This is a genomic window from Pauljensenia sp. C0170B4 (assembly GCF_056590235.1).
On the sequence record NZ_JBWPVS010000004.1, the window covers coordinates 228,546 to 333,698 of the forward strand.

At 58.3% G+C, this 105,153-nt stretch carries 91 protein-coding genes, 3 tRNA genes and 1 pseudogene (1 of these 95 cut by a window edge); 51 read left to right on the forward strand and 44 right to left on the reverse strand.

The window, feature by feature from the left end; genetic code table 11:
* The 7 genes from AC1EJ1_RS06955 to AC1EJ1_RS06985 all read left to right on the forward strand — a co-directional run.
* Positions 1-505, forward strand: partial view of an IclR family transcriptional regulator gene (locus AC1EJ1_RS06955; protein ID WP_058236328.1) — the 3' portion only. 230 nt of this gene lie to the left of the window's left edge; the window shows 505 of its 735 coding nt (coding positions 231-735); its start codon lies beyond the left edge, outside the window; it ends in the stop codon at positions 503-505.
* A gap of 6 nt (positions 506-511) precedes the next feature.
* Positions 512-1,699: a glycosyltransferase family 4 protein gene (locus AC1EJ1_RS06960; protein WP_480295592.1), complete on the forward strand. Its 1,188-nt coding sequence runs from the start codon at positions 512-514 to the stop codon at positions 1,697-1,699.
* 252 nt (positions 1,700-1,951) lie between these two features.
* Complete coding sequence (locus AC1EJ1_RS06965) at positions 1,952-2,296, forward strand: glycohydrolase toxin TNT-related protein (RefSeq protein WP_058236326.1); 345 nt, start codon at positions 1,952-1,954, stop codon at positions 2,294-2,296.
* Positions 2,297-2,370: 74 nt separating this feature from the next.
* Complete coding sequence (locus AC1EJ1_RS06970) at positions 2,371-2,907, forward strand: Imm61 family immunity protein (RefSeq protein ID WP_157843497.1); 537 nt, start codon at positions 2,371-2,373, stop codon at positions 2,905-2,907.
* Between the two features lie 32 nt (positions 2,908-2,939).
* Positions 2,940-3,413 (forward strand): Imm61 family immunity protein, encoded by a 474-nt coding sequence (locus AC1EJ1_RS06975; protein ID WP_480295593.1) that lies wholly within the window; start codon positions 2,940-2,942, stop codon positions 3,411-3,413.
* Positions 3,414-3,437: 24 nt separating this feature from the next.
* A complete protein-coding gene (locus AC1EJ1_RS06980) occupies positions 3,438-3,986 on the forward strand; it encodes an Imm61 family immunity protein (protein WP_480295594.1) in 549 nt (182 codons plus the stop codon).
* 99 nt (positions 3,987-4,085) lie between these two features.
* Positions 4,086-4,559 carry an Imm61 family immunity protein gene (locus AC1EJ1_RS06985; RefSeq protein WP_480295595.1) on the forward strand — a complete coding sequence of 158 codons (474 nt, stop codon included), beginning with the start codon at positions 4,086-4,088 and terminating at the stop codon, positions 4,557-4,559.
* A gap of 145 nt (positions 4,560-4,704) precedes the next feature.
* Here the strand turns inward: AC1EJ1_RS06985 and AC1EJ1_RS06990 are convergent, their stop codons facing one another.
* From AC1EJ1_RS06990 to AC1EJ1_RS07010, 5 genes are all read right to left on the reverse strand, one after another.
* Positions 4,705-6,192, reverse strand: a complete 1,488-nt coding sequence (locus tag AC1EJ1_RS06990; protein ID WP_058236321.1) for a DUF1846 domain-containing protein — start codon at positions 6,190-6,192, stop codon at positions 4,705-4,707.
* 115 nt (positions 6,193-6,307) lie between these two features.
* A tRNA-Glu gene (locus AC1EJ1_RS06995) sits at positions 6,308-6,380 on the reverse strand.
* A gap of 23 nt (positions 6,381-6,403) precedes the next feature.
* Positions 6,404-6,476 (reverse strand) — tRNA-Glu (locus AC1EJ1_RS07000).
* A 34-nt stretch (positions 6,477-6,510) separates the two neighbouring features.
* Positions 6,511-6,582, reverse strand: a tRNA-Gln gene (locus AC1EJ1_RS07005).
* Positions 6,583-6,686: 104 nt separating this feature from the next.
* Positions 6,687-9,356, reverse strand: a complete 2,670-nt coding sequence (locus AC1EJ1_RS07010) for a DEAD/DEAH box helicase (RefSeq protein WP_285014420.1) — start codon at positions 9,354-9,356, stop codon at positions 6,687-6,689.
* Positions 9,357-9,476: 120 nt separating this feature from the next.
* Between AC1EJ1_RS07010 and AC1EJ1_RS07015 the strand changes: the two genes are divergently transcribed.
* The 4 genes from AC1EJ1_RS07015 to AC1EJ1_RS07030 all read left to right on the forward strand — a co-directional run bounded on the left by AC1EJ1_RS07015 (position 9,477) and on the right by AC1EJ1_RS07030 (position 14,182).
* On the forward strand, positions 9,477-10,925 hold the full coding sequence (locus tag AC1EJ1_RS07015) for an alanine/glycine:cation symporter family protein (RefSeq protein WP_480295596.1): 1,449 nt from the start codon (positions 9,477-9,479) through the stop codon (positions 10,923-10,925).
* A gap of 48 nt (positions 10,926-10,973) precedes the next feature.
* Positions 10,974-11,768: a fumarylacetoacetate hydrolase family protein gene (locus AC1EJ1_RS07020; protein ID WP_285014416.1), complete on the forward strand. Its 795-nt coding sequence runs from the start codon at positions 10,974-10,976 to the stop codon at positions 11,766-11,768.
* 156 nt (positions 11,769-11,924) lie between these two features.
* Positions 11,925-13,367, forward strand: a complete 1,443-nt coding sequence (locus tag AC1EJ1_RS07025) for a purine-cytosine permease family protein (RefSeq protein ID WP_285014712.1) — start codon at positions 11,925-11,927, stop codon at positions 13,365-13,367.
* A gap of 2 nt (positions 13,368-13,369) precedes the next feature.
* Positions 13,370-14,182 carry a purine-nucleoside phosphorylase gene (locus tag AC1EJ1_RS07030; protein ID WP_285014414.1) on the forward strand — a complete coding sequence of 271 codons (813 nt, stop codon included), beginning with the start codon at positions 13,370-13,372 and terminating at the stop codon, positions 14,180-14,182.
* Positions 14,183-14,316: 134 nt separating this feature from the next.
* On the opposite strand, the gene AC1EJ1_RS07035 is transcribed toward AC1EJ1_RS07030, so the two are convergent.
* Positions 14,317-15,531: a Gfo/Idh/MocA family protein gene (locus AC1EJ1_RS07035; protein WP_285014413.1), complete on the reverse strand. Its 1,215-nt coding sequence runs from the start codon at positions 15,529-15,531 to the stop codon at positions 14,317-14,319.
* 177 nt (positions 15,532-15,708) lie between these two features.
* On the reverse strand, positions 15,709-16,920 hold the full coding sequence (locus tag AC1EJ1_RS07040) for a MalY/PatB family protein (RefSeq protein ID WP_285014411.1): 1,212 nt from the start codon (positions 16,918-16,920) through the stop codon (positions 15,709-15,711).
* Between the two features lie 304 nt (positions 16,921-17,224).
* Here AC1EJ1_RS07040 and AC1EJ1_RS07045 point away from each other — a divergent pair, with 304 nt between their 5' ends.
* On the forward strand, positions 17,225-18,766 hold the full coding sequence (locus AC1EJ1_RS07045; RefSeq protein WP_285014409.1) for an MFS transporter: 1,542 nt from the start codon (positions 17,225-17,227) through the stop codon (positions 18,764-18,766).
* Between the two features lie 68 nt (positions 18,767-18,834).
* Complete coding sequence (gltX, locus tag AC1EJ1_RS07050) at positions 18,835-20,349, forward strand: glutamate--tRNA ligase (protein WP_070725099.1); 1,515 nt, start codon at positions 18,835-18,837, stop codon at positions 20,347-20,349.
* 65 nt (positions 20,350-20,414) lie between these two features.
* Here gltX and ybaK read toward each other — a convergent pair whose 3' ends face one another.
* Together ybaK and AC1EJ1_RS07060 are read right to left on the reverse strand one after the other, a co-directional pair.
* Complete coding sequence (gene ybaK, locus AC1EJ1_RS07055) at positions 20,415-20,918, reverse strand: Cys-tRNA(Pro) deacylase (protein ID WP_058236311.1); 504 nt, start codon at positions 20,916-20,918, stop codon at positions 20,415-20,417.
* 2 nt (positions 20,919-20,920) lie between these two features.
* Positions 20,921-21,310, reverse strand: coding sequence for a YccF domain-containing protein (locus tag AC1EJ1_RS07060; protein WP_058236310.1), 390 nt, complete (start codon positions 21,308-21,310; stop codon positions 20,921-20,923).
* 120 nt (positions 21,311-21,430) lie between these two features.
* Between AC1EJ1_RS07060 and AC1EJ1_RS07065 the strand changes: the two genes are divergently transcribed.
* Positions 21,431-22,135, forward strand: coding sequence for a YggS family pyridoxal phosphate-dependent enzyme (locus AC1EJ1_RS07065; RefSeq protein ID WP_058236309.1), 705 nt, complete (start codon positions 21,431-21,433; stop codon positions 22,133-22,135).
* Here AC1EJ1_RS07065 and AC1EJ1_RS07070 read toward each other — a convergent pair.
* The 3 genes from AC1EJ1_RS07070 to cimA form a co-directional block, all read right to left on the reverse strand.
* Positions 22,132-23,085, reverse strand: a complete 954-nt coding sequence (locus tag AC1EJ1_RS07070) for a pyridoxal-phosphate dependent enzyme (RefSeq protein ID WP_285014405.1) — start codon at positions 23,083-23,085, stop codon at positions 22,132-22,134. The genes AC1EJ1_RS07065 and AC1EJ1_RS07070 overlap by 4 nt on opposite strands.
* Positions 23,086-23,259: 174 nt before the next feature.
* Entirely contained in the window at positions 23,260-24,321 is a 1,062-nt protein-coding gene (gene lplB, locus AC1EJ1_RS07075) for a lipoate-protein ligase small subunit (protein ID WP_285014403.1), read from the reverse strand.
* 65 nt (positions 24,322-24,386) lie between these two features.
* Positions 24,387-25,994 carry a citramalate synthase gene (gene cimA / locus AC1EJ1_RS07080; RefSeq protein WP_058236306.1) on the reverse strand — a complete coding sequence of 536 codons (1,608 nt, stop codon included), beginning with the start codon at positions 25,992-25,994 and terminating at the stop codon, positions 24,387-24,389.
* Between the two features lie 134 nt (positions 25,995-26,128).
* On the opposite strand from cimA, the gene AC1EJ1_RS07085 reads away from it, so the two are divergent.
* From AC1EJ1_RS07085 to AC1EJ1_RS07100, 4 genes are all read left to right on the forward strand, one after another.
* Complete coding sequence (locus AC1EJ1_RS07085; protein WP_285014401.1) at positions 26,129-26,545, forward strand: twin-arginine translocase TatA/TatE family subunit; 417 nt, start codon at positions 26,129-26,131, stop codon at positions 26,543-26,545.
* Positions 26,542-26,892 carry a Sec-independent protein translocase subunit TatA gene (tatA, locus tag AC1EJ1_RS07090; RefSeq protein WP_285014399.1) on the forward strand — a complete coding sequence of 117 codons (351 nt, stop codon included), beginning with the start codon at positions 26,542-26,544 and terminating at the stop codon, positions 26,890-26,892. Before AC1EJ1_RS07085 ends, tatA begins: the two co-directional genes overlap by 4 nt.
* A gap of 15 nt (positions 26,893-26,907) precedes the next feature.
* Positions 26,908-27,747, forward strand: a complete 840-nt coding sequence (gene tatC / locus AC1EJ1_RS07095) for a twin-arginine translocase subunit TatC (RefSeq protein ID WP_285014397.1) — start codon at positions 26,908-26,910, stop codon at positions 27,745-27,747.
* 75 nt (positions 27,748-27,822) lie between these two features.
* On the forward strand, positions 27,823-28,083 hold the full coding sequence (locus AC1EJ1_RS07100; RefSeq protein WP_058236302.1) for a DUF6457 domain-containing protein: 261 nt from the start codon (positions 27,823-27,825) through the stop codon (positions 28,081-28,083).
* Positions 28,084-28,087: 4 nt separating this feature from the next.
* Here AC1EJ1_RS07100 and AC1EJ1_RS07105 read toward each other — a convergent pair whose 3' ends face one another.
* Positions 28,088-28,786 carry a TetR/AcrR family transcriptional regulator gene (locus AC1EJ1_RS07105; protein WP_285014394.1) on the reverse strand — a complete coding sequence of 233 codons (699 nt, stop codon included), beginning with the start codon at positions 28,784-28,786 and terminating at the stop codon, positions 28,088-28,090.
* A gap of 336 nt (positions 28,787-29,122) precedes the next feature.
* Between AC1EJ1_RS07105 and AC1EJ1_RS07110 the strand changes: the two genes are divergently transcribed.
* The 9 genes from AC1EJ1_RS07110 to AC1EJ1_RS07150 all read left to right on the forward strand — a co-directional run bounded on the left by AC1EJ1_RS07110 (position 29,123) and on the right by AC1EJ1_RS07150 (position 38,996).
* Positions 29,123-31,576 carry a DMSO/selenate family reductase complex A subunit gene (locus AC1EJ1_RS07110; protein WP_070725086.1) on the forward strand — a complete coding sequence of 818 codons (2,454 nt, stop codon included), beginning with the start codon at positions 29,123-29,125 and terminating at the stop codon, positions 31,574-31,576.
* Between the two features lie 161 nt (positions 31,577-31,737).
* Positions 31,738-32,424, forward strand: coding sequence for a DMSO/selenate family reductase complex B subunit (locus tag AC1EJ1_RS07115; RefSeq protein ID WP_070725083.1), 687 nt, complete (start codon positions 31,738-31,740; stop codon positions 32,422-32,424).
* 28 nt (positions 32,425-32,452) lie between these two features.
* On the forward strand, positions 32,453-33,601 hold the full coding sequence (locus AC1EJ1_RS07120) for a dimethyl sulfoxide reductase anchor subunit family protein (RefSeq protein ID WP_285014393.1): 1,149 nt from the start codon (positions 32,453-32,455) through the stop codon (positions 33,599-33,601).
* A gap of 43 nt (positions 33,602-33,644) precedes the next feature.
* Complete coding sequence (locus tag AC1EJ1_RS07125) at positions 33,645-34,427, forward strand: TorD/DmsD family molecular chaperone (protein WP_285014391.1); 783 nt, start codon at positions 33,645-33,647, stop codon at positions 34,425-34,427.
* Positions 34,427-35,119, forward strand: coding sequence for a TorD/DmsD family molecular chaperone (locus AC1EJ1_RS07130; RefSeq protein ID WP_285014390.1), 693 nt, complete (start codon positions 34,427-34,429; stop codon positions 35,117-35,119). The genes AC1EJ1_RS07125 and AC1EJ1_RS07130 overlap by 1 nt, the downstream gene beginning before the upstream one ends.
* The gene (locus AC1EJ1_RS07135; protein ID WP_285014388.1) at positions 35,116-35,988 is read left to right on the forward strand and encodes a hypothetical protein; all 873 of its coding nucleotides are present in this window, start codon (positions 35,116-35,118) and stop codon (positions 35,986-35,988) included. Before AC1EJ1_RS07130 ends, AC1EJ1_RS07135 begins: the two co-directional genes overlap by 4 nt.
* Positions 35,989-36,103: 115 nt before the next feature.
* Positions 36,104-36,478, forward strand: a complete 375-nt coding sequence (locus AC1EJ1_RS07140) for a TOBE domain-containing protein (protein ID WP_070725133.1) — start codon at positions 36,104-36,106, stop codon at positions 36,476-36,478.
* 36 nt (positions 36,479-36,514) lie between these two features.
* Positions 36,515-37,390 carry a molybdate ABC transporter substrate-binding protein gene (modA, locus tag AC1EJ1_RS07145; protein ID WP_285014387.1) on the forward strand — a complete coding sequence of 292 codons (876 nt, stop codon included), beginning with the start codon at positions 36,515-36,517 and terminating at the stop codon, positions 37,388-37,390.
* A 37-nt stretch (positions 37,391-37,427) separates the two neighbouring features.
* Positions 37,428-38,996 carry an ABC transporter permease gene (locus AC1EJ1_RS07150; protein ID WP_285014386.1) on the forward strand — a complete coding sequence of 523 codons (1,569 nt, stop codon included), beginning with the start codon at positions 37,428-37,430 and terminating at the stop codon, positions 38,994-38,996.
* A gap of 115 nt (positions 38,997-39,111) precedes the next feature.
* On the opposite strand, the gene moaC is transcribed toward AC1EJ1_RS07150, so the two are convergent.
* Genes moaC through AC1EJ1_RS07165 form a run of 3 tightly spaced genes read right to left on the reverse strand, consistent with a single transcriptional unit; the run spans position 39,112 to position 41,757 of the window.
* Positions 39,112-39,600 carry a cyclic pyranopterin monophosphate synthase MoaC gene (moaC, locus tag AC1EJ1_RS07155; protein WP_058236293.1) on the reverse strand — a complete coding sequence of 163 codons (489 nt, stop codon included), beginning with the start codon at positions 39,598-39,600 and terminating at the stop codon, positions 39,112-39,114.
* A complete protein-coding gene (locus AC1EJ1_RS07160) occupies positions 39,597-40,898 on the reverse strand; it encodes a molybdopterin molybdotransferase MoeA (protein WP_285014385.1) in 1,302 nt (433 codons plus the stop codon). Before AC1EJ1_RS07160 ends, moaC begins: the two co-directional genes overlap by 4 nt.
* Before the next feature lie 49 nt (positions 40,899-40,947).
* On the reverse strand, positions 40,948-41,757 hold the full coding sequence (locus AC1EJ1_RS07165; protein ID WP_285014710.1) for a HesA/MoeB/ThiF family protein: 810 nt from the start codon (positions 41,755-41,757) through the stop codon (positions 40,948-40,950).
* 163 nt (positions 41,758-41,920) lie between these two features.
* Between AC1EJ1_RS07165 and AC1EJ1_RS07170 the strand changes: the two genes are divergently transcribed.
* Entirely contained in the window at positions 41,921-42,901 is a 981-nt protein-coding gene (locus tag AC1EJ1_RS07170) for a molybdenum cofactor biosynthesis protein MoaE (RefSeq protein ID WP_285014383.1), read from the forward strand.
* A gap of 149 nt (positions 42,902-43,050) precedes the next feature.
* Here AC1EJ1_RS07170 and AC1EJ1_RS07175 read toward each other — a convergent pair whose 3' ends face one another.
* From AC1EJ1_RS07175 to AC1EJ1_RS07195, 5 genes are all read right to left on the reverse strand, one after another.
* Positions 43,051-43,308 (reverse strand): MoaD/ThiS family protein, encoded by a 258-nt coding sequence (locus AC1EJ1_RS07175; RefSeq protein ID WP_058236289.1) that lies wholly within the window; start codon positions 43,306-43,308, stop codon positions 43,051-43,053.
* Positions 43,309-44,391: a GTP 3',8-cyclase MoaA gene (gene moaA, locus AC1EJ1_RS07180; RefSeq protein ID WP_480295597.1), complete on the reverse strand. Its 1,083-nt coding sequence runs from the start codon at positions 44,389-44,391 to the stop codon at positions 43,309-43,311.
* Between the two features lie 95 nt (positions 44,392-44,486).
* The gene (mobA, locus tag AC1EJ1_RS07185) at positions 44,487-45,119 is read right to left on the reverse strand and encodes a molybdenum cofactor guanylyltransferase (protein WP_285014380.1); all 633 of its coding nucleotides are present in this window, start codon (positions 45,117-45,119) and stop codon (positions 44,487-44,489) included.
* Between the two features lie 338 nt (positions 45,120-45,457).
* Complete coding sequence (locus AC1EJ1_RS07190; protein WP_480295598.1) at positions 45,458-47,398, reverse strand: glycoside hydrolase family 2 protein; 1,941 nt, start codon at positions 47,396-47,398, stop codon at positions 45,458-45,460.
* A gap of 52 nt (positions 47,399-47,450) precedes the next feature.
* Positions 47,451-48,494 (reverse strand): LacI family DNA-binding transcriptional regulator, encoded by a 1,044-nt coding sequence (locus AC1EJ1_RS07195; protein WP_480295599.1) that lies wholly within the window; start codon positions 48,492-48,494, stop codon positions 47,451-47,453.
* Between the two features lie 185 nt (positions 48,495-48,679).
* On the opposite strand from AC1EJ1_RS07195, the gene AC1EJ1_RS07200 reads away from it, so the two are divergent.
* The 4 genes from AC1EJ1_RS07200 (at position 48,680) to AC1EJ1_RS07215 (ending at position 57,064) form a co-directional block, all read left to right on the forward strand.
* Complete coding sequence (locus AC1EJ1_RS07200) at positions 48,680-50,029, forward strand: ABC transporter substrate-binding protein (RefSeq protein ID WP_285014377.1); 1,350 nt, start codon at positions 48,680-48,682, stop codon at positions 50,027-50,029.
* Between the two features lie 8 nt (positions 50,030-50,037).
* Entirely contained in the window at positions 50,038-50,922 is an 885-nt protein-coding gene (locus tag AC1EJ1_RS07205) for a carbohydrate ABC transporter permease (RefSeq protein ID WP_058236285.1), read from the forward strand.
* Positions 50,919-51,869 carry a carbohydrate ABC transporter permease gene (locus tag AC1EJ1_RS07210; protein ID WP_070725063.1) on the forward strand — a complete coding sequence of 317 codons (951 nt, stop codon included), beginning with the start codon at positions 50,919-50,921 and terminating at the stop codon, positions 51,867-51,869. Before AC1EJ1_RS07205 ends, AC1EJ1_RS07210 begins: the two co-directional genes overlap by 4 nt.
* 1,082 nt (positions 51,870-52,951) lie before the next feature.
* A complete protein-coding gene (locus AC1EJ1_RS07215) occupies positions 52,952-57,064 on the forward strand; it encodes a phosphodiester glycosidase family protein (protein WP_285014375.1) in 4,113 nt (1,370 codons plus the stop codon).
* A 99-nt stretch (positions 57,065-57,163) separates the two neighbouring features.
* Here the strand turns inward: AC1EJ1_RS07215 and AC1EJ1_RS07220 are convergent, their stop codons facing one another.
* From AC1EJ1_RS07220 to ilvD, 5 genes are all read right to left on the reverse strand, one after another.
* Complete coding sequence (locus AC1EJ1_RS07220; protein ID WP_285014374.1) at positions 57,164-58,507, reverse strand: alpha-L-fucosidase; 1,344 nt, start codon at positions 58,505-58,507, stop codon at positions 57,164-57,166.
* 14 nt (positions 58,508-58,521) lie between these two features.
* Positions 58,522-59,373, reverse strand: a complete 852-nt coding sequence (locus tag AC1EJ1_RS07225; RefSeq protein WP_285014373.1) for a carbohydrate ABC transporter permease — start codon at positions 59,371-59,373, stop codon at positions 58,522-58,524.
* Positions 59,363-60,193 carry a carbohydrate ABC transporter permease gene (locus AC1EJ1_RS07230; RefSeq protein ID WP_285014372.1) on the reverse strand — a complete coding sequence of 277 codons (831 nt, stop codon included), beginning with the start codon at positions 60,191-60,193 and terminating at the stop codon, positions 59,363-59,365. The genes AC1EJ1_RS07225 and AC1EJ1_RS07230 overlap by 11 nt, the downstream gene beginning before the upstream one ends.
* Before the next feature lie 107 nt (positions 60,194-60,300).
* Positions 60,301-61,521, reverse strand: coding sequence for an ABC transporter substrate-binding protein (locus AC1EJ1_RS07235; RefSeq protein WP_285014370.1), 1,221 nt, complete (start codon positions 61,519-61,521; stop codon positions 60,301-60,303).
* Positions 61,522-62,057: 536 nt separating this feature from the next.
* Positions 62,058-63,932 carry a dihydroxy-acid dehydratase gene (gene ilvD, locus AC1EJ1_RS07240; protein ID WP_285014369.1) on the reverse strand — a complete coding sequence of 625 codons (1,875 nt, stop codon included), beginning with the start codon at positions 63,930-63,932 and terminating at the stop codon, positions 62,058-62,060.
* 223 nt (positions 63,933-64,155) lie between these two features.
* Between ilvD and AC1EJ1_RS07245 the strand changes: the two genes are divergently transcribed.
* The 7 genes from AC1EJ1_RS07245 (at position 64,156) to AC1EJ1_RS07275 (ending at position 69,398) form a co-directional block, all read left to right on the forward strand.
* A complete protein-coding gene (locus AC1EJ1_RS07245) occupies positions 64,156-64,455 on the forward strand; it encodes a hypothetical protein (RefSeq protein ID WP_058236278.1) in 300 nt (99 codons plus the stop codon).
* Positions 64,455-64,754, forward strand: a complete 300-nt coding sequence (locus AC1EJ1_RS07250) for a hypothetical protein (RefSeq protein ID WP_070725057.1) — start codon at positions 64,455-64,457, stop codon at positions 64,752-64,754. The genes AC1EJ1_RS07245 and AC1EJ1_RS07250 overlap by 1 nt, the downstream gene beginning before the upstream one ends.
* An 11-nt stretch (positions 64,755-64,765) precedes the next feature.
* A complete protein-coding gene (locus AC1EJ1_RS07255) occupies positions 64,766-65,101 on the forward strand; it encodes a hypothetical protein (RefSeq protein WP_285014367.1) in 336 nt (111 codons plus the stop codon).
* A gap of 3 nt (positions 65,102-65,104) precedes the next feature.
* Positions 65,105-66,703: an HNH/ENDO VII family nuclease gene (locus AC1EJ1_RS07260; protein ID WP_285014365.1), complete on the forward strand. Its 1,599-nt coding sequence runs from the start codon at positions 65,105-65,107 to the stop codon at positions 66,701-66,703.
* A gap of 17 nt (positions 66,704-66,720) precedes the next feature.
* A complete protein-coding gene (locus AC1EJ1_RS07265) occupies positions 66,721-67,599 on the forward strand; it encodes a DUF2185 domain-containing protein (protein ID WP_285014363.1) in 879 nt (292 codons plus the stop codon).
* Positions 67,599-67,988 (forward strand): DUF2185 domain-containing protein, encoded by a 390-nt coding sequence (locus AC1EJ1_RS07270; protein ID WP_285014362.1) that lies wholly within the window; start codon positions 67,599-67,601, stop codon positions 67,986-67,988. Before AC1EJ1_RS07265 ends, AC1EJ1_RS07270 begins: the two co-directional genes overlap by 1 nt.
* Positions 67,989-68,093: 105 nt before the next feature.
* Entirely contained in the window at positions 68,094-69,398 is a 1,305-nt protein-coding gene (locus AC1EJ1_RS07275) for an alpha/beta hydrolase-fold protein (RefSeq protein WP_285014361.1), read from the forward strand.
* A gap of 184 nt (positions 69,399-69,582) precedes the next feature.
* On the opposite strand, the gene AC1EJ1_RS07280 is transcribed toward AC1EJ1_RS07275, so the two are convergent.
* The gene (locus AC1EJ1_RS07280) at positions 69,583-70,767 is read right to left on the reverse strand and encodes a cobalamin-independent methionine synthase II family protein (protein ID WP_070725048.1); all 1,185 of its coding nucleotides are present in this window, start codon (positions 70,765-70,767) and stop codon (positions 69,583-69,585) included.
* Between the two features lie 168 nt (positions 70,768-70,935).
* On the opposite strand from AC1EJ1_RS07280, the gene AC1EJ1_RS07285 reads away from it, so the two are divergent.
* Positions 70,936-71,766: a type 1 glutamine amidotransferase gene (locus tag AC1EJ1_RS07285; protein ID WP_070725046.1), complete on the forward strand. Its 831-nt coding sequence runs from the start codon at positions 70,936-70,938 to the stop codon at positions 71,764-71,766.
* 508 nt (positions 71,767-72,274) lie between these two features.
* Here the strand turns inward: AC1EJ1_RS07285 and AC1EJ1_RS07290 are convergent.
* From AC1EJ1_RS07290 to AC1EJ1_RS07300, 3 genes are read right to left on the reverse strand one after another with little or no spacing between them, the layout of a single operon-like run.
* On the reverse strand, positions 72,275-72,745 hold the full coding sequence (locus tag AC1EJ1_RS07290; RefSeq protein WP_227469053.1) for a GtrA family protein: 471 nt from the start codon (positions 72,743-72,745) through the stop codon (positions 72,275-72,277).
* 5 nt (positions 72,746-72,750) lie between these two features.
* Positions 72,751-74,346, reverse strand: coding sequence for a xylulokinase (locus tag AC1EJ1_RS07295; RefSeq protein WP_285014356.1), 1,596 nt, complete (start codon positions 74,344-74,346; stop codon positions 72,751-72,753).
* Complete coding sequence (locus tag AC1EJ1_RS07300; protein ID WP_480295600.1) at positions 74,343-75,002, reverse strand: TetR/AcrR family transcriptional regulator; 660 nt, start codon at positions 75,000-75,002, stop codon at positions 74,343-74,345. Before AC1EJ1_RS07300 ends, AC1EJ1_RS07295 begins: the two co-directional genes overlap by 4 nt.
* Positions 75,003-75,138: 136 nt before the next feature.
* Here AC1EJ1_RS07300 and AC1EJ1_RS07305 point away from each other — a divergent pair, with 136 nt between their 5' ends.
* Together AC1EJ1_RS07305 and AC1EJ1_RS07310 are read left to right on the forward strand one after the other, a co-directional pair.
* Positions 75,139-76,590 (forward strand): aspartate aminotransferase family protein, encoded by a 1,452-nt coding sequence (locus tag AC1EJ1_RS07305; protein ID WP_070725118.1) that lies wholly within the window; start codon positions 75,139-75,141, stop codon positions 76,588-76,590.
* A complete protein-coding gene (locus tag AC1EJ1_RS07310) occupies positions 76,587-77,738 on the forward strand; it encodes a class II aldolase/adducin family protein (protein WP_480295601.1) in 1,152 nt (383 codons plus the stop codon). Before AC1EJ1_RS07305 ends, AC1EJ1_RS07310 begins: the two co-directional genes overlap by 4 nt.
* A 111-nt stretch (positions 77,739-77,849) precedes the next feature.
* On the opposite strand, the gene manA is transcribed toward AC1EJ1_RS07310, so the two are convergent.
* The 11 genes from manA to AC1EJ1_RS07365 form a co-directional block, all read right to left on the reverse strand.
* Positions 77,850-79,175: a mannose-6-phosphate isomerase, class I gene (manA, locus tag AC1EJ1_RS07315; RefSeq protein ID WP_480295602.1), complete on the reverse strand. Its 1,326-nt coding sequence runs from the start codon at positions 79,173-79,175 to the stop codon at positions 77,850-77,852.
* A gap of 106 nt (positions 79,176-79,281) precedes the next feature.
* Positions 79,282-81,081 (reverse strand): thiol reductant ABC exporter subunit CydC, encoded by a 1,800-nt coding sequence (gene cydC, locus AC1EJ1_RS07320; protein WP_285014351.1) that lies wholly within the window; start codon positions 81,079-81,081, stop codon positions 79,282-79,284.
* A complete protein-coding gene (locus AC1EJ1_RS07325) occupies positions 81,078-82,808 on the reverse strand; it encodes an ABC transporter ATP-binding protein/permease (RefSeq protein WP_285014349.1) in 1,731 nt (576 codons plus the stop codon). Before AC1EJ1_RS07325 ends, cydC begins: the two co-directional genes overlap by 4 nt.
* Before the next feature lie 36 nt (positions 82,809-82,844).
* Entirely contained in the window at positions 82,845-83,687 is an 843-nt protein-coding gene (locus AC1EJ1_RS07330; RefSeq protein ID WP_480295603.1) for a heme ABC transporter ATP-binding protein, read from the reverse strand.
* Positions 83,684-84,727: a FecCD family ABC transporter permease gene (locus tag AC1EJ1_RS07335; protein ID WP_285014346.1), complete on the reverse strand. Its 1,044-nt coding sequence runs from the start codon at positions 84,725-84,727 to the stop codon at positions 83,684-83,686. The genes AC1EJ1_RS07330 and AC1EJ1_RS07335 overlap by 4 nt, the downstream gene beginning before the upstream one ends.
* On the reverse strand, positions 84,724-85,992 hold the full coding sequence (locus tag AC1EJ1_RS07340) for a heme/hemin ABC transporter substrate-binding protein (protein ID WP_074026143.1): 1,269 nt from the start codon (positions 85,990-85,992) through the stop codon (positions 84,724-84,726). The genes AC1EJ1_RS07335 and AC1EJ1_RS07340 overlap by 4 nt, the downstream gene beginning before the upstream one ends.
* Before the next feature lie 154 nt (positions 85,993-86,146).
* Positions 86,147-87,292 carry a branched-chain amino acid aminotransferase gene (locus AC1EJ1_RS07345; protein WP_480295604.1) on the reverse strand — a complete coding sequence of 382 codons (1,146 nt, stop codon included), beginning with the start codon at positions 87,290-87,292 and terminating at the stop codon, positions 86,147-86,149.
* A gap of 232 nt (positions 87,293-87,524) precedes the next feature.
* Positions 87,525-88,589 (reverse strand): 3-isopropylmalate dehydrogenase, encoded by a 1,065-nt coding sequence (locus tag AC1EJ1_RS07350; protein WP_285014342.1) that lies wholly within the window; start codon positions 88,587-88,589, stop codon positions 87,525-87,527.
* A gap of 172 nt (positions 88,590-88,761) precedes the next feature.
* Complete coding sequence (gene ilvC / locus AC1EJ1_RS07355) at positions 88,762-89,787, reverse strand: ketol-acid reductoisomerase (RefSeq protein ID WP_285014341.1); 1,026 nt, start codon at positions 89,785-89,787, stop codon at positions 88,762-88,764.
* Between the two features lie 4 nt (positions 89,788-89,791).
* Positions 89,792-90,304: an acetolactate synthase small subunit gene (gene ilvN / locus AC1EJ1_RS07360; RefSeq protein WP_058236255.1), complete on the reverse strand. Its 513-nt coding sequence runs from the start codon at positions 90,302-90,304 to the stop codon at positions 89,792-89,794.
* A 3-nt stretch (positions 90,305-90,307) separates the two neighbouring features.
* Complete coding sequence (locus tag AC1EJ1_RS07365) at positions 90,308-92,065, reverse strand: acetolactate synthase large subunit (RefSeq protein ID WP_480295605.1); 1,758 nt, start codon at positions 92,063-92,065, stop codon at positions 90,308-90,310.
* A 503-nt stretch (positions 92,066-92,568) separates the two neighbouring features.
* Here AC1EJ1_RS07365 and AC1EJ1_RS07370 point away from each other — a divergent pair.
* Positions 92,569-94,161, forward strand: a complete 1,593-nt coding sequence (locus tag AC1EJ1_RS07370) for an aspartate:alanine exchanger family transporter (RefSeq protein WP_058236826.1) — start codon at positions 92,569-92,571, stop codon at positions 94,159-94,161.
* A 102-nt stretch (positions 94,162-94,263) separates the two neighbouring features.
* On the opposite strand, the gene AC1EJ1_RS07375 is transcribed toward AC1EJ1_RS07370, so the two are convergent.
* The 3 genes and pseudogenes from AC1EJ1_RS07375 to AC1EJ1_RS07385 all read right to left on the reverse strand — a co-directional run.
* Entirely contained in the window at positions 94,264-94,479 is a 216-nt protein-coding gene (locus tag AC1EJ1_RS07375; RefSeq protein WP_285014338.1) for a hypothetical protein, read from the reverse strand.
* The gene (locus AC1EJ1_RS07380; RefSeq protein WP_285014337.1) at positions 94,469-94,744 is read right to left on the reverse strand and encodes a hypothetical protein; all 276 of its coding nucleotides are present in this window, start codon (positions 94,742-94,744) and stop codon (positions 94,469-94,471) included. The genes AC1EJ1_RS07375 and AC1EJ1_RS07380 overlap by 11 nt, the downstream gene beginning before the upstream one ends.
* Before the next feature lie 666 nt (positions 94,745-95,410).
* Positions 95,411-96,685: pseudogene (locus AC1EJ1_RS07385) on the reverse strand (threonine/serine exporter family protein); the annotation flags it as partial.
* Between the two features lie 535 nt (positions 96,686-97,220).
* On the opposite strand from AC1EJ1_RS07385, the gene AC1EJ1_RS07390 reads away from it, so the two are divergent.
* The 8 genes from AC1EJ1_RS07390 to AC1EJ1_RS07425 all read left to right on the forward strand — a co-directional run bounded on the left by AC1EJ1_RS07390 (position 97,221) and on the right by AC1EJ1_RS07425 (position 104,966).
* Positions 97,221-98,741 (forward strand): ABC transporter substrate-binding protein, encoded by a 1,521-nt coding sequence (locus tag AC1EJ1_RS07390; protein WP_285014336.1) that lies wholly within the window; start codon positions 97,221-97,223, stop codon positions 98,739-98,741.
* Positions 98,738-99,703, forward strand: a complete 966-nt coding sequence (locus AC1EJ1_RS07395) for an ABC transporter permease (RefSeq protein WP_480295606.1) — start codon at positions 98,738-98,740, stop codon at positions 99,701-99,703. The genes AC1EJ1_RS07390 and AC1EJ1_RS07395 overlap by 4 nt, the downstream gene beginning before the upstream one ends.
* Positions 99,704-100,567 (forward strand): ABC transporter permease, encoded by an 864-nt coding sequence (locus AC1EJ1_RS07400; protein ID WP_285014334.1) that lies wholly within the window; start codon positions 99,704-99,706, stop codon positions 100,565-100,567.
* Positions 100,564-101,403, forward strand: coding sequence for an ABC transporter ATP-binding protein (locus AC1EJ1_RS07405; RefSeq protein WP_058236250.1), 840 nt, complete (start codon positions 100,564-100,566; stop codon positions 101,401-101,403). Before AC1EJ1_RS07400 ends, AC1EJ1_RS07405 begins: the two co-directional genes overlap by 4 nt.
* Positions 101,396-102,169 carry an ABC transporter ATP-binding protein gene (locus tag AC1EJ1_RS07410; protein ID WP_058236249.1) on the forward strand — a complete coding sequence of 258 codons (774 nt, stop codon included), beginning with the start codon at positions 101,396-101,398 and terminating at the stop codon, positions 102,167-102,169. Before AC1EJ1_RS07405 ends, AC1EJ1_RS07410 begins: the two co-directional genes overlap by 8 nt.
* A 138-nt stretch (positions 102,170-102,307) precedes the next feature.
* Positions 102,308-102,955 (forward strand): sulfite exporter TauE/SafE family protein, encoded by a 648-nt coding sequence (locus tag AC1EJ1_RS07415; protein ID WP_480295607.1) that lies wholly within the window; start codon positions 102,308-102,310, stop codon positions 102,953-102,955.
* A gap of 195 nt (positions 102,956-103,150) precedes the next feature.
* A complete protein-coding gene (locus tag AC1EJ1_RS07420; RefSeq protein ID WP_480295608.1) occupies positions 103,151-103,978 on the forward strand; it encodes a histidine-type phosphatase in 828 nt (275 codons plus the stop codon).
* Between the two features lie 151 nt (positions 103,979-104,129).
* On the forward strand, positions 104,130-104,966 hold the full coding sequence (locus tag AC1EJ1_RS07425) for a histidine-type phosphatase (RefSeq protein WP_480295609.1): 837 nt from the start codon (positions 104,130-104,132) through the stop codon (positions 104,964-104,966).
* Positions 104,967-105,153 lie beyond the last annotated feature (187 nt).

Genomic DNA, 105,153 nt, shown 5'->3' on the forward strand with positions numbered 1-105,153 from the left:
GGGCGAGGATCGTCTGCTGTCAGCCGCTATGCCCGTTTTGATTGCACTGCGCGATCACACCAAAGAATCCACGCAGCTGTATCGCCGCCAGGGCGAATCACGCGTGTGTGTGGCAGCGAGCGAACCGCCGATGGGTCTGCGCGATTCCATTCCTGTCGGCGCAACACTGTCCATGAAAGCCGGATCCGCCGCCCACGTTCTGTTGGCCTGGGAAGAGCCGGACCGCATGCACCGCGGCCTGTACAACGCTTCCTTCAGCGCGACGATGCTGGCACAGGTGCGTCGCCGCGGGTGGGCACAATCTGTAGGTGAGCGCGAAGCCGGCGTCGCGTCAGTGTCCGCTCCGGTGCGTGGACCATCTGGGCGCGTCCTCGCCGCGATCTCCGTGTCCGGCCCGATTGAACGCATGGGACGTCAGCCTGGTCGTCAGCACGGCCCGTCAGTGGTTGCTGCTGCCAACCGCCTGTCCGAGTACCTGCGTTCAGTTGAGGAAATGGAACTGTAGGGCGCTGTGAAAGTCGCCCTCGTCTCTGACTGCTACCCACCGCGACTGGGCGGGATCGAAACGCAGGTGGCGGGGCTGGCTCGAGCGCTCTCTGCTGCCGGGCACGACGTCACCGTCATCACTGCCACACCGCTTGGATCTGAACGCGGCGATCACACGTCAGTTGAGGACGGGGTACGCGTTCGCCGCCTCACGATGCGTCTTCCGTGGGACATTCCCATTAACCCATTGGCGAGGGCGACTCTCACGCGCGCTCTTCCTACTTTCGACGTGGTACACATCCACACCGGCGTGGTTTCGCCTTTCGCGCGGATGGCAACGAATATCTGCGCGCGCCATGAGATCGCCTGCGTGGTGACGTGGCACTGCATGCTTGACGATCAGCGCCTGTGGTACGGGTGGGCGAATCCGTTGGATGACTGGCAGCGTGCCGGCATTGTTCTGAGTGCCGTCTCGAGCAGCGCAGCGCGGGCCGTTGAACGCTGCGCCCGCGGGCCTGTATCGGTGCGAATTTTGCCCAATTTCATCACCGCTGAACCCTGGGAGACCACCCGAGTGTCCCATGCAGCGCATGCCGGGCTGCTCCAGGCAGAACGGGCACGAGGGCGGGCGGCGATGCCGGTGCCGCTGCCGTCCTCACGACCGTCGAGACCGCTGCGAGCGGTGACTGCTACGCGACTGGCGCCACGCAAACGCATCACGCAGCTGGTCGAATGCGTGGTGGCCGCTCACGAGCACGGCGCTGACATTGAACTGCGAGTCTTTGGCGAGGGGCCATTGCGTACCCCGTTGGAAAAGCGCACGGCGGATGCCGATTACATTCACTGGTGCGGACGCAAGTCGCCAGATGAACTGGCCGATGCGTACCGCGAGGCTGACGTGTTCGTCTCCCCTGTTGTTCACGAGGCATTCGGCATTGCTGCATTGGAAGCTCACGCCAGCGGCCTGCCGGTTATTTACCGCAGCGGAAACGGAATCGCTGACTTCTGTACCGACGGTGTGGACGGCGTGATGGCCGGGAGCGATGGTGATATCGCACGCGCACTGTTCGACCTGGCAGTCCAGCCACACAAGTTGGCTGGCCTGCAGCATGCAGCTGCATCTCAGCCGACGCAGCTGACGTGGGAGCGTGGAGCACGAGTCGTCACTGATCTGTACCAGGATGTTCGCTCTAACCATCATTCCTGTCGTTGAGCGCTTCGGTGTTTGTGCGTGCAGACGATGCCTTGAAGGCACAGGCCCGCACATGTGGATCTGCTTGTGGGGTGCTCAGACATTGATCAAATTGATCCGAAGAACAGTTTGAGCAGTACAATCAGGGTTTAAGCCCTTAGTATTCGCTTCTTCCGGGGCACGGATCCTGGAGATTGGAAAAGGGATCCGAGCGTACTCCGTACACCGAAAGTGAGCGGAGGAGGAAATTGGTATCCGGTGAAGGAAGACAAAATGAGCCATGTGCCAGGCGGAAAAATCCGAATGTCTCTTGACGCATTCATAGCTGAATACGGTTGCCATGTGGATCGGATCGGCAAACCACGAGGCACATGGTTGGCTGTAGCACCTGACGGTGTGCCCGTCTCATTCGAGAGCCGTTCGCTGCCGCACAGCGCACTCAAAGAGCCGCACTACTCATACAAGCTCTCCAGTCTGCCGGAAGGCTACTCGATTGAAGTCAGCACAGCGCCGCCATGGTTTGGCTATTCTGGCGGCGCGACACAGTTACAGATCCTTGACGCAGACGGCGAACTGCTGACAGTCTTGGAAGCACTCATCAAAGGGGTCTTGTCGTGATGTCGTTCAACAGCCTTAATGAACCTTTTTTCGAAGAGCTGCAGCAACTGGCGCACTGCAGTAACGCTCATTTCATGCGTAATGCGCTTCACCCATCCTCAATCAGTATCAGCCATTGCGGGGATCCGCTCTATCACCTTGTCCAGCTCAATGAAGGAAAATTCGCATACGGGCTCAGCTCGCGAAACGAACCCATTTCGTTCAGGCTTTTCTCGCCGGACCTCGGCCTCATTACACGCTGGTTCATCTACCAGGCAGGAACGGCGTACCGCTCGGAAAAGCACTATTCGCTGGCTGATCTTCCCTGGTACACGGATCAGCAACGGCCCGGGTACTCTCTGGTGGAAGTAGCTCGAAACACCTACACGCTCAAGACTCCAACCGGCCACGTTCTGCCTATCCGGATGCATGACGACCTCGTCAACAGATATTCACCCACAGTGGAGTTTTCCTACATATGCGATATCCCGGTTCGCGATCTTCTCGACTTCTTCTTGGAGCCAGAGGGTGCCTCCAACCTGGAAGCAATCGTTGCGAATGAAATTGCCCGTAAAGAAAGCACGAAGCGATGCCGTTTCAAAGCCTTGATGAACCTTTTTTCGAAAAGCTGAGGCCGCTGGCGGAAAGTTCGGACGCTCTTTTCATGCGCAATGTGTTCCATCCTCGTTCGATCAGTATCAGTCATGCTGGTGATCCGATTTACCACGTGGCTCAGCTTGAGGATGAGCAGTTCGCATACGGAGAAAGTACGCGAAACGAGGATATCCAATTTACGTTCTTTTCCCCGGATCTTGACCTAGTGACACGCTGGTTCATCTACCAGGCGGGCGAATCATTCCGCTGGGCGCAGCGCGGCTACGCGTCCTTGTACTTTCCGTGTTACACCTATGAGCAGCGGCCCGGATACGAACTGGTTGAGGTAGAAAAGTACACGTACACTCTTAAGACGCCAGCTGGCCAGGTCCTGCCTTTCCATATGCATGACGATCTCGTCAACGACTATTCAGAGACTGTGCTGTTTTCTTATATCTGTGATATTCCGGTTCGGGATCTTCTTGACTCGTTTCTGGATCCTAATGGTCATCCAGCCCTCGAAGCATTCGTTGTCGAGGAATAGCGTGTGTGCGGGTGGTGTGAGGCTGTGTCGTTGAAGAGTCTTGACGAGCCGTTCTTCGAAGAGCTGAGGCCGCTGGCGGAAAGTTCGGACGCTCTTTTCATGCGCAATGTGTTCCATCCTCGTTCGATCAGTATCAGTCATGCTGGTGATCCGATTTACCACTTGGCTCAGCTTGAGGACGGGCAGTTCGCGTATGGAGGCAGCTCGCGGAATGAGAGGATTTTCTTTTCGTTCTTTTCCCCAGATCTTGACCTGGTGACGCGCTGGTTCATCTACCAGGCGGGCGAATCATTCCGCTGGGCGCAGCGCGGCTACGCGCCCTTGTACTTTCCGCGTTACACCTATGAGCAGCGCCCCGGATACGAACTGGTGGAGCTGGAAGCCCGCTGGTACACGCTGAGAACGCCGGCTGGTCGGGTTTTGCCTTTTCGTATGCATGACTATCTCGTCAATGACTATTCAGAGACTGTGCTGTTTTCTTATATCTGTGATGTTCCGGTTCGGGATCTTCTTGACTCGTTTCTGGATCCTGATGGTCGTCCAGCCCTCGAAGCATTCGTTGTCGAGGAATAGCGTGTGTGCGGGTGGTGTGAGGCTGTGTCGTTGAAGAGTCTTGACGAGCCGTTTTTCGAAGAGCTGAGGCTGCTGGCGGAATGTCGTAATGCTCTTTTTATGCGTAATGTGTTTCATCCGAAGTCAGTCAGTCTCAGTTACAGTAATGGGGATCCGATTTACCACTTGGCTCAGCTTGAGGACGGGCAGTTCGCATACGGAGAAAGTACGCGAAACGAGAAGATTTTCTTCACTTTTTATTCCCCGGATCTTGACCTGGTGACGCGCTGGTTCATCTACCAGGCGGGCGAATCATTCCGCTGGGCGCAGCGCGGCTACGCGTCCTTGTACTTTCCGTGTTACACCTATGAGCAGCGGCCCGGATACGAACTGGTGGAGGTAGAAAAGTACACGTACACTCTTAAGACGCCAGCTGGCCAGGTCCTACCGATGCGCATGGATGACGATCTGGTCAACGACTATTCAGACACAGTGCTTTTCTCCTATATCTGGGACATTCCGGTCCAAGACCTTCTTGACTCTTTCCTGGACCCCGACGGCCGCCCGGCGCTCACCCGATTCATTGAAGACTAGAAGCGGGTGTCTTCGGATCCCGCCGCAGCGTGGAAGGCGATCGGGGTGACCGCTCAGCAGATTAGCTGGCCTCGTGCGGCGAGGCGGATGACTGCAGCGGTGAGGCGGCGACGGCGCTGACGCAACCGCCGCCATGTACAGCCTCTTACTTGCGGTACAAACTCTTGCGCCAGTACTCCGGCTCAGAGGTGACCTGAATGTCGAGATTGCGGAAAATTCCTTCATCCACGGATCCCAGAATCGTGGTGGTGTGAACCTGGCATCCGCGCAACTGTTTGAGATACTCCAACGCCTTCGCAGCGTTCGGATCAGTATCAGCCGACACAGACAGGGCAATCAGCACTTCATCTGTGTGCAGGCGCGGGTTGCGACTGCCCAGATGCTCAGTCTTCAGAGTCTGAATAGGCGCAATTGAGGAGGGCGCCAGCAGGTCGATCTTCTTATCAATCCCCGCCAGCACCTTCAACGCGTTCAGCAGCATCGCGGCCGAACATCCCAGCAGTTTCGACGTCTTCCCTGTGATGATTCGTCCGTCATCGAGCTGCAGCGCACTGGCCGGCAGATGCGTCTTTCTGGCCAGCTCCAGTGCGGGAACCACCACCGGGCGGTCCTGGCGCGTGATGCCCAGTTTGCTCATCACAATGGCAATGCGTTGAGATTCAACTGGATCCTTGACATCACGCTTTTCAGCGACCAGAGCCTTGAAGTAACGGCGGATCACTTCCTGTTTGGCAGCTTCGCGGCATACCTCGTCATCGCTGATGCAGTAGCCAGCCATGTTGACACCCATGTCTGTGGGCGATTCATAGGGACTCTCGCCGACGAGCTCTTCGAGCAGTTGACGCAACAACGGGAAGACTTCCACGTCACGGTTGTAGTTAACGGCCTGTTTGCCGTAGGCAGCCAGGTGATAGGGGTCAATCATGTTGACGTCATCCAGGTCAGCCGTTGCCGCTTCATAGGCTAGGTTCACCGGATGGTCCAGTGGCAGGTTCCAGATCGGGAAGGTTTCAAACTTTGCGTATCCGGCCTTGTTCCCTCGAGCAAATTCGTGGTAGATCTGCGACAGGCACGTGGCCATCTTGCCCGATCCCGGCCCCGGGGCCGTTACGACGATCAGGTCGCGGCTGGTTTCGACAAAGTCATTACGCCCGAATCCCTTGTCCGATACCACCGTGTGCACAGCAGCTGGATATCCCTCGATAACGCGGTGACGCGCCACCTTCAAGCCCAGTTTCTCCAGCTTGCGTTTAAACGTCTTGGCCGACTTGTTGTCATCTTCCATCTGCGTCATCACGATGTTGTCAACCAGGAACCCACGTTCGCGGAACACGTCGACCAACCGCAATACGTCCTGTTCGTAGGAAATGCCCAGGTCGGCGCGCACCTTGTTGCGCTGGAGGTCTTTGGCGTTCAAGACGATGAGGATTTCCAGGTCGTCCTTGAGCTGTTCCAACATGGCGATCTTGTTATCCGGTGTGAATCCGGGCAGGACACGCGAAGCGTGCAGATCATCAAAAAGCTTGCCACCCATTTCCAGGTAAAGCTTGCCGCCTATTTCTTTCCTGCGAGTGGCGATGTGGTCGGACTGTAAAGTGATGTATTTTTCGCGATCGAATCCACTACGGGCCATGAGTCCTCCAAAGGGGGTGTTTCACCGACAAGCCGCCGACAAGCGGATTGCCACCCGGCGACCCTGAAACAGGGGAAGGACGGACCCGCTGTCAGGTCCGTCCTCCAACGTTTCGTACCCCTAATCGGATTTGAACCGATGTTACCGCCGTGAGAGGGCGATGTCCTGGGCCGCTAGACGATAGGGGCTCTGTTCAGTTATGACGCACTTGTACCCCCAATCGGATTTGAACCGATGTTACCGCCGTGAGAGGGCGATGTCCTGGGCCGCTAGACGATGGGGGCCTGTGAATGGACGGCAAGAAAATGGCCGAATCCGCTGGGGTACCAGGACTCGAACCTAGACTAAGTGAACCAGAATCACTCGTGCTGCCAATTACACCATACCCCATGGCGTTGGTTGCACTCACAGTACTGAAACTATGCCTGCAACGAAAGAAAACACTACCCGACGCGGGCTCTCCTGACAAATCCTACGGACGTGGAACAGCTCACCTACCGCGGCCCTACGTCCACAATATGCAGGACAACCCGGTTCGCCTCGTCGGTCGCATCCACGTCCACGACGGCCACGATGCGCCAGTCGCCATCACCGTTGGGATCATCCAACGTCTGCTCAACCAGCCACAGGTTCGACCCCACCAGTTCGTCAGGCACGCCAACTGCCAGTAGTTCAGCCTCGCTCGGATTTTCATTCAAATTGACGAGGGCGCCTGACCGCGCATTCTGATCAATCCCGATCCAGTCGTACTCCGCCCAGTATCGTTCCAGCGCATGATCCCAGCGCTCCTCATCCCATCCGCACCAGCTGTCCAGACGCGCCAGAGCGTCCACATCGTCTCGACTCATCAACTCCACGCGTTCGAACAGTGCACGCAGCACGGCGGTGCGCATGGCATGACGGTTGGCGCTGAAGGCAACTGTTCCGTCCTCGCTGGCTCCAAACGCGACTTCCTGTCCTGACGCATCATCCTCACCCTCCTCGCGACGCTGCCCAGATGCCAGGGATTCCCATTCGTCCAGCAGAGAAGAGTCAATGGCGCGGATGAGGTGCGAGAGCCACTCCATGATCGCTGCCACTTCCTCGGTGACAACCCGGTCGGGCAACACCTGCCGCAATGAACGGTATGCATCGGTCAGATACCGCAGGATCACGCCTTCGGAACGCGCCACGTCATAGCGGGAGACAAGCTGCGTGAATGTCATCGCGTGTTCGATCATGTCGCGCACAACAGACTTGGGTGAAATGTGCTGGTCCCCGACCCACGGATTCGTCTGCACGTAGGTACGGAACGCGTCTTCAAGCAGATCAGCCAGAGGTTGCGGCCACGTCACCTCGGCCAACGCTTCCATCCGCTCGTCATATTCGAGGCCCTCTGCCTTCATCGCGGCCATCGCCTTCGAGCGCGCCATGCGCTGCTGAGCGGCCAGCAGCGGACGAGGATCTTCCAGCACTGATTCGACAACTGAGACGACATCCAGGGCGTATGTGGGTGATTGCGCGTCCAGCAGGTCCAGCGCTGCCAGCGCGAACGGCGAGAGGGGCTGGTTGAGTGCGAAGTCATCAGGCAGGTCACGCACCAGACGCACACGCGCCATCCCATCAGATTCAGCCTGCTCAGTGGAGACATGGTCGATGACGCCGGCCTGCCGCAAGGAGCGGTAAATGTCTGCGAGTGCGCGCATATGCGGATTGGAGTCGCGCGGCGGGTCGTCGTTCGTGCGAGCCAGTTCAATGAGGTGCGCAGCGGGGTCATGACGCTGCCCTGCCAGCACGTTAAGCACCATCGAGTGACTGATCGCAAAATGTGACTGGAGACGTTCGGGTTCTGCATCACGCAGACGTTCAAACGTTGACCTCGTCCATGAAATCTGACCCTTCGCGGGTGCTTTCGTGGAGCGTTTAGCCGACTTCTTGGCGGCCTTCTTCGCAGCTGCCTCATCGCGCGCCTGACGGGCCGCTTCCTGCGCGGCGCTGAGCCGAGCCTTTTCGCGCGCAGCCTCCACCTCATGTTCGGGAGCGAGAACGCGGACAAATCCAACGGTGTCGTATCCCGCGCGCCCTGCTCTGCCGGCAATCTGATGAAATTCGCGTGCCGACAGGTGGCGCATGCGCCGCCCGTCGAATTTCACCAGCGACGTGATCAGCACGGTGCGGATCGGCACGTTGATCCCCACACCCAGCGTGTCAGTGCCGCACACAATAGCCAGGAGTCCCTGTTGCGTCAGGCGCTCGACTAGTCGGCGGTAGCGCGGCAGCATCCCCGCATGATGCACACCGATCCCCTGTGCGAGCAGTCCGCGCAACTGCTGCCCGAATCCGCGTGCAAAGGAGACAGTCCTGAGGATGCGGCTGATCTGCTTCTTTTGATCGTCGCTGATCAGGGAGGCCCGATCAAACGCGGCAGCAGTTGAGACGGCGTCATTTTGCGAAAAGTGCACAATGTAGACCGGCCAGCGTCCCTCTTTCAGGAGGCGCTCCACGCAGGTGCGCACGTCCTCGACCACATAGTCGAACTCGAGTGGCACGGGTCGTTGCGCATTGTCGACGAGGGCGACGTCCCGACCGGTGCGTTCTTTCCACTGTTCCTGAAAACGGGTGGTGTCACCGAGTGTGGCCGACAAGGCAATGAACTGTGGGGCGGTCAGTTCCAGCAGCGGCACCTGCCAGGCCCAGCCGCGCTCCGGGTCGGCGTAGAAGTGGAACTCATCCATGATGATCATGTCGGCATCGAGCGCATCGCCCTCGCGAAGGGACTGGTTCGCCAGAATTTCGGCGGTGCAGCACACGATCGGTGCAAGCGGGTTGAGCGAGACATCCCCCGTGACCATGCCGACGTTGTGCGCACCGAACAGCTCGACCAGGTCGAAAAACTTTTCTGAGACCAGCGCTTTGAGCGGTGCCGTGTAATAGGAGCGGCCCGAATGAGCCAGGGAAACGAAATGTGCGGCCAGGGCGATCATGGATTTACCTGAACCGGTGGGCGTGGCTGCGATGACGTGATTGCCCATCACGATCTCCAGCAGTGACTGCTCCTGATGCGGGTACAGGGGTCTGCCCGTTGATGCCGCCCACGACTGGAACGCGCGCACCAGTTCATCGGGGTCGTCCAGATGTCCGGCATCTTCCAGGTCGTCGAGCAGTTCGTTCAGCGGGGCACTCATACACGCCATTGTGTCATTACTTGCCGCAGTCTCACATGGAGGATGACGCAAACATGATATCCGCGTCCTGTGGAAAGATGAGAACCGCTTTGTTAACTAAAGTGCCCATCACGCGATGAGATGAGAGAGGAGCTCGACGTGGAAATTGCCGATATGATCAAGGTCGTTGCGGATTGGATCACCGGTCACATCACCATGTGGATCCTTATGGGTGTCGGTATCTACCTGACAGTTCGCACCCGCGCCGTGCAGGTTCGCCTCTTTGGTCACATGGTCAAGACCGTGGGGTCATCCCGTCAGGACTCCAAAGGCGGGATCTCATCATTCCAGGCTTTCACCATTTCACTGGCAGCCCGCGTCGGCGTCGGCAACGTCTTCGGCGTAGCCGCAGCACTCCTGCTGGGCGGACCAGGCGCAATCTTTTGGATGTGGATCGTGGCAGCGGTTGGCATGTCCACCGCATTCGTGGAAGCGACCCTCGCGCAGGTCTTCAAGGTGAGGGACGCTGATGGTACGTATCGCGGTGGCCCAGCCTACTACATGCATCTGGGTATGAAGAGCAAACCCCTGGCGAACATTTTCGCCATCATCACGCTGCTCACCTGCGCATTCGTTATTACATCCGTTCAGTCCAACGCGATTGCGGAGACAATGGCCGCCGCCACTCCGATGAGCAAGTGGGTCATCGCAGCATTCCTGCTGGCATTTGCAGCACCTGTCATCTACGGCGGCATCCGCTCCGTGGCTCGGGTGACCGAGTGGATGGCACCGATCATGGCTCTGATATATCTGGTGATGGTCTTCATTATCTGCATCATGAACGCAGGCGAGATCGGCAATGTGCTGTCGATGATTTTCCGTTCCGCATTCGCACCTCAACCTGTGGTGGGCGGCCTGGCCGGCGGCATCATGGCTGCAGTGATCAACGGTGTTCAACGCGGCCTGTTCTCCAACGAGGCCGGTCAGGGCACCGCGCCGAACGCGGCCGCAACCGCAACCGTTTCCCACCCTGTCAAGCAGGGCCTGATCCAGTCCCTGGGTGTCTTTGTCGACACAATCATCGTGTGTACGGCAACCGCATTCGTCATCCTCATTGCAGGACCTTCGGTGTGGAGCGCTGAAGGCGTCAACCCCTCGAACCTGACTGCTCTGGCCGTTGCCGACAAGCTCGGCGCGTGGACCACCGTGCCGATGGCACTGATGATCTTTGTCCTGGCGTTCTCCTCCGTCATCGCGGCCTACGTGTACTCCGATGTCAACATGGCGTTCGTGACGAAGCGCCCCTGGGCCACGTGGATGGTGCGCACCGTGTCAGTGGCCTCCGTCGTCATCGGTGCAGTTGCCCAGCTTCCATTGGTGTGGAACGCCGTGGATATTGCAATGGCGATCATGACAGTGACGAACCTGGTCGCCCTCGTCGTTCTGGGTAAATGGGCGTTCGGAGCGCTAAGCGACTATGAGGACCAACGCAAGGCGGGCGTCAAGGACCCGGTGTTTGTCGGAGTGGATAATCCGCACCTTCCTGCGGACGTTCCCACCGACGTGTGGACCAAGTCGCGTCAGGAGTAGGACGCGTCATCCAGGAAGATTCAGGCGTGATGTACGTTACAGTACAGTATGCGCATTGCACACTACATTGATCCGAATTTCCACTCCCCCGCCTGGGGGGTCCTGAATGGTGATTGCACAACAATCACTCGCCTGGCGGGTGCGCCTTTCGAGGGGGAGCTGACTCCCCCGCTGCAAGCCACGAACTACGATGTGACGTCGGTTCGCCTGCTCGCTCCCACTGAGGTAGCCACGGCCAAGGTGGTTGCTGTCGGGAAGAACTACGCTGACCACATTCAGGAGATGGGCGGGGAGGCACCACAGGAGCCACTGCTGTTCTTTAAGCCATCGACCGCCATCATCGGGCCTGGTGAGACGATCAAGTACCCCTCGTGGTCATCAAATGTGCATTACGAGGGGGAGCTGGCTGTCATTATCGGGTCGACATGTTCACAGGTCGCACCCCAGGATGTGCCGGCACATATTTTGGGGTTCACCTGCGCCAACGATGTGACAGCACGCGATAAGCAACGCAGCGACGGGCAGTGGACGCGTGCGAAAGGCTTTGACACCTCGTGTCCTCTGGGTCCGTGGATCCTGATTCCTCAGGCAGATGATGAGTTCTCAGTCGGCAACGCTCATCTGCGCACCGTTCTGCGTGACACAGTTGTGCAGGACGTCTCAACTTCTTTCATGATCCGTCCGGTGTACGACTTGATCTCGTTCATCTCCCAATCCATCACCCTCAAGGCGGGAGATGTTGTACTGACAGGCACGCCAGCAGGGGTGGGAGAGCTACAGCGTGGTGATACGATCAGTGTCGAAATAGACGGGATTGGAACGCTGACGAATCCGATCGCCTGAGGCCGATACCTCACACGTAAGTTCCGGTCCTGACTCTTTCGCATCCCATTGGTCACGTTGAAGGAAGCAATCGTGAGTTCCACTGAGCCAATCGCACCCAACGCTGGGGCACCGCATGCAGTACAGACACAGAAGGAACAGGGCCTGTCCGTTGAGATGGCCGGCCTGGATGTCATTCCTGAGTCGGATCGTAAAGGCAAACCATCAGATCTGTTCATGCCGTGGTTCGCTGCGAACATCTCCGTCCTGGGAATCTCATGGGGCGCATGGGTGCTCGGGTTCGGCATTTCCTTTACACAGGCCGTTATCGTCTCCATCGTCGGCATCACGTTCTCATTCCTGACCTGCGGTGTCATCGCCATTGCAGGTAAGCGTGGGTCTGCCCCGACACTTGTTTTGTCACGCGCGGCATTCGGTGTGAACGGCAACCGCATTTCCGCCGCGATTTCATGGATTCTGACGGTGGGCTGGGAAATGTTCCTGTGCATCATTGCCACGCAGGCGTCCGCGACGGTGATGGGTGCCCTCGGCATGCACAATCATGTTGCCGCGCAGATCATTTCACTGGTACTCGTTGTCGCCATCGCAGGCGGTGCCGGCATCCTCGGGTTCGACACCATCATGAAGGTGCAGACCTGGATCACCTGGTTGACGGCGATCCTGACTGTCATCTACCTAGCACTGACCATTCCCACCATCGATCTCAGCGCGATTTCCGCTCTGCCGTCCGGCCCGTTCTCCGCAATGCTCGGCGCACTGTGCATGCTTCTCGCCGGTTTCGGATTCGGCTGGATCAACGCGGCCGCCGATTACTCGCGTTACCTTCCCCGTCGGGCATCTACCGGCGGCGTGGTCGGCTGGACCACCTTCGGTGCCACTCTGCCCACTGTTGTCCTCGTGATCTTCGGTCTGTTGCTCGTTGGGTCCGATGAGTCGCTGGGACAGGCAATCAACCTGGATCCGATCGGCGCGCTGACCACTATTTTGCCGACCTGGTTCCTCATTCCGTTCGCCCTTGTCGCGATCCTTGGTCTGGTCGGAGGCATCGTCATGGACATCTATTCGTCGGGCCTGTCGCTGCTGGCGACGGGTGTGCCCATCAAGCGTCCGGTTGCCACCGCTCTGGACGGCACCATCATGCTGGTTGGCACAATCGCCGTCGTGTTCTTCTCCGCGAACTTCATTGACCCATTCACCGGCTTCCTCACCACGCTCGGCGTGGTCATCGCGGGCTGGGGTGGCGTCATGATCGCTGATATTCTGCTGCGTCGCTCCGACTACAACGAACCTGATTTGTTCCGCTCCTCCGGCGTGTACGGGTCCGTGAACTGGGGCGCGATCGCCTCCCTGGCTGCTGCAACATTCGTGGGTTGGGGCCTGGTGGTCAACAACGCCGCCAGCTGGCTGTCATGGCAGGGCTACCTGCTCGGCCCGATCGGTGGCCGCGAGGGCGACTGGGCGTACTCGAATATCGGGATCCTGCTGGCCATGCTGATCGGTTTTGCCGGCTATTTGCTGACCAGTCGTTCGCGTGTGCGCAAACAGGAGGAGGCCGGTGCCCGCACTTACGCTGACGGCGCTCAGGAAAGTGAGGACTGACCATGTCTGACGAGTCGATCCGCAGCGTTCTTCTGGATCAGCAGGCCCAGGACGGGGCCCGCGCTATTGCGGAGCTGTCGGGGCGTGACCACCATGACCTGTTCGTGGTGCTCGGCTCGGGTCTGGCACATGCACTGGATGCTGTGATCGACGCGCCGGATTCTCAGTGCCGCTCGTTCGCACTTTCCGACATTCCGGGGGTTGAGGCTCCCGTGGCTGATGGACACGTCAACACGATCCACTCGGTGCGAGTCGGCGCATTGAATGTGCTTATTGCTCTGGGTCGTACGCATTTGTACGAGGGCGTCTCCCCCGCGTGTGTCACCGCATGTTCGAGGGCGGCTGCCGCAACCGGTGTTCACACTGCCCTGTTGTGCAACGCGAACGGATGTGTGCGCCAGTGGCAGCTGGGCGACGTCATGGCCATTGATGATCACCTGAATTTCTCAGGATATTCCCCGTTTAACGGGCCAATATTCGTGGATGTGACCAGCGTGTGGAATCGTGAACTGACCGATATCCTCGCTCAGCATTGTCAGCGCCGAGGTATCTACGCATGTATGCGCGGACCCGAGTATCAGACGCTTGCCGAGGGCCGCTGGCTCATGTCGACGGGTGCCGACTGCGTGGGCATGTCGACGGTGATGGAGGCGATCACTTTGCATGCGTTGGGTGTGCGCGTGTGCGGGATGAGTGTCGTATCCGACCTGTCGTTTGCTGACGCCCCCACTGACCCGAACGCAGTTGTTGAGGCAGCCGCAGCTGCCTCAACAACGATTGAATCAGGTTTCAGAGCGATCTGTTCTCACGAGTAGATCTTCTGCATGTGCTCTTCGATCTCTTCCAGTGACCGGTTGGAGGTTTCCGGCATGATCGTGAGAGCACACCACCGGCCGCTCTCTCCAGTGAGTTGCGCGTGACTTCGTCGCCGCTATCCGCGGTACGTGGATCAAAGATGCAGAACGCCGTCTTGGTCAAAGGTCGTCACAGCATCAACTGGCGCTACTTCATGCCATGTCCGGTCTGCAGCAGACTTTTCGATGGCATCATCGACTTCAGCTGCCGCCCAACCATCACCGGCAGATGGCCCGTACTGCTTATTGTCGAGCACACCTTGGATGAACTGTGCAGCCTCGACCACTTTCAGGTCATCGAAGCCCATTGATGTTCCAGCTCCCGGCTGGAAGCGGCTAAATCCGGGGTAATCGGGGCCGGTCATCGCGTCGACATATCCTTGCTGGAATCCATGATCGTTTCCGATGCAGATCTGCAGTCTGTTCAGATCTTCAAAGTTCCACCGCAATGAGCCGTCGGTGCCGTAGACCTCGATAATGTATTCGGCGCGCGGTCCCACGCTCACGCGCGAGGACTCCATCGTGACCAGGGTGCCTGATTCGAGGATGCCCAGAACTGCGACGTAGTCTTCATTGCCCACTGGACCTTTCTGGTCGGATACCTGCACCGTGGCATGTCCCATACCCTGTTCAAGGGGAATCGGACGCTCCGTGATGAACAGTCCTGTCTGCGCTGTAACAGCGGTAAAGCGGTCCTTCAAAACGTACTGCACCAGGTCGGCTCCGTGTCCGAGCAAATCGAGGATGACTCCTGCTCCGGCCTTTTCCTTCGCGTAACGCCACGTCAGCGGCCCGTCGGGACTCGAGGCATAGTCTGCAATCAGCCACACGCGGGCATTCGTGATACGACCGATTGCGCCCTCCGCAACGATCGCGCGCGCCATTTCAATGGCAGGAGCATGGCGGTAGTTGAATCCGACGGAGGTAATCAGGCCTGCAGATTGAGCCCCTCGCGCAATTTCTTTGGATTCCCGAGCGGAGATCCCCATCGGCTTTTCGATCCAGAAAGGTTTGCCTGCCTCGATCGTGGCCATCGCGATCTCGTGGTGAAGGAAGTTGGGCGCACAGATCGACACAACGTCGACCTCCGGGTCACTCAGAACATCTCGGTAGTCCTCCACAGCCTTTTCAAATCCCAAGTTGTCAACTGCGAACTGACGGTTGCTTTCCACAACATCGCAGCACACCACCAGCTTGATATCGACTTCAATTTCCGGATACTTCTCCTGAAGCGCCTTGAACGACCGTGTGTGAAGACGCCCCATCCATCCCAGTGAGATGACACCTACGCCGATTGACTTCTTGCTCATATCTGCTCCTTCGCGCGCGGCCACCACATCGCCCAACAGCCTAACTGCGACGCTGCAATCACATTTATCCTAACAATCTAGGCCTCAATGAAATTGACGGTCAGCACACGAGTGCACTTTCTCGGAAAAGTGCAGAGCATCTCATGTGCATAAGCAGGTGTTTGTTAAGACTTAACCTCACCGTGTTCGAGGCAGCACTGAAACAATCGCGTCGATTATTCGACGCGCATTCGCCTTCGAACACGCCAGGTTGACGCGGATCCAGTTCTCGTATCCGGTTCCCAAAGTCGCACCGGCATTGACACCCACCCGAGCGTTCTCACGCAGGAAAGCAGCAGGACTATGCACGCCTGACCAGTCATACGCATCCAGCCCCCACCATGTCAGGTATGTCGCTTCAGGACTGACAAAGTCGACCAGAGTGTCTGACAGTGCTTCATGCGCGAGCGTCATATTCGACGCAACCTCCTCACGCACCACGTCCTGCCACGGGTCACCGTCGCGGTAGGCAGCAATTGTTCCGATCGCCCCCAATGAGTTTGTCAGGTGACCAATCTGGCCGCAGGATTCGTCCCATTGTTCACGCAAAGCGTCATCAGTCACGATGATTTGTGCGCAGGGAAGTCCCGCAATGTTCCATCCCTTCGATGCAGCTGTCGCCGTGATCGTGCGCGCCGCCACCTCATCATTCAAGCGCGCACATGAGAAGTGACTCGTGGGATCTGTCAGGACCAGCGGACTGTGGATCTCATCGGCAAAAATCATCACATCCGTATCGCGAATCGCTTCCCACAACGCTTCCAGTTCGTAACGCCGAAAGGCACGCCCCGTCGGATTCCACGGATTGCACAAGATCAGCAGTGCACCACCCTGACGGGCTTCTCGGCCGATCGCTTCCACATCGAGTTGCCATTCACCCCCACTGCGCAGGTCTCCCTCGTCACTGAATGGAACACGAACAGCGGGGACTTCAACGATGGGATGCCCAGCGACACCGGGCATCGTCAGGAAGGGCATGTAGGCAGGGGTCGGTACAATGACTCGGCTCCCCTCGGGGATCATCGAGCGCAACACGACATCAAGGGCTGGCAAGACGGACTGGACCGTGCGCACGCATGTTGGATCAAGTGTCCAGCCGAATCGGCGTTGCTGAAAATCGACGAGGGCGTCTCGCACCGCGCCATCCAGCCATGTCGGCTGGTATCCGAGCAAGCCGTCATCGATCGCTTTCTTCATCGCCTCGACAACCGGTGGAGCGGTACCAAAATCCATCTCAGCGACCCATGCACCCAGTGTTGGCTCACCGCTGGCAGTGCGAATGCCTGTCCATTTGAGCGATCCAATGGTCCAGTTCTCTTCAGGTGAGCGGTCAGGCAGCACAGGTTTCATGGAACATACTCCTTCATTCATTCAGCACCATGCTAATGCTCTTCACGCACTTCACGCCCGTCACTCGATGCTGTCCCCGTCGTCTGCTTCTGTCCCCCGCCACCGGACTCAGTGTCGCTGCCTGTGCGGGTACTCGCTCAATTGCTTGCGCGCACCTGACATGTACAGTGAACCGTGTCATGCACAATGTCAGACTGACAACGTTTTGTTCTTCCTCATTGTCACCTTCCTGGACGCGCCTTAAAATGGATGGTCGGCCCTCGTTGATCAGCCGTTCAGATTACTGTGTGTGGAAGAAGGTTAAGTGGCGACTTCACGCTATTTCACGGTACCGGGATCAGATCGACAATATGACCGCAACAGAATGCTCATTGCCATCCTTATACCGCTGGTCATGGCATTGCTTCAGGTTTCAGCAGTCAATACGCTGCTCCCCGCTATCCAGGAGACGTTGGGAGCCACCTCGTCAGGCATTCAGTGGGTGCTGGCTGGCTACGCGCTGGTCTACGGCATCATTTTGGTGCCCGCAGGACGTATCGGTGACCTTGTCGGACGCTCCATGATGTTCGTCATCGGGCTGGCGATTTTCAGCGCTGGCTGCCTGGCCTGCGCACTGGCAACTGACACCGTCATGCTGAACGCCATGCGGATTCTTCAGGCGGTGGGAGCGGGAGTATTTTCGCCTCAGGTCAACGGAATGATCCAGCAGTACTTCGATGGACGTGCGCGCGCCAAAGCTTTCGGCCTGATGGGGTTGACCATTTCTGCATCGGTTGCAGCCGGACCGCTAATTTCCGGCGCTACGGTAGCGATCTTTGGCAATGATCCAGGGTGGCGCTACGCGTTCGCGATCAACACTCCAATCGGCCTGCTCGGACTTTTCCTTGCCTTCCGGTGGCTGGCCTTCTCAAAGGAGCGACGCACCATCGGCCCGAATCGCAAGAAAGCACGCGAAGAGTACCGCCGTCGGGAAATTGTCGCGGGGCGTCCTGCTTCGAAGCGACGCGGTCGCACCCTGGATCTCGACCCTGTCGGCATGATCACACTGTGCATAGGCGTATTCCTGATCATGATGCCGTTTACGATGCACGCGTCCTGGCGAATGTGGCTGCTGCCTGCCGCCGTGCTTGTTCTGACTGCATGGGTGTGGTGGGAACACACCTACGAGCGCCGCGGCCGCATCCCGATGGTGAACCTCAAACTGTTCAAGATCAGCTCATTCAGTTACTGCACGGCAATCTCCGCACTGCAGTTCCTGGGCTCCACCTCCATCTTCGTGCTCATCGCACTGTTCGTACAGCAGGGACTGGGGCAGACTGCTCTGTTCACCGGCCTGATCGGCCTACCCAACGCCGTGATTTCAGCCTACTTCGCGGTGTTCGCTTCACGCCACGCGATCGAGAAGGGTCGCGTGCTGCAGGTCGTCGCGCTGCTGATCGTCATCGGCTCGGTTCTGGCCACCGTCGCTGTAGCGTACGGTGTGGCCAATCTGGGGTGGCACCCGGCATGGCTGACTCTGCCCATCACGCCCGTCGGTATCGGACTGGGCATGATGGGCTCGGTCAACCAGACACAGTCCATGCTGGAAGTTCCGGCGGCTCACGGAGGTACGGCCGGTGGCATGGTCCAGACCGCCCAGCGCATCACGACTGCCATCGGTAATGCTGTTGTCACTGCCGTCTTCTTCGCCAGCGGAGCTGCTGTGGGACATACGCCCAGCGAATGGTTCCGCGGCTTCGCCTCAGCCCAGGCTCTGGTCGTTGGATTCATTTTGTTGGCTGTGATCGTCGCAGTGGTCTACATGATACGAGGGCGCCGCTCCATACCTGGCACATCGCAGGCATAAAGGACGATCCGCAACCGGTGACCTGGTATTTTCCTGGGCACCGTTTCAACGGTAGAATAGGCAGCACTATGACTGTCACGAATGCAACTGGGCGCGATATTCGCCTCCGTTTTTGTCCTTCACCAACTGGCACTCCGCACGTCGGAATGGTACGCACCTGCCTGTTCAACTGGGCGTATGCGCGTCACACCGGCGGAACGTTCGTCTTCCGCATTGAAGATACGGACGCGCAGCGTGACTCCGAAGAGTCCTACCAGCAGATCCTCGACTCCCTGGAATGGTTGGGACTGGACTGGGATGAAGGTATCGGTAAGGGCGGGCCGCACGCGCCCTATCGTCAGTCAGAGCGTATGGACATCTACCGTGACGTCGCACAGAAACTGCTGGAAGGCGGATACGCGTACGAGTCGTTTTCAACGCCCGAGGAAGTTGAGGAACGTCACCGTGCCGCTGGCCGAGATCCGAAACTCGGGTACGACGGTTTCGACCGTGATCTGAGCGAGGAGCAGAAAGAGGTGTTCCGTGCTGAAGGGCGCAAACCTGTTCTGCGTATGCGCATGCCGGATGAGGACATCACGTTCACGGATCTGGTGCGCGGCGATATCACCTTCAAGGCGGGTTCGGTTCCTGACTATGTCATCGTTCGTGCCAACGGTCATCCGTTGTACACGCTGGTCAACCCTGTCGACGATGCACTGATGGAGATCACACACGTCCTGCGCGGTGAGGATCTGCTCTCGTCAACTCCTCGCCAGATCGTGCTCTACCGTGCACTTGAGGAGCTGGGGATCGCCTCATTCACGCCGCGTTTTGGCCACCTGCCCTATGTGATGGGTGAAGGGAACAAGAAGCTGTCCAAGCGTGACCCGAAGTCGAATCTGCTGCTGCACCGCGAAAACGGCATGATTCGTGAAGGCTTGCTGAATTACCTGGCATTGCTGGGCTGGTCGATCAGCCCGGATAATGACATTTTCTCCGCTGAGGAAATGATTGAGGCGTTCGACATCGAAGATGTCAACCCGAATCCGGCGCGCTTCGATCAGAAGAAGTGCACCGCCATCAACGCCGAGCACATCCGCATGCTCGACATCGACGATTTCACCCGCCGCATCGTGCCGTTCCTTCATCGCGATGGCGTAGTCAGTGCGGACACTTTCGATGCACTCACCGATGAGGAACAACGCCGCCTGGTTCCTGCTGCCCCGCTCATCCAGACACGCATTCAGGTGCTCTCTGAAGCGTCCGGCATGCTCGGGTTCCTGTTTGTGGCTGACAAAGATCTTCAGATCGATGAAAAGTCGCAGGGCAAACTCAAAGATGATGCGGCAGATGTCCTCAGCCGTGCCATCGAGGAGTGCGAAAAGGTTACTGAGGCTGACTTTGGGACGGAAAAGCTGGAAGAAAAGCTCCGCTCGGCCCTCGTCGATGAAATGGGAATTAAGCCGCGCCTGGCGTTCACACCCATGAGAGTGGCTGTGACCGGCAAGCAGGTGTCTCCCCCGTTGTTTGAGTCGATGGAAATCCTTGGTAAGGAATCCTCGCTCAAGCGTCTGCGTCACCTGCGTGACGTACTTGCCCAGTAGGTCAGGGCTCCGGAGCTCAGGGATTGAGCATCTCAGCGGCGCGGGGCAACGGGAATCGCGCCCGCCTAGTCGAGCGCGATGAGCGGAGCGAATTCGCCTTTTGTCAGTTCTGCCAGATCAGTGGCGGCAACCAGTACGGAAAATCCGCGTTTGCCGCCGCTGACCGCGATCGCATCGTAGGCGAGCGCTGACTCGTCGATGAAGGCGCGGTGCCGGGTGGTCTGTCCCAGCGGGGAGATTCCACCGACCACATACCCGGTTCGGCGCTGCGCGACAGCAGGATCTGCCATCTTTGCCGAGCGAGCGCCCGCTGCACGCGCAATGAGTTTGAGTGACAGGTGGTGGTCTACTGGAATCGCCGCCACGACGAACTCACCGTCGGAAGTTTCCACCATGAGGGTCTTGAAGACCTGCTGTGCCGGCAGATCAAGCTGGTCGGCGGCTTCTCCTCCATATGAGGCTGCCGACGCGTGGTGCTCATAGTGCAGGGGCGTGAAGTTGACTCCTGCCTGCGTCAGCTCCTCGACAGCTCGCGTCGGGCCGGTGCCGTGATGCTTTTTCTTCGCCATCGTCAGATGATGCTCGCGTCAGGCGAATCGACGACCTCTTTGCCGAAGGGGAAGCATGTCACGGGGATGAGTTTGAGGTTGGCAATTGCCAGCGGGATCCCGATGATGGTGACGAACTGTGCGATTGCGGTGGTGATGTGTCCGATGGTGAGCCATAGTCCTGCCACGAGGAACCACACGACGTTCATGAATGTTGAGCCTGCGCCGGCGTCCGGCCGCTTGACGACCTCGCGGCCAAATGGCCAGATCACGTAGGACGCCATACGGAAACATGCCACGCCGGCTGGGATCGTGATGATAAAGATGCACGCGATGATGCCGAAGAAGATGTATTCGAGGAAGAGCCAAAAACCGGCCAACAGGAACCAGATGATATTCAAGAGTGTGCGCACTGTGATCTCCTAGAGTTAAACCCGCTCATTTTACCTTATCTGCTTCCTTTATTGTCCCACGGCGTTCTTCTCCAACAGAACCGGCTACATAGCGAGGACAAAGTGCGTAGTATCGACCAAGTGAGCATCAACGACAACATTGCCCGAGTCCGCGACAGAATCGACCGTGCCTGCGAAGCTGCAGGCCGATCCGATACTGCGACACTCGAGCTTGCTGTCAAGACCCAGGACGCACAAACCTGCCAGGCTGCGGCTCGTGCTTTGTACGAGGCAGGCCTGCCTGTCCTCCTCGGACACAATCGCGTTCAGGAAGCCCGCGCTACCGCGGAGGCGATCCGCACTGTTCCGGGCGCCAGCATTCATCTGATTGGCTCATTGCAGACCAATAAGATTAACCAGGCGCTGGCCTGCACCGACTTGATCGAAACGGTTGATTCGCAGCGTCTGGTCGATCACCTCGATAAACGTGCCAACGGGCTGCGCCCCGTGTTTATCCAGGTCAACGTGTCTGGTGAAGACTCCAAGAGCGGGTGCCGACCTGACGATGTTCCAGCATTGCTGGATGCGATCGAATTGTCCAGCGCGCTCACGCTCGAAGGATTCATGACGGTTGGACTGAATTCGGATCACGAATCTGACGTGCGTCGCTCATACTGCTTGCTGCGCGACATTCGCGACGCCGCCTCCTGGCAGCTGGGTGTACCTGAACCTGATCTGCAATTGTCGATGGGGATGTCACGCGATCTGGAGTGGGCAATTGCAGAAGGTGCCACGATCGTTCGGATCGGAACCGACGTGTTCGGCCCGCGCCCTCGTCGCGACTAGCCTGCTGCCGGATCGTGGTCTTTCACACCGGAACCACATAGCGGAATGATGCATGAAGCCGGACCTCGACCACTCGAGACATACTGACGGTATGCCGCATAGTTGGCGGCTGACGTGATTTCACAGTAAATTCCGCGGTGCGCAAGGTCGCTGTGTGCACGCACAATGTCCTGCTCATGTACGGCAAGAAATTCAATCGAGCAGGCGCGCGCATATCTCATGATTTGCTCAGCCCGTGCAGGCCTTGCAATTGCGATTCCATCGGCAAGCGTCGCTGTGGCATGGAAATCGCTGAGATCCTCACCTGCCGCCATACGGCGCAGCGGATCACAGCGCTCACTTTGCACCGCCACAATGTGCGGAAAATGATCGATGCATCCTGATGTCATCAAATGTTCAAGCGCCTTAACCACGCCGATCAGTAGCGTGCCGTTGCCAACCGGAATGAGCAGGACCTCAGGAAGCCTCCCGCCACACTGTTCAAAGATCTCGTACACATAGGTCTTCGTGCCTTCATAGAAAAAGGGGCTGAAAACATGCGACGCATAGAACGCATCATCGCGCTCCCGAACGTAGGTTCGCGCGACATCTGCGCAATGATCGCGCGAGCCTTTCACAATGTGCACCATCGCGCCAAAGGATTCAATCATCGCGATTTTCTTGTCGGATGCCGCTTCCGGCACGAAGATCTCGCACTCCATCCCCGCTCGTGCAGCGTAGGCTGCGATCGCGCATCCGGCATTTCCGCTTGAATCCTGCACCACGCGCGTGATTCCAACCGAAGCGCACCACGTGATCAGCACGGCCGCCCCTCGATCCTTGAATGACAGGGTCGGCATGGCGTATTCCAGTTTGCCGAGGACACCCTCGTCAATAAAGACGAGGCCGGTCATCCCCTCCCCCATGCTGACGCGCTGCCATGTGGAATCATCTGACCCAACTCCGATCATCGACGCACGATACCGGAATTGTGACCACTGCGAGGAATCCACGGTGTCGAGCGCGAACGGTTCCAGATCGCCGTGCAGATCCCACAGTCCGCCGCATCGACATTTTATCGAGGTCGCGGGCGTCGCCTCCGCGGTGCTGCTGCACCGCACACACTGGTAGTACATAGTGACAGTTTACGGAAGACGGTACGTCCACTCGTGGGTCGCGAACTTGGTACGGCACCGGTTCTCAGCGATCTCAATATCATGCTGCGTGATTTCGCCGTCCGTCGCGTGGTACTTGTCGCGGAAATGCCCCAGGAACGCATCGATGATGTCTTCGCGCGCCTTACCGGTCTGCGAGCGCATAGGGTCGACTCTCTTGACCGCTGAACGCGTCCCCTTATCGTGGATCTTTTCTTTGCCGATGCGGATCACTTCCAGCATCTTGGCTGCATCAATGTCATACGACATCGTCACGTGGTGCACCATGTAGCCGTTCGCGAATCGTTTCTGCGCTGCACCGCCGATCTTGCCTTCCTCGGACGCAATGTCATTGAGCGGTACGTACCGCGCTTTCACGCCGACCTTTTCGAGGGCTTCCATCACCCATTGGTCAAGGAATTCGTATGACTGGGCGAACGAGAGTCCGTCGACCAGGGCGGTGGGAACCACAAGCGAGTACGTCACACAGTTGCCGGCTTCCATAAACATTGCGCCGCCCCCGGTGATGCGGCGGCACACTGTAATGCCGTATTTGTCGATACCGTCCTGCCACAGTTCGTTGGCATAGGACTGGAATGATCCGATCACAACAGCCGGATCGTCCCATTCCCAGATGCGCATGAACGGTTTGCGGCGCCCTTCGGCGACATCCTGAGCAAGCGTTTCGTCCATCGCGACGTTGACCATTGGAGGTACCACCGGCCCGTGGATGACGTCGAAGTCAATGTCATCCCAGCTCAGTGCTTTACCCAGTGCACGCCGCAACGCGATGCCAACGCCTTCAGGAGTGATGCCCAGCAGGTTGTCGCTGGGCTGCAGGGCTTCAGAAACACGCTGAGCGGCCTGTGCCGCGCTCATGTCGGCTGGGGCGCCTTCCAGGGCATCGCGCATACGCGTCAGTGCGCTGTCTGGTTCCAGGAAGAAGTCTCCTGACAGTTGTACATCGCGCAGTATGGCGTCCGAATCCGTCTGGTCGACTTCCACGTCGAGGACGACGAGCTTACCTCCAGGAACTTTGTATTCTCCATGCATGTCTCTATTGTCGCTGTTCGGAGCGATCCACGCTCGGCAACCGGAAAGCGAAACCGGTCATTTACTCAGCGCGGCAGAAGTCCCCAGCGGTATCCGTCGAATAGTGCTTCCCATGACGCCTCGATAATGTCGGTGCCGATTCCAACTGTGGACCATTCGCGCTCCCCGTCACTCATGGTGATCAGGACGCGGATCGTTGAGGCCGTCCCGGCGTGATGCTGGTCGAGGATATGCACCTTGAAGTCACTCAGTTCAATCACCGCGGCTTCCGGTTTGTACTGTGTGAGTACGGCGCGCAGCGCACGATCAAGGGCGTTGACCGGACCATTTCCTTCGCTGGTGTGGATGTAGCGCGCGTGGGTGCGGATCGTGACGGTAGCGCGTGTGCTCGAGAGCGGCTGTCCCTCAGCAGGTCGCTGACCCGTCGACACGTCCCACGATTCAACGTCCACGAACGGGGGCAGCATTCCAACCTCGTTGCGCAGCAGCAACTCGAAGGAGGCGTCTGCGCCGTCGTACATATAGCCGTCCGCTTCGCGCTCTTTCACAATGCGAGCCAGTCGTGTGGCAACGTCAGGACTGGTGAGGTCAATGCCCAGTTCCTGCGCTTTCAGTTCGATCGATGCACGTCCCGCCATCTCCGATACCAGCATTCTCATGCCGTTGCCTACCTGCTCGGGATCGATGTGCTGATACAGGTCAGGATCGACCCGAATGGCTGATGCGTGCAGTCCAGCCTTATGCGCGAAGGCGGAAGCCCCCACGTATGGAGTGCGCGAGAACGGCGCAATGTTGACGATGTGTCCGATGCTGCGTGCCGTTGAGGTCAGGTGCGTCAGCGCGTGGTCACCAAGCAGGTCAAACCCCATCTTGAGCTGCAGGTTTGCGAGACAGGTCAGCAGGTCTGCATTCCCGGTTCGCTCTCCGTAACCATTGATGGTTCCCTGGATCTGTCGCGCGCCTGCCCCGACAGCTGCCATCGTGTTGGCCACTGCGCAGCCGGTGTCGTTGTGGGCATGTATTCCCAGCACCACATCTTCATGTCCGTCATTGACGAGGGCGTCCCGAGCCTGTTCAATCATCTGCGCAATAGTGGCAGGCAGATTTCCGCCGTTCGTGTCGCAGGGAATGACGGCTGCCGCGCCGGCACGTGCCGCCTCGATCATGACCTGAATCGGGTATCGTTCGCGTGAGTCCCACGCCAGGCCATCAAAGAAGTGCTCCAGGTCGACCATAACGGTGATGGGACGCCCCACCGCGTCGGGTGACGACAGGTAGGAAACGGTGTCGCGCACCATGCGCAGATTCTCCTCTAGCGTTGTGCGCAAAGCACTGGTGACATGTCTGGGATCGGATTTGGCAACGACAGTGATGACGCTGGCGCCGCTGTCAACGAGCCCCGCAATCTGAGGGTCTTTGCTGGCCTTCATTCCGGCTTTCGTCGTTGCTCCGAACGCGACGAGGGAGGAATGTGACAGGTCAAGACGCGCTGCCTGCCTGAAGAACTCGGTGTCTTTCGGGATCGCTCCGGGCCATCCGCATTCAATGAAGTCGATCCCCAGGCGATCCATAATTCGCACGCACTCGATCTTGTCAGCAACTGACAGGCTGATGCCTTCCTGCTGGGCACCGTCACGCAACGTGGTGTCATATGTGAATACGTGCTCTTTCATGGATACAGTGTGTCAGTTCCGTGGCCCGTGACCTAATTCATGACGAGCATCGACCACAATGCGGGCTGTCTTGAGGCGCTGAAAAATGGCCTAACCGTCTACACTGAACGGATAGAAGCTGAAGGGGGTGTGCCATGTTCGGGATCAACGGAGCTGAATTCGTCATTCTTTTACTACTGGCGGCGTTGCTGCTGGGACCCCGATCGGTGGCACAGGCTCTGCATGGTTTGAAAAAGGCTCTGACAATGTTTCGGCAGTGGTCGGCCCGGCTTCGAGCCGACGCGTTAAGCGAATCATCTGCCTTGACGCCTCAGGATCTGAAGAATCTGCAGATGTTACGCGAATTTGACCTGTCGCAGTACTCCCCCAAACAGATGGTTCGAGAAGCTGTCCAAGACGAAATCAACGAGTGGATGAAGCAGGCAGGCCTGTCAGCCACCTCACTCAAGGACGCCGTGCAGTCCGTGCCGGATGGGACGCCCTCGACCAATGACACGAAACTTTCAATACAGCAATTGGATGCAGATAATCCCACTGGAGGTACGCCATGAGGCCCAGCCACATCGTCATCATCATCGTCGTTCTCATTATTTTGTTTGGCGCCTCGAAGCTTCCCGATATTGCGCGCTCGATCGGGCAGTCAGCCAAGGTTCTCAAGAAAGAGATGCGCGAGCTGTCTGACGACGATGGCTCCACGCCGGTTGCGCAGCCCCAGTCCCAGGCTCCGCAACCGCAGGCTCCGGTTCAGCAGCCCCCGGCCGAGCAGCCGCAGGCTCCGCAGCACGGCACATCTGCGCAGGCTCCCATGCCGCAGTACCCGCAGCAATCTCAGCAACCGCAAACCGGCCAGCAGCCAGACAACGGCACGCCTGAGAGCCCAGCGCCCTCCCAGAACTAGGTCCGAGCTGCGGGCATGAAGAAGTCCAATCCCGCAGGCCGGATGCCCATCAGCGCCCATCTGCGTGAACTGCGCAAACGCCTTGTGATGGTGCTGGTGGGAATCGTCCTGGGAGCCATCGCAGGATGGTACCTGTATGACCCCGTCATGGCGTTCATGACAGAGCCGCTGCGCGCTCTCGACTCGGCGACCACCCAGATTAACTTCCACACGATCGGCGCTGCGTTCGATCTGAAACTGCAGGTTGCGATCTGGATCGGCACGATCATCACGTGCCCGTGGTGGATCTTCCAGATCGGCGCTTTCATCGCTCCCGGCCTGCGCAGACGCGAAAAACTCTATATCACCGTCTTCGGCCTGGTCGGCGTCGTACTGTTTTGTGCGGGCGCTGCAACCGGCGTGTGGGTGGCGCCCAAAGCCGTCCATATCCTGCAGTCCTTCATACCCGACGGCGGCGTATCCCTGCTGCAGGCCTCCAGCTACGTCAGCTTCTACATGCGCCTGGTCATCATTTTCGGCCTGTCGTATCTGTTCCCGGAGGTCCTGGTTCTGCTCAACTTCCTCGGCCTGCTGCCGGTTCGCGCAATGCTGCGCGCATGGCGATGGGTCACCATGATCTGTTTTGTGTTCGCCGCAATCGCCAATCCACTCCCCAGCCCGTGGCCGATGACAATCCAGGCGTTGGTGCTGATCGCGCTGTATCTGCTTGCCGTCCTGGTGTGCTGGATTCGCGAGCGCTACATCAAATACGGCCGCAAGCTCCGCCCTCGTCCATCCGCCCAGTCCTCCAACGACATTGGCGAGGGCGTCTCACTCCCACGCAGACGGCGGATTCCACGCAAACGCGTAGACTGACCGTAGGTCACACATGGCGCACTGAGCAATTGAATCGGTGCCGACTGATCGGCATCCGCTACCGGAGGAGATGACATGGCAGACGCTGCAAAGAGCCCTGAAATGGCGGCCTGGTTGAAGGACGTCGCTGAGTCCCTCAAAATTGAAGACAACCCGCTTCCTGGTGCTCAGGAGGCTTTGCTGGATATGACCAGCAGTGTTGCACACGGGCCGAGCCGTCCAGGTGCTCCGCTGACGAATTTCCTGGTCGGATACGCTGCCGGAAAACTCGGCGTGGATGCAGCTGAGGCTGCGCGCGCGGTTGCCGAGCAGGCCGACACCTGGCAGATGAAGTAAGGTCTCAGGTTTCGTCCTCAGCTTTCGACGCCGTTTCGTCGATGAATCCGCGACGCGGCATGGGCGCTTTCCCACTTTCCGAGAAATGCACCAGCTGCCACGGCGGTGCAAGCGTCAGATACGTGGCGACCACTTCCTGAGCGTTCGCCGTCATTCCTGTGCGCAGCCACGCCGTAATCATCGCCATCATGTTGTGAAGCTGCTGGGAAACAGCCATTTCGATCCACAGTTGCGACGCGTTCCATTCCAGGCGTTGCGCAAAATCGGTCACATACTGGCTGAAAACTTCTTCCAGACGCTGCGCGAACAGTGAGCGCACAACCGAAGGCGCGTTGGTGGCGAAAATCTTGTGATAGATCTCGGGCTGTTGGCTGATTGTGCTCATCATCCGCACATACACGTCAGTCAGGCGTTGGCGCGGATCCTGTGTCACCGACGACAGCAAAGTGGCGAGGTCGGCGAAATCAGGCTGGAGCTGGTCAATCAGATAATTCGCCAGCAGGTCAGCTGGTGTGGACGCATGCTTGTAGAAGGTTTGCCGCGCGACGCCGGCGCGTGCTGTCAGCTCTGAAACCGTAATCTTGTCCGCAGGAGTGGTGCGAGCCAGCTCGATAACTGCGTGAACTAGAGCAGCGCGGGTGCGCTGATAGCGAGGGTCTTCTTCAGGACTGCGCTGTTTTGAAGCACGACCAGTAGCGTTCACGCATCCTCCTTGGCACCTCGGTCCTGATTGCGCATCAGGCGCTTTTAAGTGACCATACACAATTCCCGACAACATGGGTTGATGTGCTCAGCAGGAGCGGCAAGGCGATCAAGTACTCCGTGGTCCGCCATGTCGGCAATGGCGTCAACGGGGACCACTTCGTCGGGGGTTACACACGCCGAAAAACACCTAGGAAACGCCCCGCCATTTATGCAACACAGATGCCATCATATTCACCACTTCGAATGGCGTATTATCAGGCATTTCGCAGTCTTCAGGCATAATTGGATTATTCGTTATTTGACAGGTGTCAGCTAGTGAGACAAAGGGGTTGCAGTGAAAGCAGTCAAGACCGCGTCGGGACCGTCCCGACGTTCGTTCCTGCAGTGGTCGGCAATCGCTGGGGCCAGCGTCGGTCTAGTGGGATGTTCAAACTCCAACGTGCAGTACTCCCACACAGACGATTCAGGCACACTCGTCCCCAACGGCACGGGACGCCTGGATGTCGACAAGACAGTTTCGTCGGCATGCATCGTCAACTGCGGTTCGCGCTGCCCACTACGCCTCCAGGTCAAGGACGGCACGGTCGTTCGCGTCCTGCCGGACAACACCGGCGACGAGACACTGATGAACCGCAATATCCTGGCATGTGTGCGCGGCCGCAACATGCGTGAGCGTATCTACAACCCCGACCGTATCAAGACACCGCTGCTGCGCGTGGGAGCCAAGCGCTCCGACGGCGAGTTCAAAGCCATCAGCTGGGACGAAGCCATCGACCTGATCGTTGAGAAACTGCGCTACACCTATGACACCTACGGCCCCGAAGCGATCTACAAGAACTATGGATCAGGAGTGTGGAACGCCCTCGTCGCTTATTCGGGAGGCTGGCACCGCCTGTTCAATCTGCTTGGCGGCCACCTGAACTACTACGGAAACTACTCCTACCTGCAGATTTCTCAGTGCACAAGGTACGTGTACGGTTCACCCGATGAGCAGATCTCCAACTCGATCGAAGATTGCATCGACAATTCCAAACTCATCGTGTTCTGGGGCAACAATCCTCTGGAAACACGAATGTCAGGCGGCGGCATCGCCTACACGGCAACGCGTGCGAAGAAAGCTGGTGTGAAGATCATCGTGGTTGATCCTCGCTACTCCGATACAGCCTCCCTGATTGCGGATCAGTGGATCCCGATCCGTCCCGGAACCGACGCCGCCCTCGTCGCTGCAATGGTGCACGTCATGCTGTCCGAAAACCTGCACGACCAGGCTTTCCTCGACAAGTACTGCATCGGGTTCGACGAACAGCACATGCCCGAGGGCGCCCCGAAGAACGCCTCCTACCGTTCGTATGTGGAAGGCAAAGGCGAAGACGGGATTGAAAAGACTCCGGAGTGGGCCGCACAGATTACGGGGATCCCGGCCGACACCATCCGCAAGTTTGCACGTGAGGTGGCCACTTCCACGCCCGTCAACATCAACCAGGGGTGGGGTCCGCAACGCCACGCCAATGGTGAAAACCAGGCGAACTCGATTTATCTGCTGGCCTGCGTGACCGGCAACGTCGGTATTCCCGGCGGCGGTACCGGCGGGCGTGACGGTTATTACTGGCCACTGTCCCAGTGGCTTGACGACGGGACGAACCCGGTGGAAACGTCGATCAGCTGCTACAAGTGGACCGACGCGATTGACCACGGACCGGAGATGACGGCTCTCAAAGATGGTGTGCACGGCAAGGACAAGCTCGATGTCGGCATCAAGTTCATGGTGGTGTACGGCTCCAACATGCTCTCCTCGCAGCACGGCGACATCAATCGCACGCGGGAAATCCTTGACGATGACACCAAGTGCGAGTTCATCGTCGGGATGGATAACCAGATGACAGCGTCGATGAAACTGTGCGACCTGGTGCTGCCTGATACCACCACTGCTGAACGATGGGATCTGGTTCCCAGCGAATACACCGGTGAGCTCGCCTACGAAATTATGGTCGAACAGGCTATCGACCCGCTGTATGAAGCTCGCAGCTCGATCGAGGTGACCACGGAGATCGCCGAACGTATGGGTATTGGTGAAGAGTTCGCGCACGGCAAGAAAACCACGGAAGACTGGGCGCGTGACGTTCACGAGATGACACGCAAGGATCAGCCGCAGTTCCCGACATTCGACGAACTGCGCGATATGCGCGTCTACCGCTATAACCCCGACGAACATGTGGTGCCCCTCAAGGAGTTCCGCGAAGATCCGGAGGCCAATCCGCTGGAGACGCCGTCGGGCAAGATCGAACTGTATTCCAGCCAGCTGGCCGAGATGGCCAAGACGTGGGAGTTCCCCGATCCACTACCCGGTGACCGACTGACTCCGATCCCCGAATACGTCCCCACTCGTGAGGGCGTCGAGGAGGCGCGCACCAACAAGAAGTATCCGCTGCAGGTCATTGGACACCACTACAAGTCACGTACGCACTCGACGTACGGCAACCTGTCGAAGAACCGCGAGGCTCACCCGCAAAAGGCATGGATCAATATTCAGGATGCCCGCAAACGAGGGATCGCAAACGGCGACCAGATCCGCATCTTCAACGATCGCGGCACAATCCAGACGCAGGCGTTCGTTTCAGCGCGCATCGCACCAGGCGTTGTCTCTGTTCCGCAGGGCGCATGGGTTGAATGGGACGAGAACGGTGTGGATCACGGCGGTGCAGTCAACGTTCTGACATCTCAGCACCCCACTCCCCTGTCGAAGGGCAACGGTCAGCACACGAATCTTGCACAAGTGGAGAAGGTGTGAGGCACATGGACGTGACGCTGCCATTCGCGAAGCCGGCTTCGACAACGCCCGTGAGGCTGCCCGTATAAGCGGCGGCTCCGCACAAGCCCCACGACCCGCCAACCACAGATTTTCACAGACTTGACCGTTCAGTACTGAACAGATCGCCACGAGGAGGACCGATGGATCAGGACGCGATCCCACAGCCAGGCAGGCACGACACGGTTGATCAGCCGTTGACGCAAAAGGACGCCGGTTACGGATTCTTTTTCGATCAGAACATGTGCAATGGGTGCAAAGCCTGCCAGATCGCATGCAAGGACAAACATGACTTGCCTGTCGGCATGAACTGGCGCCGCGTGATCGAATACACCGGTGGCACGTGGAGCACCAACGAGCAGGACGGCACGTTCACGCCCAACGTATTCAGCTACTACACCTCCATCTCGTGCAACCACTGCGAGAACCCGATCTGTATGCGCGTATGCCCCACCACTGCGATGAGCCGACGCGACGACGGCACCGTCTACGTTGATCAGAGCAAGTGCGTGGGATGCCGATACTGCCAATGGGCATGCCCCTACGGCGCGCCGCAGCTCGATTCACGCACCGGTCACATGTCCAAGTGCGACCTGTGCTATGACTACCGCGAGCAGGGTCAGAACCCGGCATGTGTCGACGCCTGCCCGACCCGCGCGCTCGGATGGGGACCGATCGAAGCTCTGCGCAAGGAGTTCGGGTCCGAATCAGGTATCGCACCCCTGCCGGATCCGTCGATCACGAAACCGCACCTGGTCATCAAACCGCACCGTGATGCCCAAAAGTGGGATGAAGGCACCGGTATGATCCAGAATCCTGAAGAGATCTAGGCCCGTTACATCGGCACGAAGGAGCATCATGCACATCGGCGAACTCCCCATGATCATATTTACTGTCGTGGCTCAAATGTCGGTCGGAGCATTCTGGATTCTCGGCCTCATTCAGTTGATCGGACGGCGCTCAGGCATGAGTAACACCACGATTGACCGCATCACGAATGCCGGCATGTATGCGGCCGGCCCACTGTTGCTGTTCGGTTTCTTCGCGGCGTTCTTCCACCTCAATGATCCCTTCCATGCGCCCTTCACACTGCTCCATATCGGATCCTCGTGGCTCTCGCGCGAACTCATCTCCGGGGTTCTGTACGCCGGTCTCGGCGCCTGTTTCGCGATCGCTCAATGGTTCAACATCCTCAGCCGCACTGCCCGAGACACCCTCGCAGGACTGACCGCACTTGCCGGTCTGGCTCTGATCATCTCTATGACGGGTGTCTACTACTTCACCGAAACGGTTCCCGCCTGGCACAACATCTTCACGTGGGTTTCCTTCTTCTCCTCAGCGTTCTTTACCGGCTCCCTCGCTGTTGCGCTAGCCTTGTTCATCGCATGGAGTATGCAGTCCGGCAACGCCGCCCCCGCACGCAAGCAAGTCCGCGAGCCAGCTCGTGCAGGTGCCTACGCCGGCACTTCGTCCGTCCTCATTGACGAAGTCGACTCACCCATCACCGACGCTTCACCGAATTCTTCAGCCACGCAGCCAGCGCCACAGGCTCGCGCCGGCAAGAAGACAGGCCTGATGACCAAGGTGCTGGATATCGTCAAACGTGGCGTGTTCCCTGACGGCCAGCTCTCCGATGAAACCGTGACACTTGCGCAGCGTTCCATGCGCCTGTCCACCGCGATCGCAGCCATTGCCGGGATCGTCCTGATGGTCGCCTACCCCTTCTACATGACGTCTCTGGGATTAGGCAGCGAAGTGGAACGCACCGTCGCTCACCACATTGCCTCACACGGATACCTCGCAATACGCTTGGTGTCACTGGCCGTTGTGGTCGTGCTGATTGTGCTGGTTGTGCGCAAACAACTGGAAAAGGCAACCAGCCCGTCCAAGCCGCTGGTGTGGCTGCTTGCCGGAGCTTTCGTCCTGGCCGTTCTGACCGAGCTACTCGGCCGCGGTCTGCACTACGAAGGGCTCGTCCGAGTCGGAATCAACACCGTCTTCGGATAACATGACGTATCCGACACGCTGATTCATCCACGATAAGACACTGATGCTTGATACTGATTCACTCGACGCTTTCAGCGCCGCCTTTTCCGTACTTGGCGCTCTGCACCGCGTGCCGGCGCGCGACACGACGGCACGCAGCATTCGAGGCATGCTTAGCGACTGGCCCCTGCCTGCCAGCGGCGCTTCAGCAACGGGTATTGACCTGCTGCGTACCAGCTGTAACGAAGATGAGTATTCGCGTTGGTCGGATCAGGATGCGCTCTACGGCATCTCCGCGCGTGCACAGATCCCACCCTACGAGTCTGTTCACCGCGGCACTGACGGCCTGATCTTTGGCGTGGAGACTTTGCAGGTGCGTCAGTATTACGCGGCTCTGGGCTATGAGGCGCCACGACTGGGCAAAGAACCCGATGACCACATCGGTCTTGAGCTCGACTTCATATCAAAAGCGCTGCTGGTCGTGCTCGATCACCTTGAACAGGGCGACAGTGATCAGGCAGAAGACGCCCTCGTCCTTGCCGCATCTTTTACGTACACGCACCTGCTACAGTGGGCGCCTCAGATGCTGGAAAGTGCGGTCGAGCTTGCCCGGACACGTTGGGTACGCGGCCTGATCGAGCTGACCGGTGGCACGCTCGAGCAGTGGAAACAGGCTCTTGAAGATGACGGTCATCCTCTCGAACGCTATGTGCCGGATGAGGCTGCCCTGCACGAGGGCGACCTGACTGCATGCCAGGACGCACAGCGAAGCGGTGGCCCGGTGCCGGTGAAGATTCAGCCGGCACCGTCGCACTCCGCCTCACACAGTTGGCTGAGCGACCTGTGATGACCGCTTTCGATCCGTTGAGCGCGCCTGACACATCCGATGTGATCAGCCGGGGCACACGAGTGGGCACAGCCGCCTCCGTTTTGTCGATGCTCTTCGCATCCACACCCGAGACAGGCGTTCTGCATAACGTTGCGAACCCCGAGATGCTGCGGTTGTGGCCGCTGCGAGATGACGACTCACTGGAAGCGGCGCGACAACTTGCCGCTGCCGATGAGAGTGCCCGCCAGATTCGCGATGAGTATCTGCTGGTTCTGGGCTTTGGCGGCCCCATCCCGATGACGGAACGCGCTGCGGGGTTGGCGCAGCGTAACGCGTGCGCAGACCTCGACGCTTTATATGCCCGCCACGAATTCCCGACCGTCATGTTGCGCGATGTGCCTCTTGATCACGTGGGCGTGGAGGTCGCCTTCGCCGGGCACCTGGCGACTGCTCTTGCCCTGGCGTGGCGCACGCGCGACGCCGCCGCATGCGCGCAGCAGGCTCACAGTCTTGGCGATTTTCTCGATCACCACCTGGGCCCACTTGCAGCGCGTGTCATTCACGGGATCCGCACACAGTGCGCAACTGCGACGTATCGTGCGGCGGCTCTTCTGCTCACTGGGATGCTCAAGGAAAGCGTGGCGCTCGCCGATTTTGCCGTGCACGCGGATCCAGGCCAGGCGACTTCCAGCGAAACCGACATCTCATGAGCGCGATGCAGGCGGTGCTGCGGTGGCTCGGCGCCTTCGATCCGGCGCACCACCTGGTGCTGGTGTGTGACCATGAGGCGGTTCCCCCGATCAGCTCTGGAGATGCGGCGCTGGTGTGGGATAGCTGCCTACACACCGTGACCGCTTCTGATACAGCACAGCTGCTGGTCCAAGGTGCCGAGGCTGTTCGCTTCGTCCCCTGTTCGGAGCACCCATCGCAGTGCCAGGACACTTTGAAGCATTTGCGCAACATTTTCGGTGACCTGCTCGGCGCCTATAAGACTCCCCGGCGCGCAGCCCATCGTCCACGTGTCACTTGGATGGCACACGTGCAGATGCCCCGACGTGCCCTGCTTCCTGTGCCCTCGGATTCGGCGCTGACAATCTCAGCAAGCAACGAGTGGAGAAGCTTCGAAGCTTTCCATGAGTTGGCTGACCAGCGCGCCATCGTCCGGCCCGCGGTATTCGCCGATACCGACCGGGTGCACATGCTGCGCTGTTCGACATGTTCGGCTCAGGTCGTTCACTGTCAGGTCAACCAGTCCGCAGGCATCGATGCCTCTCAGGCGTTCCACGATTTTTCGGCGCTGTGTCCGGCATGCCAGGTCGCTGTCCATTACTGTCCCGCGCACACCACTCAGGACGAGCAGGGCGCGGCGCTTCTCGCACCTTTCGAAGCAGACGAACAGCGACGCGAGCAGACTGACCTGACGCCGTGCACAAAATGCCACAACTTGCATCCCGCGTCGGAGGGCGCTCTGTGCGCGCTGTGCACATTCCGCATGGCGCACCCCTTTGATGCCGCGATTCCTCGCGACGTGCGGGAAACCTTCCCTGAGGACGTGCGCACGCAGTTGCGCGGCATCTGAGCCGCATGGTCGTCTAGCCTGTAGAGTCCCGCAATGCGGGGGTTTGCCGTACCACTTCCGCAAATGCGGCATTAGTGACGAGATAGTTCCGCTATTACCCGATAGGATGATGAAGATGAATTATCGTATCTCGGAAGTGTCAGAGCTGTTGGGAGTCTCTGACGACACGATCCGTCGATGGATTGACGATGGACGCATCGAATCAGCCGAAGGCTCGTCACCCCGTGAGATCACGGGCGAGTCGTTGGCGCGTTATTTGATGTCCACTAACAACCTGTCAGGTAGTCACACGGCGTCGAGCCGTAACCTACTCAAAGGCCTGGTTCTGGAAGTCGAATCAGACAAAGTCATGAGCCAGGTCGTCATGCAGTGTGGCCCCTTTCGAGTCGTGTCACTGATTTCAACCGAGGCAGTACGAGACCTCGATTTGAAACCTGGCGTCATCGCGCGTGCGCAGATCAAAGCAACGAACGTCGCGATCGTCACGTAACTCGCTCGCGGCCATGCCGCAATGAAAAGATGAACAATGCTTCGCAAATTTGGTACCAGTTTTGCGCTGCTGGCAACGGCAGCATGTGCACTGGCAGGATGCTCCGGTGGCGGCTCAACAGAATCTGAACAGTCCGAACCCGCAGCTGCCCTTCAGTCAGAAACTTCGCAAAGCTCCGAGGCCGCTTCCGCGTCAGAGGGTCAGAACTACGGTGACATCACTATTTTCGCCGCAAAATCTCTGACGAAGTCCTTCACCGAACTCGGTGAAGCGTTCGAGGCGGAGAACCCAGGCTCGAAAGTGACGTTCAGCTTTGACGGCTCACAGAACCTAGTCGACCAGATTCACCAGGGCTCCCCCGCCGACGCATTGTTCACCGCCGACCAAAAGAACATGGACAAGGCCGCTGAAAATGGCGACGTCGAAGCTGATGCCTCCTACGCCACCAACACGCTGGTCATGGTGGTTCCCAAGGGCAACCCCGGCCAGGTCGAAGGCTTCACTACTGAGGCGCTCGAAGGTAAGAAGCTCGTGGTGTGCGCCGAGGGCGTCCCATGCGGCAACGCCACCAAGACTCTGGCTGAAAAGAACGGCGTCACTTTCCAGGCCGTGTCCGAGGAGCAGAACGTAGGCGACACGCTCGCCAAGGTTGAAACCGGTGAAGCTGATGCCGGACTCGTGTACAAGACCGATGCCATGTCATCAGACAAGGTTGACGTCATTGAGATCGTGAACGCCGATCAGGTTGTCAACGATTACCGCGTGGCTCTGACGAAGAGTGCGAAGAACAAGGAAGGCGGACAGGCGTTCATCGACTTCATCCTCTCCGACAAGGGTCAGCAGGTCCTCGACGCCTACGGATTCACTGCTCCGACTACGAAGCAAGCAGTACATACCGACATCCATGTGTGACCCGCTTCGGCGGGCCACACTCACGTAAGGGGCATTCGTGAAACTGAAATACGCGCCGTGGCTGACGGCACCGGGGATCCTGGCCGCGGTGTTCCTGGTATTCCCGCTGCTCACGATCTTTGTCCAGACGCCGTGGACTGATTTTGGCCGCTTCATTTCCACTGATATTTCTCAGGATGCCCTCTGGCTGTCACTGAAAACGTGCGGAGTATCGGTCGCGCTGTGCGTGTGTCTGGGCGTTCCCCTCGCATTCGTCCTGGCGAATCTGCCGGATGTGTGGTGGGCGCGGTTGCTGCGCACAATCGTCACCCTGCCGATGATGTTGCCGCCGGTGGTGGCTGGCTTGGCGCTGCTGCTCACCTGGGGGCGGCGTGGCCTGCTCGGCCAGCACCTGTCGGTGATCGGCATCGAAATCGGCTTCACCTCCATCGCGGTCATCATGGCGCAGACCTTCGTCGCCATGCCGTTCCTCATCTCCTCTCTTGAGGGTGCGATCCGCACCCGTGGAAACGAATACGACGAAGCCGCCCGCGCGCTCGGCGCCTCGCGTACCCGTACGTTCTTCCACGTCACCTTGCCCGTCATGTTCCCGTCGATCCTGTCAGCAGCTGCCGTGTCGTTCTCTCGCGCGCTGGGCGAATTCGGTGCGACGATCACATTCGCAGGCTCGCTGCAGGGCACCACCCAAACCATGCCGCTCGCCATTTACCTGCAGCGTCAGTCCTCCACAGAAGAAGCGCTCGCCCTGTCAGTCGTCCTTCTCACCATGGCAATCGTCATTCTGTTCGGAGCGAATCTCCTCGCTGTGCACCTTCCCGGTGGCCGCCCTGCAACCGAGCGGAAACCATACAGCGATCACGCGCAGCGAATTGACGAGGATGCCCTCGACACTCCTCTTCCCGACGAAAACAAGACGGACAGCGTTGACCACTCCAAGGTGGATTCGGCCACTGCCACTGCTGCGCGTCCCTCATCGAGCACGGACATCGATGTCGATGCGGAAGTGGCTCAACGTGGAGTAATGCTGAAGGTGCACATTCCCGGCGGTCAGATGACGGCCGTCATGGGGCCGAACGGTTCAGGCAAATCGACGCTGCTGGGGCTGATTTCTGGCACAGTGACTGCGTCCAGCGGTGGAGTCACGTTTTCGAAGCCGTCACCCAGGATCGTCCTGCTGCAGCAAAAACCGTTGCTGTTCCCGCATATGAGTGTGCTTAAGAACGTGGAGTTCGGGTTGTGTTCGGGCGGAGCGTCGCGCGCCGATGCACGCAGGCGCGCAATGGCTGAGCTGCGGGCGGTGCGAATGGATGGACTGGCGGATCGTCGTTCCACGCAGCTGTCGGGAGGCCAGGCTCAGCGGGCTGCCATTGCCCGCGCCATGGCGTTGGATCCGGACATTGTGCTGCTCGATGAGCCAATGGCCGGGCTGGATGAGCGGTCAGCGCAGTCGGTGCGCACTGAGCTGGAACGCCGCATGCGCACCTCTCCCTTTACCGGCGTGCTGGTAACGCATGATCCAGAGGATGCCGAACAGCTCGCTGATTTCAACGTGCTGATTCGCCACGGCCGTGTCGATCGTGCAGAATCCGTCGACTCCGCTTCCTGAGCGTCCAGCCGGGGCGTTGGGCCCTCCAATACCCAGCCAACTGGCGTCCGGCCATTGCTTGAACGTCCGTCGGGTCAGCGGCTAGCTGCCTGTCGCACGACCCAGCGACTATCGTTCAGCCAGCGTCAGGCTCAAATCCGGGGCGATACCAGTCGCCCGACCGCCCGCCTGCCTTGTGGATGATCTGGCAGTTGGTGATTCTGGCTGAACGATCAACGCCTTTCACCATGTCAATAATCGCCAATGCGGCCACCGAAACAGCGGTAAGCGCCTCCATCTCCACTCCCGTGCGATCTGCAGTTCGGACCGTTGCGCGAATCAGCACCCGGTCCGCGCCCAGTTCAAGATCCACTTCGCAGCCGTGCACGCCGATGACATGAGCCAACGGCAGCAAGTCAGGCACCTTCTTTGCCGCCGCGATTCCCGCAATGCGCGCCACTGCCAGCACATCGCCCTTGGGGACGGTTCCGTCGCGCAGCGTCTGCATGATCTTCGGTGAGCACTCAACCTCGCCAATAGCTGTTGCTTCTCGAACGGTTGGCTTCTTGGCGGTGACGTCCACCATGAAAGCACTGCCGTCTTCATTCAGATGCGTCAGTTTCATCGCGCCCTCCCTAACCACATCACATCAACCAGATCGCCAGCCTCCACCTTCGCACGTTCAGCCGGCACGCGCGCCAGACCGGTTGCACCGGCAAGGGAGGCCACAAAATGAGACTTCGAGCCGCCGTGGCTGGACGGGTGGATCAGCACGCCATCAGGTGTGACAGTGCCACGCTCGTCCCTGTTGCTATCCCCAATCATCACCTCCCGCTCGCGGGCAGTGACCGGCAGGAACTGTACGCGGCCAGGTTTGCGTGACCAACCGGTACCTGCACGAACCGTGGTAAACAGTGCATCAAAATCGACGGGAGGCTCACCGGCGAGCGCGCGCATCAACGGCACGGCAAACAGGTGCCAGGAGACGAAAACACTGACGGGATTGCCAGGCAGGCACAGAATCGGGATGCGGCGCGCGGGATGACCCGCAGGCTCGAGCACACCACATCCCTGGGGTTTACCCGGCTGCATCCCCACCTTCACGAACTCCACGCCGTATGCCCGCAAAGCGGCTTTGACCACGTCAAACGCGCCGGCCGAAACGCCGCCTGCCGTGATGAGCAGGTCAACCTGGTCGAGGATATCCTGCAGATCCCTCATGAAATCTTCCACTGTATCGGCGTGGAATGCGCGGACCAACGGCACCGCACCGGCTTCACGGACCATGCCTGCCAACAGGATTGAGTTGGAGTCCGGGATCTGTCCGAGGGCAAGGTCAGCTCCAGCCTCGCGCAGCTCCTCCCCCGTCGTGATCACTCCGACACGCACCTGTGAACGTACCGCCACCTGCCCGTATCCCACAGAGACGAGGGCGGACAGGTGAGCTGCGGTCAGGTGCGTTCCTGAAGGATAGAGCAGGTCGCCCTCGTTGATGTCCTCACCGCGTCTGCGCACATTTGCGCCTGCAGGAACTGTCGCGGTTGGAACAATCCGGGCGGGCGGATCTGGCGCCATATTGGCTCCGGGGTTCTGTGTGTTTTCAACCGGGATCACGGCGTCGGCGCCCTCCGGCATCGGCGCACCTGTCATGATGCGTATGGCGCAGCCCGCGGGAAGAACTGGAATATCAGTGCGGCCGGCGGGAATATCGTCTGAGACACGCAGTGCGTGGCCCTCGCGTACCTCGTCAGCACGCACGGCAAAACCGTCCATCGCGGAGTTTGTGAACGGTGGGACGGCGAAGCGTGCGCGGATGTCCTCAACCAGAACTCGCCCCAGAGCTTCGTCGATGGGAACAGTACTTTCCGGAAGAGGCGCGCCCAAGGCCATCACGTCGCGATAATGATCGGCAACGTCTTTCATCTGCTTGTTCCTTTCCTCTGCGCGTGCGGTTCCTTACGGCATTTCAGGCTTACTCCGGGTGACCGGAGATGCGCGTTGAAGTCCGCCGCTTAAATGTCATGTCCCGTAGCTGCCCCGCAGCTGTGTCGATGAACGCGACACGCCCCAGCAGGAGCTGCCCGTATCCGGCGGCAAGTTTAGTCACCTCTCCTACCATAAGAGATCCGACCATCCCGGTGATCGGACCGATGACAGGCGAGCTCGCTCCCTCTGCGACCACGTCTTCTCGCGGCGCGCACGCATACAGGTCAGTGAGGCGAACCTCGACGGGTACGCCCGCTGTACGCGCAGCAGGACCGCTCCAGAAAGTTGAGACTTGCCCGGCAGCTCCCAGCACGGATCCCCACACTTCAGGTTTACCCAAGCGTGTGGCCGCCGCGTCGATGAGGTAACGGGTGGCGAAATTGTCCGTGGCGTCAACAATGATGTCGAATGGCTCGAACAGGTCATCAACATTTTCAGCCGTCAGACGCAGGTGGTAACACGTCACGTCCACGTCCGGATTGAGATCAGCGATCCGTCGCGCTGCACTGTCTGTTTTCGCTTGTCCGAGCTCGCTCATGGAGTGAATGACCTGGCGATGCAGATTCGACGTATCCAGTACATCGGAATCCACGATGCCGATGTGACCAATGCCGGCACCTGCCAGATACATCAGCACCGGCGAGCCGAGCCCTCCGGCCCCGATCACCAAAACCGACGTGCCCAGCAGTCGGCGCTGGCCTTCTTCTCCCATGCCGTCGAGCAACATCGGGCGCGCATAGCGTTCGCGTTGTTCGTCGGTCAGTGCCGTGCCGGCTCGTCCAAGCGGTGTGATCATCACCCACCTACTGTACGCGAGTCGAATTGCTGATGAGCTGGCGCTGCAACGCTTACCATGTCAGACCAGTCGCCCTCGGACATGCGCGTAAGAAAACGCGGAGCGGCGGTGCCCGACGGACGGGTTGTTGGCCTCTTCGAGGCGCGTGAGTATGATTGCCTTCATGCCTCATGTTGCGGTGGTCACGATATCTGACAGGTCTGCGGCCGGAGTGCGAACCGACCGTTCCGGGCCGCTCGCACAGAAACTGCTGAGCGAATATGCGCAAGTCAGCGGTGTGGTGATCGTCCCTGACGACGCTGACGCAATTACCGCCGCGATCAGGGATGCTGTTGCCGGCGGAGCCAACATCGTGTTCACCACGGGCGGCACAGGCTTTTCCACGCGTGACGTCACTCCCGAGGCGACCATGCCACTGTTGTCGAAGCGGGCCGAGGGCATCGAGGCGGCTTTGCGTTCCAATCCGGAGGTTCCAGCTGCCGCGTTGTCACGCGGGGTGTCAGGCGTCATCGAGTGTGAGGGGCGGCGCGCTTTCGTTGTCAACGCTCCTGGGTCAACGGACGGAGTGCGCGATGCTGTGGCCGTAGTCGGTCCGCTGATCTCACACATCACCGAGCAACTTGCTGACGCTGACCACACGGCGCCCGCCGAGCAGATCGGCCAGTCGGCTCATCAGCGTGCCACCCATGCGATCCAGAGCCGCGGGGTCAGCGACGGTTCAGATGCGCGCGTTGTGATCGCAGAAGTCACGGATCAGCCTATCGATGTGACAGCGTTGCAGGAAGCGGTGCGCGATTCTCAAGCTGGTGCCGTGGTTCTTTTTGATGGCCGGGTGCGCAACCATGATGACGGCAAGGGCGTTGTGTCGATTGACTATGAAGCGCATCCCGATGCCGGCATGGTGATTGAACGGATTGCCCGAAGATGTGCGCACGGGTCAGGTGCGATCAAGCTGGCGATTCAGCATCGCTACGGTCACCTTGAGGTGGGTGACGTGGCGTTTGCGGCTGCGGCGTCGGCGGCGCACCGGCGCGAGGCGTTCGCCCTGCTGGAAAGTACGGTTGAACAGGTCAAAGCCGAGTTGCCGGTGTGGAAAAAGCAGGAGTTTGTCGACGGCTCACACGAGTGGACAGGCAGCGCATAGGGAACGTAGGGTGCGAAGGCTGCGCGCGTGACGCACAGGTCCCGTCCTCGCTCTATCCAACAGCTGCGCACGTGGCGCGAAGTCTTGAGCTACCGGAATCCTGACGGCGTGCGTGTGCCAACAGCTGCGCCCGTGGCGCGGAGTCAGAATTATCCGCCGGCAAATGGTGGCAGCACTTCGATCTGAATGTTGTCTCCGAGCTGACAACGCTCCGCCTCGCTGATGGTCTGGCCGTCGATAATCAGAGCACACACCCCGACGAGGTCTGCAAAATGCGCTGACTTTCCTACGGCTAAGCAGGCCCGCAATTCGGCCGCGTCTATTGACTGCGGCACGTCAACAGTTTCGGTGCGCGTGCCAGCTGCTTCTGCTGCACCAGCGAAGTACGTGACGTGAGCTCGAGTCATTTATCCTCCGATCGCGCTCATGGGGCGGCGCGGTTTCAAGAAGTCTGGGTCATTGATCCCGTGACTCGGTTGTTTACCCCACATGGCAAGTCGCCACGTCTGCGCGATGTCCTCGTCGGTGGCGCCTGTGCGCATCATCGTGCGCACATCAGTTTCTGAGCGGGCAAAAAGACAGGTTCGGATATTCCCATCTGCGGTCAGGCGTGTGCGGTCACATTCGCCACAGAAAGGTCGTGTCACTGACGCAATGATGCCGAATCTGCCGCCTGGGTGATCGGCACCTGACATCACATCCCACTCTTCTGCCGGGGAGGCTCCTCGTTCCCGATCGGACCGATGAGCCAAATCAAAGTGTGGGCGCAATGTGTCCAGAATGTTGTCGCGAGTGATCATATCTTCGCATTTCCACGATCCGCGCGGTCCAAGAGGCATGAATTCGATAAAACGCAGTTCGTATCCGTTACGCAGCGCGTGCCGAAGCAGCTCTGGCGCCTGATCCTCGTTCACACCCGGCATCAGCAGCGCGTTCAACTTGACTGGACGAAGGCCGGCCTGGGCAGCCGCAGCAGCTCCCTGAACCGCATCATCGAATCGGTCCCGTCGGGTCATCATGCGATAGCCCTGGCGAGTCGCCGAATCCATTGAAATGTTGACTCGCTGAAGGCCGGCGCGCGCCAGCGCTTCAGCTCGGTGCGTCAGGCCCAGACCATTGGTCGTCATGGATAGATCTGGCCGCGTCCCTTTCCAGGTACACAAACTCGCCGCGTATGACACAAGTTCTTCCAGGCTGCGGCGCATCAATGGCTCGCCGCCGGTGAAGCGTATTTTTTCTATTCCGCACTGCTGAACGCCAATATGGATCATCCGTTTGATTTCATCATCTGTGAGGATTCGGTCAGGGGAAGAAAACTCCACACCTTCTGCAGGCATGCAGTACTGGCATCGCAAATTACACCTGTCAGTTACCGAGATGCGTAGATCTCTGGCGACTCGCCCAAACTGATCGAGTAACACGGGAACATCCGGGCGCTTTGCCGGATCAAGACGTGCCTGCATCAGTGGCATATTCAATGCGATGCTCAAGAAACCTCCTCCGCAATGCACCTAGTGTAAGGAGCCTAGTTTAGCAGCGCAGATCAGCGAACTCTTTGCGCACAACTAAGGCAGTCTGCTCGGCATCAAAGATCAGACCGTGCCTCCCGCCCGTCATCGGAAAGCAGGTATTCTTCGAGCGTTGCGACTTCTTCCCACGTGTCCACGTCAAACCCGCATTGCGACTGATCCGGTACGCCGACAAGATGCGCATCTGAAAACGCTCGCCGCAAGGACTTATTGCGCACGTGATCGCGCATGACATCTTGCAGGAATTCGGATCGATAGATTCCCTGGGTGAGTTGCAGAATGTCGCCTTCTGGCGTGTGCTGAACCGGTACTGCACCGTCGCATGATTCTGCTTCGAACGCTTCTAGCAGCGCCGGGATTAATCGCGCCGACAGTGGTGCATCACACGTCATGAATGCCACGAGGGCGCCCTCGTCAATCGTGAGCGCATGGAATCCCGCAGCATAACCGGCCAGCGGCCCGCCAAAAGGCGGATCCTCGAGTATGCGAATGACGCTGGGCGGCACTGACACTTCGGGGGGCGCCACGACGACGATGCGTGCGCGAGGGGCGGTGCGGCTGATTTCGGCAAGCGCATGATCGAGAAGCCTCTTTCCCGCGACCATCACGTCCGGTTTGGACACTCCACCCATGCGGGCTGCGGTTCCGCCTGCCAGCACGAGAACGCCTGCAAGATGATGCATGCTCATGTCGGGCTCCCCTTGTTGGCCATGCGCAGTGGACATGCGGGCAGGCTCAGTAGTGGCTTTGGGTTGCGAACTGTCACGTTCATGTTACCTTCCCGGCTGAGGGCCAATCCGGGAAAACTCCTTGGTCGCGTGTCATCTGACCAATCCGAAGATGGACACCGTCCAATCATGAAAATGTACTCAGCGCCGTGCCACCATCCAGGCATCCCCATAAGGAGCAGAGCGAAATCTAGGACACTCCAGTACAGGGCACTGATCGTCCCCCGATACGCCCACCACAACGCGTGGAACTCAAAAGCAACAGAAAATGTCCTATAACCTCAAAGGTTCCGGTGGCCTCACTCTTTTTCATATGCTGCCGTTCTTTCTTGAATGGCACGCAACTTTTCATGATCGAATTTGGGCGTGCGATCGAAATTGACGATTCCGTTTTTCTCTTGGAAAACATCTGTCAGCTGGGTGTAGCAGTACCCAAACATGTTGCTGTCGCAGCTGAGAACTTGTACTAATCCCTCGAATCGTTCGTAAAACTCCTCCAGACTGTTCACCCTATCTCCGTAGCCCCACGATTCAGCTTGATCGTTGTTTCCTCGTCGATTTCTTGCCTCTTCCTCATTCCACCAGATGCCGCCAAATTCCGACACGAAGAAGGGCTGGCCGTCGTAATCAATCGAAAAACGCCCATCTGCAAAGGGCATCGTATTGTCTTCCAAGACCACTCGATTGACATACGGTTTTCCGTCTTTCAAACCTGCTTGTTCACGTTTAAACGCTGCAGGATCTTGCTCATAAGAATGCGAATCATAGATATCTGCGCCGCGGACTCTATGCGAATACCCGGATGCATCAAGCACGGGGCGAGTCGGATCTGCCAGCTTTGTGGCCCAGTACATTCCCTGCGTGACATCATCCAGCACTGTGATGTGGTCATGCAGCACTTGGTGCGTCTCATTTAATGGGCACCATCCGATGATACTTGGGTGTGAAATATCCCGGTTAAGTGTTTCAATCCATTGCGTAATGAACGACGCAGTAGGCTCCTGATTGTATCCAAGAGGTCCTCGACCAGAAACTCCCCAGTCTCCGAATTCTCCCCAGAGAAGATAGCCGTACATATCGGTCCAAAACATCATGCGCTCTTCGAAAACCTTTTGATGAAGCCGCGCACCGTTAAACCCGGCAGAAAGAGCCAGTTGAATATCTTCGACAATTGCATCATCACTCGGTGCAGTCATCAAGGAATCTGGCCAATATCCCTGGTCCAGGACCAGTCTCTGGAAAATCTTCTTCCCATTTATCCGGAACTCGTTGCCCTTAATTGAGATAGAACGAAGACCGCAATAGGACGAAATTTCATCCCTGATCGATCCGTCCTCGTTTGCCAGCAGTATCGTCAGTCGGTATAGTTCTGGATCTCCCGGTCCCCATATACGAACTTTTTCAGCAGGAATCTCCACTACGACTTTTGGAGATAGATCCTTTCCAACTGCTACGTGGGCCGACGCGACAAAGTCTCCCTCAGGTTCACTCACAACGACCTTCAGTTGACCATCACATACGCTCCTCGAAACCGAAGCTGTCACTTCAAAGCTCTGCGTTCCCATATTCGGAAACACCTTAACTGACTTAATATGCTCCCGCGGGACGCCTTCCAGCCAAACAGTCTGCCAAATTCCTGTCGTACGCGTGTATTGGCAGTGTGTCGAGTCATACCACGTAGCCTGCTTTCCGCGAGCCTGAGGCATGCCGCGTAAGTCGCGAGCTCGAACAACAACAGTCGCCTCTTCACCAGCACCAACCACACCATCCAAGTCTGCGTCGAATGGTGTAAAGCCGCCCCGATGCCGTGCCACCTCGACTCCGTTAACCCAAACCGTCGTATCGTGATCGACCGCTCCGAAATGCAAAACCGGTCGGATATCATCGTCTTTCCATTCGGATGGAACTGTCAGCGTTTTTCTATACCAGACCGCGTTCAAGAAATCAGTGTTTTCAATTCCCGACATTTTCGACTCAGGCGCAAATGGGACTTCGATAGAATCAGCTAACTGCCGATCCAGCAAACCCCGCTCACGGCCAGAGTCTCCAGGGTCAACCTCAAATTCCCATTGACCATTGAGATTGACCCAATTCTTCCGAGCAAACTGAGGTCTAGGGTGTTCAGGCTTACATGACCCACTCTCCTTATCTGCGGGCCCATCTAGAAGTGCGGCCAATTTTCTTGCTCTTTCACGCACGTCATCCAGAGATGTTTTTTTCTCAGCCTGCTCATTCACCATTTCAAATTCCTCTCATATTTCAATCGGCAAATTGTGAAATTCTTTAGCTATCTCACGATGATTCTCTAATGATCATTTCATGTTGAACCACAAAAGAAATGCCAGGCCCCACAGTAGTAACCGTGCTATAACTTGCCCTCTCCAGAAATCGGTCATCACCAACTGCCAGAAACAATGCAAGACGTGCAAGGGAGTCCAAATCAGGAGAAATAGTAGTAAGTGAGGGCAACGAGCTTTCACTCTCTGGAATATTGTCCCACCCGGCTACACGCACTGTCTCACCGACCCGAATGCCTTGTTCACGAAATGCATCCATAGCACCCAAGGCAAGAAGATCATTTCCTCCAATAACGACATCTCCGACTTTCCCCAGGGATTTTTCGGACTGGATCAATTGTTTTGTCAACCGATATCCCTCTTCGCGACTCCATTTCGCACTGGAGACGAACAACCTCCTATCAGGAGAAATCTGCGCTTTGTCCAACTCGGCGGCGACGCCTATGAGGCGTTCAGATCCGGTGGACGACGCACCATGTTGAGCCCCTAAGAAAACAACTCTCTGCGTGTTCTTTCCGATTAGATGCCTTGTCAGTTCAGCAGCACTAGCCACGTTGTCAATCGATACGTGATGCATTGCCCCACGATCGGTAACTGCTTCGCCTAGAAGAACAACCGGCATATCATCTCGTTTTACTAGACGCTTCGTCGTATCGGGTAAAGTTGGAGAAATAATCAAGGCATCTATTGATCGTGATAATTGGCCTAATACATAGCGACGCTCTATTTCACCATGTTGTCCACTCAATTCAATTTCTATAGTATAATCTGCTTGATTTGCAATGATATGAAACTTTTCTGCCAACCTTGCGAAATATGGGTTAGTCAAATGTGGTATTACAAGCCCTATTCTTCTGGTGGCATGACCTCTAATATCGCGCGCGGAAAAATTCGGAATGTAGTTGAGATCTTTCACTGCGGCCATTACCCGATCTTTGGTGTCAGGGCTGACGCATGGTCTTCCGTGCATGACATTCGATACCGTTTTCCACGACACACCTGCGCGCGCTGCCACGTCTTTGATGGTTGCTCTTTTCACTTTAGGGCAGGTACTCCTGGTTCTCTAGGCGCTCATCAATGAGCGACATTCAGACTCTCCTCGCTGCTGTTTCATTTGACCTCACTGCAGTCAAGTGCCATACTCTCACGTGAGAATTCAATCTGCAATCCCATTGCAGCTTTTTCCGCCAATCAACGTTGATCAGGAAGGTGGCATGTTTGGTCGTGGATGATCAGGACAATATGCTTTCTAGCAGTGGAATCTCACGGCGCTCTTTTATAAAGGGTTCCGCTTTAGGCTTGTTCGGTTTGGGTCTTAGTGCACTCGGCTTAACATCCGGTCTTTCTGGTTGCTCGTCTTCAGCATCGCAGACAGTAACGGTGAGCGTGTGGGACTTGTTCAGCGGAGCGGATGGCGCGAATACGCGCGCGATGATCGAGTCAATCGTCCAAGAACATCCTGGCCTATTCGTTGCTCCCACTACCCTCAGCTGGGGAAACCCTTATTACACCAAGTTGGCGATGGCATCAGCTTCTGGCGCACCACCTAGCACTGCGATCATGCACGTTTCACGCATGCCTGGTTTCGCACCTGGAGGCCTTATTGAGCCGTGGGACATGAAGCTGTTTCAAGAATTTGACGTAAGTCCGGAGTACTTTACTGATGCGCTATTTGGCGCAGGAACATACGAAGACAAGCAGTTCGCTATTCCTCTCGACACCCATCCCTTTATTACTTTCTACGACCAGGATGTCGCAGACAAGGCCGGTGTGCTCGGCTCCGATGGACGACTCGAGGTCGATTCAGCCGAGGCCTTTTATGAAGTCGGCGTCAAACTGGGTGAGGTTATCGGTGGCCCGGGCGTGGCGTTCGGTTTCCAACTCGACACTGCGCAAGCATGGCGTCTTTTCTGGGGACTTTATAACCAAACCGGTGGTGGATATGATTTTTCTGCCGGACAGCGGGCACAGCTGGACATTGACAAAGCGGCCCAAGTAGTTGAGGCCGTTCACATGTGGATGGACGGCAAGTGCATGGCAAAAGACCAAGACTATGGCGGAGCTTTATCTGCTTTTAACGGAGGCAGGAATGCTCTGATTTTCTCCGGGGTTTGGGAGTTAAACGGATTCATTGAAAACCTACCTGCGCTTGCAGCCTCACCGACTCCCACTATGTTTGGTCAACCTGCCAACTACGCCGACTCGCATACCTACGTTTTGCCGACTAATCGCCGCATGACTGACGATCTTCGCCAAAAGACCTATGAATTCGTTGCAGCAATGCTGAAGTTGGGCGACCGCTGGGGCAAAGCCGGCCACATTCCTGGATATCTGCCTTCTCAGGAAAAGCCGGACTATCAGAAACTAGAGCTGCAAAATCAATATGCAGATGCAGCACAGACCGTGATCTTTGATCCACCTGTCTGGTATGCCGGGGCAGGAACTGACTTCCAAAATCGCATGTGCCAACACCTGATTGAAGGATTCCGAGGCACCACCGAGCCAAAACGAGTAATCGAGCAAATGCTTGAGACCGCATCGTCAATTGCCCAGCAACCTAATCCAACCGAGTAAAGATCGTCATGAAAACACAATCAAAACTAGCTTCCCGCGGAACAGTTTGGTTCGCACTTCCGTATATGGTCGTATTTACTCTTTTCCTGATTACTCCTATTATCTGGGGAATTTGGATGAGCTTCACGAACCAATCGCTAGCCTCACGAAACGTTAAGTTCGTAGGTCTTCAGAATTATATTGAGACCCTCACAAGCGCCGAAATGTGGTCCAGCCTTGGCAATACTATCTTTTTCACCCTCATTTCGACCATCCCTCTGGTGATGCTCTCCTTCATCCTCGCTTACCTCGTTGTCACAGGTTTACCTGGCCAATGGCTCTGGAGACTCACATTCTTCGCTCCGTACCTCCTGCCGGTATCTGTCGTTACCGCGATGTGGGGAGTGATGTATGCAAATGACTTTGGATTTATCAACGGGCTTTTACAGCATCTGGGAATTGATCAAATCGGCTGGCTCAGCGACAAACAAGTGGCAATGTGGTCAATTGCCCTTACGACCGTGTGGTGGACCATAGGATTCAATTTCCTCCTATACCTGTCAGCACTGCAAAACATACCCGATCAAATCTACGAAGCAGCGCAAGTTGACGGCGCTGGATCATGGAGACGTTTGATCTCAGTGACACTGCCACTTATGAAGTCGACAACAATCATGATCGTCCTATTGCAGATTCTTGCATCGCTTAAAGTCTTCGATCAGATTTTCCTGATGACCGCTGGTGGACCAGATGGTGCGACACGTTCGATTATTCAGTACATATATGATGTCGGCTTCAGCGGATACCGCGTCGGGTACGCTTCAGCTGTTTCTTATGTTTTCTTTGCTCTGATCGTGCTTGTGTCAATCATTCAAATCACCATCGTTAATCACAAACCAGAGGAGCAACGATGAGCACTACCCAAACTGCTAACAAAATTGGTATGAACGATTTATCTCAGACGTCATCGACGCGTCGTTCTCCCCGCTTGGTTAAGTCTTCTGAAAACTCTAAGGCGCGCTCCTTAACACTGGGAAACTCTGCGGCAGCGCAAATTTCTGCTTTTGCAGCACTAGCAATTGCCGCTTTGGCATGGGCCATACCAATTCTTTTTGCGCTTCAGATGTCTTTCAAAAAGGAAACCGATGCCTCTGCGGCGCCCCTTCAGTTCTGGCCTTCGCAAGGATGGACTTTTGAAAACTACATAGCGGTGTTTAAAGCAGGTGATATTCCATTATGGTTGTGGAATTCCTTCATCGTTTCTGCAGCCGTCACCCTCATTACGCTTCTTGTTTCTGTTCCAGCAGCGTACGTGTTTTCTCGTCATGACTTTCCGGGTAGAAAGATATTCTTCGCGTTGACAGTTGCTGCGATCATGGTTCCGCCACAGATCCTCATTGTTCCGCTATTCGAACAGATGAGGTTTATGCGACTGTCAGACACCTTGGCAGGTGTTGCGTTGCCACAAGTGGTGGCACCGTTAATGGTTATCGTGATGAAGAACTTCTTCGATCAGCTGCCCGTAGAGCTAGAGGAAGCTGCCCGTCTAGATGGTGCCTCGAACTTCAAGATTCTCACTTCTGTGGTTCTTCCGCTATCTCGCTCGATTGTTGTAGCCGTGGCCATCTTTGTTTTTATTGGATGCTGGAACAATTTCCTTTGGCCATTTATCATTACGAACTCGCCTGACCTCATGACGATCCCCGTTGGTCTGGGTACTGTCAAGAACGCCTATGGCGTGCAATACGCTCAGGGGATGGCTAGTGCTGTCATAGGCGCCTTGCCTCTTGTCATCGTATTTATGATTTTCCAACGTCAGATTGTCAAAGGATTCGCAACAACAGGAATGGGCGGGCAATAGGAACGAAGCAAGCAAGATTGTGAAGTGTCGTGGGTCTGGTTCCGCTTCTTGTTCTGAAGTCTCCAGCCGAGGGACTTAAGTTGTTCATTGCTGATCTTCCTGCCCAACTGACGATTTGGCGACTAAACGAATCAGTCCCAAACACGGCAAAGAACCACAGCAAGTGCGCGCCTAGGTAGTTGCCGGCTAACAGCCACAGTTCATTGTGCTGTGTCTGACTTAGACCGGCACTGCACCTAGGTCGAAAGCACGTGTCGGATGTCTGCGCGTGGCCACGTCGTCGCAGGAGAGCAGCCTCTAGGAGCGTCGCAGATTTTCAGTACATCTCATCAGCCTGACAGCTTGGTTTTGGGCAACGTTTCAGCCGGCACGCCAGGCAGCAGGCCCTATTTTTCGCACCCATCAGCCCCAGAATCCTTCGTATGAATACCCCGTAGTTCTTGACAAACAATTCATCACGAACGCATCTCGCACTAGTTGGTCGCAGCTAGGCATCCCCATCGCCGCAACGAATCGTAGATTGGCCACCAGCAGGCCCGCCAAGTCTCCGGTAGCTCGACCGAACTGGAACGATCCCTATTCACATCACTAAGAGCAATGGCGATGAGGGCGGGCGGTCGGGCTGGCGCAAGATTGCTGAAGCAGGTTTCACAATTTCATTAGGTCGTGTGGGCTCGTTGTCTTATGATTCCAAGCTCCTGGTGTTCTCATATATCCCTTGGTTCAGTCTTGGGCGTTGTCCTGTATCAACAGGTGTGCATTTCAACCAGCAACCGGTAAGAACTCAACCAGAACACTTCAGTTCGAAGCTATCGCTGCCGTTCCGCTTGACATCACCGCGGATGAGTTGGATAGGGCGTCACTTTCCCGTCACGGTCTGATCACCTCGCGGCAACAATCAGGTGCCATGGTGATTACTGAAGCCCGCCACGATGGTTGACGCTGCGCAGCTTCACATTCAGCGCCAGCGCTATTGCCCATCAGCACAGTACGCGACCTTATTCACGAATACGGTGCCGCTATCGAGCCGTGCGCATTTTTCCTGCAGGCTTCACGACTATGTAAGAGGAAGGATCAAGAAGATGCTCCGAAATGCATCACGCGTGGCAACCATGTTGCTTGCGTCGATGTTGGCGATTGCAGGGATTGGGATCGGCTCCCATCCGCTTTTCGCTGCGTATGCCGAATCTCCCGCAGATGTTGCGGCATCCGGATACCTGGACCTGACAATGAACGGTCAAGCCAGCGTGACTCGACAGGACGAGACACAGGTCGGACCGGGAATCACGTTGACAGAGTTCGAACGCCTTGAGCCACGTGGGTGGCAGCAGGGCGCAGTTCTCGACGTCGACCTGACCAATTCTGAGGTATCACTGGACTACCTCGATTCCGGAATCGTGGCTGATACAGCGACACTGGTGGAAATGACACAGGTCACTGATAGCATCAAAGCAGCGGTCAACGGTGATGGATTCGACATCAACAACTCAGGAGCTGCCAATGGTGTTGGTGTGGATCCATCTGAAGGAATTGTGAAGAGTTCAGTTCCCGGCAGACCGATCCTGTCTTTGGTGATGGATCATAACAAGATCGCGTCGATCACCGATGCAACTCTTAAGGGAAGTGTTTCCGCGCAGGACTGGACCACGCCCATTTCCTCCGTCAATACTCAGGGTCTTGCCTCCGATGCAGTAACCGTATATACCTCCCGATGGGGAGAATACCAACGCGGCTCGGGAACGCTGCAGAAATATCCTGACGCGTTGGAAGTATGGCTTGATTCTGATCACCGTGTGGTCAAGACTGCGCAGAAACTCGGACAGGAGGCTATTCCAGCTGGTCAGACGGTTGTTGCCGCAGGGCAGGGTGAAGTCAGAGACCATCTGGCTTCACTGGCACTGGGCGACGTCGTCAATGTCGAATATCAGATTGTCACGTCAGATAATGAGGAGCCTCTCTTTGCAATAGGTGCATTCCACCCGCTGGTGCGCGCGGGGCAAAACGTCGCAACAGATAAGTCGGTGCACCCTCGTACTGGTGCCGGTATCAATACTGATGGGACCCGTTTGATTCTTGCTGTCATTGATGGACGCTCGTCAAATTCCCGAGGTATGACGCTTCCAGAATTCGCTGATTTCTTCCTCCAGCTGGGTGCAAGCGACGCAATCAATCTTGATGGCGGTGGCTCATCCACAATGGTGGTCAATGATCCAGGCGACCAAGATGTCACGGTGGTCAACACGCCTTCTGACGGATCGATGCGCGCCGATGGCAATGGACTGGGAGTGGGCGTCAAGAAGGGATCCGGACAGCTGACCGGATACACTGTTTCGCCGCTTTTCCAGGCAAACGGAGCTAAACGCCTGTTCCCCGGCTTCCATCGTCAACTTGTCGCCAAGGGCTTCGATGAGAATTCCTGGTCGGTTGATCAGCCGGTTCAGGAGTGGACATCCAGTGACCCTGCGATCGCAACTGTAGATGCAGACGGCCTCGTCACTGCTGTAGCTGCCGGCTCGGTCACGATTACTGCCACGAACGGGAATGCTTCGGGCTCTGTTGAGCTGAAGGTACTTAACGAGATGGATCGTCTGCTGATCACACCAAACACGCTGTCGATTCCTGACCCGAACGTGACGCGTTATGCCAATGTCATGGGATATGACTCCTTTGGATTCGGAGCTCCCATTGAAGTGGCTGACATCACCGTTTCCGGGGCGACCGGCGTGGTCGACATTACTGCGGGGAAGAACGCGTCGCTTGCTCTTCATCCGGTTGTCGAGTCAGGCGCAGGAACGCTGACGATTCAGGCCGGCGATTTTTCACAGCAGCTCGCCGTCATGGTGGGCACGTCACGCATGAAGATCACGTCAATGGAAGGCGCTGATCTGTACACGAATTACGGTGCTCGCACGACGACCTCGTCGATTGCTGTGTCGACTGAAGGCCACACCGGCGAGGACGACATTACAGCGGGCGTTAAGGACACTGAAGCCATTGCACTGACCAATGGTTTCAATGAGCAAGGTGGTACACGCACCAACAACATCAAACCCAATGCCGCAGCCGAGCACTATGTCCTCCCCCAGGGCAACGTGATCGAAGTGGGCGCATGGTTCAAGGATGACGGTGCTCCGGGGAACCAACCGATGGTGTATTTCGCCGTTTCCGATGCTAACGACCAGTGGAAGTGGCTCTACGCTCAGCCACGTATTTCAGGGAACGACTGGCAGTACATCTCCGTTCCGGTCCCCCAGGACATGGCCATGCCTGTGCAGGTTCAACGCGTGGCAACGTATGAGACTGTCGGTAGCAAAAAGTACGTGTCTACGACGCTCATCGACGACATTGAAGCGGTTGTCGCACCTTTCGCCACCCCGCCTGAGGTCAGCGTGTATCAGGATCCGTCCGTCGATCAGGCCGGATCAACTGATTCATCCCCGCTTCGGGTCGCGATCATTTCAGATGCGCAGTTTGTTTCTGAAAACCCGAATTCATCTCTTGTGCAGGCTGCCCGTCGCGTGCTGCGCGATGTGGTCGCACAGCGCCCTGATCAGATCCTCATCGTCGGCGATTTCACGGACGAGGGCGAACAGGGCGACATGGAACTCGCCAAGCAGATACTTGACGAGGAACTTGCCGGCACCAACATTCCCTATACGTATGTTCCCGGCAACCATGAGGCAATGAAGGCCGATGATCTTGCCCCCTTCAAGGCTGTTTTCGGTGACACCTACACGGCGCAGACCGTCAAGAACACGCGGATCGTTACACTCGATTCGCATCCATACAACCTGTCGCATGATGCCGCACAGATCAAGTGGTTCGAGCAGCAGCTCAACGATGTGATCACCGATCAGGAAACCACCGGGTTGATTCTGGCTCTGCATCATCCCACGCGCGATAACCTGACGAACGCCTCTGCACTGAACGATCCGCAAGATGCAGCGCTGATTGAGCACTGGACTGCGAAGGTTCGTGATGCCGGCAAGTCGGTGCTCGTCGTCAACGCAGGCGTCGGAGCTTTCGATGTCTATCAGGTTGATGGCGTGGTCCACGTGACGAACGGCAACGCAGGCAAGGGACCGCACTCTACACCGGATCGTGGTGGATTCACAGGCTGGACCATGTTGGGAATCAATCCGGACCAGGGCCTGTGGCGAGATTCCGCTGGCGAATGGCTGAATCTTGAGATTCGCCCATTTGTCGACGAGCTGACAATTGAGGGACCAACCCAGCTCACTCAGGGCGATCCCATCAAACTGAGCGGTACCATCGTTCAGCATGAGGGCGATTCTCAGCGGGATGTACCGGCAACCTGGCCTGTGTCGTTCCTGTGGTCATCGCCTTCCCCGCTCGTGTACGAGGGCGACCCATCCACTGCTCCGGCGAATGCCGCAGCAGCTCTCGATTCGTCCACAGGAGAGCTGGTTGGGCTTGAACGCGTTCTTGTTGACGGGCAGATCGTTGTTCCCGATGAGAATACGCGTGTGGTGAACGAGGGTGACGGCGTCAAAACGGAGAGCCGTGACGTGCCGGTGACTTTGACTGTCAACGGCACGTCGAAGAGTTATCAGATCTCAGTTGTTCTTCCTGTTGCTGAGCGTGTTGAACCTGTGTTGACTCCGTCGGTGAGCGCTGAATCTGCTCAAATTGAACGCGGCGAGATGCAGGCGTTCAAGGCCAGCGGTTTCCAGCCGAATGAGCAGTTGAGCTTTATCGTCCACTCTGAGCCCATTGAGGTGGGAACTGTTACCTCTGATGCAGAGGGAAATGCGGCTGTGCAGTGGCGCGTACCTGCAGATTTCCAGGTCGGACCACACACCGTTGAGGTGACAGGCGTGACGTCGGGAAGCACTGCGTCGTCTCAGTTCGAAGTTGTTTCCGCATCTCTTCCAGATCCGGATTCACCTGGTGATCCTGAGAAGCCGTCACATCCAGATACACCTGGTACTCCAGGCGGCAACGGCAACTCGTCAGGGACACCGTCGGACGCAAATGACGGCCAGGACGGCACCCACGACGCTGACCTGACGTCGGCGTCTGGGCCGACTGGCCGCATCACATCGTCACACGCCTCTGCTTCAGGGCTGGCACAAACGGGAGCACACACGGGTTCCCCGCTGATGCTGAGCAGTTTCTTCGCTCTGCTAGCGATGGGAGTGTCGGCGAATCGCCGTCGCCATGCCGATCGGTAGAGCGTGATGTGAGTTTCTCACGCGTTGAGGGGGAAGGAACAGCTGTTCCTTCCCCCTCAGTGCGCAGTGCAACTATTCGCTGCAGCGGAGCGGTAAGCGCTACTTGCTCAATTCAATAATCGCCGGTCCGGCCCAGTCGGCCTCGCACGTAATGTGCAGCCGCGTGCCGTTTTGGTCCACGTGCACTCCCTGAACGGGGACAACCTTGACGACTGAGGCGTCAGCCAGCTCGACATCGAATTCGGCGCTGTCTACTGTCGGATCTTCCGGAGCAGCGAAGAGGAACTCAGTGGTTCCGTCAGAGCCAACCTCGGCCCATGCGCCATCAGTTGCTGACGCCGTCGCCGATCCACGATGGTCAATTCCAGCCAGTATCGGATGTGCAACCTGCATCCATCGGCCGATCGCCCGCAGTGAATCTGCCTGCCATTCGGGAATGGTTCCGTCAGCCTTGGGGCCAACGCCAAGCAGGATTCGTCCGTCACGCACTGCTGCGTCAACGATCGTGTGCAGCAAGGTACGCGGATGCGGTCCGTTTTCAGGGCCTTCAACCTGGTTGTAACCGAATGACAATCCGAGTCCGCGGCAGTTTTCCCAGATACCTAGGTCCTCATTGTCAAGGTTCATCTGATACTCGCTGGTGACGTAGTCGCAGTGCGGCACCTTCCACCTGTCATTGACGACGCCTTCAGGGCAGGCTTCGTAGTAGCGGGCAAACAGCTGACCAAGTCCGTATGGTTCGGTTGTGTTCTTTGCCGCATCGGGATAGTTGATGTCGTTCCACAGCACGTCCGGGTGGTAGCGCTCAACCAGCTCATCAATATGCGCGGCCGCGTACTTGGCGTATTCCTCATCACGAGGACGATCCCCTTCGTTGACTGATTCGTGTGTCGTATGAGGCGGGAATGGTCGCACATGCCAGTCAAGGCCACCGGAATAGTATGTGCCGAATCGCAGACCGGCTTCGCGTGCAGCGTCAGCGTAGGCCCCAACCAGATCCTGGTGCGGTCCGCGCTTGACCGTGTTGCGGTCTCCTGTCCCCACAGCGTCCCATAAGGTGATGCCGTCGTGATGTTTGGTCGTCAGTACGACGTAGTCAGCGCCTGATTCCTTGAACAGCTCCATTAGTTCGGAGGCGTCAAAAGAGTCCATGTGCCACTGATCCAGCAGGTCGTCATAGTCACAGCCGCCCCACTCCTTCCTGTGGTGTTCAGCTGCAGGCGAGCCGGGGATACGGATCGTGTTGTAGTACCACTCCGCGTAGGGATTGTGGGTGAACCACTCCAGTGGATCCTCGACGGTTCCCAGCTCTGCCGTGGGCTCCGCCCATGCGGGAAGTGAATACACTCCCCAATGAACGAAAATGCCAAGCTTGGCGTTCTTGAACCACTGCGGTGTGGGCCGCTCCAGATCTGACCAGTCCATGTTGTCCTTTCCTGACATTATGAGTATCTCTCCTATCGGCCGCCGAAGCCGCCCAAGTTAATTCCGCGTGCCAGCTGCTTTTGCATCACGATGACGATCACCAGCGATGCGAGCACCGACACACTGGCCGCCGCCATGAGCGCGCCCCAGTCCGTTCCGCGTTCGCCGCTGAACATCTGGAGGCCCAGTGGGATCGTGGCCTTGTCCGAACTGTTGATGACGATTAATGGCCACAGGAAATTGTTCCAGTAGTCAATGAATGCGAATGCCGCGACGATAGACAGCGGTCCTCTCAGCAGCGGCACAATCACCGACACGAGGATTCGCAGTTGTCCGGCTCCGTCGATCCTCGCAGCTTCCTCATAGTCGCGTGGGAGCGAAAGAAGGAATTGACGCAGCATGAAAGTGCCGAATGCGCCGAAGGCGAACGGCATAATCAGCGCCACGTAAGTATCGACTAATCCCAGCTGATTGGCACCAATATACAGAGGGATAACCAGAACCTCCATCGGCAGTACCAGCGTCGCTAGGTATGCAGCGAACAACTGAGAGCGACCTTTGAATTCGATGCGTGAAAACGCGTAGGCGGACAGCACCGATACTGTGCATGCGATCAGAGCACCAGTACCTGCAACAAAGAAGGTGTTCAGGATAATCCGCAGGAATGGCACTGCCGTGAAGACCAGCGAAAAGTTCTCCCATGCGATTCGTGAGCCGAACAGCGATCCTCCAGAGCTGAATATCTCAGCAGTAGGTTTGAGGGCGCTCGCGAACATCCAGATAAACGGGAAAACAAAAATTGCTCCAACGATAAACAGGCAGATGATCGAAACAATCCTGCTGATGCGTACCCTGCCGATAGTCATGCGCTTCTCACTGATCATAATTCACCCACTTCTTCTGTCCCGCAAACTGCACAGCGGTAATCAACATGACGATGACGAAGAGCACCCAAGCGATTGCCGAGGCGTATCCCAACTTGTCGTAGCTGAATCCCTGGTTGTACAGGTAAAGGACGATCGTTGTGGTTGAGTTTCCAGGTCCGCCCTTAGTCAGCATGTAGGGCTGAGCGAAAATCTTGAACGCGCCGATGAGCGTCATGACAGTACAGAAAAACAGTGCCGGCGACAGTAGTGGGAAGATGACCTTCGTGAAGCGTTGGACAGGCCCCGTACCGTCCACGCGAGCGGCCTCCAGCACCGAGGGGTTGATGTTGTTCAGCCCCGCACCGAGAACCACGATGTTGTATCCCACGACCTGCCACAACGACATCATGACAAGTGCAACCATTGCCCAAGTTTCGGACGCGAGCCATGCCGGTCCGGAGATTCCGAAAACCCCTAGGAAGGAGTTCACCACCCCGTGTTCATCCAGCATCAGGCGCCACACCAGTGCGTTGGCCACCATCGGTGTCACAACAGGAATAAAGAAGATGACGCGGAAGAAACCTGCCAGACGGCCTCCCACACTCTGGAGCCATACGGCCACTAGTGTGGAGACAATCAGGTTAAGGGTCGTGTAGAAAATGGCGAAGATCGCCGTATTCAGCAAGACCCTGAAGAAGGCAGGATCTGACCCATTGAGCAGGTTCACGTAGTTGCTGACACCAACGAAGGTGGGCGAACCGTAAAGCTGCCAGTCAAAGAGCGAAATGATCAGCGAGAAAATCAGCGGCAGGATGATGAAGAGGAAGAACCCCGTCATTCCAGGCGCCAGATACGGAAACGCCTTTGGATCCCACCGTGATGTTCTCTTCGGGACCGTGGCAGGGACCCGAGTCTTTGTGAGTTGAGTAGCCATGAATCTACCCGTTACTTAATGGAGTTCTCTAATGAAGTGAGAATTTCCTGTGCAGATTTCTCGCCGGTATAGCCATTTGATACGTTTTGTGTGAACTCGACTTCAAGTTGCTGCCAGTTCTCCGTTGTTTCGTACGTCTTGGCATTTTCGGTCATGTACTTGACGATCTCGACATCGTTCGGATCCTTGCCTTCTGCCCAACCGTCGAAGGCTGCGTCAATGGCGGGAACGTTTCCGTGCGACCGAGCAACATAGCGCATCACATCCGGGGTGGTCATCTTCATGATGTTCTGGAAGGCTGTCTCTTTATCAGCGCATTTTTCAGAAATTCCGAACCCTGATCCCTGCACCATGCCAATCGACTCTCCACTGCGCGATGGAACGACTGCCATTCCGACTGACAGTCCCTCGGTGCTGACGAGCGAGTCATAAACCCATGGCCCATCAATAATCATTGCAGCTTTGCCGGCACGGAAGGTCTGTAGTTGGATATCTTGAGCATCTGCAGCCAGCGGCGCTTTCATCACTTTGTGTTTAGCGGCAAGGTCAAAAACGTCCTGAATAGAATCGACTGTGGTCTGCTCAGTAAGCTTGAGCTCTCCGTTTTCCACGACGGCCCCACCATTGGCGTAGACAATCGAAGCTGGCGTCTGGAAGATGGGCGGAATGGACACTCCATAGACATCACCATTCGTCAATGCCTTTGCATCCGCAACGAACTGATCCCACGTGTAGTTCTTTCCTGGATGTTCAAGACCGGCCTGGTCAAACAGATCCTTGTTGTAGTACAGGATCAGCGGCGCTGCGTCATAAGGAATCGCGCGAAGCTTCCCATCAACGGTAAGTCCCTTGAGCATTGCTTCGTTGTAGGCGCTCATATCAACGTTATTGCTGGCGACCAGCTCATCGAGGGGCGCGAGCAGTTCCTTCAGCTCCTGTGCGCGTGCGGCTTGAGTGGTCATGATGCAGGGCGCATCTGATGCGCTCATGCGGGTCTTGACTTTTGTCCAGTAGTCTTGGAACGACGGGCCTTCCATCTTCAAGTTGAATTCGGGATCCGATTCTTTGACGCCGTCGACGAACGCCTGCCATTGTGCACGGTCAGAATCGTTGGAAATCCATGTGTACATTGCGTTCGCACTGTCTGCTGACGAACCGCCACCGCATCCTGCCAATGCGCAGGCGCTCAGAAGAGCCACTACACCGATTGCAGAGCTGATCCGCTTCATCATTACTCCTTTATTAACACTGTCATCTTCGACTGATCCGAAAAGCAACAGAAACTTTCCGTTAACGGTAACGGTATCAGCAATGAGCTAACAAATACAAGCCGAAAATGATTTTCCGTGTTAAACCCAAATTCTAAAGAAAGATCACCATCTCTAGCACTCGCATTGATGCAGGTCACAGTCACTTCATAAGCCTCCGACCCTCAGATGCTTCCACACATCCAAACACACCACCTCTTACCATGCAGTACCTCTAGCAAGAGACAAATGGAAACCATTCTCGAAACACTGCGCGATTTGTCGCAACTTTTGGGAGGCTCAGGCGATATTTTCTCCTCCCAAATGAAGCGTCAGGATTGGTGCCGGCAGACACTTGTGACAACGTTTCGAAAAAAACGAATCTCAAAGTAAACAAAAAAACATAAAAATCATAACGAAAAGCCACGGCTCTCCTTTCATTTGAGAGAAGAAACGTGACATTAACGTTCTCGACGGGGCAGAACACAGCACAGCACTCCCCCGCTTCGCAGGTACGTGAACTACTTGCGTCTGATCAGGGAAATGTCGCGTGCCGCACCCGTCGATGCGGAGGTCGCAGTAGCGGCATACAGCTTCAGTGCGCCTGAGACCTGACGGTCACGATTGACCGGCGTCCACGGATTCTCGCGGCGTTCCTGCGCGGCGCGGCGACGCTCTATTTCCTCGTCGGGCACATCCAGTGACAGGACTCCCTCGTTGACGTCGATGATGATCCGGTCACCATCCTCAACCAAGCCGATCAAGCCGCCAGCAGCAGCCTCGGGGGAAATATGTCCCACCGAAATACCGGACGTGCCACCGGAGAAACGGCCATCGGTTATCAGCGCACATTCCTTGCCCAGACCGCGCCCCTTGATAAAGGAGGTGGGATAAAGCATCTCCTGCATTCCCGGCCCACCTGAGGGCCCCTCATAACGGATCACCACGACGTCACCGGCTCGCACCGTCTTGTCCAGGATCTTCTCGATCGCTTCTTCCTGCGACTCCATGACCCGCGCCGTTCCTTCAAAGTGGAAAAGGGACGGATCGATACCTGCGGCTTTGATGATGGCACCCTCAGGAGCAAGGTTGCCCGTCAGCACCGTCAAGCCACCCGAGGCCGTGTAGGCATGCTCGACATCGCGAATGCAGCCTTCCACAGTATCTAGATCTAGTTCAGTCCACTGATTGGACGTTGAGAACGGTTCGGTGGTGCGCACGTTGCCGGGAGCTGCGTGCCACAGGGCGATTGCTTCATCAGTGGCGTGCCCGCCTCGAACATCCCAATCTGCCAGCCATTGCTCCAGGGACGGGGAGTGAATGGCGTGCACCGTGTGGCGCAGGAAGCCCCCACGATCCAGCTCGCCCAGGATGGCCGGGATGCCGCCGGCGCGGTGGACATCTTCCATGTGGTAGTCGTTGTGGTTCGGCGCAACTTTTGACAGACATGGTACGGTGCGCCCCAGCTCAGCAATATCCGACAATGTGAAATTGACCTTTGCTTCAACGGCAGTCGCCAGCAAGTGCAGCACAGTATTGGAAGATCCGCCCATCGCCATGTCCAGGCTCATGGCGTTCCAGAATGCATCCCTCGTCGCAATGGATCGCGGGAGAACAGAGTCGTCCTCGTCGTTGTAGTAGCGCTGGCACAAGTCAACGACGAGACGACCGGCACGCTCGAACAATCCGCGTCGCGCGACCTGAGTAGCCAGCGTGGAGCCGTTGCCGGGAAGGGACAGTCCGAGTGCCTCAGTCAGCGAGTTCATCGAGTTAGCAGTGAACATACCCGAGCACGAACCGCACGTCGGGCACGCGAGACGTTCGATCTGGCCAAGCTCATCGTCAGAGACTGCATCGTTGGCAGTTGCGTTCATGACGGTGATGAGGTTGCCGTGACCGCTGTGCGACGGTCCGACAATGGCGTCTTCAGGAATGTTCTTGCCTGCTTCCATCGGACCGCCGGATACAAAGACCGTCGGAATGTTGAGGCGCATCGCTGCGATCAGCATGCCGGGCGTGATCTTGTCACAGTTGGAAATGCACACCATTGCATCGGCACAGTGTGCGTTCACCATATACTCGACCGAATCCGCGATCACTTCGCGTGACGGCAGGGAGTACAGCATGCCGCCGTGTCCCATAGCGATGCCATCATCAACGGCGATCGTGTTGAATTCCTTGGCGACGCCACCGGATTTTCCAATCTCAGAAGCGACCAGCTGGCCGATGTCCTTGAGGTGGACGTGGCCGGGAACGAACTGGGTGAAGGAGTTGACGACGGCAATGATCGGCTTGCCAAAGTCAGAATCTCCCATTCCGGTTGCGCGCCACAGCGCGCGAGCGCCCGCCATGTTGCGTCCCTGAGTCGACGTTGCTGAACGAAGCTGTCGCGCCATCAGTACCCCTCCTCTTGATGTTGTTCTTAGCCTAGAGAGTTCCTGGTGACAGTGCGTCAGGAGGGCCACAGCGTGGACAGTGAGGTGACCACCACGTTGCCGTCAGGTAAACAAGGTCGGTTTTTCCAGTGACGTGAGTCACAGAAAAGAGGAGGGTCTTGTCTCACATAGATTCACCCTTTACGTTCGTCAGGGGGTGAGACTTATGTCCCAGGAAATGGGAATGACTTTTGGCCAGCAAACGGCCGCTGCCGGGATCGTCAGCGAGTGTTTCGATACTACGCGCACAGCTTTCGCTGACTGCGCGAACACGATCCAGTGCAATTCGTCGCGCGTCACAGGCTCAGGAATGAAAGATTTTATGGCGGCAGTCAATTCCATCGGGGAATCGGCTGCCAGTCTTTCTGAAGCGCTCAGCAAGCACGCGCAGGCGCTGACCACCGTTGACCAGACGACTGCGGCGACTGAATCGCACACCACTGGAACCTTCAATCCGCGCATCTCCACACGTCTAGGATCGTAATGAGCACCACATCTTTAATTTTCCACGATGATGCCGCCCAGGCTATGCAGCAGGCGTGCAAAGCAGCTTCCCTCACTTTTGCGCAAGACTCCCGCGCAATGGCGGCAGATGTGCTCTCAACTGTCCACGATTGGGTTGAAGGCTCCGAATCCCGCGTCTCCCATGACCAACACCTCGACAAACTGACAGACCACGCCCGCACCATCAGTGACGTTCTGAAGGCCGCATCGTCATCGGTTGATCGCGTCCGCACCCTCGCCCATGAAACTGAAACGAAGAATGTCGCAATTTTGGATTAGGAGCATCCCCCATGCCCAGTCATGATTTTGAGGTCGATATCGAAGCCCTCATTACGGCCGCCCAGAAAACGAGCGAAGCAGTTCAGCTCAAAAAAGACAACGATATTTCCGACTACGTTCCTACCCAAGCTGATCTGGCCAATGACATCATGTGGTCGGCAGTTGATGAGTTTCAGTCACGGTGGGAACGAGGCATCAACAACATGACGGACGACATCACGGAAGTAGCAGGGCGTTTGGGCAAGGTCGCCTCGAACTACATTGATTACGACACGAAAGCGGCGCAGGAGATGTCACAACTCGCATCTGCAGCCGCCCAGCTGCCAGGGCTTGCAGGGAAGCGGTAAGCCATGGGAGTCGAGAATCAGGGTGCACCGGTTTTCACCATCGAAGGGAACGCGGGAGCCATCTCATCACGCGCCTCAACTGTACGTACGCGCAGCAGCGATTACTCAGAGATCGCCCGCGCGCTGGATTCGATTTCCACCGAGGGGTGGATAGGGCGTGCAGCTGATCGATTCCGGGAGCGTTTCAGCGTGGAGCCACAACGCTGGCAGGAAGCAAGTGGAGGATTCTCCTCAGCTGCTGGCGCGTTGGATTCGTACGCGGACAACCTGACTCATGCGCAGGACAGTGCTGCGGCATGCCGCGCGCTCTACGAAGAAGGCAACCGGGTCACCGAGCAGGCACGCGCAGCTTATGAAGCTGAGGTCGCCAGGGGAATGCAGGAGAAAGCTGCCTGGGAGGCAGTCAACGGGCTCGGCACCTTCGCAGTGACAATCGCGCCCTTTGTTGACCCTGGTGAACCCATGCGCCAAGATGCGATTAATACATTTAATCAGACTGTCGCCAGCCTGGACGAATGTGCGCAGGCATGCGCACAGACGATCCGTTCCGCCTGCGAGTTTGCACCCGCAAAACGCAACTGGCTGGAAAGTGGACTGGCGTTCGTCGGTGGCATCCTCGTCGGCGCCGGTGAAGCAGTCGGCGACCTCCTCAACCTCATCACAGGCCCTCAAGGTTTCATGCTGGACAGCCTCACCAAACTGGCGACCGGTGACCTCACACCCGACGAAGCGGTTGCCAAGCTCCAGCTTCCTCTGGATGACGTCTCCGCGATGCTAAGCGCGCTGAAGAAGGATCCCCTGGAGTTTGGCAAGCAAATCGGCAAGGGAGTCCTGGACTGGGACGCGTGGGCCGACGATCCTGCCCGTGCAGTTGGACACCTCGTGCCTGACGTCGCGATCGCGCTCCTCACCGCCGGCAGCGGTACGGCTCTGACCAAAGGCACGTCAACTGCGGGACATGCACTGAACAGCCTGGACGATATCGGGGACGGGGCACGAGCTCTGCGCGGCCTGGATAGTGCAGGTGACGGTGCGCGGGCGCTGGACAACCTGGACGATATTGGCGACGGTACTCGAGCGCTCAACGCGGCCGATGATATTTCCGACGCATCACGCACTGCTCGTCTGCTTGATCATGCAGATGACCTGTCGGATTCCTCAAGGGGAATCAGAGGTGCCGATGATCTGGCTGACGGCGCCCGGGCAGCTGATTCAACCCACGATGCCCTCAATGTGGCTGACGACGTCGTATCAACCGACCACATCGAGCCGGTATCCGTCGTCGAAGATCTCCCCTACCAGGATTCTCGCCCCTCCCTCCGTAAAGGCGTCCCAGAGCAAGTCTGGCAAAATGCGGTGGAGGATTCAGTGGACGGAAAGGTGCGTGACCCCCTGACGGACACGGTCATGGAGTGGGAGCCGGGACAACCCCGAAAGGGCGTCTGGGACATGGGACACCGGCCTGGACACAAGTACTCCGATATGCATGAGCTGTACTTGAAAGGTGAGATGACACCACAAGAATTCCGCGACTGGTATAACGATCCTGCAAACTATCGCCCTGAGTTACCATCATCAAACAGGAGCCATCGAGCTGAGTAGATTGCATGGGAGCGGGTATGAAAATCTCTCTAACAGCGCGCTTGAAAACCGCCGACGAGTTCTTCGGGCAATTCACTGACGGCGACGAACGCGAGGCGTTCGACGGTCAGGCACTGATCTTTTCGGCTCTGGCCAACACTAAAATTCCCGATCGCTACGACATAGCTGATTTCCTCCTGGAGCGTGACTGCGCATTGACCCCGGCAGGCTCGGAAGCAAACTCCCCCCTGCATGTCCTGCTCTCATCCAGAAAACATAATCTGCACCGTGACCTCAAATTGGCGCGCATTTTTCTTGATCGCGGCGTCGACATCAATCACCGCAACGCAAACAACGAGGTCGCTTTCGCATGGCTCGTCGATCTGCCTTTCACGGACGACGAACTTGCCGACCTTTATGACCTGTGGTTTTCTTCGCCGCACCTGCTCGACTTCACCGCCAGCTCATCGCATTATCGCGCGTGCCCCCTCGACGCTCTGGCCCGCATTGAGTACCGCGCCACCCTCGCCCGACGTGTCCAGTCCTACATCCGCGAACGCTACTGCCCTGCGGCCGACTCCCTCGGCACGTGCCGGGTGGGAGCTGATGGTCAGGGACGCCCTGTTTCCCGCTGTATTCGCGAACAACCGTCGGCCGACGACGATTCGGGCTGGCTGTTCATTCACGAGGACGACGACGCGCGACAACCGAAAAACGTCGCAACGGAGATCGTCCCACTGAGTACGGTTGTTGCCAGCACCCCCGTGGTGATGTCGGTGCTGGGAATGCCGAGCGGCACGGACGTTCGCATCGTGAAAGGATCAGTAGGCACCACCATTGCGGAGACGACAACTGACCGGCTCGTTCCGGGCACGTGGCCCTTTGATCACGAGACATCTGAAGGAGCATCAAGCTGATGGCTGATACGCAATCCCCCGAGATCCCCGAATTTATCCCCAAGTCCGGCGCCTGCCTAGTGACGAACACGATCCTGTCGGGTGAAGGTCGTCTGAAGTGGTGCGTGCGAGAGGAATCGGCCCGCCCCGAAGACAACGGGTGGCGTTTCTTCTCCCATATCGACACTGATGAGTACCTGGCTGATCCCTCGAACTTCACTGTTATCTCGTTCAATCACGCAATCAGCATTGAGCCTGCGGTGATGGGCCTGTACGACCTGCCTGTTGGCACGGACGTGCAGCTGGTGGTTGATGAGAAGGGGCGGCGTTTTATGGACAACGAAACAGGCGACGTCGTCATAGGGCCAAGCTCTGACGGTGATTCACCAGAAGATACCCACCAGGACTAAAGCCCCCACACATATTGACGCATCGAGTCACCCTCGTTACTGTGGCACGTACATAGGAGCACGGCTGCCGAATGGCCTGCAGAACCGCCGACTCGAGGAGACATCGTGGACTCGACACGACACATCGCACGACACCGACTATTTGCTTCCGGAATTTTGGCACTCTCGCTCATCGCAGCGGGCAGCTCATCATTTGCCGCTGAACAGGACGAGCAGCTTCCCCTCGGCCCCACTGTCACCCGTACCGATACGGGACCAACCGGGTACGAGGTAACGTTCCGCTACGAGGCGCCCGCCAATGTCGATTCCGTGCAGATCTATGGTGAATGGTTCTTTTCTCAACCTGATCGCATCACCACTCTGGGAGGCGGAGAACACCGCATTCCCGCATTGTGGCAGCCAGGGGACGTTCCCAACGCCCCCTGGAAACTTCTGGAGATGAATCAGGGCGATGATGGTATCTGGGAACTGAAGGTGCCCCTTCCCTCAGGTACTTTCAGCTATTCATTCACCCATGAGTGCCCGCCGATCGCCGTCGATTCGTGCCAACGTCACGCAGATCCGGCGAACCCGGGGATGGCGGCAGAGCTGCCGGCGTATTCATCTCAGAGCCTGTCGCAGGTCTTTGTACCGGAGAATCCCAATTATCCGACCTACGACAACGCCTATCAGGCGCCTCGCCCAGCCGATGAGATGGGGACGTTCGTCCATGAAACATACGACACGCATTATTCGCTGGCGCCTAAAGGCGCGCACCCGCTGTCCATCTATCTACCCCGCGGATATGATCCGGATCGTGCAGAACCTTACCCCGTGATGTACCTCAGCCACGGTTTCGGCGGAAATGACACCGACTGGTTCACTCAGGGGGCAGCACCCTACATCCTTGAAAACGCCATTGACGAGGGGGCAGCGGAGCCTTCCGTCATCGTGGCAACAAACTTTAACGGCCTGGGCGTTGACAGCCTGGTGCTGTCAACTTCCTATGGGCACGACATGGTGGAAAACGTCATCCCATTTGTGGAGGATCACTTCAATGTGTCGACTGAAGCCAAGGACCGGGCCTTTGCCGGCCTGTCACTGGGCGGTGCACGCGCCATTGAGCTGCTGACGAAGTATCCGGGCACATTCGAGTATTACGGTCTGTGGAGCGCAGGCAAACTCAGCTCGACATTTACCTGCGCTGAACGTGAGAACATTGCAGCGTTGCGTGGCACCATCCACGTGGGAACGGGTCTGCAGGACCACCTGTTCTTCATCTCCGAATCATCCCCTGCACGGGCCGAATCCTTGCGAAATATCGGTGTTGACGTCGCTGAGTTCAACCTGCCTGGCATCCATTCGTGGGATATCTGGCGCGCAGAGCTCAACGACTTCGTCCGCAACGTCGCATTCAAGAAAGACCTGTAGGAAACGATCTCACGCTCACAGCACATGAAGTGACTGCACAAAGGGCGGGGAGCCTGTTTTTTCAGACTCCCCGCCCTCAGTGATAAGGCCACCCTCGTCCATTACCGTCGGTGGCAGCGCCGGTATTCAGCGCGGCACCACCTCGCCTATCGCGGTGAATAGCGGTGGAGGTGACCAGTCAGCGTTACTTCACCAGGCGGGCCCCTTCGACCAGTGCGGCAAGCTTGGCCCATGCGATCGACGGGTAGATGCGTCCACCCAGACCACAGTCCGTCGAGGCAATCACGCGATCAGAGCCCACGATGTCCACAAAACGCTGGATGCGTTGGGCCACCAGCTCGGGATGCTCGACCACGTTTGTGGAGTGGCCGACCACACCAGGCACAAGTACCTTGTCATCTGCCAGCTTCACGTCCTGCCACACGGTCCACTCATGTTCGTGGCGCGCGTTGGCAGCCTCGAATGAGAAGTAGCGTGCCTTCGCCGTCAGCACGTTATCAACGATCTCGCGCAGTGGGATGTCCGTAGTGTGAGGTCCGTGCCATGAGCCCCAGCACAGGTGCAGGCGCACCTGCTCTTCCGGGATACCTTCAAGCGCAAGGTTGAGCGCATCGACTCGAGTCTGAACGAACTCACGGTAATCCTCGTAGGTGGGAGCAGGGTTGACCTGGTCCCAGCCTTCGGCCAGTGAGGGGTCGTCGATCTGCACGATAAAGCCGGCATCAGTGATCGCCTTGTATTCCTCGTGCAGGGCGTGCGCGCAGGCTTCCAGTACTTCTTCTTCAGTGCTGTAGTACTCGTTGCCGATGCGGGCAGCCGACCCGGGTGCGACCGATGCAATGAAGCCGTTGCCGCGGTCGATCCCGTTCTTGTCCAGTGCGTGCGTCAGGCCTTCGACGTCATGACGGACGGCATCTGCACCGATGTAGGTCAGAGGACCGGTGATGACGGGGAACGCCTCGGGGCCCTGATCGGTGGCGATGTGAATGCCGGAAGCCGGATCTGAGTAGGCGTCGGAAAATGCCTGCCAGTCGCGACGTTCACCGAATGATGCCAGCTTGACTTTGCCACTGGAGGGCGCAGGCTCAACGCTGAATTGGGGATCTGTCCGCAGGTCAAGTCCACCCAGGCGGGTAAAGGAGTAAAACCACCATGCACCGTAATCGACTGTCTGGGTCATCATGTGGCCGTACTCGCCGTCGTTGACCACATCCAATCCAGTCTGGTATTGGCGGGTCACGACTTCGTCCACGCTTTCCTGCAGAAGCGCTATGAACGCTTCCTCGCCCATTCGCTCACGCTCTGCATTCGCCCGGAGCAGTTCCGGGGTCCGCGGAAGCGAGCCAACGTGCGTTGTACGAATAGTCATGTTTATCTCCTCGTTAACGAGTTCAGTGCGCCTCCCGATTGACGCGCACCCCCTTACAGTACAGAACGTCAGATGTTTAATCGATGCGCATCCCACCAGATGGGCGCCACTTCCTCATTTTCGTCTAGACCACTTATCCTGTGGTGTTGCCGTTAAAGTCGCGCTAACGTGTCATCCGTGCCTGTGATCACGATTATTGAACATGAAGAAGACGTCGATGCGCGCCGTCTCGTCTCCGCGCTCGATGACCTTGGAGCCTCGATACAACTGGTGCGCCCGTGGAACGGTGAGGACGTTTCCAGCGCCCTGCCGCCCGACGGTTCCGACCTCCCCGCGCCTGATGCCATCGTCGTCCTCGGCGGGCGAATGAGTGCCTACGATGATGAGCGCGCCCCGTGGCTGCCCGATGTCCGCACTCTGCTGGTGCGTTGCATGAACGAGGGAGTGCGCACGCTCGGTATCTGTTTGGGACACCAACTGATCGCGCGAGCGGCCGGCGGCTCGGTCGCCTGCTCAGATCCACAGTTCCACGAGATGGGAATCGTGCCTGTCGAGTGGGAGGCGCCCTTCGAGTCTGACGCCGCCGTTCCGATGACCCCGGTCGCTTCGGCTACAGGTGCAGCCATCATGGTGCCAGCGGTAGCTGACCAACTCAGTAACGCGATGGACGAGGGTGGCCCGTGGATCCGTCTGGTCGATGATCTTTCACGTATACCCGTTGTCTTTGCTGACCATAATGATGCGATTGACGAGCTGCCTGCGCAGGCTCGCGTCCTTGCACGCTCTGAGCGGTGTATCCATGCGATCGCGGTAGGGTCGCACGCCCTCGGCGTGCAATTCCACCCGGAAGTGGATCGCGCGTGGGTGGAGCAGTCCCTGTCAACCAGTGGCCTCAGTCAAGACGATGCGAACCAGATATTGGATGATTTTGACAGACATGAGCGCGATATCGTCGCGGGCTGTCGGCGCCTCGCACAGTGGTTGGTCAGCGGCCTGTAAGCGCGTGTCTTTCAGCGGCCGACAGCTCTCAATTCCGGGCAGCTCTCATTCCCGAATGGCGAGGTGCCCGCTGGCGGCCCGTCACCCCTGCGCCCCCGCAGAATGCCGCGGCGGGTTGGTTCTTGCCTGGCTGGTTGTGTTGTGGTTCTGTCGCGGGGTGGAGCAGTGATCGGATCATGGACTGTGTGCTGCACGATGCCCTGGATTCTAGGCTCCATCGTGCACAAGCCCCTAGATCAACAGCGGGCGGGGCCACCTCGAAAATGAGAATGCCCGGTGACCTGCATGTTCACAACCGCGGTGAAATGGGCGGGTGTGAGATCTAGGGGATTGTGCAAAAAGGAGCGAAAATCTAGGGGAATGTGCACCCGTGGAGGCTAGATTTAGGGGAATGTGCACTCGCGAGGGGGTAAACCCAGGGCATCGTGCGCGCAGGCACGCAGATATCAGGACGCGCCGCCTGCCCGGCTCACTCAACACAGATACCAGGACGCAATGCCTACCCTGCTCACTCAGTTTCGGCGTGACCTGCAGGTTCTGCGCTTCCCATGTTGTTGGCGGAGTCTGCGTGCTGGGCGAGGGAATTCGTATCCTCACTGCCACGGAAGACCACGAACTTCCACCACACAAATTCTCCTACCCCGTTGAGGACCATCGTCGCCGCTTTGATCAGGACTTCGCTCACCCCAGCATTGGCGACCACTTGGCCTAGCCACGCAGTGATCGGGATGAAAAAGACGTAGAACAGGGCCACCTTCGCCATCGCGATCGGAACATTGTTGGCTGATCGGAAGGTGTAGCGCCTGTTGAGCGTGAAGTTCCAGATCACTGACAAGATAATTGAGATGACGTGTTTCCAGTCATAAGGCAGCGGAGTCAACCAATCCAACAGCAGATAAGACACTGCCTCGATCACGCCTGCGCTCAACGAGAGCAGCACGAACATAACGGCCTGGACTTTCGTCGATCGTTGTGCCATCATCATCACCCACGATTCAGAAGCGAAAAGATTTTTTTATTGGCTGGGTAGATCTTGCGGTACGCGTCGTACTGGCGTGCATAGGTCTGAGCCAGTTCGCGGCGCGGCTCGAAGCGAGCATGCACTGTCACCAAGCGCCGCGCACTTTCCACAGTCGGAGTGATTCCCGCACCGACCGCGACAAGCAGCGCAGCCCCGACAGCGCCGGCATCCTGCGGATTCTCCGTCACTTCAACCGGACGGCCCACAATGTCAGCAAGAATCTGCGCAGTCGCATCAGACAACGCTCCGCCACCGACAAAGCGCACAACCGATGAAGTCATGACCTTTTTTTCCTGAGTTTCGATGAACCAGCGCATGTGGTAACACACGCCTTCGACGACGGCACGCATCAGCTCCGTCTTGCCGGTATTCAATGAAATATTCATGAACATTGCGCGGGCGTTCGGATCCTCAAACGGACACCGGTTGCCATGCAGCCACGGAGTGAACAGCACTCCCCCCGCACCGGGTTCACTGCGGGAAATGACTTCCGACATGTAGTCATACAGGCTGCGGAAACGAGCCTCCATCCCCTCGCATACACTGTGCTTATCCAGGTAGACGTTAATTTCGTCGAGGGCCAGATGGTCCTTCACCCACTCCAGGCACTTACCTGCCGTCTCCAGCTCAGCAAAGTAGTGGTAGCGCGAGGGGTCCGCACCGACAACGGTTGCAATCATGGCACTCAAATCCACCGCGCGTTTATCCGTGACGGTACCGACCCACCCTGACGTGCCCATATACACGTGAGTATCGTGCAGCTCGGTCGCACCGGCTCCTACACCGATGAGCGAAGCATCGCCGCCACCGGCATACACCGGTGTCTCTTCAGGCAAACCGAGTTCGTCGGCAGCCTCGGCAAGGAGCGGACCGACCACATCGGTGCTGGCCACAATTTCGGGCATATGGGCGGGATTGACGTGAAGAGCCCGCATCACTTCGGGACTGAACCGTCCCTTCCGAGCGCGCACGTCATATAGAAGCGTGGCGAAAGCCGAATCGTGACTCATGACGAACTTGCCGGTCATCCGCGCAATGATCGCTTCCTTAGCATCCAGCCACTTATAGGCACGCGCGAACGCTTCAGGCTTGTTGCGGCGCACCCAGTGGTATTTCCACACAGGATCTTTCACGGAAGCCGGTGCCGCACCCGTGTGGTACAAGGCTTTGGCCAATATCCCCGCGTTCACACCTGAAATGCGCGGCGCCTTCCCACCGATCAGTCGCATCTCGACGCTGGCACGCTGATCCATGTAACTCATCGCCGGGCAGACCGGGCGCCCTCGTCGGTCAACCATGACGAGGCACTGCATCTGCGCGCAAAAACTGATGCCGGTCAGTGTTGCGCACTGCTCAGGATGGTCGCGGGCAATCTGTCGGGTGGTCTGAACGATTGCCTGCCACCATTCGTCAGGATCCTGCTCAGCTCCCCCATCAGGCAGAACATGCAGTGAGTACGATGCCGAAACTGAGTCGATGATACGAATTCGGTCATCAATCTCGAACAGGCATGTCTTGACTCCCGACGTCCCAACATCGTATGCCAGCACGGTTATCACTTGTGGTTTCCTCCTTCAGGCACTCGCAAGGCGGAAATGAGGAATTCACGTGCGCCCGAGGCAAGCTCGGCATCACTCATCCCGGGGACATACAGCAACGCGCGCTGAATGTGATAGTCACTGGCTCGGGCATACTGCAACGACATCATGATGTTGTCAATGAAGAACGCCAGCGTGCTCGAATCGATATCGGTGCGAATCTCACCTGTTTCCTGCCCTTCGGCAATGAGTTCGCGGTACATCCTGAACGTTTCGCCTTCAAGCTGATCCACGCTTTCTGCCACGATCTCAGCGCTTCCGGTGGCTGTCAGTTCGCAGTACAGGCGTACCAGGTCACGATGCGTCGACGCCGAGGTTACCGCCAGTTCTGCGAGGGCACCGATGCGAGTCAGTGCGGAGTCTCCCTCGTCTGTGATTGCGAGCAGGGCGGTGCGCGATTCGTCCTGGGCGCGTCCGACGACATACATGAAAATGTCGCGTTTGGTGTCAAAGTAGCGAAACAGTGCTCCCACGGAGATGCCTGCACGCTCGGCAATAATGTTCGTGTTGGCCGTGGCGTAGCCGTGCGCGGCGAATTCGGCAATGGCTGCTCGCTCAATCCGTTCGCGTTTTTCCGGTGCAAGCGCCTGGAACCGCTTCATTGCGGCGTTAACCATGACTCCTCCATGAGTGCTGTAACAGCTCACCTTTGCCAAAAGATTACCACGCGGAAAGCTGCATGATATGATTTTGGACGAAAACATGAGTGCGTACTCACTGCACGTAGAAACCGGCGAGGAGGCCGCTGTGGATATGAATCGACCTGGAATTGACCAGGTGATACATGAGCTCGACTCATTGATCGCACAACCTATCTATTCCATTAAACCGTCGGCACTGGCCGCTTACGAGCGCGATTACTTTGATGCGAAGTGCCAGAAATCCAAGGAGATGATCGGGGAAGCCCAGCAGTACATCCCCGGCGGCGTTCAGCACAATCTGGCGTTCAACTATCCGTTCCCGCTGGTGTTCACGAGCGCAAAGGACGCAACACTGACTGACCTGGACGGCAACACGTATTACGACTTCCTGCAGGCAGGCGGACCAACGGTGCTGGGGTCGAATCCAGAGTCCGTGCGTGAAAAAGTCATTGACCTGCTCAACACGTGCGGCCCATCCACCGGCCTGTTCCATGAATACGAATACCGGCTGGCTAAACTGATTTCCGAGTTGTTCGATAGCGTCGATATGTTCCGCATGTTCAACTCCGGATCCGAGGCATGTGCGGCTGCGTCACGTATCGCACGCCTGGCTACGAAGAACAAATTCATCATGAAGATGGGTGGCGGCTACCACGGTTGGAGCGATCAACTGGCATACGGTATTCGCGTGCCTGGCTCGAAGTGGACACAGGCCAAAGGTATCCCGCTGGCCTCGATGAAGTACACGCAGGAATATTTCCCCGGTGATCTCAAGGATGTCGAGCGCACCCTGATGGCCAACAAGCTGCGCGGCGGAACCGCTGCCATTTTCGTTGAGCCGGTCGGCCCTGAAAGCGGTACGCGCCCCGTGTCGATGGACTTCCTGCACGGCCTGCGCCGCCTGGCAACCAAGTTCGGCGCACTGTTGATTTTTGACGAGGTTGTCACCGCCTTCCGTCTGTCCGAACACGGCGCGCAAGGTCTGATGGGGATCCGCCCGGATCTGACTGTGTTTGGCAAGGTCGTTGCAGGCGGCTACCCCGGAGCCGGCGGTGTCGGTGGTCCCACCAAGTACATGCGCTACCTGTCGGCTGGTATCCAAAGTGGCGACAAGGTCAAGAAGGCGCTCGTTGGCGGTACTCTCGCGGCCACACCGCTGAGCGCCCTGGCCGGCTACTACACCGTCAAGGAGATCGCTGAAACTGGTGCCTGCGAGAAGGCGACGCGGGCTGGCAACCGCTTGACCGATGGTCTGCGTGCCCTCATCAAAAAACATCGTCTGCCGTTCGTCGCCTTCAACCAGGGGTCGATCTGTCACCTGGAGACAGTGGGGACGATGCACTTCTCGATCAACTGGACGAAACCGTGGACGATCCCTCACGTCCTGAAGGAGACATCGGCTCGGAAGAAGGAGATGGAGCATATGGGCGCCGCCTACATGGCTGAAGGCATCGTCACGTTGGCCGGCTCGCGCCTGTACACCTCGGCTGCGTACTCCGATGAGATGATCGACGACGCGCTCACCCGTTTCGACCGTGTCTTTGACCAGGTCACGAAGCTATGAGCGCGCCGGATTTCGGACCGGGCCACGTGGTGCCCGAGCAGGTTCCCCTGACCGCGAATCCACGCGAGGACGTCATTGCTTTGTCTCACGACCTGCTCGATCATGGCCTGGTAGTGCGCACCTGGGGCAATGTCAGTGCTCGCGTTCGCGGTAATGCGTTCGTCATCACGCCCTCGGGCCGTTCATATTCCACCATGCAGCCCGAGGACCTGAGCGAAGTGGATGACGACGGTCAGGCTAGCGGCCCGTTCAAGCCGTCCTCGGAATACCCGATGCACGCCTTGTGCTACCGACTGCGAGCGGATGCTGCGATGGTGATTCACACGCATCAGCCCTACGCGTCGGCCTTGTCCGTCAGCCCCGAGAGCTTCGAGTTGTCCGATGAGCATGCTCGTCTGCTGGGTCAGGATATCCTGCCGATCGCCAGCTACGGCCTGCCGGGTACGCACACACTCCACCACGGTGTTGAACAGGTTCTGTTTGATCACCCCGATGTGAATGTCGTGCTGATGCGTGCTCACGGCGCGCTGGTGTGCGGCACCAGTAAGTCCGACGCTCTGGCCCGCGCGACCCGCCTGGAGCAGGTGTGCCGTGAGATTTACGAGCGCCTCGTACCGCAATCTTTGACCGAAGCGGAGCTGGCGCCCGATGCTGACGGCGTCGTCATGTCACGCCGTACCTGCACCCCACCGGATTCGGCAGGGCAGATCGAGTATTTCACGCGCGATCTTGAGGGCCAGTTCGTGCCCTGCTCCCCGTCAACTCTGACTGTCAGGCTGCATGAACAGTGCTATGCGAAACGTGAGGATGTGACCACGATCCGCGTGTGCACGGATTCGCAGGTCAGCACGTTCTTCGGACGTACGTTGACACCACAGCTGGACGATTTTGCCCAAATCGTCGGCCTGCGCGCTGACAACAGGCTCGGCTCGAATGTCGTCCTCTTGTCGCGTGCCGCATTGTGTCTGGGAATTGACGAGGGCGACGCTGCCGCCATCGAATATGTTCTGGAGAAGAACGCGAGAGCTGCTCGAATCGCTGAGATCACTGGCGAGGCTGGGTTGTCAACGTTTGATTCCCTTTTGATGAACGTGGTGTACCGGCTGAAGTACTCCAAGCGGGCCGGCGCTGCACCTTCCGGGCACTAGAGTTCAACCACAGATACTTGCCCAATGCGGTGGCTGTGGTGTGAGCCTGTAGCCATATGACGCTGTGGTTCTACGGTGTGGCAGCGCGCGGGCGTATGACGTGCTGTGAGACTACGGCGTGGCGCACTGGATGAGTTTGCCGCGCCCACTGGCACGGATGTCATGTTCGCACGCGCCGACGAACACGCTCTGCCCGCATGTGAGAGTCAGGTGATCGGCTGAGTGCGCACGAGGGGCGGACGTTGTTACGTCGATGCTGCCTTCCAGACACATCAGGATACGCGGCCCTTCACCAGGAATGGTCACTACGCGCGGATCATCTGACTGATCATGCACATCGGATTCGTGACTGACCGCGCCATGCGCGCTAACCTCCGATTTGAACGCGCCACGCGCGTCAGATTCATGACTGTACGCGCTGCGCGCCTCGGCAGCGGGAAGAGTGGTGACAGACAGGGAGAATTCCTGGGCCGGTGCCAGGAATGTGTCGGTCGTGTCACTGGGGTGCTCGGCGGCAACGCGAATGGGCGGCAACGCAGAAAACTCGGCAATTTCCACCAGTTGAGCGCTATCGACATACTTGCGGGTCAGGCCCGCGCGCACCACATTGTCAGAGGACGCCATGACCTCTATCCCCAATCCCGACTGGTAGGAGTGGATCTGGCGAGGTGGAATATAGACGGCCTCACCGGGACGCAACGACACTGGATTCATCAGGAATGCGACGATGATACCGGGGTCACCCACGTACTTGGCGGCCAACCGCGTCACCATCTCATCGGTGCGTCGGGACGGAGACGTGCCGCGCTCCAGACGCTGCGCGCATGATGCGGCAAATTCTGACACTCCCTCGGCCGTCGCCGGAGAGTCCTCATCAAAAAGCCAGCCGATCAGCATCTTGAGCCCAGATCGCACGGTAGCGAGTCTGAGACGCTTGCGCAGAGAATCGGCAACCATGCCTTCCAGACCATCCAGCAACCGGCGCGCCTTACGTGGGACTCGAAAGCCCACAAGCGCCTCAAAGTCGGTGAGAGCATAAATCATTTCCGGCTTGTGGTTCATGTCGCGGTAGGTGCGATCTGCGGCTGTGCGCTCAATGCCTAGCACATCTTCGCGAATATACCCTTCGCGTGCGAGTTCCTTCGTTGGGTGCACCTGCAGTGACAGGGCTTCTGCCGGCGCGATGAGTTTCATCAGGAAAGGCAGACGCGGTCCGAATGAGTACAGCAACCCGTCGCCCAGCATGGCAGTGGGATCCTGATCGATGAGGTCGCGAAGGATTATGCCGCTCTCATTCAGCGACGTCGGACCGTCGATATGATCACCGAACCACACTTCTGACACAGGCGACTCAGAGCGTTCCGAGCCTAGGAAATTCGGGATCGCGTCGGTTGACCCCCACGCGTCGTTTTTCTTCCAGCCTGTAAGACGCTCCATAAAACGTGGCTCCTCGCATGTGCGCATCGCTGTGCGCACCACAATCCTGGTCGCGCATGCCGCACGACCCGCTCTCGACGATTCAGTCGTGTACTTCTAACCGATCTTAATCACTTTCCCGCACTGTGACCGATTCGCCCTCGCGTTCGCGTTGCAGAAGGCGGGCAAATGGCCCGTCCTGAACTGCAAGCTCATCGTATGTGCCGATCTGCGCCACATGCCCATCGTCGACCACGATGATTCGGTCGGCGCCGCGGATTGTGGAGATCCGGTGAGCAATGATGATCAGTGTGCGCCCAGCTGTTGCTTCGCGAATGCCATCGAGCACCACGGCTTCGGTAGCGCTGTCGAGTTGTGAGGTCGCCTCGTCAAGGATAGTAATCGGTGCGCCAGCCAGAAGTGCGCGGGCGAGGGCGACGCGTTGACGCTGACCACCAGAAATGCGCTGGCCCATCTCTCCGATCCGGGTGTTCATACCATCCGGTTCGCTGGCCAGCCACTGATCCAGGCCCACCTGGCGGCACACACGCTGCAGATCCTCATCACTGGCATCGGGACAGGCGAGCAGCAGGTTCTCACGCACACTCATATTGAACACATACGGGGTCTGCGGGGCGAACACGACAATGGAACGTAGATGGTGGCGCGTCACGGTGCGCACATCCGCCCCACCAATGCTGACTACGCCCTGATCGGGGTCCCACATGCGGTCAATGAGCCGTGCGATCGTTGACTTCCCAGATCCGCTCGACCCGACGATTGCGGTGACTCTTCCGGCCGGAATCGACACCGTGACATTGTGGAGAACCTGCGGGGATGGTCCTGCTGCGCTCGGGCGCGGCGGGTAGGCAAATGAGACACCATCCAGTGCGATCATGTCTTTTCCGCTCACGTCACCGTCTCGCACCTGGCTGCTGTCAGGTTCTCGCACCAGCGGGGCACGCTCGGTGATAGCGAAGATGCGGCGCGCCGATGCGAAGGCCTGGTCCAGATCAGCCATGAAGTCTTCGACTGCCAGTGCCGGAGCAAAGGATGCCAAGGTGACGCCCAGCGCCATGCACATCTGAGCCATACTCACTGCGCCCGCCCTCGCCAATGACGCGAGGACAGCCAGTTGGACGATCAAGGCGAGCGCGACGAGAGTCTGATTCAACCCGCGTCGCAGCGCCACCACCGACGTTGTGCGCCGCTGAGCCTCATCGATCGTATCTTCGAGCTGTCGCATCGTGCGGTGCCGCTCGGCCTCGTTCGCGAAGGTCAGGATCTCGCGCACGCCCTGGACGGTGTCCGTGACGTGCTGGGACAGGTCGCCTCGGGTCGCTCGAATGGTGCGTGCAGCGTCACTGGTGGTACGCACCCCCAGCTGCGGGACGACTATGCTGACGGCCACCAGGAACGGAGCGAGCGCCAAGACTGCCCACCATGAAACCGCACATCCCAGATAGGCCAGGACGATCACGGGGCAGATAATGGCGCTCAAGCCGGGAGCGAGGGTGTGCGCAAAGAACACTTCGATCCGGTCAATGTCCTTGGTGACTCGTGAAAGAAGGTCGCCTGAGTCTTCGCTTTCGGTGCGCGCAGGAGCTTGCGGTTCGAGGCGATCGTAAAAGTAGCCTCGAAGCAATGCGAGGGAGCGGAATGCGACCCAGTGCCCGCTGAATTGCTCGAGGTAGCGCATCAGCGCTTTGATCAGCGACAGGACAACGAGCACCACTGCCACGGTCAGCAGCGGCATCGTGGAGATATCGGAGGCAATCTTGCCAATCACCCACCCTGCTGTTGCGTACTGCGCCACGTGCAGCACCATTCCGATCACGCGCGCCGTGATCGAGATGCCCAACGGTGCCATGACAGGGCGTGCCACGTTGATCAGTCTGGCAGAGGTCTTCCAGCGTGATTCGTTCATCGGGATGCCGCCTTCCCGTCGGTCAGCTGTCCGTCGCACATCGTGATGCGTCGTCCTGACTGGTCGATCGTGTTGCGTCTGTGCGAAATGGTCAGCGTTGTGCGCCCCTGGGTGAGGTGGGCGAGCGCCTGCAGGATCTCGTGCTCACTGTTCAGGTCCACGTGAGCGGTCGGCTCATCCAAGATCAGGATCGGAGCATCCTTGAGCAGTGCGCGCGCAATCGCGACGCGTTGCGCTTCCCCACCCGATAGGGCCAGGCCACGCTCTCCCACTTCCGTGTCCAGGCCGTAGGGCAGGCGCTCCAGTGTCTGCGTGAGGCGGGCCGCGTCGAGTGCGCGGCGGAGGTCCTGGTCGGTGGCGTGTGGGTTTGCGATCAGCAGGTTGTCGCGCAGCGTGCCGGTAAACAGGTAGGTTTCCTGTTCGACGGTGGTGATGTGGCGTCGAATCCACTGCAGTGTCACGTCGGTCAGGTCGTGTCCGTTGATGCGAATCGATCCGCTGTCGGGCCGACGGTTGGCACATATGAGGGTGGCGAGTGTGGTTTTTCCTGCTCCTGATGGCCCGGTCAGTACGACATGCTGACCGGCTCCGATGTGCAGTGAAGCATCCGTGAGGACGTTGACACCTTCCTGGTAGGCGAAGTTTACGCGGTCGATGTCGATGGTGGCGCCGCTCGTGCCGCCCGTGCTTCCGGAAATTTCTTCGCTATCCGAACCGCGAGTCACGTCACCCGCACCTCGCCGCACCGCATCACCCGCACCTCGCTGCGCCACGCCGTGCGCATCCGGGTCGATCGCATCTGCCGCGTCGCTGACCGCCACAGGCTCACTGGTCAGGCGCTTGATCTCGCGTTGTGAGGCCATTCCGCCCATGCCGACATAGAAGAACTGACCGACCCGATCCAACGGATCTAACATGATGGTGGACAGCAGGACCAGCGCTATAGCCTGGCCCACGCTGATTGCTCCACTGCCAGCCCGCCACGTTCCCAGCAAGGCTGCTCCCGTGATGATCCCCAACGAAAAGACGGCGTCCATTACGAACAGGACCAGCTGATTTGCTGCCAGGTATCGCATGACCCTGCGGCGCACTTTCTCTGATTGGTCAGCCAGGTGGCGGCCCATTGCCGCGCCGGCATTCATCAGTGTCAGCGCTGACAGGCCTTGAATAGCATCGAGTTCAGCTGCTGCGAGCGAACGCGCTGCCGAACGGTAACGAGACGAGACGGGTTTGAATGCGGCTCGAAATGCGCCGATGGCAAGCGGCACGATCGGGATGGCCAGCGCCAAAATCAGCGCCGCCACCCAGTCGATGGCAATCGCGATGACGACGACGATCAGAATCGGCGTCGCAAGAGAAGCAATCATCGGACCGATAAACGTGCCGCGATAGTTAGCCACGCGTTCCACGCCGTCGGTTGCTGAATTGACGATTCGGCCTGTGCGCTCGCGTGAGCGTTCAGCCGGACCGCGCGCGAAGACATGATCCACGATGCGGTGACGGTATTCCTTTTCAATAGCGCCGACGCTGTGCCCCGCAAGACGCGATGCTGCCCACGCGCTCACGCCCGTGATGAGAGCGCAGATAGTGGCAGTGGCCCATAGTCCCCAGCCCAGCGGCCCCGACTCGATGACAGCATCGATGGCGTACCCGCTGCAGATATACACGCCTGCGAGCGCAAGCGCCGACATCCACGACACCGCAATAACTACGTGTTTTCTATTCATCTCTTCTTCCGCCTCTCCTCACAACTGAGGTATGCCTTATTCAGCATAGTGTCGTCGTGGCGTGATCACCGGAGTGTGCGTGTGAGGGTGGTCAAACACGTCGATAGGGTACTGGTACGCGCGTGTCAGACGTTCAGATGTCAGCACTTCTGCAGGCGGCCCTGCGCAGTCAACTGTGCCGTCGTGCAGCAGGATCACTCGGTCCGCATATGCGGCCGCAACATCCAGAGCATGCAGCACGATGACGACACCGCAGCCCGTCTGCGCGTAGTCGCGTGCCAGCCTGAGGACGAGTTCCTGGTGTCGGATGTCCATCGCAGCTGTTGGCTCGTCGAGCAGCATAAGCGGGCTGGCCTGCGCCATGATGCGGGCAAATGCTGCTCTGGCACGTTCGCCACCTGACAGTGAGGTGTAGGTGCGCTCACGCAGCGCCTCGATATCAGCTTTCCTCAGAACTGCGCTGACTGTTGCGTCGTCCTCGTTTTCCTTAGAGGTGCCGGCCCACGGTGCCCGCCCCATGCGCACAACGTCCACGACAGTAAAGGGGAACGCGATGTCGATACGTTGCAGGAGCACTGAGCGTCGCTGTGCCAGTTCCACCGCGTTCCATTCCCCGATGGGGCGTTGCACAACGCGAATTGTCCCTGACCGTGGGGCGCGATCTCCGCTCAGCACAGACAGCAGGGTGGATTTTCCTGCTCCGTTGGGACCGACGAGGGCGACCACCTCGCCGGGGTATACGCGCGCACTGATGTGATCGAGGATGGTGTGCTCATCGATTGTCACAGTGATGTCCTGCGCGTCGATGAGCGGCGTGTGCGGATCTGGCTGATCGGGCAGGTCAGATTCACGTGAAAGCAGGGATCGCCGGGTTCTCATGCCCACCCTCCTGATCGTGAACGTGAGCGCCTGAGCAGGTAGAAGAAGAATGGGCCACCCACCAGTGACGTGAGCATGCCGATCGGCAGGTCGGCGTAGGCGATGAGTGTACGGGCACAAAAGTCCGCGCTGACCATCAGGAGTGCGCCGCCCAGCGCGCTTGCGGGCAGCAGGAGCCTATGAGAGGGGCCGATAAGCATGCGGATGAAGTGCGGCACGACCAGCCCGACGAAGGCGATGATGCCGTTGAATGCGACGGCGCACGAAACCAGCAGTGCTACCAGTGTCATCGCGATCATGCGCAGACGCTCGACGTTGACACCGACATGCCGGGCCGCCCGCTCCCCCAGTGAAAGAATGTCGAGCTGACGAGACAAAGCGAATGCGATGAGCGTGCCGATCACGCACAGGGGTGCGACGAGGGTGACTTGCTGCCAGCACGCACCGGCGATGGACCCCATCTGCCAGAACACGATCTGTTCACGGGCGGATGTGGGCGCGCGAAAAACGATGAATGAGATGATCGCTCCGGCGACCGCGTTGACGGCGACGCCCATCAAAATCAACGTCACGACTTCGGTGCGTCCTTCGTGTCGAGACATGACATAGACGATGAATGTGGTGATCAGCCCGCCGACGAATGCCAGCGTCGGTGTGGTGAGAGGCCCCAGGAATGTCCATCCGGCGATGACCGACAGTGCGGCACCAACCGCTGCTCCAGAGGAGACACCCACTGTTCCAGGCTCGGCCAACGGGTTGCCAAATATGCCCTGCATCAACGCGCCCGCGACCGCCAGCGAGATTCCCACCAGGATGCTCATCGCGATGCGAGGAAAGCGCACGTTCCACAGGGCTTCATCACCGAATGGGTGGGTGGGTGCAGGAAACCACGGCAAGCCGATTTTATGAGTAACGGATCCGAGGACTTGGTCGAAGGGAATGACGAGTTGGCCGAGCGCCGCAGACACGAGCACCGTGATGACCAGTAGAGCGGTCATCACGGTGAAGACGATGAGGGTGCGGGGCCGGGCAGTTGTCACTGACGCGCGCCGCTTTGTCCGCCGTGACCGCGCCCTGTTCCAGCGCCGCCGTGTTGCCCTGTGCGCGCCGCCATCTCATCGAGGCGTTTTTGAACAATGGCTGGCTTATGGTCAGGAAGGTACGCGCGCTCCGGATCATACAGTGCCTGCCCTAACGCCACGATCACATCAGCCGTTCGCGGCCCCCACGTCATGACCTCGTAGTCAGACATGTCGATGATGCGGCGATTCTGCCCGGCAGGTGTCTGTGCAATGCCGGGCAATTTCAACATCGCATCTAGCCCGCCAACCGACGCAATGGACAGTGTCATCGTCACGATCACGTCTGGAGCCGCCTGCACCAGCGCTTCAGCATTGGTAGGTTGGGATCCTTCGAACCCCACTTCCGTTGCCACGTCGGTCGCTCCCAATGCTTCAATCAGCGCGTCGGCTCCTGAATTCTGGCCGAACCAGTCGTAGATTTTGGGACCGCGCATATACAGGAATGCGGCGCGTGGCCGTGCCGACGAATCAGTAGGAGCAATGGAAGCAACTGCCTGGCGTGCGTTCGCAATTTCCTGGTCGGTGCGCGTAGCCAGCTGAGCGCCCAGCTCGTGGACACCCAGAGCATCGGCCACCGCTTTGATTTGAGTACCGACAGCGTCAAGGCCGCCCTCGTGCACGTCAGGTATGAACACGACGGGGATGCCCGTGTCGCGTAGCTGCTCGTGGACCTGTCGCGGTCCGATATTGTCGTCGGTAATGATGACCGAGGGGTGCAGCGCCAGGATGGATTCGGCGTTGAGTTCGTGCCCGTTTCGCGTGACTTGTGGCAGATTGTCGAGGCCGGGGATCGCCGTGGCCGTGTCCCTGCCGACCAGCTGGCATCCAAATCCGAGCGCGTACACGATGGACGCGAGTCCGCCGTTATTGTTCAGGGCAAGAATGCGCGTGGTGTCCGTAACCGTCTGGCGCGCACCGTCATCACTGGTCACGGTGGCAGGCAATGTCTGTGAGCTGGTTGGATCGTCGGAAATTGGGATGATCTGGTCGCTTCGCGTGTACGCGGTTGTTGGCCCCTTGAGCTGTAGCGGGTCGGGCAGATTGGCCTGAACTGATTCCGACAAGTCAAAGTCGCGGGCTTGGGTGGAGGCTGGCGGCATGTCGCATGCGCTGGCATCGGATTCGGGTACTGTCGCAATGTTGGCGCACCCGGTGACCGTCATGACGAGGGCACACGTGAGTGTACTCAGGCATGCAGCTGGTGTCCACGAAGCCGCTTTCACTGTTGAAACTCCATCTGTCGCAGTCGGTTTGGCCAGTTGGTAAACCTCGTGCTTATATGACGCTGTTTCACATAAAAACGGCTTACCCACGTAAGAGTACGATGTCCCTACGTGGTCGGCAAATTAACACCGCCGATGGACTATCACACCTGTTTCAGCAGATCCTGTACGTCCAGTTGAACGGGTCGTCTGCACGTCCCATCTGAATGTCGGTGAGCTGGTGGTAGATCTTTTCAGTGAGCGGCCCCACCGGGATCGTCGCATCGAAATCATCATTGGCCAGGCGGCCGATGGGTGTGACGACAGCGGCAGTTCCACATGCGAAGACCTCGCTGACGGCACCCGACTGAATGCCGCTGACCAGGTCGTCCAGGGCGATCGGCTTTTCTTCAACATCCACGCCCTGTGAGCGCAGGAGCTGGCAGATCGCGGAGCGCGTGCCGCCTTCCAGAATGACGCCAGTCAGTTCAGGTGTGCACACTCGTCCGTCGCTCATCACCACGAACATGTTCATGCCGCCGAGTTCTTCCAGATAGCGTTCCTCGTAACTGTCGAGGAAGCAGACTTGCGAAAAGCCCTTTTCCCCTGCCAGTTGCTGCGGGAGCAGTGAAGCAGCGTAGTTGCCGCCTGCTTTGGCGCTTCCTGTTCCGCCCGGGCCTGCGCGGTGGAAACCTCGGGAGACCCAGATCGACACTGGTTGGAATCCACCCACGAAATACGGGCCCGAGGGAGATCCAATCACGTAGTAGTCAATGCGCGAAGCCGAGTGGACGCCTAAGAACGCCTCAGATGCGAACATGAAGGGCCGCAGATACAGGCTCGATCCTTCTACGTCAGGCACCCATTTTTCGTCGGCACGAACATAGTCTACGAGCGAGCCCACGAAGTCTTCGCGGTCCATCTGTGGAAGTGCAAGACGGTGAGCGGAATGATTAATGCGGGCAGCGTTGTATCCGGGGCGGAATGTCCATACGGAGCCGTCCTCATGGCGGTACGCCTTGAGTCCTTCGAAGACGGACTGACTGTAGTGAAACACGGCTGCAGCCGGCGACAAGTTCAGGTCCTGGAATGGAATGATTTCACGGTCGTGCCATCCCTGCTGCGGTGTCCACGCCATGTGTGCCATGTGGTCAGTGAAGCGGTGACCGAAGGTGAGGTCCTTCATGATGCCGTCGTAGGTCGCCTGATCAGCGGGCGAGGTGTTCTTTTCGAGCGGGAAGCGCCCAGCAATTCGGTCGGCGTCCGGAAGAGGCTGGCTACCTGCTTGTTCCAATTGCGTGGGCTGATGCTCAACAGTCATCGTTACTCCTCATCGTCACTGACTTTCGCATTCGCTAGCTGCAGCCTATCGCTCTGCACCGCAGAACAATATGACAGTCCATATGTCGACCTGTTTCGCGCGAGCGGACGCCTCGGGCGCACACTGCTCAGCCGCGCGGGGTCGAGCCACTGCACGTGGTCGGCGTGAACGCGCGCACTCTGGCTGCGCGAGGGCTACGCTCACCTCAGTCCCACGGCAACTGGCACACTTCCTAGTCGCGTGCCAGTTGCGCTGCGATATCGCTGCCAATCTGTTCTGTTGAACGCACCAGCTGCTCACCGCTTGCCTGCGCGTCAGCGCGACGCTGCATGTCGCGTTCGATGGCATCGTGGACTGCGCCTGCTTCCTCGCGATATCCCAAGTGTTCCAACAGCATTCCGACCGATGCGATCGCAGCTGTCGGGTCTGCCTTTCCTGTCCCGGCGATGTCGGGGCCAGATCCGTGGACCGGTTCGAACATCGAGGGGTGAGTACCCTCGGGATTGATATTGCCCGATGCTGCCAAGCCGATTCCACCGGTTACCGCGCCGGCAAGGTCGGTCAGGATATCTCCGAAGAGATTGTCGGTGACGATGACATCGAATCGGCCCGGGTCGTTCACCATGTAGATCGTGGCGGCATCGATGTGGACATAGTCGACAGTGACGTTCGGGTAGTGTGCGCCGATTTCTTCCACCGTGCGCTGCCACAGTCCCCCGGCATTGACGAGGACGTTGTGCTTGTGCACCAGCGTCAGGTGGTGCGCTGGACGGACGGCCGCCTGTTCGAAAGCGTATTTCACTACGCGTTGCACGCCAAAGGCGGTGTTCACGGACACCTCGGTGGCAATTTCCTGGTCGGTGCCGGTACGTATGGCGCCACCATTTCCGCAGTACAGGCCTTCTGTCCCCTCGCGCACGACAGTGAAATCAACGGTGCCGGGATCGGCCAGGGGGGTTGCAACTCCCGGGTAGTACAGCGAGGGACGCAAGTTGACGTAGTGATCCAGGCTGAAGCGCAGCTTCAACAGTAAACCGCGTTCCAGCACGCCTGAGGGCACTGACGGGTCGCCCACTGCGCCCAAAACGATCGCATCGGAATCATCGATCCGGGCAAGGTCCTCGTCGGTGAGAATCTCACCAGTGGAGTGGTAGCGATGGGCGCCCAGGTCAAAGTCGGTGGTGTCAATGTGTGTACCTGAGCCAGCAAGTGCGGCCTCCAGTGCGCGCAGTCCTTCCGGCACAACTTCGCGCCCGATGCCATCTCCGGGAATTACAGCTAATTTCAACCGTGTCATGGCTTCATTGTGTCGCTTCAATCTGCGCTCACGGCTCCTCGTCCACCATGCGAATGAGCGGCCCACATGGCGGACACTGTGCTCCGCACATGGTGGTCATGAAGGCCTACGCATAGACCGGGGGTGGCACCTGTTCGGTGCCACCCCCGGCTCACGGTCATCAACTGAAAGATCAGCGAGCTGCTGAGCCATCCGTGTAGTCCTCGTCAACGGAGGCCCATCCGAACTTGCGGCGCAGTTCCTGACCGGTCTTTTCAATGGGGTGGCTTTCTTCCTCGGCACGCAGTGCCTTGAACTCCTGGCCGCCCGCTTCCTGGTCAGCAATGAATCGGTGCGCGAAGGAGTCGTTTTGAATGTCCGCCAGCACCTCTTTCATCGCTTCCTTGACCTGCGGGCCGATCACACGCGGACCGGACACGTAGTCACCGTACTCAGCTGTGTCGGAGCACGACCAGCGCTGCTTTGTGATGCCGCCCTCGTTAATGAGGTCGACGATCAGCTTCATCTCGTGGCACACCTCGAAGTAGGCGATCTCGGGCTGGTAGCCAGCCTCAACGAGGGTTTCGAAGCCGGCCTGGATCAGGTGCGAGACGCCACCGCACAGCACGGTCTGCTCACCGAACAGGTCGGTTTCGGTTTCTTCGGTGAAGGTCGTCTTGATGACGCCGGCGCGGGTGGCACCCAGGCCCTTGGCGTATGCCAGAGTCAGATCCCATGCGTTGCCTGACGCGTCGTTTTCCACTGCGACAACAGCTGGAACGCCCTTGCCGTCAACGAACTGGCGGCGAACAGTGTGGCCAGGGCCCTTGGGCGCAACCATACACACGTCATGGTTCTTGCCCGGGTCGATGTAGCCGAAGCGGATGTTGAAGCCGTGTGCGAAGAACAGTGCCGCATCTTCCTTCAGGTTCGGCTCGATCTGCTCTGCGTAAACGGTGCGCTGGACCTGGTCGGGGACCAGAATCATGACGACGTCCGCTTCCTTGACAGCTTCGGGAACGTCCTCTACTTTCAGGCCTGCCTTTTCGGCCTTGTCCCACGAGGATGAGCCAGGGCGAAGTCCCACCACCACGTCAACGCCGGAATCTTTCAGGTTCAGGGCGTGAGCATGTCCTTGAGAGCCGTATCCGATGATGGCGACCTTCCTGGACTGGATCAGCGACAAATCTGCTCCGTCGTCATAGATGATTTCAGCCATTGTTCTAAATCTCCTTGAGTTGATCTGTGATTGAGCGTTGACCGCGGCCAATGGCGACAGCGCCTGATTGAACGATTTCTGTGATGCCAAATGGCTCAAGTGCGCGCACGAGGGCGTCGAGCTTTTGACCAGATCCAATGGATTCGATCACCACCGATTCCGGTTGGACGTCAACAACGTGAGCACGGAACAAATCGACCACTTCGAGCACGGGGGTGCGGTGTGCACCATGCGTGCGCACCTTAATCAGCATGAGTCGGCGTTCCACGCTGGAATCTGGCTCAAGTTCAACGACTTTGATGACGTTGATCAGCTTGTTGAGCTGCTTGGTGATCTGTTCAAACGGCAGACCATCGGCTTCAACGATGATCGTCATGCGGGAAATCTTCGGGTGTTCGGTTTCCCCCACTGCCAGGGATTGAATGTTGAATGCGCGGCGGGCAAAAAGTGCCGCCACTCGGGTGAGGACGCCCGGCTTGTTTTCCACCAGCACTGACAAGGTTCGCAAGTGTCCCATCAGTCAGTCCTCCGTTTCCCAGTTCGGAGCCATGTCCTTGGCGTACATGATGTCGTCGTTTGAAACTCCGGCTGCGACCATCGGCCACACCATCGAATCTCGCGACACCCTGAAGTCCAGTAAGACAGGTCGATCATTGAATGACATTGCCCAGTCGATCGCTTCGTCCACCTCGTCCTCAGTTCGCACGGTCCGTGCTTCGAGGCCGTAGGCTTTCGCCAGTGCCACGAAGTTCGGAACCTGGTCACCTTCGTCGGGGTTGAGGTCGGTATTCGAATAGCGTTTCGAATAGAACAGTGACTGCCACTGCCGCACCATGCCCAGCACCGAGTTGTTGATCAAGGCAATCTTGATCGGGATCCGGTTCACCACGCAGGTGGCGAGCTCCTGGTTGGTCATCTGGAATGATCCGTCGCCGTCAATTGCCCACACCACCGTGTCGGGTTGTCCGACCTGCGCTCCCATCGCGGCTGGAATGCAGTAGCCCATTGTTCCCAGTCCGCTGGAGGAAATGAAGTGGTGAGGCTTGTCGAGGGTGAGGAACTGGGCCGCCCACATCTGATGTTGCCCCACGCCGGTGGTGAAGATAGCACCAGGTGCGTGAGCTGACAGGCGCGAGATCACGCCCTGGGGGGCAAGGCGCCCGTCTTCCGGTTCAGTCCACCCCATCGGGTAAGTGTCGCGCAGCCTGTTGAGGTAGCGCCACCACCCGCCCAGATCGGCAGGTTTACTGGCGTCTTGTACAGCCTTGACGGCAGCCTTCAGGCGAGGCAGGGTCGCTGCCAGATCGCCCACGATGGGAATGTCTGCCACTCGGTTCTTCGAGATCTCCGCTGCATCGATGTCCACGTGGATCACACGTGCGCGACGCGCGAAGGAGTCGAGGTTTCCTGTCACGCGGTCATCGAACCGTGCACCCAGAGAAACAACGAGGTCGGCACGCTGCAAGGCTCCCACCGCTGCGACCGTTCCGTGCATTCCCGGCATTCCCAGGCAGTGCTGATCCGAGTCGGGGAATGCGCCGCGCGCGGTCAGTGTGGTCACCACTGGTGCGTTGGTCGCTTCCACCAGTTCTGCCAGCGCCTCGGAACTGCGCGAGCGGATCACGCCACCGCCGACGTACAGAACTGGAGCTTGAGCTGTCGCAATGGCAGCCGCTGCTGCGCGCACCTGCTTCTTGTGCGGCTTAGCGGCAGGCCTGTAGCCCGGCAGGTCGAATGCCGGTGGCCACGAAAATTCCATCTGTGCGTTTTGGGCAGATTTTGTCACGTCGACGAGGACGGGGCCTGGCCGCCCGGTCGATGCGATGTGGAATGCTTCAGCGATCAACGAGGGGATTTCCTGCGCGTCCGTCACCAGGAATGAGTGCTTGGTGAGCGGCATGGACGCGCCCACGATGTCTGCTTCCTGGAATGCGTCAGTGCCGATCATGGAGGCACCGACCTGGCCTGTAATGACGACGATCGGAACAGAGTCCATATTGGCATCAGCCAGTGCAGTCAATGTGTTGGTTGCTGCCGGCCCGGACGTCACGATCGCAACGCCCACTTTTCCAGTCGCCAGGGCGTACCCCTCGGCGGCGTGTCCTGCTCCTTGTTCGTGTCGAACCAGAATGTGACGCATGGATGAATCCATGAGCGGGTCGTAAGTCGGCAAGATCGCGCCACCTGGCATACCGAAAATGTCGGTCACGCCCAGTGCTTCCAGGCTCGCGACGATGGCCTGCGCCCCGGTCATTGTCTGTGTTGGAGTATCGCCCATGTTCATGGTGTCCTCTCAATGGTTTGTGTGGTGGTACAAAAAAATCCCCTTCGCTCCAAGCGTGGGGATTAGGCGTGCGTTCCACCTGACATTTACGCAGCAGGATACGCACGCCGACCTACGAGGAGGATGACGTCCGTCACTGCGATAATGTTCTGCACGTCTCATACGTTACGGCTCCGTCGGGCCACGAGTCCTGGAATCTCATATTGTGAGAACCGGGCGTCATTAGCCAGATTGCCTGCGCTTCACAGGCAGCCCTCCGCACCCTTTCTTCGCGCCTTTTCGGCAAGCATCCGGCATCGGTGCAGTATCAAACCTGCAGCACGCCCTCGTCATCCCTACACCACGCCAGCAGGCCCCATGCGAGCCGGGCCAGAAAGCCAGTCGCGTCACATTCGCCAAATGTGACGACAATTGGGACGATAGACTGTCGCCCCCTGAGAAATACCTGAGATAATGCCAGAGCATGTAGACCTTTGGAACTTAATGGGAGTGTGCCTGTGGCCTCTGTATTCTCATTTTTGGCTGAACAGCCCGTGCTGTTCCTGTTCATCCTGATCGGCATCGGGATGGCGTTTGGCCGCGTCAAAGTTCGTGGAATCGGACTGGGTGCCGCCGCGGTGTTGTTCTTCGCGATCATCCTGGCTGCGTGGGCGGAAACATACGGTGTTGAGCTGCGCGTCACCCGTGAACTCGGCACGCTTGGCCTGGCCCTGTTCGCCTTTGCTATCGGTATTACCTCCGGCGCATCCTTCTTCCACAATCTGCGCAAGGCCATCGGACCAATCCTTATCATGGTCGTGCTGTACATCGTGGCCGCTTCGGTCGGCCTGCTGGTCGGACGCGGATTCGGCATGAGCACCGCGATGATCACGGGCACATTTGCCGGTGCTACGACGAACACGCCCGCTCTGGCTGCCGCCGGAGAAGCGTCCGGCGACCCAGGTGCTGCTACTGTTGGCTACTCCATTTCCTACATTTTTGGTGTCATCGGCATGCTCGGTGCTGCGGCTGCTGCCCTGTCATACGGCAAGCACGACAAAGATGCGCCCAGCCCGCTGGCTAACCGCACCATCCGCGTCGAGCGCGAAGACCATCCCTTCATTGGTGACATCTACGAAAAGCTCGGCAGCCGCGTGACGTTCTCGCGTCTGCGCCGCGGTGAGGCTGGCCCGATCACGCGCCCATCCATGTCGGACACACTCGATCCTGGTGACCTGCTGACAGTTGTTGGCCCGCGTGAACTTGTGGCGCGTGTTGCCACCGAGCTTGGGCACTCCTCCTCGCACTCACTGTTGCAGGACCGCTCCTACCTGGACTTCCGCCGCATGACAGTGTCTGACCCGAAGGTCGCTGGGCGAACAGTGGGAGACCTTGATTTCGCCACTCGTTTTTCCGCCACGATTTCTCGTGTACGTCGCGGTGACGTGGATATGGTCGCAGAGCCCGGACTGGTGCTCCAGCAAGGTGACCGCGTGCGTGTGGTTGCTCCGACCTCCAAGATGAAGAAGATTACCGAGTTCTTCGGTGACTCGGCACGCGGCCTGTCTGACGTGAACCCGGTCGCTCTGGGCATCGGCATGGCGCTGGGCATTTTGCTGGGCGAGCTGAAGTTCTTCACCCCCACCGGTGAGTATTTCTCGATCGGTTCCGCTGCCGGCACGCTGATCATAGGCCTGATCTTTGGCAAGATCGGTCGCGTCGGCCCGATCGTCACCGCGATCCCCTACACCGCATGCCAGGTGCTCTCGGAGTTCGGTTTGCTGGTCTTCCTCGCTCAGGCCGGAGCCGTCGCAGGCGGTCAGATCATCGAAGCGTTCACATCAGGCGCATGGTGGAAGATCTTCCTGCTCGGCGTCATTATCACGTTGATCATGGCGATCGGCATGTACTGTTCGATGCGCTGGATCTTCAAGATGGGCGGCACGCGTCTGGCCGGTGTACTTGCGGGTTCGCAGACCCAGCCTGCGGTATTGGCGTTTGCGAATGGCCGCACGAACATGGATCCTCGTGTGGCGCTCGGCTACGCACTGGTCTACCCGGTGGCCATGATCGGCAAGATCATGGTGGCGCAGGTCTTCGGCGCCATGTAGCTGCTGAGTTTCGCCGCCGTTTCAGCTGGCGGACAAGTGATTGGCGGGTCGCCCTCGTTCCTCCTTTATGGACGAGGGCGACCCGCTTTTTGTGCGAGCTGGCTACTGATCTTTGTCGTTGCCCTTGCGGACCTTGTCCGAACGGAGCGACTGACGTTTGCGCCGCTCATCAATCAGGTTCAATGCGGCAGCAATAAACAGGACCAGCATCCCGCCACCCAAAGCAGGCCCAGGAACTGCGCCGCGTACCACAAGCGCATAAATCAACCCGCCACCCAACAGCACAGTGGCAATAACATACAAAGCATCACTGGTCATCTTCACAGTCATTGTGAATCACCGACCCATTCTTGCAATAGTCATGTTTCATGCATTCCTGCGTAAAGCCGTTCTTCCACCCTTCATAGGCCACCACGCCAACCGGGCCGAGCGCAACTGCACCTGCGTAAATCCCCCAGCCAATAGAGCCTTTCCATTGGCTCCAAATAATCTGCCCCGAAGCTGCTCGAGATACACCGTCATCGCGAGCAACCGTATAGCCGAGGGTAAGTGCCGCGACAACAGCCCACAACCGCAGGCGCATTATTCCACACCTGCTAATAATGAGGGTATCAGAGTGCCGCCGGCTCAACAAGGTTCGGCGACAAGCTGCCGCGCACAGCAGCTGTCTGACGGAAAGGGCATGCGACGCGAACTATGGGGTTGAGTGAATGGTGCGCCAAGGCCAGCATGTCAGATGCAATCACGTCAGATGCAATCAACCGGTCAAGGTCATTGCACTGCCCATAAGTCAACCGGTCAAGGTCATTGCACTGCCCATGAATCAACCGGTCAAGGTAAGAGAGCTGAAAAACTGGCCGGCACGCGTCGGCGACAGCGCCTTTTCCGCACTATTCCGCGGTTCTCACATGGTGAGATCGCGCGGTGACGGCGTTCTACCTTAACCGGTTGATCTTCGCAACGTCGGCTACCTTGACCGGTTGATTAATACCTTGAACAGTTGACCGTCACTGTGGCGAGGTGCCCAGCAGCGCACTGACAGACCTTGACCCGTTGACAGTACCCGCATGACGTTGATGCGCAGCAATCCCTGCGCGCCCTCTCACGGGGTGCCGCACGCCGTGCCGGCGCTGCAGCGGTATACCACCGGCTACCGCCCGTCGGCTCCTTCAGGGAAAGGATCGACCTCATCGCCCAGGCTGTCACCCAGCTCATCAACGTCACCCTCGTCGATTGCCCCAGCCAGGCCGAGCGAAGGCACAGACACTGGACGCTCCATCAGCCAGTTGCGGTCAGTGAGCATGCGCGCAACCGCCAGACCCACGCCGATTGAAATAACCGTGAAGAACACGGAGAAAAGTGCGGCAGACGCGTCATTGATGTTCCCGTTGTTCAGGTAAGCCAGCGAACGGTACAACGGCACACCCGGGATCATGATGACAACGGCGGGCACCGACAGACTCACGCGTGAGTAACGATGGCTCGAACGCGCCACCAGCGACGCCAGCAGACCCGCGCACAGTGCCGCAATCCCCACAGCAGCCTGAACGGGCACATGCAACTCGTCCACCATCGCCAGACGACCCGTGTTGATCGTCGCACCGATCAGCGCAGCGTAGGCACTGACCTTGGGCGGCGTATTAAACAACATAGCGAACCCGTAAGACGCGATATACGAGGTCAGGAACCGCAGCAGGTACAGCACCCACGGCATCAGGTGATAGTCATACTGAGGGGTGACCGACCAGTGGAAAATCAACGACACGCTCCACACGGCCACACCCGCCGACACCATCAGCATCGTGACATAGACCAGACGCGGAATCCCCGCCTGAAAATCGTGACGCACCAGGTCAATGATGCCGGTGACCAACGGGAATCCTGGCACCAGGAAGAGCACTGCTGAAATGAAACCGGCCTGGTGGGTTGGTTCGACGTTCATGAAGTGCTGCGCGGCTGCCACCAGTGAAATGTAGATCGTGGAGGCCAATGCACCGCACGCCATCCACACGCCGAAGTGATTCATGCGACGGTGAAGCATCTGGCGGCGCAGATACTGACCGAAGAAGGCCGCGATGGCAACAACGGAGCACTCCACCCAGCCGCCGTGATTAAGAAACGAGAACGCCGCGCATGCGATACCCGATGCCAACGCGTTCGGCAGCGTCGAATACAACGGCGGCACGTGCTCGATCTCATCAAGTGTGGAGTCGACTTCCTCGATGCTGATCGATCCGGGCCCGCCCAGGCCATTGACGAAACTCGCAAGCCGGTCGATGCGGTCAGCGTTGACACCCATCGCGCGCTGCTCGGCAAGCTCGGTGCGGAAGGTGCCCGACGCGTACGCCGTGGAGATAATCTCGGTGTATGTCACCTGCGCGTGGTGCTGCTCAATGCCGACTGCCTGCGCCAGACGAGCCATGCCGTGTTTGACGCGGAATGCACTCGCACCGCTGGACAACAGCATCTGTCCCAGACGCAACACGATACGCGACGCGTGAGCAAGGCGATCGTGAGCCACCATACGGTGCAGCGTCAGTGAGGTGCGTTCACGCTCGGTGTGAGCGTACCGGTTGTGGTCTGTGCCCGTGACTGCATCCTCACGCGCCGCAGCAGTGCGTTCAGGAGCACCTCGCCCGGCATCGCCCCGCCTGGTATCGCCGCCACCAGGCTCATTGCGGCCTGGCCTGCCGTGACGGGAACCGTCGCGACCGGGTTCGTCGTGCCTGGGATCGTCGTGCGCGGCTGTGCCCGACGAGGGCAACTCGTTGGACGCAGGTGCCGAAAAGTTCGACGTCGAGCTGGCAGTCGAATCATCTGAGGCAGAGTTTTTCACAGTAATAAATGGTGCCACCATCGACACCTCCTTGCCTAGGACAGGTGACCCGCTTCCCATCTCACACGGTGAATATCACAACGCACAGGTCTTCATCTCGCATTAACGTGTGACTAGTGTGGGCTGCGTATATAGTGACCGCCCGCCCACACACCGATTAAACAGTCGCGATGCGTCCGCAGTGACACACAGCGCACTGACCGCATCTGGGATAGGAGCTTTTGTGAAACGTTCACGAGTCATCGCCGCGTTGGCCACCCTCGTCATGGGAATGACTGCGTGTGCGGGCCCGGATGCTTTCAACTCGAGCCAGTCCGGTCAAAGCGCCGGCGGCCAGGCGAACGCAGCGGCCACCATCGATATTGGCTCCCTGTACGAGCCGACGAACCTATCAAACTCAGGTAGCGGTGGGCAGGGCGCGACCGAAGCGCTGACAGGCAACGTGTATGAAACACTGTTCCGCCTGACTGATTCGGGTGACGTGGAACCATGGCTGGCCACTGAAGACGTCGTCTCCGAAGATGGACTGACCCATACGCTCACCATTCGTGAGGGCGTGACGTTCTCCTCGGGAAAAGAGATGACCGTCAACGACGTTGTCGCCTCCATCAAGCACCTACTGTCTGACGAATCGCAGTCCGCGCGCAAGAAGGAAGTATCCGTTATCTCTGACGTGCAGGCACCTGACAGCACGACCGTCGTCCTGACGCTGTCAGAGCCTTCCGTTTCACTGGACTATGACCTGTCCGGCATGTGGGTTGTTCCCGAAGGGCTCGACACCACGACGCAAACTGACGGCACCGGACCCTACACGGTGGAGGGGTGGACGAAAGGTTCGACCCTCACGCTGAAGGTTCGCGAGGACTACTGGGGTGACAAGCCTGCCAATGCCGGTGCCATCTTCCACTACTTCACCGATGTGACGTCCATGACGAACGCTCTGCAGGCCGGTGACATCGACATTGTGACGAATGTGCAGTCACCGGATGCGATCCCCACTTTCGATTCGAACGCGAACTTCACCGTTTCTGACGGCATGTCCACGACGAAGGAACTGCTCGCTTTCAATGACCGACTCAAGCCGTTCGATGATGCGCGCGTGCGCAAAGCTGTCTACTCAGCCATTGACCGCGACAAACTCCTGGAGTCCGTGTGGGCGGACAAGGGACAGGTCATCGGCTCGATGGTGCCGCCCTCGGACCCGTGGTATGAGGACCTGACTGACCTGAACCCTTACGATCCGGAGTTGTCGCGCTCACTGCTGGCCGAAGCCGGACTGGCTGACGGCTTCTCCTTCACGCTGGACACTCCGACCTACGATCCGCATCCACTGGTCGCTGAGTTCGTCAAGAGCGAGCTGGCCAAGATCGGTGTAACCGTGACGATCAATCCGATCACCGCTGACGAATGGTATTCCAAGGTCTTCACAAACAAGGATTTCGAAGCCACGTTGCAGGAGCACGTCAACACTCGCGACGTCGTGTGGTACGCCAACCCGGATTTCTACTGGGGCTACGACAATCCTGAAGTGTCCGACCTTGTCGAGCGTTCTCAGCACGCGCATTCCACCGATGAACAAGCCGACCTGCTGCGCCAGGCCAACAGGATTATTGCCGAGGAAGCCGCAAGCGCCTGGCTCTACCTGTACCCTCAAGTTGTGATCGCACGGTCTCATCTGAGCGGATACGGGGTCAACGGGTTGAACTCACAGTTCTTCGTGGCGGGGATTAGCGAGTCCGAGTGATCCGGTACCTGGTTCGTCGCAGCGCATTGCTGGTTGCCACTGGGGTGGCGGGCCTCATTGCAATATTTGTGCTGCTCAGGCTCCTGCCCGGCGACCCAGCCAATGCGCTTTTGACATCGACCGCAACGCCGGAACAGATTGAGGCGGCGCGCCGTCAGGTCGGATCTGACCAGCCGGTTGTGACCCAGTTCGTCCGCTGGATTTCTGACCTGGCGCATGGCGACCTGGGCACGTCGTTTACATCAGGAACGTCGGTGGGTGCTGAGATTGCCTCACGCCTGTCGGTGACCATTCCTCTGACTCTGATCGCCTTCACATTCGCCCTGATCATTGCCATTCCTCTGGGATACGTGGCGGCTCGATGGCGCAACGGGCCTGCCGGCCTGATCGTGTCGATCTTTTCGCAGATCGGCATCGCTGTTCCAGTTTTCTGGATCGCCATGATGGCGGTGATCGTTTTTGCCGTCAGGTTGCGTCTGGTGCCCGCGAGCGGTTTCCCACCCCAGGGATGGGGTACCCCGTTCCTCGCGTGGACGGCACTCGTCCTGCCGGTCAGCACCATCGCTTTCGTCTCCAGCGCGTCGATGACGCGCTACACCCGCTCAGCCGCCCTCGATGTCATTGACTCAGGCTACATGGCGTGCGCGCGGGCGCTGGGCCAGTCGCGCACGCGCGCAATGATCCGTCACGGTTTGCGCAACGCATCGATCCCGGTGATCTCGGTAGCCAGCATCGAGCTTGCAACAACCTTCATCGGTGCAGTCGTTGTTGAGCAGGTTTTCGCTCTGCCCGGCCTGGGCTCCATGCTGACCCGAGCGATCGCTCAGCATGATTTCCCCTCTATTCAAGGGGTCCTGCTTGTCTCCACCGCCCTCGTGCTGGTCATCGGGTTCCTTGCTGACGTGCTTCAACGTATCGTTGATCCGCGTCTGCGCACTTCCCTGACAGGAGGTCGCGCGTAAATGACTCCCGCACCCTCCCCTTCGCCATCCGCTCCGCGCCGCCGGACCAGTCGAACCGGCAGAGCCGGCCTGATCATCGGCGTCGTTCTTCTCTCCGCGGTCGCCCTGGCCGCCCTCATCTCACTGTTCTGGCTGCCCTACCCTGTCGATGACACGTCGGGCGGCCGACTGGAAGGCGCATCGTGGCAGCACTGGCTCGGCACCGACCGCCTAGGCCATGACATCGCTACACGCGTACTGATCGGTGCGCGTATCGCGCTGACGGTCGGCGCCGGCGCAGCGCTCATCGCATCCATCATCGGCATCAGCTTCGGACTCCTTGCAGCACTTTCGCGCGGCTGGTTCGACGATGTGGCCTCCTCGATCCTGGACGTCCTCATCGCCTTTCCGACACTACTGCTCGCCATGCTGATGGTCGCAGTTGGAGGCGCATCACTGCTGACCGTCACGGTGGCGATTGGCCTGTCGGCATCTGCCGTGATAGCGCGGCTGACGCGCATCCTCACATCACGTGTGCTGCGCGAGCAGTACGTGGTTGCCGCACGCACGTCCGGAGTGGGGACCCTTGGCATTGTCTGGCGCCATGTTCTACCCAATATCTGGCCCTTCCTGATCGTCAACGTGGCCGTCCTGTTCGGTTCGGCGGTTCTGGCTGAAGCAGGATTGTCCTACCTGGGGCTGGGCACTCCCCCGCCGAACGCGTCATGGGGACGTCTGCTGCTGGATGCTCAGGCCACGTTCACCACACAGCCTCTGGGCGCAATCGCACCAGGCGTCGCCATCGTCGTCCTCGTGATCGGCGCAAATCTACTGTCGGATGGCCTGCGCGCCGTGGTCGATCCTACCCAGCAGGAGGCCTCATGACCGCGCCACTGCTCCAGGCCAACGATCTGACCGTGCGCATCGGCGGCAGCACGATTCTGGACTCGCTCAATCTGACCATGAATCGCGGCGAGCACGTGGGCATGATCGGTGCGTCCGGGTCGGGTAAATCAATGTTCGCCAAGACTGTGATGGGGCTTCTGCCTTCGCCAGTTCAGGTGAGCGGATCTTTACGGGTGAGCGACCTCGATGTGGCCAGCGCCTCTGAAAAAGACTTGCGCAGTTTCCGCGGAGCCACTGCCGCAATGGTTTTCCAGGATCCCCTGTCTGCCCTCGATCCGCTCATGCGTATCGGTAAGCAGTTGGAATGGCCGCTGGCCCACCATCAGCATGTACGAGGGCGACGCGCCATGCGCGCTGCAATCAATGAAGCGCTGAGCGGAGTGCAGCTACCTGATCCTGAACGCGTTGCCCACGCATTTGCGCATGAACTGTCCGGAGGCCAGCGCCAACGCGTGGCGATTGCGCTGGCGCTGGCCTGTCAGCCAGACCTCCTGATCGCAGATGAGCCCACCACGGCGCTGGACGTAACAGTGCAGGCGCATATTCTGGATGTCCTCACCCAGGCCACGCGCCAGCACGACACTGCGTTACTGTTCATCTCTCATGACCTTCCGGTGGTCGCACAGATGGCTGATCGCATCGTCGTCATCGAGGAGGGACGGATCAGCGACGACGTGTCAACCTCGAACCTCGTGGCCGCAGACGCAACGGATCTGAGCGATGGCACACGCCGCATTGTGGAGGCGGCGCGCCACCTCGACACGATGATGGACACTATCCAGTCCCGCGACGATCGGAGGGACAACGATGAGTGATTCTGCTCTGATTTTTGACGACGTCACCTTCCACTACCCGTCAACAGATGCCGGCATTGACCACTTCAGCGTGCACCTCGAGCCGGGCGCACGCGTCGCCCTCGTCGGTGAATCCGGAAGCGGGAAAACCACAGCTGCGCGGCTGGGTCTGGGATTGTTGCCCGCGCAGTCGGGGTCTGTCACCTTTGCCGGGATGCCGGTGCGCTCGCGTTCGCGCAGTATCATGCGCAATTTCCGTTCACACGTTCAGGCGGTGTTCCAGGATCCGTATTCTTCCCTCAACCCGCGTATGCGTGTCGGGGCGATCGTTGCCGAGCCGCTGCACGCGCTGAAGGTGGCGTCGGGCGCACGGGCGCGGGAGATGGTGCACGAAGCATTGCGCCTGGTCGGTGTCGATCCGCAGCGTGCTGACGAGTATCCTCGAACTTTTTCAGGTGGGCAGCGTCAACGCATCGCCATTGCCCGGGCGCTGGTGTCTGAGCCGAGCGTCATCATCGCTGATGAACCTGTTTCGGCACTGGATATGGCGACGCGCGCCTCCGTCATGGAGATGATCGATTCGATCACCCGTGAGCGCGGCATGTCGCTTCTGCTGGTTTCTCACGATCTGGCGACCGTGGCCTCAGCGTGCGACACTATCGTCGTGCTCAAGGATGGGCACGTCGAAGATCGCGGCCCGACTCGTCGTGTATTGTCAGCTCCCGAGGGCGACTATGCGCGCGCACTGATTGCTGCAATTCCTCGACTGCCAAGCGGCACCGACTGACTCACCGGAAATACCGTCCGGCTCGAAGGACGCGCCGGCTGGATAGTAGGTAGCACCGCCAAGGGCCGACACTCCTCTCATTGAGGTGGAGGCATCGCCTAGGTGGATGTGATAGCCACCAGCAAGGAGGTGCGGCACATGCTAGTAGCGTGTTGTATTGCCTGCTCGGTCCTGCTGGGAGCGTGTTTGCAACGCATTTCCGGCATGGGGCTGGGCCTGGTTGCTGGCCCGGTGTTGTCGCTGCTGATGGGCGGTGTGGACGGCATCGTCATGATGAATATTCTGGCTGTCATCAATGCGAGCATCATCGCGCTGACCGTGTGGCGCGACATCGACTGGAAACGGTGGGTGCTGCTCGGGCCAATCATGGTGGTCGGCTCAATTCCTGGGGCTTTGCTGGTGCGTAGTGTTTCACCTGCCTGGGTGCAGGTTATTGTTGGCGCACTCATCACCGTGTCACTGATCGCAACTGTGGTTCGAGGGGCGAAGCTACGGCGGGTTGATTTCGCTGACAACCAAGTGGTTGAGTGGTTCTGTGCAGCTTCATACCTCGTGGTGGCTCATCGCAGTAGCTATTGGCGCGATGCTCGTGGGGATCGCTGCGGGAGTGCTTATTGCTCCTCGAGTCAGCAAGTCTCATTCCCGTGCGCTGGCTTTAGTCCTGGCAGTTGTGGGCGCTACAACTGTCCTGATCAAAGGTATTATCTCGGTGTCAACCGGCGCATAATCAGCTCTTTCACGAACATGACAACTGGGCGCTCACTACCGCCCGTCACAGGGTTGTAGTGCAACCCCGTAAGTGGATGTCAGTGCGGCACCACGGTCGGTCTTGTGAAGCTCGACAGCAAGGCCATCGACCTTCCGGCAGATGTTCACGCGCCTGTAACGTGCGCGTTAGCTTTCATGGCCCTTCCTGCCATTTTGACCACTTAGCGTGAGGGCTGTATGTGTTTCGCTTTCATAGTGCTTAGGAGTCTGAACATGACTACACAGCGCGCCCGGATTGTCGGACTGACTGCGCTTTGTTCAATTGCCGCATTGTCCGTGGTGTCAACTCAACAACTGGCTTTTGCTGACGCCACCGAGGAAGGTCCTTTCTATTCCTCGAAGCAGCCGTACATCGCACCCAGCGAAAGTGACATCGCAGGATATTCACAGCCTCCAGCAGGTTTCGACATTGAACATACTCAGCTCGTCGCCCGCCATGGTTCGCGAGGATTGTCCTCCTATAAGTACGATGCTCTGTTAATGCTGATGGCTCAGACGGCTCAGAAAGAAAATGGTTTCGTGTCACCGGAGGTGGGCGAGGCCTTCATGAAGAACCTCGAGTCGATCACAGCGGCCAACGTGGCCAACGGCTACGGAATGCTCACCGGTCAGGGCGCTACGCAGCACCGCGGAATTGGTGAACGCGCCTACAAACGCAACTCTGCTCTCTTCGAGCGCGCCATTGCCGAGGGTGACGCGATCCGCTTTGAGTCCTCAGGTGAGGCTCGCGCCACCGAATCCGGCGAAAGCTTCCTCACAGGGTTTGAAGCCGCCTCGCACAACAGTGTGACGCCGATCGTGGAATCCCTCGAAGCGCATCCTGAAACACTTTACTTCCACAAGCTGGAGAACCCTGATGGCTCAGTGAAGCAGGAGGGGACGCCGGCTTACGAAGTAGCCTCTCGTTACGAAGCATTCATTGGGGAGCAGACCAGTGACGGTGGAGTGATCGCCGGAGCGATGGATTACATCGAGTCGCTGCCTCAGTCGCAGGAATCGGCACGCCGGGTTCTCGCAGATCTTCACGCCCGAGTTTATTGACTCGATCGGAGATGATGCGCATACATGGTTCAACACTGCCGATGGCTCGAAGGATGGCGACAAGAACTGCGCACCGAACGCTGATGAAAGCACTGACGCTGATGCGTGCGGCTCCGCCAAAAAGAAGATCACCAGCGCTGTTGATGCGGCGATGGATCTGTACAACCTGTACATCATCGATGCTGATATGCAGGAGGAAAACACCGGGGAGCACGCATTCGATTTCGAGCAGTATTTCGCAAACTACCAGGACGACGCCAAGTGGTTCTCCTATCTGCTCGACGCTGAGGACTTTTACGAAAAAGGTCCGGGCGTGACGGGAACTGACGGGTCATACGCGCCTGCGCAACCGTTGCTCGATGATTTCTTCGCCCAGATCGATGAGCGCACCGCAGGTGGATCCCACGTTGCAACGTTCCGCTTTGCTCACGCAGAAACGATTGCTCCTTTCTCCGCCCTGCTTCGTTTGCCTGGTTCAACCCAGCAGGCACCTGCTGTCTCACAGCCTGTCAGCATCGACGACGTCTTTAACTACGCCACCAACGAATGGCGCGGATCCACCGTCATGCCGATGGCGGCAAACGTCCAGTGGGACACGGCCTGTCAGGCCGGCACCGATCCTGCAACGGGTAGGTCGTGGACCCCGATTGTCCGCATGCTTGTCAACGAGGTGGAAACACCGTTTAATTCCTCGTGTACTGCGGTTGCCGAAGGATCATCCTGGTACAAGGTCTCCGAGCTGCGCCATTGTCTTCTTGGACAAGCTCAAACGGAATCTCCACTGCTGACGAAGTCCTCGCCTGTTGGACCATCTGACAAGCCAGAGGTTGATCCAGCTCAGACTACTGGTGATGAGGAGGGTCGGGGTCGGGGTGTGGTCTTGGAGCGTCCCTCGCGCCTGGCTGCGACTGGTTCGGACTCTGGTCTTGTGATTGCGGGCCTGGCGGCAATCTTAATGGGAACAGTTCTCGTGACGCGCCGCAGGTAGGCCCTCACCTGGCCATTGAAGACGCCTCCCGTCTATGGGAGCTTCCCCCCGTGCGTGGGGGGAGGCTTCTTCGGTGCTGAAAGCCAATGCGAGGGACGCACCCAGCTCGCCGGTCGGCCCCGCTGGGTGTGCGGGCTTGCGTGTGCGCGTAAAAAGGGGGGGGTGGGGTACTGGCCTGTCTCCAGGC

Bases quoted from the DNA above. Each gene is read 5' to 3' on its own strand.
- AC1EJ1_RS07350 (WP_285014342.1), bottom strand. From the start codon at position 88,589: ATGACACGGTTGAAATTAGCTGTAATTCCCGGAGATGGCATCGGGCGC.
- AC1EJ1_RS07140 (WP_070725133.1), top strand. From the start codon at position 36,104: ATGAATTATCGTATCTCGGAAGTGTCAGAGCTGTTGGGAGTCTCTGAC.
- AC1EJ1_RS07130 (WP_285014390.1), top strand. From the start codon at position 34,427: ATGACCGCTTTCGATCCGTTGAGCGCGCCTGACACATCCGATGTGATC.
- AC1EJ1_RS07175 (WP_058236289.1), bottom strand. From the start codon at position 43,308: ATGACTCGAGCTCACGTCACGTACTTCGCTGGTGCAGCAGAAGCAGCT.
- AC1EJ1_RS07405 (WP_058236250.1), top strand. From the start codon at position 100,564: ATGACCGCGCCACTGCTCCAGGCCAACGATCTGACCGTGCGCATCGGC.
- AC1EJ1_RS06985 (WP_480295595.1), top strand. From the start codon at position 4,086: ATGCGTAATGTGTTTCATCCGAAGTCAGTCAGTCTCAGTTACAGTAAT.
- AC1EJ1_RS07410 (WP_058236249.1), top strand. From the start codon at position 101,396: ATGAGTGATTCTGCTCTGATTTTTGACGACGTCACCTTCCACTACCCG.
- ilvC (WP_285014341.1), bottom strand. From the start codon at position 89,787: ATGGCTGAAATCATCTATGACGACGGAGCAGATTTGTCGCTGATCCAG.
- manA (WP_480295602.1), bottom strand. From the start codon at position 79,175: ATGGAGCGTCTTACAGGCTGGAAGAAAAACGACGCGTGGGGGTCAACC.
- AC1EJ1_RS07170 (WP_285014383.1), top strand. From the start codon at position 41,921: ATGCCTCATGTTGCGGTGGTCACGATATCTGACAGGTCTGCGGCCGGA.
- AC1EJ1_RS07025 (WP_285014712.1), top strand. From the start codon at position 11,925: ATGGCCGGCCTGGATGTCATTCCTGAGTCGGATCGTAAAGGCAAACCA.
- AC1EJ1_RS07190 (WP_480295598.1), bottom strand. From the start codon at position 47,398: ATGGTGAATGAGCAGGCTGAGAAAAAAACATCTCTGGATGACGTGCGT.
- AC1EJ1_RS07035 (WP_285014413.1), bottom strand. From the start codon at position 15,531: ATGAGCAAGAAGTCAATCGGCGTAGGTGTCATCTCACTGGGATGGATG.
- AC1EJ1_RS07235 (WP_285014370.1), bottom strand. From the start codon at position 61,521: ATGATGAAGCGGATCAGCTCTGCAATCGGTGTAGTGGCTCTTCTGAGC.
- AC1EJ1_RS07255 (WP_285014367.1), top strand. From the start codon at position 64,766: ATGCCCAGTCATGATTTTGAGGTCGATATCGAAGCCCTCATTACGGCC.
- ilvD (WP_285014369.1), bottom strand. From the start codon at position 63,932: ATGGCGCGACAGCTTCGTTCAGCAACGTCGACTCAGGGACGCAACATG.
- AC1EJ1_RS07015 (WP_480295596.1), top strand. From the start codon at position 9,477: ATGAGAGAGGAGCTCGACGTGGAAATTGCCGATATGATCAAGGTCGTT.
- AC1EJ1_RS07020 (WP_285014416.1), top strand. From the start codon at position 10,974: ATGCGCATTGCACACTACATTGATCCGAATTTCCACTCCCCCGCCTGG.
- AC1EJ1_RS07165 (WP_285014710.1), bottom strand. From the start codon at position 41,757: ATGATCACACCGCTTGGACGAGCCGGCACGGCACTGACCGACGAACAA.
- modA (WP_285014387.1), top strand. From the start codon at position 36,515: ATGCTTCGCAAATTTGGTACCAGTTTTGCGCTGCTGGCAACGGCAGCA.
- AC1EJ1_RS07305 (WP_070725118.1), top strand. From the start codon at position 75,139: ATGAATCGACCTGGAATTGACCAGGTGATACATGAGCTCGACTCATTG.
- AC1EJ1_RS07310 (WP_480295601.1), top strand. From the start codon at position 76,587: ATGAGCGCGCCGGATTTCGGACCGGGCCACGTGGTGCCCGAGCAGGTT.
- AC1EJ1_RS07375 (WP_285014338.1), bottom strand. From the start codon at position 94,479: ATGACCAGTGATGCTTTGTATGTTATTGCCACTGTGCTGTTGGGTGGC.
- AC1EJ1_RS06965 (WP_058236326.1), top strand. From the start codon at position 1,952: ATGAGCCATGTGCCAGGCGGAAAAATCCGAATGTCTCTTGACGCATTC.
- lplB (WP_285014403.1), bottom strand. From the start codon at position 24,321: ATGCATGGAGAATACAAAGTTCCTGGAGGTAAGCTCGTCGTCCTCGAC.
- tatC (WP_285014397.1), top strand. From the start codon at position 26,908: ATGAAGAAGTCCAATCCCGCAGGCCGGATGCCCATCAGCGCCCATCTG.
- AC1EJ1_RS07085 (WP_285014401.1), top strand. From the start codon at position 26,129: ATGTTCGGGATCAACGGAGCTGAATTCGTCATTCTTTTACTACTGGCG.
- AC1EJ1_RS07070 (WP_285014405.1), bottom strand. From the start codon at position 23,085: ATGATCGGAGTTGGGTCAGATGATTCCACATGGCAGCGCGTCAGCATG.
- AC1EJ1_RS06970 (WP_157843497.1), top strand. From the start codon at position 2,371: ATGCGTAATGCGCTTCACCCATCCTCAATCAGTATCAGCCATTGCGGG.
- AC1EJ1_RS07125 (WP_285014391.1), top strand. From the start codon at position 33,645: ATGCTTGATACTGATTCACTCGACGCTTTCAGCGCCGCCTTTTCCGTA.
- AC1EJ1_RS07260 (WP_285014365.1), top strand. From the start codon at position 65,105: ATGGGAGTCGAGAATCAGGGTGCACCGGTTTTCACCATCGAAGGGAAC.
- AC1EJ1_RS07400 (WP_285014334.1), top strand. From the start codon at position 99,704: ATGACTCCCGCACCCTCCCCTTCGCCATCCGCTCCGCGCCGCCGGACC.
- AC1EJ1_RS07115 (WP_070725083.1), top strand. From the start codon at position 31,738: ATGGATCAGGACGCGATCCCACAGCCAGGCAGGCACGACACGGTTGAT.
- AC1EJ1_RS07345 (WP_480295604.1), bottom strand. From the start codon at position 87,292: ATGACTGTTGAGCATCAGCCCACGCAATTGGAACAAGCAGGTAGCCAG.
- AC1EJ1_RS07425 (WP_480295609.1), top strand. From the start codon at position 104,130: ATGGATCTGTACAACCTGTACATCATCGATGCTGATATGCAGGAGGAA.
- AC1EJ1_RS07250 (WP_070725057.1), top strand. From the start codon at position 64,455: ATGAGCACCACATCTTTAATTTTCCACGATGATGCCGCCCAGGCTATG.
- AC1EJ1_RS07215 (WP_285014375.1), top strand. From the start codon at position 52,952: ATGCTCCGAAATGCATCACGCGTGGCAACCATGTTGCTTGCGTCGATG.
- AC1EJ1_RS07210 (WP_070725063.1), top strand. From the start codon at position 50,919: ATGAGCACTACCCAAACTGCTAACAAAATTGGTATGAACGATTTATCT.
- AC1EJ1_RS07300 (WP_480295600.1), bottom strand. From the start codon at position 75,002: ATGGTTAACGCCGCAATGAAGCGGTTCCAGGCGCTTGCACCGGAAAAA.
- mobA (WP_285014380.1), bottom strand. From the start codon at position 45,119: ATGAGCATGCATCATCTTGCAGGCGTTCTCGTGCTGGCAGGCGGAACC.
- AC1EJ1_RS07220 (WP_285014374.1), bottom strand. From the start codon at position 58,507: ATGTCAGGAAAGGACAACATGGACTGGTCAGATCTGGAGCGGCCCACA.
- AC1EJ1_RS07245 (WP_058236278.1), top strand. From the start codon at position 64,156: ATGACTTTTGGCCAGCAAACGGCCGCTGCCGGGATCGTCAGCGAGTGT.
- AC1EJ1_RS07265 (WP_285014363.1), top strand. From the start codon at position 66,721: ATGAAAATCTCTCTAACAGCGCGCTTGAAAACCGCCGACGAGTTCTTC.
- AC1EJ1_RS07135 (WP_285014388.1), top strand. From the start codon at position 35,116: ATGAGCGCGATGCAGGCGGTGCTGCGGTGGCTCGGCGCCTTCGATCCG.
- AC1EJ1_RS07160 (WP_285014385.1), bottom strand. From the start codon at position 40,898: ATGAAAGACGTTGCCGATCATTATCGCGACGTGATGGCCTTGGGCGCG.
- AC1EJ1_RS07380 (WP_285014337.1), bottom strand. From the start codon at position 94,744: ATGCGCCTGCGGTTGTGGGCTGTTGTCGCGGCACTTACCCTCGGCTAT.
- AC1EJ1_RS07010 (WP_285014420.1), bottom strand. From the start codon at position 9,356: ATGAGTGCCCCGCTGAACGAACTGCTCGACGACCTGGAAGATGCCGGA.
- AC1EJ1_RS07040 (WP_285014411.1), bottom strand. From the start codon at position 16,920: ATGAAACCTGTGCTGCCTGACCGCTCACCTGAAGAGAACTGGACCATT.
- cimA (WP_058236306.1), bottom strand. From the start codon at position 25,994: ATGAAAGAGCACGTATTCACATATGACACCACGTTGCGTGACGGTGCC.
- AC1EJ1_RS07330 (WP_480295603.1), bottom strand. From the start codon at position 83,687: ATGAGAACCCGGCGATCCCTGCTTTCACGTGAATCTGACCTGCCCGAT.
- ybaK (WP_058236311.1), bottom strand. From the start codon at position 20,918: ATGGCGAAGAAAAAGCATCACGGCACCGGCCCGACGCGAGCTGTCGAG.
- AC1EJ1_RS07365 (WP_480295605.1), bottom strand. From the start codon at position 92,065: ATGGGCGATACTCCAACACAGACAATGACCGGGGCGCAGGCCATCGTC.
- AC1EJ1_RS07415 (WP_480295607.1), top strand. From the start codon at position 102,308: ATGCTAGTAGCGTGTTGTATTGCCTGCTCGGTCCTGCTGGGAGCGTGT.
- ilvN (WP_058236255.1), bottom strand. From the start codon at position 90,304: ATGGGACACTTGCGAACCTTGTCAGTGCTGGTGGAAAACAAGCCGGGC.
- AC1EJ1_RS07290 (WP_227469053.1), bottom strand. From the start codon at position 72,745: ATGGCACAACGATCGACGAAAGTCCAGGCCGTTATGTTCGTGCTGCTC.
- AC1EJ1_RS07230 (WP_285014372.1), bottom strand. From the start codon at position 60,193: ATGACGGGGTTCTTCCTCTTCATCATCCTGCCGCTGATTTTCTCGCTG.
- AC1EJ1_RS07225 (WP_285014373.1), bottom strand. From the start codon at position 59,373: ATGATCAGTGAGAAGCGCATGACTATCGGCAGGGTACGCATCAGCAGG.
- AC1EJ1_RS07100 (WP_058236302.1), top strand. From the start codon at position 27,823: ATGGCAGACGCTGCAAAGAGCCCTGAAATGGCGGCCTGGTTGAAGGAC.
- AC1EJ1_RS06975 (WP_480295593.1), top strand. From the start codon at position 2,940: ATGCGCAATGTGTTCCATCCTCGTTCGATCAGTATCAGTCATGCTGGT.
- gltX (WP_070725099.1), top strand. From the start codon at position 18,835: ATGACTGTCACGAATGCAACTGGGCGCGATATTCGCCTCCGTTTTTGT.
- AC1EJ1_RS07120 (WP_285014393.1), top strand. From the start codon at position 32,453: ATGCACATCGGCGAACTCCCCATGATCATATTTACTGTCGTGGCTCAA.
- AC1EJ1_RS07420 (WP_480295608.1), top strand. From the start codon at position 103,151: ATGACTACACAGCGCGCCCGGATTGTCGGACTGACTGCGCTTTGTTCA.
- AC1EJ1_RS07280 (WP_070725048.1), bottom strand. From the start codon at position 70,767: ATGACTATTCGTACAACGCACGTTGGCTCGCTTCCGCGGACCCCGGAA.
- moaC (WP_058236293.1), bottom strand. From the start codon at position 39,600: ATGAAACTGACGCATCTGAATGAAGACGGCAGTGCTTTCATGGTGGAC.
- AC1EJ1_RS07325 (WP_285014349.1), bottom strand. From the start codon at position 82,808: ATGAATAGAAAACACGTAGTTATTGCGGTGTCGTGGATGTCGGCGCTT.
- AC1EJ1_RS07205 (WP_058236285.1), top strand. From the start codon at position 50,038: ATGAAAACACAATCAAAACTAGCTTCCCGCGGAACAGTTTGGTTCGCA.
- AC1EJ1_RS07270 (WP_285014362.1), top strand. From the start codon at position 67,599: ATGGCTGATACGCAATCCCCCGAGATCCCCGAATTTATCCCCAAGTCC.
- cydC (WP_285014351.1), bottom strand. From the start codon at position 81,081: ATGAACGAATCACGCTGGAAGACCTCTGCCAGACTGATCAACGTGGCA.
- AC1EJ1_RS07030 (WP_285014414.1), top strand. From the start codon at position 13,370: ATGTCTGACGAGTCGATCCGCAGCGTTCTTCTGGATCAGCAGGCCCAG.
- tatA (WP_285014399.1), top strand. From the start codon at position 26,542: ATGAGGCCCAGCCACATCGTCATCATCATCGTCGTTCTCATTATTTTG.
- AC1EJ1_RS06990 (WP_058236321.1), bottom strand. From the start codon at position 6,192: ATGGCCCGTAGTGGATTCGATCGCGAAAAATACATCACTTTACAGTCC.